The 102,884-nt window shown below is 72.8% G+C and carries 90 protein-coding genes and 2 pseudogenes (1 of these 92 cut by a window edge); 47 read left to right on the top strand and 45 right to left on the bottom strand.

The features are described 5' to 3' along the window. Positions 1 to 286 (top strand): annotated as a pseudogene (locus IE096_RS28180) (hypothetical protein); the annotation flags it as partial. 9 nt (positions 287 to 295) lie between these two features. Here the strand turns inward: IE096_RS28180 and IE096_RS28175 are convergent. Further along, positions 296 to 517 (bottom strand): hypothetical protein, encoded by a 222-nt coding sequence (locus IE096_RS28175; protein ID WP_189456445.1) that lies wholly within the window; start codon positions 515 to 517, stop codon positions 296 to 298. 125 nt (positions 518 to 642) lie between these two features. Here IE096_RS28175 and IE096_RS28170 point away from each other — a divergent pair, with 125 nt between their 5' ends. Together IE096_RS28170 and IE096_RS28165 are read left to right on the top strand one after the other, a co-directional pair. After that, entirely contained in the window at positions 643 to 1,428 is a 786-nt protein-coding gene (locus IE096_RS28170) for a TetR/AcrR family transcriptional regulator (protein WP_229820667.1), read from the top strand. 157 nt (positions 1,429 to 1,585) lie between these two features. Continuing rightward, entirely contained in the window at positions 1,586 to 3,769 is a 2,184-nt protein-coding gene (locus IE096_RS28165) for an AfsR family transcriptional regulator (RefSeq protein WP_189456442.1), read from the top strand. A 44-nt stretch (positions 3,770 to 3,813) separates the two neighbouring features. Here IE096_RS28165 and IE096_RS28160 read toward each other — a convergent pair whose 3' ends face one another. Genes IE096_RS28160 through IE096_RS28150 form a run of 3 tightly spaced genes read right to left on the bottom strand, consistent with a single transcriptional unit; the run spans position 3,814 to position 6,365 of the window. Beyond that, entirely contained in the window at positions 3,814 to 4,458 is a 645-nt protein-coding gene (locus IE096_RS28160) for a dihydrofolate reductase family protein (protein ID WP_189456440.1), read from the bottom strand. A 40-nt stretch (positions 4,459 to 4,498) separates the two neighbouring features. Continuing rightward, positions 4,499 to 5,470: a GNAT family N-acetyltransferase gene (locus IE096_RS28155; protein ID WP_189456439.1), complete on the bottom strand. Its 972-nt coding sequence runs from the start codon at positions 5,468 to 5,470 to the stop codon at positions 4,499 to 4,501. Positions 5,471 to 5,513: 43 nt separating this feature from the next. Next, a complete protein-coding gene (locus IE096_RS28150) occupies positions 5,514 to 6,365 on the bottom strand; it encodes a chitosanase (RefSeq protein WP_189456437.1) in 852 nt (283 codons plus the stop codon). Positions 6,366 to 6,620: 255 nt separating this feature from the next. Between IE096_RS28150 and IE096_RS28145 the strand changes: the two genes are divergently transcribed. The 5 genes from IE096_RS28145 to IE096_RS28125 all read left to right on the top strand — a co-directional run bounded on the left by IE096_RS28145 (position 6,621) and on the right by IE096_RS28125 (position 10,954). Further along, positions 6,621 to 7,388 carry an SDR family NAD(P)-dependent oxidoreductase gene (locus tag IE096_RS28145; RefSeq protein WP_189456435.1) on the top strand — a complete coding sequence of 256 codons (768 nt, stop codon included), beginning with the start codon at positions 6,621 to 6,623 and terminating at the stop codon, positions 7,386 to 7,388. A gap of 189 nt (positions 7,389 to 7,577) precedes the next feature. Continuing rightward, positions 7,578 to 9,002: an MFS transporter gene (locus tag IE096_RS28140; RefSeq protein WP_189456433.1), complete on the top strand. Its 1,425-nt coding sequence runs from the start codon at positions 7,578 to 7,580 to the stop codon at positions 9,000 to 9,002. After that, positions 8,999 to 9,436 carry a MarR family winged helix-turn-helix transcriptional regulator gene (locus IE096_RS28135; protein WP_189456431.1) on the top strand — a complete coding sequence of 146 codons (438 nt, stop codon included), beginning with the start codon at positions 8,999 to 9,001 and terminating at the stop codon, positions 9,434 to 9,436. Before IE096_RS28140 ends, IE096_RS28135 begins: the two co-directional genes overlap by 4 nt. A gap of 52 nt (positions 9,437 to 9,488) precedes the next feature. Beyond that, complete coding sequence (locus IE096_RS28130; protein ID WP_189456429.1) at positions 9,489 to 10,052, top strand: hypothetical protein; 564 nt, start codon at positions 9,489 to 9,491, stop codon at positions 10,050 to 10,052. Positions 10,053 to 10,117: 65 nt separating this feature from the next. Then, on the top strand, positions 10,118 to 10,954 hold the full coding sequence (locus tag IE096_RS28125; protein WP_189456427.1) for a DUF4097 family beta strand repeat-containing protein: 837 nt from the start codon (positions 10,118 to 10,120) through the stop codon (positions 10,952 to 10,954). Positions 10,955 to 10,966: 12 nt separating this feature from the next. Here the strand turns inward: IE096_RS28125 and IE096_RS28120 are convergent, their stop codons facing one another. From IE096_RS28120 to lanL, 6 genes are all read right to left on the bottom strand, one after another. Further along, positions 10,967 to 11,629 (bottom strand): HAD-IA family hydrolase, encoded by a 663-nt coding sequence (locus tag IE096_RS28120; protein ID WP_189456425.1) that lies wholly within the window; start codon positions 11,627 to 11,629, stop codon positions 10,967 to 10,969. Between the two features lie 61 nt (positions 11,630 to 11,690). Next, positions 11,691 to 14,417 carry an NACHT domain-containing protein gene (locus IE096_RS28115; protein WP_189456423.1) on the bottom strand — a complete coding sequence of 909 codons (2,727 nt, stop codon included), beginning with the start codon at positions 14,415 to 14,417 and terminating at the stop codon, positions 11,691 to 11,693. Between the two features lie 150 nt (positions 14,418 to 14,567). Then, a complete protein-coding gene (locus tag IE096_RS28110) occupies positions 14,568 to 15,887 on the bottom strand; it encodes a diacylglycerol/lipid kinase family protein (protein ID WP_189456421.1) in 1,320 nt (439 codons plus the stop codon). Between the two features lie 149 nt (positions 15,888 to 16,036). Then, positions 16,037 to 17,122, bottom strand: a complete 1,086-nt coding sequence (locus tag IE096_RS28105) for a lanthionine synthetase LanC family protein (RefSeq protein WP_189456419.1) — start codon at positions 17,120 to 17,122, stop codon at positions 16,037 to 16,039. Between the two features lie 88 nt (positions 17,123 to 17,210). Continuing rightward, positions 17,211 to 17,342, bottom strand: a complete 132-nt coding sequence (locus IE096_RS31910; RefSeq protein WP_268248359.1) for a hypothetical protein — start codon at positions 17,340 to 17,342, stop codon at positions 17,211 to 17,213. Positions 17,343 to 17,347: 5 nt separating this feature from the next. Beyond that, positions 17,348 to 20,047 carry a class IV lanthionine synthetase LanL gene (lanL, locus tag IE096_RS28100; RefSeq protein ID WP_229820666.1) on the bottom strand — a complete coding sequence of 900 codons (2,700 nt, stop codon included), beginning with the start codon at positions 20,045 to 20,047 and terminating at the stop codon, positions 17,348 to 17,350. A gap of 257 nt (positions 20,048 to 20,304) precedes the next feature. On the opposite strand from lanL, the gene IE096_RS28095 reads away from it, so the two are divergent. After that, positions 20,305 to 21,603 (top strand): phosphatase PAP2 family protein, encoded by a 1,299-nt coding sequence (locus tag IE096_RS28095; RefSeq protein WP_189456461.1) that lies wholly within the window; start codon positions 20,305 to 20,307, stop codon positions 21,601 to 21,603. Between the two features lie 59 nt (positions 21,604 to 21,662). Here the strand turns inward: IE096_RS28095 and IE096_RS28090 are convergent, their stop codons facing one another. Next, complete coding sequence (locus IE096_RS28090; RefSeq protein ID WP_189456417.1) at positions 21,663 to 21,881, bottom strand: hypothetical protein; 219 nt, start codon at positions 21,879 to 21,881, stop codon at positions 21,663 to 21,665. A 111-nt stretch (positions 21,882 to 21,992) separates the two neighbouring features. Continuing rightward, entirely contained in the window at positions 21,993 to 22,721 is a 729-nt protein-coding gene (locus IE096_RS28085) for a tyrosine-protein phosphatase (protein WP_189456415.1), read from the bottom strand. Positions 22,722 to 22,852: 131 nt separating this feature from the next. On the opposite strand from IE096_RS28085, the gene IE096_RS28080 reads away from it, so the two are divergent. From IE096_RS28080 to IE096_RS28055, 6 genes are all read left to right on the top strand, one after another. Beyond that, positions 22,853 to 23,263, top strand: a complete 411-nt coding sequence (locus tag IE096_RS28080; RefSeq protein WP_189456413.1) for a DnaJ family domain-containing protein — start codon at positions 22,853 to 22,855, stop codon at positions 23,261 to 23,263. A gap of 69 nt (positions 23,264 to 23,332) precedes the next feature. Next, complete coding sequence (locus tag IE096_RS28075; protein ID WP_189456412.1) at positions 23,333 to 23,797, top strand: hypothetical protein; 465 nt, start codon at positions 23,333 to 23,335, stop codon at positions 23,795 to 23,797. Positions 23,798 to 23,913: 116 nt separating this feature from the next. Beyond that, on the top strand, positions 23,914 to 24,840 hold the full coding sequence (locus IE096_RS28070) for a pseudouridine-5'-phosphate glycosidase (RefSeq protein WP_189456410.1): 927 nt from the start codon (positions 23,914 to 23,916) through the stop codon (positions 24,838 to 24,840). Next, positions 24,837 to 25,745, top strand: coding sequence for a carbohydrate kinase family protein (locus IE096_RS28065; RefSeq protein WP_189456408.1), 909 nt, complete (start codon positions 24,837 to 24,839; stop codon positions 25,743 to 25,745). Before IE096_RS28070 ends, IE096_RS28065 begins: the two co-directional genes overlap by 4 nt. A 65-nt stretch (positions 25,746 to 25,810) precedes the next feature. Further along, positions 25,811 to 26,587, top strand: coding sequence for an N-acetyltransferase (locus tag IE096_RS28060; protein ID WP_189456406.1), 777 nt, complete (start codon positions 25,811 to 25,813; stop codon positions 26,585 to 26,587). Positions 26,588 to 26,720: 133 nt separating this feature from the next. Then, positions 26,721 to 27,128 carry an ATP-binding protein gene (locus tag IE096_RS28055; protein ID WP_229820664.1) on the top strand — a complete coding sequence of 136 codons (408 nt, stop codon included), beginning with the start codon at positions 26,721 to 26,723 and terminating at the stop codon, positions 27,126 to 27,128. 96 nt (positions 27,129 to 27,224) lie between these two features. Here IE096_RS28055 and IE096_RS28050 read toward each other — a convergent pair whose 3' ends face one another. From IE096_RS28050 to IE096_RS28035, 4 genes are all read right to left on the bottom strand, one after another. After that, positions 27,225 to 27,425, bottom strand: coding sequence for a hypothetical protein (locus tag IE096_RS28050; protein WP_189456402.1), 201 nt, complete (start codon positions 27,423 to 27,425; stop codon positions 27,225 to 27,227). A 98-nt stretch (positions 27,426 to 27,523) separates the two neighbouring features. Further along, on the bottom strand, positions 27,524 to 28,627 hold the full coding sequence (locus IE096_RS28045) for an alpha/beta hydrolase (protein WP_189456400.1): 1,104 nt from the start codon (positions 28,625 to 28,627) through the stop codon (positions 27,524 to 27,526). Positions 28,628 to 28,910: 283 nt separating this feature from the next. Beyond that, entirely contained in the window at positions 28,911 to 29,426 is a 516-nt protein-coding gene (locus IE096_RS28040) for a GNAT family N-acetyltransferase (RefSeq protein ID WP_189456398.1), read from the bottom strand. Between the two features lie 268 nt (positions 29,427 to 29,694). Then, positions 29,695 to 30,840, bottom strand: a complete 1,146-nt coding sequence (locus tag IE096_RS28035) for a DUF3443 family protein (protein WP_189456396.1) — start codon at positions 30,838 to 30,840, stop codon at positions 29,695 to 29,697. Between the two features lie 187 nt (positions 30,841 to 31,027). Between IE096_RS28035 and IE096_RS28030 the strand changes: the two genes are divergently transcribed. Then, positions 31,028 to 32,356, top strand: a complete 1,329-nt coding sequence (locus tag IE096_RS28030) for a cytochrome P450 (protein WP_189456394.1) — start codon at positions 31,028 to 31,030, stop codon at positions 32,354 to 32,356. 18 nt (positions 32,357 to 32,374) lie between these two features. On the opposite strand, the gene IE096_RS28025 is transcribed toward IE096_RS28030, so the two are convergent. After that, entirely contained in the window at positions 32,375 to 33,409 is a 1,035-nt protein-coding gene (locus tag IE096_RS28025) for a zinc-binding dehydrogenase (RefSeq protein WP_189456392.1), read from the bottom strand. A gap of 703 nt (positions 33,410 to 34,112) precedes the next feature. Between IE096_RS28025 and IE096_RS28020 the strand changes: the two genes are divergently transcribed. The 17 genes from IE096_RS28020 to IE096_RS27940 all read left to right on the top strand — a co-directional run bounded on the left by IE096_RS28020 (position 34,113) and on the right by IE096_RS27940 (position 57,844). Beyond that, entirely contained in the window at positions 34,113 to 35,345 is a 1,233-nt protein-coding gene (locus IE096_RS28020; protein ID WP_189456389.1) for an NHL repeat-containing protein, read from the top strand. 51 nt (positions 35,346 to 35,396) lie between these two features. Then, positions 35,397 to 36,956, top strand: a complete 1,560-nt coding sequence (locus IE096_RS28015) for an NHL repeat-containing protein (RefSeq protein WP_189456387.1) — start codon at positions 35,397 to 35,399, stop codon at positions 36,954 to 36,956. 91 nt (positions 36,957 to 37,047) lie between these two features. Next, positions 37,048 to 37,455 carry a hypothetical protein gene (locus IE096_RS28010; protein WP_373298218.1) on the top strand — a complete coding sequence of 136 codons (408 nt, stop codon included), beginning with the start codon at positions 37,048 to 37,050 and terminating at the stop codon, positions 37,453 to 37,455. Next, positions 37,452 to 37,610, top strand: a complete 159-nt coding sequence (locus tag IE096_RS28005; protein WP_164737679.1) for a DUF6760 family protein — start codon at positions 37,452 to 37,454, stop codon at positions 37,608 to 37,610. Before IE096_RS28010 ends, IE096_RS28005 begins: the two co-directional genes overlap by 4 nt. A 1,520-nt stretch (positions 37,611 to 39,130) precedes the next feature. Beyond that, positions 39,131 to 39,562 (top strand): phage tail protein, encoded by a 432-nt coding sequence (locus IE096_RS28000; RefSeq protein WP_189456384.1) that lies wholly within the window; start codon positions 39,131 to 39,133, stop codon positions 39,560 to 39,562. Between the two features lie 35 nt (positions 39,563 to 39,597). Further along, complete coding sequence (locus tag IE096_RS27995; RefSeq protein ID WP_189456382.1) at positions 39,598 to 40,320, top strand: CIS tube protein; 723 nt, start codon at positions 39,598 to 39,600, stop codon at positions 40,318 to 40,320. Beyond that, positions 40,317 to 42,116, top strand: coding sequence for a VgrG-related protein (locus IE096_RS27990; RefSeq protein WP_189456380.1), 1,800 nt, complete (start codon positions 40,317 to 40,319; stop codon positions 42,114 to 42,116). The genes IE096_RS27995 and IE096_RS27990 overlap by 4 nt, the downstream gene beginning before the upstream one ends. 31 nt (positions 42,117 to 42,147) lie before the next feature. Then, on the top strand, positions 42,148 to 42,549 hold the full coding sequence (locus IE096_RS27985; RefSeq protein ID WP_189456378.1) for a GPW/gp25 family protein: 402 nt from the start codon (positions 42,148 to 42,150) through the stop codon (positions 42,547 to 42,549). Positions 42,550 to 42,557: 8 nt separating this feature from the next. Beyond that, entirely contained in the window at positions 42,558 to 44,732 is a 2,175-nt protein-coding gene (locus IE096_RS27980) for a baseplate J/gp47 family protein (protein WP_189456376.1), read from the top strand. 37 nt (positions 44,733 to 44,769) lie between these two features. Beyond that, entirely contained in the window at positions 44,770 to 45,303 is a 534-nt protein-coding gene (locus IE096_RS27975; protein WP_189456374.1) for a phage tail protein, read from the top strand. A gap of 17 nt (positions 45,304 to 45,320) precedes the next feature. Continuing rightward, complete coding sequence (locus tag IE096_RS27970) at positions 45,321 to 48,590, top strand: putative baseplate assembly protein (RefSeq protein ID WP_189456372.1); 3,270 nt, start codon at positions 45,321 to 45,323, stop codon at positions 48,588 to 48,590. Then, positions 48,587 to 51,550, top strand: coding sequence for a beta-propeller fold lactonase family protein (locus IE096_RS27965; protein ID WP_189456370.1), 2,964 nt, complete (start codon positions 48,587 to 48,589; stop codon positions 51,548 to 51,550). The genes IE096_RS27970 and IE096_RS27965 overlap by 4 nt, the downstream gene beginning before the upstream one ends. Further along, positions 51,547 to 52,176, top strand: a complete 630-nt coding sequence (locus IE096_RS27960) for a Pvc16 family protein (RefSeq protein ID WP_189456368.1) — start codon at positions 51,547 to 51,549, stop codon at positions 52,174 to 52,176. Before IE096_RS27965 ends, IE096_RS27960 begins: the two co-directional genes overlap by 4 nt. Next, positions 52,173 to 54,362 (top strand): ATP-binding protein, encoded by a 2,190-nt coding sequence (locus IE096_RS27955; RefSeq protein WP_189456366.1) that lies wholly within the window; start codon positions 52,173 to 52,175, stop codon positions 54,360 to 54,362. Before IE096_RS27960 ends, IE096_RS27955 begins: the two co-directional genes overlap by 4 nt. After that, positions 54,359 to 55,816, top strand: a complete 1,458-nt coding sequence (locus IE096_RS27950) for a hypothetical protein (RefSeq protein WP_189456364.1) — start codon at positions 54,359 to 54,361, stop codon at positions 55,814 to 55,816. The genes IE096_RS27955 and IE096_RS27950 overlap by 4 nt, the downstream gene beginning before the upstream one ends. 36 nt (positions 55,817 to 55,852) lie before the next feature. Then, on the top strand, positions 55,853 to 56,710 hold the full coding sequence (locus IE096_RS27945; protein ID WP_189456362.1) for an ADP-ribosyltransferase family protein: 858 nt from the start codon (positions 55,853 to 55,855) through the stop codon (positions 56,708 to 56,710). A gap of 108 nt (positions 56,711 to 56,818) precedes the next feature. Further along, on the top strand, positions 56,819 to 57,844 hold the full coding sequence (locus IE096_RS27940; RefSeq protein ID WP_189456360.1) for a terpene synthase family protein: 1,026 nt from the start codon (positions 56,819 to 56,821) through the stop codon (positions 57,842 to 57,844). 14 nt (positions 57,845 to 57,858) lie between these two features. Here IE096_RS27940 and IE096_RS27935 read toward each other — a convergent pair whose 3' ends face one another. The 6 genes from IE096_RS27935 to IE096_RS27910 all read right to left on the bottom strand — a co-directional run bounded on the left by IE096_RS27935 (position 57,859) and on the right by IE096_RS27910 (position 63,072). Continuing rightward, a complete protein-coding gene (locus IE096_RS27935; RefSeq protein WP_189456358.1) occupies positions 57,859 to 58,293 on the bottom strand; it encodes a contractile injection system spike tip protein in 435 nt (144 codons plus the stop codon). An 8-nt stretch (positions 58,294 to 58,301) separates the two neighbouring features. Then, positions 58,302 to 59,645 (bottom strand): phage tail sheath family protein, encoded by a 1,344-nt coding sequence (locus tag IE096_RS27930; RefSeq protein WP_189456357.1) that lies wholly within the window; start codon positions 59,643 to 59,645, stop codon positions 58,302 to 58,304. Between the two features lie 18 nt (positions 59,646 to 59,663). Next, complete coding sequence (locus IE096_RS27925; RefSeq protein WP_189456354.1) at positions 59,664 to 60,104, bottom strand: phage tail protein; 441 nt, start codon at positions 60,102 to 60,104, stop codon at positions 59,664 to 59,666. Positions 60,105 to 60,124: 20 nt separating this feature from the next. After that, complete coding sequence (locus IE096_RS27920) at positions 60,125 to 61,585, bottom strand: phage tail sheath family protein (protein ID WP_189456352.1); 1,461 nt, start codon at positions 61,583 to 61,585, stop codon at positions 60,125 to 60,127. Positions 61,586 to 61,844: 259 nt separating this feature from the next. Continuing rightward, positions 61,845 to 62,420, bottom strand: coding sequence for an HAD family acid phosphatase (locus tag IE096_RS27915; protein ID WP_229820662.1), 576 nt, complete (start codon positions 62,418 to 62,420; stop codon positions 61,845 to 61,847). Positions 62,421 to 62,571: 151 nt separating this feature from the next. Continuing rightward, positions 62,572 to 63,072, bottom strand: coding sequence for a peptidylprolyl isomerase (locus IE096_RS27910; RefSeq protein WP_189456350.1), 501 nt, complete (start codon positions 63,070 to 63,072; stop codon positions 62,572 to 62,574). A 175-nt stretch (positions 63,073 to 63,247) separates the two neighbouring features. On the opposite strand from IE096_RS27910, the gene IE096_RS27905 reads away from it, so the two are divergent. Together IE096_RS27905 and IE096_RS27900 are read left to right on the top strand one after the other, a co-directional pair. After that, positions 63,248 to 64,363 carry a DUF5954 family protein gene (locus IE096_RS27905; protein WP_189456348.1) on the top strand — a complete coding sequence of 372 codons (1,116 nt, stop codon included), beginning with the start codon at positions 63,248 to 63,250 and terminating at the stop codon, positions 64,361 to 64,363. 323 nt (positions 64,364 to 64,686) lie between these two features. Next, entirely contained in the window at positions 64,687 to 65,265 is a 579-nt protein-coding gene (locus IE096_RS27900) for a 50S ribosomal protein L25/general stress protein Ctc (protein ID WP_189456346.1), read from the top strand. 59 nt (positions 65,266 to 65,324) lie between these two features. Here IE096_RS27900 and IE096_RS27895 read toward each other — a convergent pair whose 3' ends face one another. From IE096_RS27895 to IE096_RS27865, 7 genes and pseudogenes are all read right to left on the bottom strand, one after another. Continuing rightward, on the bottom strand, positions 65,325 to 67,217 hold the full coding sequence (locus tag IE096_RS27895) for an ABC transporter ATP-binding protein (protein WP_189456343.1): 1,893 nt from the start codon (positions 67,215 to 67,217) through the stop codon (positions 65,325 to 65,327). 184 nt (positions 67,218 to 67,401) lie between these two features. Next, entirely contained in the window at positions 67,402 to 67,701 is a 300-nt protein-coding gene (locus IE096_RS27890) for a hypothetical protein (RefSeq protein ID WP_189456341.1), read from the bottom strand. Between the two features lie 33 nt (positions 67,702 to 67,734). Next, positions 67,735 to 68,283, bottom strand: a complete 549-nt coding sequence (locus tag IE096_RS27885; RefSeq protein WP_189456339.1) for an LppP/LprE family lipoprotein — start codon at positions 68,281 to 68,283, stop codon at positions 67,735 to 67,737. After that, positions 68,268 to 72,500 carry an nSTAND1 domain-containing NTPase gene (locus IE096_RS27880; protein WP_189456337.1) on the bottom strand — a complete coding sequence of 1,411 codons (4,233 nt, stop codon included), beginning with the start codon at positions 72,498 to 72,500 and terminating at the stop codon, positions 68,268 to 68,270. Before IE096_RS27880 ends, IE096_RS27885 begins: the two co-directional genes overlap by 16 nt. Positions 72,501 to 72,542: 42 nt before the next feature. Continuing rightward, on the bottom strand, positions 72,543 to 72,953 hold the full coding sequence (locus tag IE096_RS27875; protein ID WP_189456335.1) for a CU044_2847 family protein: 411 nt from the start codon (positions 72,951 to 72,953) through the stop codon (positions 72,543 to 72,545). A 107-nt stretch (positions 72,954 to 73,060) separates the two neighbouring features. Further along, positions 73,061 to 76,210: a patatin-like protein gene (locus IE096_RS27870; protein WP_189456333.1), complete on the bottom strand. Its 3,150-nt coding sequence runs from the start codon at positions 76,208 to 76,210 to the stop codon at positions 73,061 to 73,063. A gap of 119 nt (positions 76,211 to 76,329) precedes the next feature. Then, positions 76,330 to 77,226, bottom strand: a pseudogene (locus tag IE096_RS27865) (isocitrate lyase/PEP mutase family protein); the annotation flags it as partial. 164 nt (positions 77,227 to 77,390) lie between these two features. Between IE096_RS27865 and IE096_RS27860 the strand changes: the two are divergent. Then, the gene (locus IE096_RS27860; protein ID WP_189456331.1) at positions 77,391 to 78,083 is read left to right on the top strand and encodes an ArsR/SmtB family transcription factor; all 693 of its coding nucleotides are present in this window, start codon (positions 77,391 to 77,393) and stop codon (positions 78,081 to 78,083) included. On the opposite strand, the gene IE096_RS27855 is transcribed toward IE096_RS27860, so the two are convergent. Continuing rightward, positions 78,080 to 78,931, bottom strand: a complete 852-nt coding sequence (locus tag IE096_RS27855; RefSeq protein ID WP_189456329.1) for a class I SAM-dependent methyltransferase — start codon at positions 78,929 to 78,931, stop codon at positions 78,080 to 78,082. The two genes, IE096_RS27860 and IE096_RS27855, sit on opposite strands and share 4 nt — an antisense overlap. 68 nt (positions 78,932 to 78,999) lie before the next feature. Between IE096_RS27855 and IE096_RS27850 the strand changes: the two genes are divergently transcribed. Beyond that, positions 79,000 to 79,593 carry a TetR family transcriptional regulator gene (locus IE096_RS27850; protein ID WP_189456327.1) on the top strand — a complete coding sequence of 198 codons (594 nt, stop codon included), beginning with the start codon at positions 79,000 to 79,002 and terminating at the stop codon, positions 79,591 to 79,593. A 74-nt stretch (positions 79,594 to 79,667) separates the two neighbouring features. Here the strand turns inward: IE096_RS27850 and IE096_RS27845 are convergent, their stop codons facing one another. Next, positions 79,668 to 80,309 (bottom strand): DUF5701 family protein, encoded by a 642-nt coding sequence (locus tag IE096_RS27845; RefSeq protein ID WP_189456325.1) that lies wholly within the window; start codon positions 80,307 to 80,309, stop codon positions 79,668 to 79,670. Positions 80,310 to 80,405: 96 nt separating this feature from the next. On the opposite strand from IE096_RS27845, the gene IE096_RS32205 reads away from it, so the two are divergent. Continuing rightward, on the top strand, positions 80,406 to 81,461 hold the full coding sequence (locus tag IE096_RS32205; RefSeq protein ID WP_373298217.1) for an eCIS core domain-containing protein: 1,056 nt from the start codon (positions 80,406 to 80,408) through the stop codon (positions 81,459 to 81,461). Positions 81,462 to 81,470: 9 nt separating this feature from the next. Here the strand turns inward: IE096_RS32205 and IE096_RS27835 are convergent, their stop codons facing one another. After that, positions 81,471 to 82,316, bottom strand: a complete 846-nt coding sequence (locus IE096_RS27835) for a class I SAM-dependent methyltransferase (RefSeq protein ID WP_229820659.1) — start codon at positions 82,314 to 82,316, stop codon at positions 81,471 to 81,473. Between the two features lie 97 nt (positions 82,317 to 82,413). Between IE096_RS27835 and IE096_RS27830 the strand changes: the two genes are divergently transcribed. Continuing rightward, positions 82,414 to 82,617, top strand: a complete 204-nt coding sequence (locus IE096_RS27830) for a hypothetical protein (RefSeq protein WP_189456323.1) — start codon at positions 82,414 to 82,416, stop codon at positions 82,615 to 82,617. Positions 82,618 to 82,653: 36 nt separating this feature from the next. Here IE096_RS27830 and IE096_RS27825 read toward each other — a convergent pair whose 3' ends face one another. After that, positions 82,654 to 82,953 (bottom strand): hypothetical protein, encoded by a 300-nt coding sequence (locus IE096_RS27825; RefSeq protein WP_189456321.1) that lies wholly within the window; start codon positions 82,951 to 82,953, stop codon positions 82,654 to 82,656. 1,002 nt (positions 82,954 to 83,955) lie between these two features. On the opposite strand from IE096_RS27825, the gene IE096_RS27820 reads away from it, so the two are divergent. Next, on the top strand, positions 83,956 to 84,438 hold the full coding sequence (locus IE096_RS27820; protein WP_189456319.1) for an RICIN domain-containing protein: 483 nt from the start codon (positions 83,956 to 83,958) through the stop codon (positions 84,436 to 84,438). Positions 84,439 to 85,001: 563 nt separating this feature from the next. On the opposite strand, the gene IE096_RS27815 is transcribed toward IE096_RS27820, so the two are convergent. Next, positions 85,002 to 86,024 (bottom strand): oxidoreductase, encoded by a 1,023-nt coding sequence (locus IE096_RS27815; RefSeq protein WP_189456318.1) that lies wholly within the window; start codon positions 86,022 to 86,024, stop codon positions 85,002 to 85,004. 73 nt (positions 86,025 to 86,097) lie between these two features. Between IE096_RS27815 and IE096_RS27810 the strand changes: the two genes are divergently transcribed. Both IE096_RS27810 and IE096_RS27805 read left to right on the top strand, forming a co-directional pair. Beyond that, positions 86,098 to 86,712 (top strand): TetR family transcriptional regulator, encoded by a 615-nt coding sequence (locus IE096_RS27810; RefSeq protein ID WP_189456316.1) that lies wholly within the window; start codon positions 86,098 to 86,100, stop codon positions 86,710 to 86,712. Between the two features lie 97 nt (positions 86,713 to 86,809). Beyond that, on the top strand, positions 86,810 to 87,415 hold the full coding sequence (locus IE096_RS27805; protein WP_189456314.1) for a GOLPH3/VPS74 family protein: 606 nt from the start codon (positions 86,810 to 86,812) through the stop codon (positions 87,413 to 87,415). A 21-nt stretch (positions 87,416 to 87,436) separates the two neighbouring features. Here the strand turns inward: IE096_RS27805 and IE096_RS27800 are convergent, their stop codons facing one another. Continuing rightward, positions 87,437 to 88,993, bottom strand: coding sequence for an amidase (locus tag IE096_RS27800; protein ID WP_189456312.1), 1,557 nt, complete (start codon positions 88,991 to 88,993; stop codon positions 87,437 to 87,439). Positions 88,994 to 89,135: 142 nt separating this feature from the next. On the opposite strand from IE096_RS27800, the gene IE096_RS27795 reads away from it, so the two are divergent. Together IE096_RS27795 and IE096_RS27790 are read left to right on the top strand one after the other, a co-directional pair. After that, positions 89,136 to 89,891 (top strand): MerR family transcriptional regulator, encoded by a 756-nt coding sequence (locus IE096_RS27795; RefSeq protein WP_189456310.1) that lies wholly within the window; start codon positions 89,136 to 89,138, stop codon positions 89,889 to 89,891. Positions 89,892 to 90,078: 187 nt separating this feature from the next. Beyond that, positions 90,079 to 91,623 carry an AMP-binding protein gene (locus IE096_RS27790; RefSeq protein WP_189456309.1) on the top strand — a complete coding sequence of 515 codons (1,545 nt, stop codon included), beginning with the start codon at positions 90,079 to 90,081 and terminating at the stop codon, positions 91,621 to 91,623. Positions 91,624 to 91,692: 69 nt separating this feature from the next. Here IE096_RS27790 and IE096_RS27785 read toward each other — a convergent pair whose 3' ends face one another. The 4 genes from IE096_RS27785 to IE096_RS27770 form a co-directional block, all read right to left on the bottom strand. Then, complete coding sequence (locus IE096_RS27785) at positions 91,693 to 93,414, bottom strand: acyl-CoA dehydrogenase family protein (RefSeq protein ID WP_189456307.1); 1,722 nt, start codon at positions 93,412 to 93,414, stop codon at positions 91,693 to 91,695. A 79-nt stretch (positions 93,415 to 93,493) separates the two neighbouring features. Next, positions 93,494 to 94,072 (bottom strand): PadR family transcriptional regulator, encoded by a 579-nt coding sequence (locus IE096_RS27780; RefSeq protein WP_189456305.1) that lies wholly within the window; start codon positions 94,070 to 94,072, stop codon positions 93,494 to 93,496. A 104-nt stretch (positions 94,073 to 94,176) separates the two neighbouring features. Further along, positions 94,177 to 95,415: a serine hydrolase domain-containing protein gene (locus IE096_RS27775; protein ID WP_189456303.1), complete on the bottom strand. Its 1,239-nt coding sequence runs from the start codon at positions 95,413 to 95,415 to the stop codon at positions 94,177 to 94,179. 92 nt (positions 95,416 to 95,507) lie between these two features. Continuing rightward, complete coding sequence (locus tag IE096_RS27770; protein ID WP_189456452.1) at positions 95,508 to 96,338, bottom strand: LysR family transcriptional regulator; 831 nt, start codon at positions 96,336 to 96,338, stop codon at positions 95,508 to 95,510. Between the two features lie 123 nt (positions 96,339 to 96,461). Here IE096_RS27770 and IE096_RS27765 point away from each other — a divergent pair, with 123 nt between their 5' ends. Next, positions 96,462 to 97,157: an SDR family NAD(P)-dependent oxidoreductase gene (locus tag IE096_RS27765; RefSeq protein WP_189456301.1), complete on the top strand. Its 696-nt coding sequence runs from the start codon at positions 96,462 to 96,464 to the stop codon at positions 97,155 to 97,157. A 4-nt stretch (positions 97,158 to 97,161) separates the two neighbouring features. Here IE096_RS27765 and IE096_RS27760 read toward each other — a convergent pair whose 3' ends face one another. From IE096_RS27760 to IE096_RS27750, 3 genes are all read right to left on the bottom strand, one after another. Continuing rightward, positions 97,162 to 98,475 carry an LCP family protein gene (locus IE096_RS27760; protein ID WP_189456299.1) on the bottom strand — a complete coding sequence of 438 codons (1,314 nt, stop codon included), beginning with the start codon at positions 98,473 to 98,475 and terminating at the stop codon, positions 97,162 to 97,164. Next, complete coding sequence (locus IE096_RS27755) at positions 98,468 to 98,926, bottom strand: DUF6542 domain-containing protein (protein WP_189456297.1); 459 nt, start codon at positions 98,924 to 98,926, stop codon at positions 98,468 to 98,470. Before IE096_RS27755 ends, IE096_RS27760 begins: the two co-directional genes overlap by 8 nt. Before the next feature lie 258 nt (positions 98,927 to 99,184). Then, positions 99,185 to 100,108: a LysR family transcriptional regulator gene (locus IE096_RS27750; protein WP_189456295.1), complete on the bottom strand. Its 924-nt coding sequence runs from the start codon at positions 100,106 to 100,108 to the stop codon at positions 99,185 to 99,187. A gap of 72 nt (positions 100,109 to 100,180) precedes the next feature. Between IE096_RS27750 and IE096_RS27745 the strand changes: the two genes are divergently transcribed. Both IE096_RS27745 and IE096_RS27740 read left to right on the top strand, forming a co-directional pair. Next, positions 100,181 to 100,777, top strand: coding sequence for a maleylpyruvate isomerase family mycothiol-dependent enzyme (locus IE096_RS27745; protein ID WP_229820658.1), 597 nt, complete (start codon positions 100,181 to 100,183; stop codon positions 100,775 to 100,777). A 175-nt stretch (positions 100,778 to 100,952) separates the two neighbouring features. Continuing rightward, entirely contained in the window at positions 100,953 to 101,618 is a 666-nt protein-coding gene (locus IE096_RS27740) for a hypothetical protein (RefSeq protein ID WP_189456293.1), read from the top strand. Between the two features lie 120 nt (positions 101,619 to 101,738). Here the strand turns inward: IE096_RS27740 and IE096_RS27735 are convergent, their stop codons facing one another. Further along, entirely contained in the window at positions 101,739 to 102,341 is a 603-nt protein-coding gene (locus IE096_RS27735) for a ricin-type beta-trefoil lectin domain protein (RefSeq protein ID WP_189456291.1), read from the bottom strand. 133 nt (positions 102,342 to 102,474) lie between these two features. After that, a protein-coding gene (locus IE096_RS27730) for an MFS transporter (protein ID WP_189456287.1) crosses the window boundary here: on the bottom strand, positions 102,475 to 102,884 show its 3' end. It continues 1,003 nt past the right edge of the window; the window shows 410 of its 1,413 coding nt (coding positions 1,004-1,413); its start codon lies beyond the right edge, outside the window; its stop codon occupies positions 102,475 to 102,477.

Genomic DNA, 102,884 nt, shown 5'->3' with positions numbered 1-102,884 from the left:
CCACGAGAAGGAGAAGGCCGAGAACAACCCCGAGGTGCTGGCCAAACGCCTGATCGACACCAGGGGACCGGACGTCTACCTCTCCTTCCAGGTCGGCACGAAGGAGAACCCCGCCACCATGAGGAGCGTCAAGGACTTCATGCGTTCCTACGGCAAGGGCCCTGTTCACACCCGGCTCTGGGAAATACCCGGCGGCACGCACAACGGCGCCACCTACGGCGCGAACATGGCCGCCCCCATGAAGTGGATCAGCGATCACCTGGACGGTCCGCCGCCGTCCCCCTGACGCGCGATTTCACTCGCGGCGGCCGGCGGCCTTCGCCTGCGCGTGGGACCGGCCCGCGAGCACCACACCAGTGGCGACGAGGGCGGCGTGCGCGAGCAGGACCGGGACGAAGCCGCCGGGCAGCCACCCGAGCAGGCCCCGGTCGTCGGGGTGGATGACGAGCCGGATGAGGCCCTGCGCGAAGACCACCGTCACCGCCGCGCCGATGATCTGCAACACGTCGTACTTCACGCGTTCTCTCCTCCTGTGCGTGCGGAATACGTTACAAACGTATCAGTGGAGGAATGCGTAAAGCGCCGAAATCCCTGCGCCTTTTTCTATTTCGTCACACTCTTTTTCGGCATTACGATGAAAGCATGCGTGACGAAAAGGAACAGGCCGCGTGCCCGATGTGCGGCACGCGCCTCGTGCTCGCGAAGCGCGGGCGCCCCGCCGTCTACTGCTCGCGGAGCTGTCAGGCCCGCGCGTACCGGCGGCGCAAGCAGCACCTGCCCTCCCCCGGCACCCCGCCCGCGCCGGTGCCGGCACCGGCGCGGGCGTCCGGCACCCGGGAACGTCAGCGGCGCCGGATCGCCGAGGCGCTGTGGCGCGTCGCGGCCGAGCACGGCCTGCACGCCGCGAGCATGCGCCGGATCGCGGACGGGGCCGGGGTCTCGCTGCGCGTGGTCCAGTACCACTTCGACAGCAAGCACGCCCTCCTCGTCGACGCGCTGCGCCTGCTGCACGAGGAAAACGAGCGCCTCGCCAGGGCACGCGTCCCCGCGGACGCGACGGATCCGCGCGCGCTGTTGCGGGCCGTGCTGCTCGAGTTCCTGCCGCTGGACGAGCAACGCGCCCACGCGCTGAAGGTGTTCGCGGCGTACTACGCGCGCAGCCTGACCGATCCCGCTCTCGCCGCGGTGTTCCTCACCGCCGACCAGCCGCTGGAACGATTCGTCGCCGATATCGTCGAGACGGGCCGGGCGGCCGGGATGACGGCGCCGGGCCTCGACCCGCAGCACGAAGCGGACCTGCTCGTCTCCGGCGTCACCGGCCTGGGCCTCGACGTCGTGCACGAGCGCCGTTCGCTCGCGGACGTACGGGCGGTGCTCGACTACCACGTCACGCGCGTCTTCCCGCCAAGATCCGTCGCGCCCGCGTGAGACGCCTCCTCGCTCCCCGGCATGCGCCCCCCGCGTGCTCCTGTGCTCCCTTCTCACTCATACGAGCGGGGGCGCACCGGCGCGTGGCCCATGGTTGACTTTCAGCCAACTGCCCGCCAGATGCTGCTGGATACGACCGGCCGGGGAGGGGCTTGCGATGACAGCGGAGACAGGTGACGCCGGGCGTACCGAGAACGCGATGTCGGGTGGCCGGGTGCGCGGTTCGGTGATCCAGGCGAGGAACATCGGGAGGATCTCCTTCGCCGGTCAGCCGAAGGACGACTCCCTGGAGCGGCTGGAAGCCGCCAAGGCCAGGCTGGCGGAGGAGGTCCGGCGGCAGTGGGAGGGCGAGGTGGCCGCCCAGGGGCTGCGGCGCCCGGAGCCCATCCGTCTGCAGTGGGCGAACACGCGCCGGGCGGTGGCCGTACGCACGGCCGTCGCGCCCACGACGCCCGCCGGGCAGGCGGGCCCCTCCCGCGCGACGACGGGCTCCGTCCCCTCGGAAGCGCTGGGGCGCTGCGGTGATCTGGACGGGCTGGTACAGGCGTTCCGTGCGCTTCCCCAGGGGCACTTGGTGATGCTGGGAGAGCGTGGATCCGGCAAGACCGTCTGGGTGATGCTCCTGACGCTGGGGCTGCTCGGCTCGTACGAGCCGGGTGATCCGGTTCCGGTGCTGCTCACCGCGTCCTCGTGGGATGCGGGGAACACCTGGGTCCCGGGGGTGGAGCATCTGCGGACCTGGCTGGCCCGTCGGCTGGTCGAGGAGTATCCGTTCCTGGCCGACAAGGAGGCCTACGGTGCCGGGGTCGCGCAGCGGCTGGTCACCGGAGGGCACGTCTTCCTGCTTCTGGACGGTCTGGACGAGATGTCCGAGGCCCTTCACGCGCCCGCCCTCGGCGCACTGGACGACAGCGGGCAGGAACTGCTGGTCGTCACCTGCCGTGTCGCCGAGTACGAGCGGGCGGTCGAGCGCTCGGGGCGGGTGCTGAGCCGGGCGGTGGTGAAGGAGATGCTGCCGATCGGCGTGCGCCAGGCCGAGAGCTTCCTGACCGCCGACAGACCGTGGGAGGACACCCGCTGGCAGTCCCTGCTCGCGGAGCTCCGCGACCGCCCGGACTTCCCGGACCTCCCGCTGTCCCGGGCCCTGACGAGCCCCCTCATGGTGGCGCTCGCCCGGGTGATCTACGCGCCGCCGGCGAAGGACCCGCGCGAGCTGCTGGGCCTGGCGGACCTCGCGAGCGTCGAGCGGCATCTGCTCACGGCCTTCCTCCCGGCCGTCTACCGGCCGCGTCCGGCGCCGCCCGGGGGCCCGGGCAGGGTTCCGGCGGGCTACGGGCTTCCGGAGGCGCGCGGCTGGCTGGGGTTCCTCGCCCGCCACATGGCGCGGAACGGCACTCACGACCTGGCGTGGTGGCAGGTGGCGTGCGCCGTTCCCGGGTGGGTCGCGGGGCTGGTCTTCGGGGTCGTCTCGGGGCTGATGTTCGGCTTCATCGGAGCGGCGGCGGGCGGGCCGGTGATCGGGCTGGTCTTCGGCGTCTCCTTCGGCTCGGCCGGTTTCCTCGTCCAGGCCGTGCCGTCCCGGCGGCCGGCACCGGCCCGGGTGGAGATCCGGTTCCGGGGCACGGTCAGGGTGTTCGCCCTGAGATTCGCGTTCGGGTGTGTCACGGGCATGGCGCTGGGGTTCGGGTTCGAGCTGCCGTGCTGGGCGCAGCTCGTGCTCGGCGCGCCGTTCGGGCTGGCCGTCGCCCTCCACGCGTGGTTACGGGCCCCGTCGGACGCGACGAAGGTGGCGAACCCCGGTCTGGCTCTCGAACAGGACCGGGTGTCCACGCTGGTTCTCGGGGTCTCCTTCGCGCTCCCGTTCGGGCTCACCTTCGGGACGGTGTTCGCCTTCACGGATCCCCGGGTCTCCGCCTGGCCGGCTCTGGGGCCGGTCGGAGGGCTGACGTTCAACACGGTCTTCGGTCTCGCCGGCGCGCTCGCCGGGTGGACCGTGGGTCATCTGTCGTACGGGCGGGTGGGCCGCTTCGCCTACAGCGCGGCGGGGGCGGTCGTCAGCGGCGTCGTCTTCCCGCCCGCCGACGACCCGGGGTTCGCCTTCGGCACGGGGATCGCCTTCGGGGTGGCGTGCGGTCTGGTGGTGATGCTCGGCCGTCCGTGGGGGGCGTTCGTCTTCGCCCACGCCCTGCTGGCCCTGTCCGGGCGTCTGCCCTGGCGGCTGATGCGCTTCCTTCAGGACGCGCACCGGCGGGGCGTGCTGCGTCAGGCCGGCGCGGTGTTCCAGTTCCGGCACGCGCGGGTGCGGGACCGCCTCACCTCCCACCGCGACGACGACCTGTAGCGCCGGTTCCCCCGCTGGGCCCGGCGGGCTCGGTGGGCCGTGGGCTACGGGCGGGAGAAGATCATGTGCGTGACCCCGCCGGGGGTGGTGACGGACTCGGTCCGGAAGCGCTCCTCGAGTCCTTCGCAGCCGTCCCACAGGCGCTCGCCGCGGCCCAGGACGATGGGGACGATGACGACGTGCAGGTGGTCGATCAGATCGGCGGCCAGGAACTCGCGGACCGTGCTCGGGCCGCCGCCGATCCGTACGTCCAGGCCTCCGGCGGCCTCGCGCGCCCGGCGCAGGGCCTCGTGCGGCGAGGCGTCGATGAAGTGGAAGGTCGTGCCCCCTTCCATCTCCAGGCTGGGGCGGGGGTGGTGGGTCAGGACGAACACCGGCGTGCGGAACGGCGGCTCGGCTCCCCACCATCCGGTCCACTCGTGGTCCTCCCACGGGCCGCGCTGCGGACCGAATTTGTTGCGGCCCATGATCTCGGCCCCGATGCCGGGGCCCCAGGCCCGCGCGAGGGCGTCGTCGACCCCGGTCTCACCACCTGACTCCCCGTGCACCTCGCGGAAGGCGCGCGTCCGGAGGAACCATTCGAGGAGCCGGGTTCCGGCGTGGCCGAAGGGCGCGTCGAGGCTCTGTCCTTCGCCGGTGGCGTAGCCGTCGAGCGAGACGGAGAGGTTGTGGACCCTCACACGGGACATGGCGTGGTTTCCAGACTCTCGAAAGGGTGAACGAGGCGGCTCAGTCCAGCGGTTGAGCGTACGTGATGAACTCCCGTTCCGTCACGAAACCCACCCGCCGGTAGAGCCCCAGCGCTCCCGTGGGGTTGGCGGCGTCGACGACCAGCTCCGCCCGGTCGTAGCCCTGGCGTCCGGCCCGGGCCAGTGTGTGCGCCAGCAGGGCGCGCGCCGCGCCCCGGCCCCGGTGGGCCGGCCGGGTGCCCAGGTGGCCGATCGCGCAGGCGCGGAGCCCGGTGGCCGCACCGTCGGCGACGTACTCGTCGGCGAGGAGGTACGCGGCCACGCGGTCGTCGGCGTCGAGCAGGAGGGCGGAGAGCCCGGCGCGGAAGGAACGGTCGCCCGTGAACCAGGTCTCCCAGTCGGTGCGGTCCGTCTCGGTGAAGCTCCAGTGGTCGCGGAAGGCGTCGTTGTGGGCGTCACGGGTGGCCTCGTCCAGGGCCCGGTGGAAGGGCACCAGGCGCAGCCCGTCGGGTGTGCCCGGGGTGGGCAGGTCACGCGCGCGCAGCTCGTGTCCCATGCTGAACCAGTAGCGGCAGGGCTTGAACCCGGTGCGCTCGGCCAGGGCGGCGAGCCCCTCGTTCGTGGCCACCCCGTCGATCAGCAACTCGCCCGGCACGCCGGCGCCCCGGTGGTGCTCGGCCCAGATCTCCCGGGCCCGGGTGCGCATCCAGCCGGTGAGGTGCTCCCCGATGCCGCGGCGGCGCCGGGCGGGGTGGACGGCGGCCGCGGTGCCGAAGCGGGCGATGTCCCGTACGTTCTCGGGCTCGTACACCATCGCGTACGCCACCAGCCGCCCGTCCTGCCAGACGCCCGTGGTGTTGCGGGCCAGGTTCAGCTTGGGGTCGGCGAGCTCGTGCAGGACGTCCGTCTCGTCCTCGTGCGTGCCGGTCATGTCGACGTGCTCGATCTCTCGCCGCAGCCGCGTGAGGTCACGGGCGTCGGCTGCGCCGAGCGGCTTGAGGGTGACATTCATAGGGGAAAACGTATATAGGGATAAAGCGCGCGTCGAAGGGTTTTCACGTGGCGTGGCGGTTTTCCGGGCTCGGCCAGTTCCGGATCTCGTAGGGGTCGCCGTAGGTCTTCCAGCGCAGCGGCGGCTGGAGGGTGAAGTTCCGCTCGTTGAGGAAGACGCGCTGCTCGGTGTCGACGCGGCTGGTGTCGCCGTGGACCGTGGCGCGCTTGATGGCGGCCTTGCGCGCGTCGAGGAAGGCGTTGAGGTAGGCCGCCTCGTCCCCGCCCAGGGCCGGTGGCTTCGCCTTGGCCATGGCGTTCTTGCGGATGGAGCCGAAGCCGTTGCGGTCGTCACCGCCACCGTGCATGACGGTGGCGTCGAAGTAGACGAACTGGCCGAGTGTGCGCAGTCCGTCCGCCTTGGCCCGGCGCACCGAGGGCTCGAAGTAGACGTGGTCGCGTTCCTCTTCCTGCGCCTCCTGGAACGCCTTGTCGGTGGCGGCCGTCTTCCACGCCTTGACGAACGGGTCGCCGAGCCCGGCGTGGGAGGAGGTGCCGTTGACCTTGCGCAGGGCGGGAAGGAACGCGGCGAGCGGGTTGGCGGGCTTGTTCCGGGTGTAGAGGGTGACGACCTCGAGCATGTCCCCGGTGCCCGAGCAGAAGCCGATGATGCCGCCGGTGTAGCCCTGCCCGTCGCCGATGTCCTCGATGTACTGGTACTGGCTCCTCCAGTCCAGGGTGGAGTTCTCGGCGCTGGCGACCAGCTCCATCGCCACTTCCTTGGCGGGCGGGCAGTCGAGGCCGGGTTCGGGAGTCCGCGCGGCGCCCACGGTGAGAGCGACCGCCAGGCCGGCGCAGCCGATCCGAAGATTTCTTCGAGCGATCCGAGGCGGTCTTCGGGCTGGCCGGTCGCGCATGGGCTTCTCCCGGGGCGGGGCTCAAGGGCCGCAGGGGGCTGTGGTGATCCTTGGATAACCGTGGGGCGGCAGTGGCCACAAGCGTCCGGGCCGGGCCCCGGACTTTCCGACCCGCTTGGCTGAACGCGCGGCGCCCGGCGCGGACGGGGTGGGGATGCGGTGTCGGGATGCGGCTGGGTGCTATCCCGGCGCGGGTGCGGGGTACCCGTTACTCATCGGCCATCGCCATATGTGAGCCATGTGTGAGGAGGCAGGGTGAGTGACACGTCCGACGCGCCACTGTCGGGGTGCGCCGCGCTGGTGACCGGCGCGTCGAGCGGGATCGGGGCGGCCATCGCTCTCGCCCTGGCCCGGGAGGGCGCGGGAGTCGCCCTCGTGGCCCGTCGCGCCGAACGGCTGGAACGGGTGGCCGCAGAGATTCGCCACGAGGGCGGCACGTGCGCCGTCCTCCCCGCCGACCTGAGCGAGGGCGCGCGGGCCCGCGGTGTCGTCGAGGACGGCGTGCGGCACCTGGGCCGGCTGGACGTGGTCGTCAACAGCGCCGGTTACGTGGCCCGGGGCGCGGTCGAGGCGGGCGACCCGCAGGAGTGGCAGCGGATGGTGGACCTCAACTTCACCGCCGTCCTGAACGTCTCGCGCGCGGCCCTGCCCCATCTGGTGGGCGCGGCCGGGGACGGGCGGCGCGGGGTCGCCGATCTCGTCACCATCAGCTCGGTGGCCGGCCGTATCGTCCGCAAGAACAACAGCGTCTACTCGGCGACCAAACACGCGGTCGGTGTCTTCAGCGAGGCGCTGCGCCAGGAGTTGACCGGCCGGGCCGTCAGAGTGGGCCTGGTGGAGCCCGGCTTGACCAGCACGGAGATGACGGCCGGCGAGGGCTGGGAGCCGGTCGCGCCCGGCATGCCCCGGGAGGCGTGGCTGCGCGCCGAGGACATCGCCCGGGCCGTCGTCTTCATGGTGACCCAGCCGCCGCACGCGGCCGTCAACGAGATCATGGTGCGGCCCACGGCGCAGGAGCCCTGAGCGCCGGGGCCCGTCCCGCAAAACGCCATCCCGCAAAGCGCTGTCGAGCGGCGCGCCCGGAAGGGCGCGCCGCTCGACGGCGTTCTTCCTTCAGTGGGCCGCGGCAGGAAACCAGTACGTCCGGACCTCCATTGGTTGTACTCTTTAAATGATTAGATTTATTAAACTAACCTGACCCGGGAGGTCGGTGTGACCTCGGAGTTGCCCTCAAGCCGCCGTTGGCTCGTCCTCGGCATCTGCTGCTCGGCCCTGTTGCTGGTCAGCCTGGACAACACGATCCTCAATGTGGCCCTGCCCTCCCTGCGGACCGATCTGGGTGCCTCGGTCTCGGGGCTGCAGTGGACCATCGACGCCTACGTCGTCATCCTGGCCTCGCTGTTCATGCTCGCGGGCTCGACGGCCGACCGGTTCGGCCGGCGGCGCGTCTTCGTGGCCGGTCTGGCGCTGTTCACCGCCGGATCGGCCCTGTGCAGTCTCGCGCCCGGCCTCGGCTGGCTGATCGCCTTCCGGGCCGTCCAGGCCGTCGGCGGCTCCATGCTCAACCCTGTCGCGATGTCGATCATCACCAACACCTTCACCCGCCCCGCGGAACGGGCCCGGGCCATCGGGGTCTGGGGCGGGGTCGTGGGCATCAGCATGGCGGCCGGGCCCATCATCGGCGGCACTCTGGTGGAGTCGGTCGGCTGGCGCTCGATCTTCTGGATCAACGTGCCCGTCGGGCTGGCGGCGCTGGTGATGACCCTGCGCTACGTACCGGAGTCCCGTGCCCCGCGGCCGCGCCGCTTCGACCCGGCCGGCCAGCTGCTGATGATCGTGCTGCTCGCCTCGCTGACCTACGGGATCATCGAGGGCCGTGCGGCGGGCTGGGGCTCCCCGGAGATCGTCGGCTGCTTCACCCTCGCCGCGGCCGCTCTCGCCGCGCTGATCGTCCATGAGAACCGGCGCTTCGAGCCCCTCATCGAACCCCGTCTGTTCCGCAGCGCGCCGCTGGCCGGAGCCACGGCCACGGCGGTCTGCGCGTTCGCGGCGCTGTCCGGCTTCCTGTTCCTCAACATGCTGCACCTCCAGGAACGGCGCGGCCTGTCCGCTCTGGACGCGGGTGTGCACATGCTGCCCATGGCCGCCATGTGCCTGGTCTTCGCGCCGCTGTCCGGACGACTGGTGGGGGCGCGCGGACCCCGGCTGCCGCTCGTCCTGGCCGGGGTGACACTCACCGCCAGCGGTGTGCTCTTCGCGGCGTTCGAGGCGGAGTCGTCGGACCCGCTGCTGTTCACCGCCTATGTGCTCTTCGGGATCGGGTTCGGGCTGGTGAACGCGCCCATCACCAACACCGCCGTCTCCGGCCTCCCGCACTCGCGGGCCGGGGTGGCGGCCGCGCTGGCGTCCACCAGCCGACAGGTCGGCACGTCGCTCGGTGTCGCGGTCATCGGCGCCACGGCCGCCGCCGGTACCGGGGTCACCGGCTGGTGGATCGTCACCGGCTGCGGACTGGCCGTCCTCGCCCTCGGTACGATCACCACCGGCCGCTGGGCCGCTCGGACCGCCGAGCGCGCCGCGACCGGCCTCGACCGCAACAGCCCCGACCGGACCAGGACCTCGGTGACGACCTCATGAGCACGCAGGACGAGACAGCACGACGGGCCTGGGACAACCTCCGGGAGATCGTCCTCGGCGGCAACGAGCGCCGCAAGGAGGTCGTCGAGGCGCTCGGCATGAGCTTCATCCGCATCAAGGCGCTGCGACGGATCGCCAAACGCCCCATGACGCTGCGGGAGCTGGCGGAGGAGCTGTTGACGGACCGGCCGTACACGACGCTCGTCGTGGACGACCTGGCACGGCAGGGTCTGGTCGAGCGCTCGGAGAACCCCTCGGACCGGCGCTCCAAGATCGTCTCGCTGACGCCGGAGGGGCGTGCCGCCGCGGAACGCGCCGACGCCATCATCGGCAAGCCGCCCGCGGCACTGCTCGCCCTGCCGGACGAGGACCTGGCGGCGCTGGAACGGATCGCCGGGCGGGTGGCGAAGCTGTCGGCCGATCAGCGGCGCTGATCGGCCGACAGGGGCTTTGCGCATGGCGCCATCCTGGCACCATAATGACGTCATGGACTTGACGCCCTATGTCGACGATCTTCATCGCCAGCTCGCGGTCGCCGCGGAAGCGGGTGGTGAGGAAACCCGGGCCCTGGCCGAGCGGCTCACCGCGCCTCTGGAGTCAGCGGCCCGGCTCACGCTGCTGAACGCGCTCTCCGCCGCCATGGACGAGGTCACCCGTGACCTCGCGCCCGGTTCGGTCGACGTACGGCTGCGCGGGCTCGACCCCGAATTCGTCGTGACGCCGCCGCCCGCTCCGGAGACCTTCGAGGACGGCCTCGCGCGCGGCGGCGACATGGGCGGCGGCCGTGGCCCCGCCCCGCTGCCGCCGGCGCCCGCCGCGGCCACGATGTCCGCCGAGGGCGACGAGGGCGGCACCGCCCGTATCAACTTCCGCCTTCCCGCGCCCCTCAAGGCCCGGGTCGAGGACGCCGCCGGGCGGGAGGGCCTGTCGGTCAACGCCTGGCTGGTACGGGCCGTCGCCGCGGCCCTCGAGCCCGCCGGCGGCCCTGCCCGGCCCGCCGGGCGGACGCGCCACGGGAACTCGCAGGGCTTCACCGGCTGGGTGCGCTGACCACGCCGCGCCCCGGCCATTCCGGTTCTTCCCTCATCCACCACAGCCATGAGGACGGCACAGCCATGCCTGTTTTCGACACTCCCGAACCGATCACCGTGACCGTCGAGTTCGAGGTCGGCACCGCCCGGATCAGCGCGAGCGAGCGGACGGACACCGTCGTGGAGATCCGGCCGGCCAACAGTGCCAGCGACACCGACGTACGCGCCGCGCAGCAGACCGACGTGACCTACGCCAACGGCAAGCTCTCCGTCAAAGGTCCCCGGAAGCGCTCGCCCTTCGGCCGGCCCGGCTCGCTGGAGGTGAGCGTCCAGCTTCCCTCGGGCTCACAGCTGCAGGCCGCCTCTCCCCTGGGCGACTTCCTCTGCGAGGGGCCCCTCGGCGACTGCCGGCTGAAGACCTCGGCGGGCGACATCCGCGTCGAGGAGGCGGCCGCCGTCAGCCTCAAGACCTCCCACGGGGACATCCACCTCGGCCGTGCCACGGGGGACGCCGAGATCATCGGGGCCGGGCGCGTCGAGGCCGGCCGGCTCGGCGGCGCCGCGACGGTGAAGAACGTCAACGGCGGGACGACGATCGACGAGGCCGTCGGCCATGTGAAGGCCCACGCCTCCAACGGACGCATCAGCATCGGCGTCGCGCACACGTCGGTCGACGCGCGCTCGGCCAACGGCGCCATCCGGATCGACGAGGTGGTCAGCGGCCGGGTCACCCTGGCGACCTCCGCCGGGGACCTGGAGGTCGGCGTCCGCGAGTCCACCGCCGCCTGGCTGGACGTCAAGACCAACCTGGGCGCGGTGCGCAACGACCTCACCCCCTCCGACAGCCCCGAAGGTGCCGCGGAGACCGTCGAGGTCCGTGCCCGCACCGCCATGGGCGACATCACCATCCGCCGCCCCTGACCACCCCTCGAATCAGGCTCGTACCGCGATCTCGACCTCGAGCCGGCCGTCGTGCGTGACGTGGGCGGAGACGGCGGTGAGGTCCTCGACGATCACGTCCGCTTCGAGTTTCTCCGCCGGGTGGGTGGTGGTCAGGGCGATGGTGGTCATGCCTGCCGCGCGCCCGGCGGCCAGCCCGGCCGGCGAGTCCTCGACGACGGCGCAGCGGGACGGGTCGACGCCCAGGCGTTCGGCCGCCAGGAGGAAGGGGTCCGGGTGGGGCTTGTGGCGGGTGGTGTCGTCGGCGGTGACGAGCACCTCGGGCAGCATGCCCAGGTGCCCGAGCCGGGCCCGGGCCACGCGGCGGGCGCCGGAGGTCACCACGGCCCAGCGGTGCGCGGGCAGCGAGGCCGTGAGCCCGTACGCTCCGGGCACGGGGGTGACGTTGCCGGCCCGGGCGTCGGCCACCTCGGCGTCCTCCAGACTCCGGACCGCTTCGGCCACCTGGTCGGCGGGCAGCAGGTCCGCGATGATCGCGGAGGCGGGACGGCCGTGCACCGGGACCCGTGCCATCACCTCGTCAAGGGTCATGCCGCGAGACTCGGCCCATCGCCTCCATACGCCGCGGGCCACCGAGCGCGTGGAGACGACCGTGTCATCGCTGTCGAATAAGAGGGCGTCGATCGGAAAGCGCATGGCCGGGAGCGTACCGGTGCCGTTCCGGCGCGCAGGAACGTGGCGGTCCGGTGAAGGGGGCTCAGCTGCCGGACGGGCCGAATTCCTTTTCCCATTGGGCGAAGTCGTTCCTCGTGTCGCCGGCGTGCGTCTCGCGTCGGCGGGGGCCGTCGCCGGGGACGGACGGGAAGGCGGGCGGTACCCAGCGTTCCGCGGCGCAGTCCCGCAGGGCCTCCTCGACCGCCGGGGGCAGGACGGGCCGGCGTCCGATGTCGCAGACGAGGCGCCAGGCCCCCTTGTCCCTCGGGGCGCGGAGGCCGTGCGGCGCGTCGGGGTGGAGGCGGACGTGGATGCCGTACGTGCCGGTCTCCGCGTTCCTGCCGCGGGTTCTGCGGACGGTGACTTCCGCGACGTGGGTCCAGTCGAAGCGGACCTCTCGCTTCGGGGTGGTGAGGCAGGAGATCCGGTGGGGTGATATCCGCAGGTCGGCGGTGCGGCGTGGCAGGAGCCAGGACAGTCCGGAGAGGATGCCGCCGAGGCCGAGGAACAGGGCGGCGGGGGCGCAGAGCCGGGCGGGCTCGCTCGCGCCGTCGCGCAGCGCGACGCCCAGGGTGAACAGGGCGGCCGGTGGCAGAGCCGCCTTGACGGGGGCGAGGGTGCCCCTGCGCACGGTGAGCCGGAAGGCCCAGCCGCCGTCGGACGTGGCGGTGATGCCGTCCTCCGCGAGGAGCCGCTCGTCGTACAGGGAGGTGGAGCGGTTCCGGAGGCCGGTCGAGGTGCTGATCGCGAGCCGTTCCTGGAGCCAGGCGTTCCGGAACTGATAGGTTCCCGCGACCTGGCGCAGGACGCCCTGGCGGTGGGCGTCCTGGAGGAAGCACATCAGCGCCCAGGGGGCCTGGCCGGTCAGTGCCAGGGTGGTCCGGGCGAGCGTCCAGCGGCTCCACGGGCTGATCAGGATCAGCATCCCGGCCGCGCCGAGCCAGGTCACCAGCGCGGCCGCGTAGGCCATGGACATGTCGTCCGGCCCGTAGTGGAGCACGCCGGACGCGATGCCGAACAGCGGGCCGATGACGAACAGGGCCCGGGTGACGGCGGCGTGTTCGGCCCGCAGCAGGGCGCGTGGGGTGGTCGCGTTCTCGTCGGCGTCGGAGGGCGCGGTGAAGAGCACGGCGACGGCGAACGCCGCCGTGACGCAGCCGGCGCCCAGCCAGTACAGGCCCGGCGCGGCGGTGTGGAGCACGGGTACTTCGAGGCCGGCCGCGAGGGGGACGGCGAGCAGGGCGGCGGACAGGGCCCGGAGCCGTGTCGTGTGCCGCCAGGCGGAGCGCGCCGCCGCCACCGGCCGCCGCAGGCTCACCGTTCGTCTCGGCTCGCCGAAGCGGTGATCGGCGTACCAGGTCCGTACGAGCAGTTGGGTCGCCATGCCGGTCACCACGCCCGCGAACAGTGCCGTCGAGATCTGCAGCGGCACCAGGTTCGCCAGCAGCCCCGTGCCACCGCCCGACGCTTCGCGGACGCGCCGTCCGAGGCCGGTGGCCAGGGCGGACAGCGCCACCCCGAGGAGCACGAGGGCGGGGAAGGCGGCGAGGCGGGCGGCGGGGGTGCGGTGCAACCGCCACCAGGCGAGTTCGGTGGTCTCCTGGGCCTGTAAGTGGCGGGCGAGGGCGCCCAGGTGGCGTCGCGCGTGGGAGGGGGACCACCGGCGCGGCGGGTCCAGACGGTCCTGGGAGGGGATCTCCCCCGTGAACACCGACGGGACGAACTGGTCCAGCAGGTGGTCCTCCACGGACCGGCGGGAGGGGAAGCGGACCCGGTCGGTCAGTTCGGCGGGCTCCGACCAGGGGCGTGCGTAGACCGTACGGGCCAGCGACAGCATGAGGGGCGTCGACAGCGCCCCGGCCAGTGGTCCGTCGGGCCGCTCGCGCACCTCGGCGAACACCGGCTCCCAGCGCGGGGACGCGTCCGGGGCGGCGCTGTGGGTGAGGTAGGCGACGGCGGCGGTGGCTGTGACGGGGCGCGCCTCGATGACGGCCGTGTGCCCGAGCACGGTCTCCGGGGAGAGGGCGTCGAACTCGGCGGTGCGGGAGGTGATGATCAGGGGTCTGTCGTACAGGGCGCGGTTCAGTGCCTTCACCGCCGCCGAGCGGCGGGCGCCGGGCATCTCGTCGAGCCCGTCGAGCACGGGCAGCAGCACGGACCCGCTGGTGCTCCACAGCTCGCGGGCGGGGTGCCGGCCGCCGATGCGGGGCAGCCCGGGGTGGTCCTCGGCCAGCCGGCGGGTGAACCACGCGCCGAACTCCTCGCGGTCCGGGTCCCAGGAGGTCAGCGAGAGGAGGACCGGCACGGGGAGGCCCTCGGTGCTCGCGTCGCCGGCGCGGCCCGCCAGCCGTCGTCTCAGGAGCTCCATGGTGAGCAGGACGGCGAGCGTGGTCTTGCCGGAACCCGCGGCTCCCAGGAGGGCGAGACGGCGCTTCGGCAGCGTGAGGAACGCGGTGAGCAGGTCGGCGAGTTGGTCGGCCCGGCCTCGTAGGTCCCCGCCGGTGTTCGCTGCGTGGTCGGCCCGGCGCCGCCGGGGAGCCCAGCGGACCGCCATCGCGGCCCGGTCCCCGCCCACGTCCCAGGCCTTGGCCTCCTCCCGCCACTGCCGGTAGACGGCCTCGGCGAGGGCGTGCGCCGACCTCTCCGGCGGTGTGGCGGACGGCGGCGCGTGGACGTGGATCTCGCCGAAGTTGTCGCGGAACTGAATGACGATGTCGGCGGTGCCCTGGAAGATGTTGTTCACGTCGCCGCCCGGCTGGCCGTCGGCCATGGCTGCCACCTCGAGTCCATGCGGTGCCCGGCGTTGGCCTGACGGGAGGGGGCCGGGCGAATGCGGTCACTCTACAACTCTCCTGTTCGGGCGAAGGGTTGAACAGGCGGGTTGAACAGGTCGACAGCTCGATGGGGCGGAATGGCCCGTTCAGGGTCGTCCTGTCGTCGTGGCCAGGGCGTACAGCCGCCGCCAGTCCAGGCGGGGCTTGGCCCGGGGTACGCCCGGGCGGCGGCGCGGGACGCGTACGCGCAGGGCGCCGGGCTCGATCGCGCAGCGTACGGGGGCCGGGAGGGTGAGGGCCTCCCCGTCGACGCCGACGCTCACTTCGGGTGTGTCGGCCTCGATGACCGCCTCGCGGGTGGTGAGGAGCGTGAGGCCCGGCGAGTCGGGGGCGAGCAGCAGGTCGGCCGCCTGCGCGGCGGTGTCGACCTTGACGCCCAGCAGGCCCAGGACTCCGCCGTCGAGCCGGTCGCGCCGGCCGAGGCCCGCGCTGTCGCCGACGCGGTAGGGGTTGTTGCTCACGAGCACGGCCTGCGGGGCGTCGATCGTGTCGCCCCCGGCGTGGACGCTCAGGTGCGGGCCGGTGTGCCGGGACAGGGCGTCCGGCAGCAGCCGGAGGATGGTACGGATCTTGTCGTCGCGGTAGGCGCGGCTGCGGACGATGGTCGCGTAGGCGCCGAACGAGGCGTTGTTGACGAAGGCGCGGTCGCCGACGCGGCCGAGGTCCACGCGCAGTTCGACGCCGTCGGTGAGGGCGTTCAGGCACGCGACGGGGTCGTCGCGGTCGAGGCCGAGGTCGAGGGCGAAGTGGTTGCGGGTTCCGGCCGGGAGGACCATGAACGGCAGGCCGTGCGCCGCCGCGACATCGGCCACGAGTGCCTGGGTGCCGTCGCCGCCGGCCACCCCGAGGAGGTCCGCGCCGTCGGCGGCGGCCCGGCGGGCGAGAGCGGTGACGTCCTGGTCGCCGTCCGGGTCGAGGAGCACGACGCGCGCGCCCAGGGCTTCCGCCTTCTCCCGCAGCCCGAACTCCCCGACCTTCCCGCCGCCCGAGCGCGGGTTCATGATGAAGTACGGGCGCGAGGGCGGTGCGGCGGGGTGTTCCCGGGCCGTGGTCGAGGGACTGCCGGCGCCCAGCGCGGTCCAGCCGGCGGAGGCCGCGCCGGCCCACAGCACGAGGCACAGCAGGACGAGCCACAGCAGCCCGGCGGCGGTGTAGAGGACGATCGCGGCGACGGGGGCGGCGACGGCCAGCCCGGCCGCCAGGACCCGTACCGGGCCGCGCCGGGCGGCGGTCCACCACAGGCCCATGACGAAGGCGACGAGCGCGGCGGCCCCGACGCCGAGCAGCAGGAGGCTTCTCGGTCCCGCGATGACGAGCAACAGGATGCCCGTGCCGGCGGCCGCGATCGCCAGGCGCGCGAAGCGGCGTCGCCTGATGGTCTCGTGGGGGTCCTGAGCACCGTCCATCGTCTCTCCCGTCCACGTCGGTCTCGGTACCACTGTCGGTGTCGTCCAGGGTGTGGGCCCTGCCGCCATTGGACGACGTCGCCCCTCGCCGCGCCAACACCACGGGGAGCGGGAGGCCCCCGACGGCGGGCGTACGGGAGCGGAGCGCGCTACGCGAGCAGCAGGGCGCGGTCCCACGTGGGCTCGGGGTCCGTGGCCGCCGCCAGCAGGGCGAGGGCCACGCCCGCCGCCCCGTCGAGGAAGCCGGGCTCGTCGGGGCGTGGGAAGCGTGTGGCCGCCAGCCCTTCGACGGCCTGGGTGAGTTCGGGGTCGCCGGTGTCGTGGGCGAAGCGCGCGGTGATGTGGAGCAGGCCGGCCAGGCCGTGGCACAGGCCGGGGTCGGCGTCGACGCGGCGCGCCGCGGCGGGGCGCCGGTGGACGGCCTTGAGCGCGCGTACCGCGAGCTCCCGCGGGGCCGCCTCGCCGAGTGCCGTCCCCGCCAGCCAGAGGGCGCGGGCGATGCCGGGGCTCCCCCGGCACCACGAGGCGCGCACGGGGGTGCCCGTGGTCGGGCCGGTCCAGTTGGGGCCCCACGGGTCGTCGGCGCACCGTTCGGTGAGCAGCGCGGCGTACCCGGCGACGGCTTCGCGCTGGCCGGGTACGGTGACGCCCTCGCCGAGGGCCAGTGCCAGCAGGGCGAGCGGTCCGGACACTCCGTGGGCGATGCCGCAGTCGGGTGGGGGCCGGCGGCGCGAGAGGGCGGTGAGGACGTCGCGCAGGGCGGCCAGTGAGGCGGGGTCGTGGTGCCGGCCGAGGAGGTGGGCGCCCGCTCCGGTCAGTCCGGAGACGAGGTCGACGGCGCGCTCCGGAGGGTCGTCGCCGAGCTCCTTGGCCCGTCGGGACGCTTCGGTGACGACGTGGGTGTGCGCGGTCGGCAGGTCGTGTCCGAGCACCCGCGCGGCGAGGGCCAGGCCGGCCGCGCCGCCGAAGAGGCCGGCCGAGGCGCCGGTCCGCTCGTACTCCCGTGCCGCCGCGGCCAGGTAGTCCTCGGCGGGCGTCCTCCAGCCCCGGCCGGGCAGGCAGCGGTCCAGCTGGTGGTAGGCGAGGGCCAGGCCGGCGGCGCCGGCGGCGAGGTGGGGGCGTACGCGGCGGGGTACGCGGTGCGGGCGGGCGGCGGACAGGACGCGGGCGAGAGTGGTGGCGGCCGTGGCCGGGGACAGCAGGGGGTGCCATGGCCGACCGGGCGCGCCGGTCATGTGTCCTCTCCTCCTCCGTCCGGTGGCCCGGGGGTTCTGTGCGGCCTCCGTCTCCGGTGGGTGGCCGCACAGAACGGTCGGGCGGGCGTCAGCCCTTGCAGCGCGGCCCGATCTCGGTGCACTGGCCGCTCGTGTGGTCGGTGTCGCAGCACATCGCGGGCTCCAGAGCCTGTTCGTCGGTCTCCGGGAGTTCCTGGAGCTCCAGGACCATGTCCTCCATGGGTATCACCTCCTCTCGGGTCGGTCCGGGTCGGGTGACGTGTGGTCGGTCCGGTCGGCCGTCCAGGGCCGGCCGCCGCCGTGTTTGAGGCGCAGCAGGAGGTCCAGGGCTCCGGCCAGGCCGACGTGGTAGCTCACGCAGAAGTCGCGGAGGGTGTCGTCGGGGACGACCAGCCGGCCGTCGCGCCGGGCGGCCCGTGCGTGGAGGCAGTAGGCGGCCTCGGCGGCCCGGGTCCGGTAGGTGTCGTCGCCGGTGATGTCGGCCAGGTCGAGGAGCAGCTGGGCGTTGCCCGCCACGCCGTGGCAGGTGCCGGTGCCGAGCCGCCAGCGGTCCCGGTGGGCGGCGCGCGCCGCCAGCTCGGCGTGCTCGCGGAAGCGGGGCTCGCCGGTGGCCTGCCACAGCCGGATGAGGGCGGTGCCGATGCCGGAGGCGCCGTGGCACCAGAAGTCGAGGCCCATCCGCTCGGTGCGGCCCGGCCCTTTGGGCCAGACGGCGATGTCGCCCCGGCGCTCGGCGAGCGCGCACAGCGCGTATCCGCCGCCGATCGCGATGTCGACGAGTTCCGGGCGGTCGAGCTCGCGGCCGGCGGCGAGCAGGAACGCGGCGTGGCCCGCGACGCCGTGGCCGAAGCCGTACGAACCGGAACCGGCGAGTTCGCGGCGGTGCGGCGGGCCGAGCGGCCAGTCCACTCCCCCGCCGGTCCGGTCGGCCTCGCCGGTGAGGCGGATCACGCTGTCCGCGCAGGCGGACGCCCGTTCGGCGAAGCGCTCGTCGCCCGTGGTGCGCCACAGGCGCAGCTGGGCGAGGCCGGCGCCGGAGAGGCCGTGGCAGATGTCCGGGTCGGCACGGTCCAGGGGGATGTCGAGGGCGTACTGCCGGGCGCGGGCCGCGAGGCCGGGGTCGTCGAGTGTGCGTGCCGCGTCGTGCAGCGCCCAGACGGTGCCGGAGCGGCCGAAGTAGAGGCCGGGCAGGATCCGGCCGGGCAGGGCGAGTCGCGCGTCGATCCCGTGGGCGGCCGTCCGGAGCAGGGGGGCGAGGGCGGGGGCCTCACCCGTGCGGACGGCTTTGTCGAGTACGGCGAGGACGCCCGCCGCTCCCTGCTGGAGGTTGCAGGGGTCGCCCTCGGGCAGGGAGGCGGGCCTGGGCCACAGGTGCGCGGCGGTGGGGTCGGGGTCGACGGTCGCGGCGATGTGGGCGAGGCCGTCGCCGAGCAGGCGGTCGAGGTCGGGGCCGGTGAGGGCGGGTGACGGTGCCGGGGGCGGGTCGGCCGGTTCGGCTCGTAGGAAGGCGGCAGCCGCCTCCAGTGGCCGGCGGGCCGGTGGGTCGGCGGTGAGGCCGAGGACGAGGGGCGCCAGGGCGCGGAGGGCGGGGCAGTCCGGGGCGGCGGCCGCGACGAGCGTCGCGAGGCGTTCGCCGGGCGGGCGCGCGGGCGGTGTGTCCGGGGCGAGGACGGGGTTGATGCCGGCGGTGGCGTGCAGCAGGGTGACGCCCAGGCTGTAGCAGTCGGCCTCGGGGCCCGGTGCGGGGCCGGCCTCCGGCCGGGAGAGGTGTTCGGGCGCGGTGAAGCCCTGGGTGCCCAGCACGGGGGCCTTCTCCCCGGTGCGTACGGCCCCTTCCAGGTCGACGAGGACGGGCGTGCCGTCGGGCCGCACGATGACGTTGGTCGGCTTGAGGTCGCGGAGCACGAATCCCGCCGCGTGCACGACGCCGACCAGGCGGCTGAGGTCGCGCGCGAGCCGCCAGGCGTCCGCGACCGGCAGCCGGCCGCCGTGGTGCGAGGCCCTGTCGGCCGACCACTGCTGGAGGTTCTCGCCGTCGATCAGGTCCTCGGCGAGGAAGAGGTGTCCCCCGGCCTCGAAGACGCCGTGCGGGGCGGGCGCGACGCCGTGCGGGGCCAGCAGGGACAGCACCTCGGCCTCGTGCCGCAGCCGGTCCCGGGCGTCGGTCCCGCCGGGCTGGGCTCCGACGTGCGGCCGGGCCTCCTTCAGGAGGACGTCCCGGCCGGTGTGCCGGTCCCGGGCGCGGTAGACGCCGCCGCGGTTGGAGTGGCGGATCGCTTCACGGACGAGGTAGCGGTCGGCGAGGAGGACGGGGCCGCCCCGGGAGCGGGGGCGTTCGGGGACGTCGTCGAAGGGCGGGCGGGCCCAGGCGGGCGGGGAGAACCAGGGGTTGCGTTCGTCGGTGACGTACGTGCCGTCGGGTGCCCGGAGCCGCCCGCGGTAGAAGCCTTCGTCATCGAGCTCGCGCGGCGGGGAGAAGCAGCCGTAGCGGTAGTGGACCAGGCTGCCGGGGCGGTACCGCCGGTCCGAGAGGATCACGGGGCCGGCGAGTCCGAGGGTGGCTCGGTGCAGCTCCTCGGCGAGGGTGCGCAGCTGCTCGTCGTCGGCGGGGTACGCGGTGAGGAACTTGCCGGAGTGCGGCCTCGGGGCCCGTACCGAGGTGAGGTCGGCGGTGACGCGCGGCGACACGGCGAATTTGAACGCGCAGCCGTGCGCCACGAGGACGCGGGCCGCGTGCTCCAGCACCTGGGGGGCCGATGCGACGGTCGCCGACACATGGAGTTTCCACCCCTGTCGCCGGGGGCGGTACCCCGGTGGCGCGAGCACGCACCACGTCTCGCCGTTCCTCATGCTCCACGCGGAGCGCTCGGCCCCGAGGATCCGCGTGGCGATCGACTGGTAGCTCGCCCGGGGGCCCACCGTCACGCCGTCAGAATGGCACGGGCCCCGACCCCGGGCAATGGTCCCGGCGGTGGGCGCGGCCATGACCGGCGAAGCCACCCGTATCGCACCAATGGCATGATCGGACTCTCGACGAGCGCCCCCTCGCCCGTCCCGCACCGGAAGGCCACGCTGTCCGGCACGAAGAGTGACCGCTTCAAACAACGTCTAACAAATCGGCCAAACAATTGATATCTATAAACCACAGAAGTGAGTTCGCCGCGTGGCGTCGGCCACGGGTGATCCTGTGGGCCACGGCGGGTGTGGTGGCCCTCGCATTCCTCATCGCGCTGGAGATCGTCGCCCGTCGCTGCGCCGGCGTACCGGGGCCGATCACCAATCAGGCGAAAGAGGTGATTTTCGCCCCCAAGCCGGGGCCGCTCTACGGCGGTCTGGCGTTGATGATGGTGGTGCTCACCTGGCGGCAGCGGTTCATCGCGGCCGGTGTCGCGGTCGGCATCGACGTCGTCTTCGTGCTGGTGCGGTGGGCGGTCGGCGCCGACATGTCCGACGGCCGTTACTTCGGCAACGGCGCGTTGTGGGTGATGCTGGGCTGCGCCGTCATCGCCGTCACGCGCCGCACCGGCCGGGAGCGCGTCCTGCTGCTGCAGGGCGTCGGGCTGGGCCTGCTGCTGGTGGCCGGTCGCAAGACCGGCGACACCTGGCTGCTCATCACGTCGAAGACCCGCCCGACGGTGCTCGACCCGTACGTGGCGACCGCCGATCACGCGCTGGGCAATCCGTCGTGGCTGGCGGGCCGGCTCCTCAAGGCCACCGGCCCGGTCGGCGTCCACGTCCTCGACCTGGTCTACGCCCAGCTCGCGGTGGCGGCGGTCGCCGTCGCGCTGTACCAGCTGCGGAACGTGGCGGCCGAGCGCCGCTTCCCGAGCCACCACCTGGTGCGCACCTTCCTGGTGATCGGCCTCCTCGGGCCGGCCATCTACATGATCTTCCCGGTGGTCGGGCCGATCTTCGCGTACGGTCCGGGCACCTCCGGCACCGGCGGCCTGCAATGGGCGGTGGCCGACCTGTGGCCGCACACTCCCCCGCCGATCGGTGCCCCGCACCCGGTGCCGTACGACGGGATCACCCCGCGCAACTGCATGCCCAGCCTCCACACGGCGTGGGCCACCGCGATCTTCATTCATTCCCGCAAGGGACCGCGAGCCCTGCGGTACGCGGGAACGTTCTGGCTGATCGCCACGCTCAGCGCGACCCTGGGATTCGGCTACCACTACGGCGCGGACCTGATCGCCGGTGTGGTGTTCTCGCTCACGATCGAGGCGGGCCTGCGCTCGCTCGACCGCGGCTGGGACCGGTCGGGAGCCCGGCTGGTCGCCTACGGCGCGACGGTCTTCACCGCGCTCCTGCTGTCCTACCGCTATCTGCCGGTGGAGATGGCCGAGCACCCGTGGCTGGCCGGACCGCTCCTCGTCCTGGCGATGGCCTCGGTGATCTACGGCTATGTGCGGACCACCAGGTCGTGGGAGCCGAAGGCCGTGCCGGCGCGGCGACCGGAACCGCAACTCGAACTCGTGTGAGTCACTGCCGACGTCAATGACGACGGGAGCCACCTGCCCTGCCGGGCAGGTGGCTCCCGTCATTCGGGCGGATCACTGCTGGGGGACGACTCCCCGCGGTGGCCCCAGCCGAGGATGTCCTGCTCGGGCGCGGGCTTGTAGACACTCCGCGTCGTCTCCTCCGCTTCCTTCCCGGCTTTTACCGCCGCCCTTTCCTTCTTTTCCTGCTTTTCCCGCTGCTTTCGCTCGTGTTCGGCGGCGCGGGATTCCTTGTTTCCCCATTTCGGCAGTCCGACCATGGCGGGCCCCCTCTCACATCGGGCTTCCGCGACAATTTCAGGTTCACACGGGGGCGCGGGGCGCGCATCCGGCCACCGCGGCGCCGTCGGCGACACCGGAGGCCGGGCCGCTCAGGGTGTCAGGAGCTGTCCGCGAAGCGCCGACACCAGGTCGTCGTCGACACCGAGCCGCTGTGCGGCGTAGCCCCGGATCGACCCGTACCGCGCGGTCAGCTCGGCCATGAAGAGGCGCATGATCCCGGCAGGCGCGCGACCGTAGGCGGGCCATCCGAGCGTCAGATGCGGATAGCCGGCATGCCATTCGGCGACCAGGTGTTCAGTGGCCACCCCGGTGAGGGCGAAGTCGGCGGCGATGTCGTCCTCGTGCACGCCGATCAGGGCGAGCACCAGCATGGCGAACAGGCCGGTGCGGTCCTTGCCGGAGTGGCAGTGGAAGACGAGCGGTCCGGTGTCACCGGCGACGATCTCCAGGGCCCGGCGGAGCTCCTTGACGCCGTCGTGTGCCACTTCGGCGTATCTGTCGGCGAGGTAGCGGGCGGGTTCGACATCGGGGCCCAAGGCGGCCTGGTCGTAAGGGCGGTGCTCGATGCTCAGGTTGTGGTAGGCGAGCGAGGGGTGGTGCGGGACGCGTCCGCTGCGTTCGGCCTCCCAAGGGTGTCTGAGGTCGATCACGGTGCGGACGCCCAGCGCGAGGAAGCGGTCCCAGTCCTGGTCGCGCAGCTTGCCCAGCGAGTCCGAGCGGAACAGCCTGCCCCACCGGACCGTGCGCCCGTCGGCGGCCGGGTAGCCGCCGAGGTCCCGGAAGTTGTGGAGGCGATCGAACGTGATGTGTCTCCTCACGCCGCCACCCTACGGCCGGGCGTGCGGGCGCCGAGGCCCGTTCCCGCGGCGCGTCTGGGATCCTTGGGGTGACAGGCGGTGTGCTGGACACGGGTCGTGGGCGGGGGCGCCGCGGCCGGGAGGAGCGGACTGTGACCGACCGTAAACCCCGTGTGTCGGACTTCGAGTCGTGGGCGGACAAGCAGATCCGGGAAGCCGAGGAGCGCGGCGACTTCCGCGACCTGCCGGGCTTCGGCAGGCCCCTGGCGGGCATCGACCGGCCCTATGACGCGGACTGGTGGGTCAAGGAGAAGATGCGCCGCGAGAACATCTCGTTCCTGCCGCCGACGCTGGCGTTGCGCAAGGAGGCGGAGGACGCCCTGGCGGCGGCGGTGGCGGCCCGGAGCGAGGAGGAGGCGCGCAGGATCGTCCGCGAGATCAACGACAAGATCGCCGCGTCTCTCCGCAGGCCGCCGCCCGGGCCGCCGCTCGGTCTGCTCCCGTTCGTCATCGACGACGTCCTGGCCGCGCGGCGGGAGAAGCGCGGCGACGGCCGTCCGTGACGTACCGCTCCCGGTCGGACTCGACGTGGTGGACAGGGTCGGCACCCGCACCCCACTAAGATCGTTCACTTGTCCGACCAGGAGGAAACTTTGCGCAAGATCATCACGGGTGCGGCTCTCGCCCTGACCGCGACTCTGCTGACGGGATGCGGCAGCGACGGCAGCGGCCCGGCGGCCGCCGACAAGCCCGCGACCTCCGCGCAGCCGAAGGCGAAGGCGGAAGGCGGGAGCGGCGAGGTCAAGCACGAGGTGACGCTGGAAGTCCTCGGCAGCGGCACGACGTCGGTCTACTACAACCTGGACACCAACAAGATGGAACAGGTGCAGCTGCCCTGGAAGAAGACCTCGACCATCACCTTGACGACGGACGCCGAGAAGAAGGTCGGCCTGTTGGTGTCGGTCGTCCCCGGCTCCGTCCACGGCCCTGACGGCATGCTGCACGCGGCGCCCTGCGTCATCACCGTCGACGGGAAGAAGGTCGCGGACAATCAGGACGGCAAGTCCGACAAGATGTGCGAGTACAAGGTGAAGTGACGGTTCCGGTCTCCCTCCGCCCCGGGAGGCTTCCGCTGCCGCGAGGCTGGGAACGGTCTCTGCGACCAGGAGGCCGGTGCGCGGTAGCGCGCGGGGTGTGGCGGAAGGGGCTTGCGATGGCGGAGGAATCGGCTCGGGAGCCGCTGGTCGTCTCGGACGAGGTCCGGGAGGCGCTGGACCGCGGCCGGCCGGTGGTGGCCCTGGAGTCGACGATCATCTCGCACGGGCTGCCCCGGCCGCGGAACCTGCGGGTGGCGGAGGAGCTGGAGGAGCTCGTACGGGCCGGCGGTGCCGTACCCGCGACCGTCGCGGTGCTGGACGGGCGACCGCACATCGGCCTGGACGAGGCGCGACTGGCGCGGGTGGCGGGCGAGGACGGGCTGCGCAAGCTGGGGAGCCGCGATCTGGCGCCCGCCGTGGCGGCGGGGGCCAGCGGGGCGACGACGGTGTCGGGGACGGCGTTCCTCGCGGAACGGGCCGGGATCCGGGTGTTCGCGACGGGCGGCCTGGGCGGCGTCCACCGCGAGTGGGCCGAGACGCAGGACGAGTCCGCCGATCTGCGCCTGCTGGCGCGGACCCGGATCGCGGTGGTGTGCGCGGGGGTGAAATCGGTCCTGGACGTGCCCGCGACGTTGCAGCGCCTGGAGACGCTGGGCGTGGGGGTGCTGGGTTTCCGGACGAGGGAGTTCCCCGGCTTCTACCTCACCGGCTCCGGTGTGCCGGTCGACTGGACGGTCGAAACGGCGGCCGAGGTGGCGGACGTGCTGCGCGCCCAGGACGCGCTGGGTGGCCCGCCCTCGGCTCTCGTCGTCGCGAACCCCGTCCCCGTGGATCAGCAGCTGGACCCGGCGCTGCACGACCGGGTGCTGGCCGGGGCGCTGGCGGCGTGCGCACGGGAGGGCGTCACCGGGCAGGCGGTCACCCCGTTCCTCCTCGACCACCTCGTCCGGCATACCGACGGCGCGTCCTTGGAGGCCAACGTGGCGGCGGTGCGCGGCAATGTCCGGCTGGCGGCCGAGATCGCCAAGGCGTACGCCGCGTGAGGGGCGGCGGGTCCGGAGGGCTGCTCGTCGTCGGCGATGTGGTGACCGACATCGTCGCCCGCCATCGCTCGCCGCTCGCGCCCGCGACCGACACGGCGGCCGATATCGCCACCCTGCCCGGCGGCGCGGGGGCCAATGTGGCCTGCTGGGCGGCCCGTTCGGGCGCCGAGGACGTCCGCCTCCTGGCCCGGGTGGGCGCGGAAGAGGTGGACGCGCACGAGCGCGCGCTCCGCGCGGCCGGGGTCCGGCCGCGTCTGGTGGCCGATCCCGCCGCGCCGACCGGCACGGTCGTCTGCCTGGTCGGCGCCGACGGTGAGCGGACGTTCCTCACCGACAGCGGCGCGGTGTTGCGTCTGTCCACCGCCGACTGGGACGGCGAGCTGCTCGCCGGGGTCGGTCATCTGCATGTTTCCGGCTATCTCTTCTTCGCCGATGCCAGCCGCGCGGCGGCCCGGCTGGCGATGGACGCGGCCCGCGCCCGCTCCATACCGGTGAGCGTCGACCCGGCGTCGGCGGGTTTCATCGCCGGCTTCGGTACGGACCGTTTCCTCGCGGCGATCGCCGGAGCGGACGTCCTCCTGCCCAGTCATCACGAGGCTGCGCTGCTCACGGGGTGTTCCGGGCCGGCGGACGCGGCGGCCGAGCTGAGCCGGCGCTTTCCGCTCGTGGTGTCGACGAGGGGCGCGCGGGGCGCGCTGGTGGCGGCATCGGGCGCGGTCGTCGCCCGTGTGCCGGCCAGGCCCGCGACGGCTGTGGACACGACGGGTGCGGGTGACGCCTTCACCGGGGGTTTCCTCGCGGCCCGGCTCGCGGGCCACGGCCCGGTCGAGGCCGCGCGGCACGGCTGCCGGACCGCCGCCGAGGCCGTCACGGTCATCGGCGGCCGACCGCGCGACCCGGGATGACCGGAGGGACGGCGGCGGTGAATTCGCTGGCACGGCGGGTTGCCCCTGTGACAGGGTGCGCTGCCGTGAGAGATATCGACAGCATCACGATCACGACACTCGCCGAGCGCCCGGCGCTGATTCCCCGGATCTACGAGATCGACGACACCTGGCCGGTCTTCACCGCCCACGAGCCGGTGGTGGGTGCCCTGTTGGGCCGGGTGCCCGAGGACTTTCCGGAGTACTGCGTCGTGGCGACGGACGCGGCGGACGGCGACCGTGTCGTGGCGCGCGGGCTGAGCGTGCCCTTCAACGCCTCGCTCGACGGGCGCGAGGAGACGCCGGACCAGGGGTGGGACCGTGTCCTGGTGTGGGCGTCCGACGACCGGCACTGGGGCGTCTCCCCCACGACGGCGAGCGCGCTGGAGATAACCGTGGACAGGGAATACCTCGGCCGCGGTCTGTCCTCCCGCATGCTCACCGCGATGCGGGAGGCCGTCGGCCGGCAGGGCCACGACGTGCTCCTGGCTCCCGTGCGGCCCACGGCCAAGCACCTGGAGCCGCGCGTCCCCATGGCCGACTACGCGCTCCGGCGGCGCGACGACGGCCTGCCGGCCGACCCGTGGCTGCGGGTGCACGTGAGGGCCGGTGGCGTCATCGAGAAGGTCGCTCCGGCGTCGATGACGGTCAGCGGCTCCCTGGCCGAGTGGCGGCGGTGGACCGGTCTGCCCTTCGACCGCGACGGCGACGTCGAGGTGCCGGGCGCGCTCACCCCCGTGCGCTGCGACATCGCGCACGACCGGGCGGTCTACGTCGAGCCCAACGTCTGGGTCCGGCACCGCACCGGCGGCCGGCCGGGGTGATCGAATGACCGGACGCCGTTCTTTACTGTGGTGGAGGGAATGGGCTCGCGGCCTGCCCCTGTGACGTGTCCGGTGTCGTCTCCTGCTCGTTCTTGTCGTGGAGGCTCTTCCGTCGACGATCGAAGGAGTCATGATGCGACGAGTCCTTGCGACGGCCGCCCTGGCCGTGGCCGCCCTGGGCGCGGGTGCCGTCGGGCCGGGGGCCACCGCGTACGCCGCCCCGCTGCCCACCGGGCTCGACCTGAAGGGCGTCACCATGGCCGATCCCGGCAATCTGGGGTCGGCGGTGGACGAGGCCGCCCAGAAGTCGACGAGGGTGATCGGCGACGCCGGGGGCGGTGCCGTCGGCAAGGTGGTCCCCGCGGCCGGCCGGACGGGCGGTACAGCCGTGAAGTCGTCGACGTCCGCCGTCCAGCAGACCGTCGGCCGCGCGGCGGGGTCGGCGGGCGAGGCCGTCGGTGAGACCGCGAAGGCGGCCACCAAGGACGGCCCGCCCTTCGGGAGGCTGGCGTCCGGAGGGCTGGGGCACCTGCCTTCCTGACGGCTGCCCGGTGGCCTCCTGACGGGTGCCGCCATGACACGGGGTGACCGCCCCCGGCCGGTCCGCGCCGGGGCGCTCCGGACCGGCCGGGTGGGGTTACGGGAGGTCGTCGAGGTCGTCCCGGTCGTCGCCCAGCTCATCGTTCAGGTCGTCGTTCAGCCGCCGGCTCCGCTCGTCCTGCTGCCCGCCCTGCACGCTCTGCCGGGACTGCTCGCGCTGCCCCAGCGTCTCCTCCGTCATGTCCTCGACGTAGTCGCCGTTGTCGCGGTACGGGTCGCGTTTCCTGCTGCTGTCCATGCCGTGCTCACTCCTCGACGAGACGGGCGGTGGGCGGCTTCGCCCCCAGCAGCCTCACACGCATCCGCTCGGCGTGCATGTCGGCACCGGTGCGCGGGTCAGGTCGTGGGGCCCTGCATGTGCTCGCTGATCCACTGGATGAGGCCCCCGGCCTCCATGTTGGGGACGTAGGAGGCCGCGTTGTGCTGGCCGCCGACGTTGATCCGGTACTTGGTCTTGATCGGGCCCTTGTTGTCGCCGTACTTGGCGAGGAAGCGGTCGATCGGGGGCTTGACCGGTTCGTTGGAGCCGACCTGGAAGGCGAGGTAGACCTCGGGGCCCTTCTTGGCGATGAGGCGCTGGGCGAGGACGTCGGAGTTGTTGTCGGCCTTCTCCTTCTCGTGTCCGGCCCACAGGCGGGAGTCGGGGACGATGTCGGGGCCGGAGGCGATGACCGCCTTGAACTGGTCGGGCTTCTGGAGGACCGACTTCAGGCCCGCGGAGGCGCCGGTCGAGGAACCCATGAAGGCCCAGCCGTCACGCGACTTGATGGTGCGGAAGTTCTCCTTGATGAGCTGGGGAACGTCCTCGGTGAGCCAGGTGCCCATCTTGGGCTGGCCGGGGATGTCGCTGCCGTCCCAGTAGAGCCCGGCCTTGGGGTCCTTGGGGTCCTTGTCGTGGTTCTCGGGGTTGAGGACCGGCATGGCGATGATGAAGGGGAGGCTCTTGCCTTCCTGGGCCCACTTGGAGATGGACGCCTCGAGCTTGAGGTCGGTGCCCATCCAGTAGTTGCTGGGGTACCCGGCGCCGCCGGGGAGGGCGATGAGGACGGGGAAGCCGCTCTTGGCGTACTTCGGGTCGTCGTACTCCTTCGGGGCCCAGACCCAGACCTTGCCTTCGAAGCCGGACTTCTTGCCCTTGTAGGTGGTGACGGCGATCTTGGTGCCGTCCTCGGGGACGGTGCCGGAGATCTTGAAGCCGGCGCTGGGGCCGAGGGGCATCTGGGCCTTGGAGCCGGGCGCCTGGTCGCCGTTCTTGCCGTCGCCCGACCCGCCGAAGGAGATCGCGTCGCCCTTGTCCGTGAACGGGGGTATCTCGTAGTAGGACATCACCGGCCAGGCGATGAGCCCGAGCGTGACGACGGACGCCCCAGCGATCACCCAGCGTTTGGCGCGGGAGGGACGGCGCCGGGCCTGGTAGGTGGTGGGCGACTGGTACGACATCGGAAATCCTTACTGCGGTGGCGACAAAGGCGCGGATACTGCTGGATTGCTGTGACATCTGTAAGGAGTGGGCCCGTCCGGCAGCGGGTTCCGGCTGTCACAGAATGATGATGTTTCCCCGGGCCTGACGCGTGGCGTGGCCGTCACGGGGAGTGCGGGGGCGGGACGCCGGCCCCTGCTTCGAGGGTAGACGGCCGGCTGTGCGGGGTCCCCGAGCACCCCGTCACAGCCGACCGGGTCCTTGGACCTGGACCTTGGGACCGCGGGCCCTTGGATCAGGCCCTTAGATGCCGAAGGGCGCCGCGTAGCGGACGGTGCCCGCCGGCAGCGGGTGGGCGTCGTCCAGGGCGAGGGCCATCAGCGCCTCGTCGGGGACGTCGATGGTCAGGCCGATGCCATGGGCCGAGGCGCGCCCGAAGCCGAAGCGCGGGTAGTACGCCGGGTGCCCGAGGACGACGACGTAGCGCTCGCCCATCTTCCCGGCCGCCCGCAGCGCGGCGCGGACGGCCGCCGATCCGGCGCCGCTCCTCTGCAGCCCGGGCCGCACGGCGACGGGGGCCAGGCACAGGGCGGGGGTGTCGCCGATGTGGCAGCGCGTCAGCAGCGCGTGACCGACGGGTTCGCCGCCCTCGTCGGTGGCGACGAGGGACAGGCCGTCGATCCAGGACGGGTCGGCGCGCAGGGCGTCGACGAGGTCGGCCTCGTCCGGGGTGCCGAACGCGGTGAGGTTGATCTCACGGATGGCGGGAATGTCGGCGCCGGTCTCGGCGCGGGTGTGCCACTGGTCGTGGATACGCATGACGGAACGAGAATCCGTTTCGTGTGGGAGTTTCTACGGGAGGACGGCCTCGCGAGCTCACGCTCTCGGCGAGGCGGAGGGCCGGGTCAGGCCGTCGCCCGGGACGTGAGGGCGGTCCGGGCGCCGCGCTGTGCGGTGGCCATGAGCACGGTCATCAACCCCACCTCCCTTTCATCCTCACACTTGACCAGCGGAAACGCCTCGAACCTAGCACGCGCCGGCCGCTTCGTCCTTCGATTTAAGGAAGGGTCCTGCCGGTCCTGTCAGGTCAGCGGGGTGCCAGTCCGGTGCGGCCGCCGCGCAGGTCGTAGAGGACGTCGACCTTGGTGAAGGCGGGCAGCCCGGCGATGATCACCGCCTGGTCCTGTCTGCCGTAGCTGAGCAGGGGGGTGCTCAGGGCGTTCAGCGGCTGGCTGAGGGCCTCCCTGGTGGGCATCCGGTAGGTCCAGTTCCAGTCGGCCGACCCGACGGTGAGAGCGACCTGTCGGCCGTAGGTGTCCACGACGCCGCCCGGGAGCAGGGTGCCGAGGGCGGGCCCGGCCGGGCGGGGTGCCTCCAGGGCGAGGGTGGGGGTGCCGGTGTCGAAGACGACGGGTGCGCACTCGTGGTCCAGGACGCCGGTCACGGTCAGGCACGCCTCCATGGGGGCGGGGTCCCAGGAGGTCAGTGCCGTCGGGGTGGCGCCGGGCCGGGGTCGCCCGGTGACCGTCCGTTTCAGGTCGGCGGTCCTGAACCGCGCCACGGTCCCGGGCGGCGGGTTGAGCCGGAGCTGGGGGTGTTCCTCGTCGAAGTGGACGATGAAGGATCCGTCGCCGGTGAGGCCGGACATGGGGTTGGCGCAGCAGCCCTTGACGCCCTGGTCGCGTTCGGCCATGCCGATGCCGAGGATGCCGTCGAAGACGCCGCCGAACTCCTCCGGTGTGCCGCCGTGCGCCGCCGCGCAGTCGGGGGCCTGGTCGACGCATCCGAGGGAGTCGACGAGCAGGATGGTCTGGTCGCCGGCGGTGGCGGTGCCGAGCCGGAGGGTGGCCCGGGCCTCCCTGCCGCTGATCTTCAGCCCGCTGAGGAAGCTGCTGCTTCCGGTGGTGCCGGTGGGGGTCGCGTCGTCACCGACGGCGGAGGCGAGCACTTTCAGCCCGGTGGATCCCGTGTCCACCAGCAGGTTCGCCAGCCGTGAGCCGATGCGGACGGTGGCCTGCAGCCGGGGCACGCTCAGTCTGCCGCCGGCACTGCCCGCCGGCAGGTAGGTCAGGGGCACGTTCGACGCCCGGGAGGTGCCGCCGCTCGCCGTCGGCGCGCCCGGTTCGGGGCCACCGCCGCAGGCTGTCAGCAGCAGTGCGACGAGCGTCGCCGCCGCGGCGGTGGCCAGGTGCCGGAGCCGGCGGCGCGAGGGGTGGGGCGGGGAGAGCGGCACGGCGGCTCCGGCTTCTGGCTGGGGCGGGTGCTCCTGCCGCAAGGATCACCGGTGTCCTGGCCCGGCGCCCCGCGACGGCATCCATTCAGGTACGGGGGCCCCGCTTCGTGGCCGGTCGTGGTCTTGCGGATTGCGCGCGGCGCCCCGTGAATCGGTCTGTCGGAGGGAAGGAGAGGAAGCAGTGGTCATGCGCATCCCTGGTCCCGAGCCCCGGGCGGACGGCGGCGTGGGCGCCGTGGCAGCGGCGGGCGGACTGCACGTCTATCAGTTGCGGCTGCACGCCGAGTACGGGCCCGTCGTACGGTTCCAGCTTCCCGGCGCGGAGACGGCCGTGTCGGTCGCCGACCCCGTGCTGCTGGAGGCGACGGCTCACATCGACAAGCGCCCCGAGCGGCTGTTCGAGTTTCTCGCGCCGCTGTGCGAGGCGGGGAACCTTCAGGTGCTGCCGGCCGACGAGCACACGCCGTGGCGGCGTCTGCTGTTGTCGGTGCTGGCCGGGCGGCCTTCCCACGAGCGGCACTTCGCACGGTTCACCGCGCTGACGACGGAGGTCGCCGACCGCTGGGCCAAGCGGGCGGGCCATGGGCCCGTCGAGTTGCAGAAGGACCTCACCGAGCTGTCGCTGCGGATGATCTGCGCGTACGCGCTGGGCGGCGACGTCGAGGATCCCGACCGCGTCGTCACCGCCTTCGAGGAGGTGCTCACCGAATACCTGGGGCGGCTCTACCGGACGCCGGCCGCGGAGCGCGAGGAGAGCAGGAAAAGCGCGGAGGGCGCGGAGGAGGCTCTCGCTTATCTGCGCGCGGTGGTCGACCGGGTGGTCGTGGCGCGGCGCGCGGGCGGCCGGGTGGACCGGAGCGATCTGGTCGGGGCGCTCGTCGACGCCGGTGAGCGGCCCGCGCGGATTCGCGACACCGTCATGATGACGATGCTGGCGGCCCATCACACGACCGGGGTGGCCGTGTCGTGGACCCTGCATCTGCTGGGCCGGCACCCGGAGGTGGCCGAACGCGTCACCGAGGAGCTCGACCGCGTCCTGGGTGACCGCGCGGCACCCGGGTACGCCGACCTGCGGCGGCTCACGTACCTGGAGATGGTCCTCAAGGAGGCGATGCGGCTGTACCCTCCGGGCCCGTACGGCGCGCGGGAGACGACCGAGGCCCTCGCTCTGGGCGAGTACGAGATCCCGGCCGGGGCGACGGTCTTCTATCCGTTCTGGGCGGTCCACATGAACGCCGACTACTGGCCGGAGCCCGAGAAGTTCGTGCCCGAGCGGTTCACGCCGGAGGAGGTGGCCAAGCGGCCGCGGCTGGCCTACATCCCCTTCGGGCTCGGGCCGCGCGGTTGCGAGGGCGCGGGGCTGGCCATGGTGGAGGCCGAGCTGGTGCTGGCGGTGCTGCTCAAGCGGTTCCGGTTCCGGCCCGTGCCGGGGCACGAGGTGAGGCCGATCGAACGGTTCGTGCTCTGGGCGGCCGACGACATCCGCATGTTCGTGAGCCCCCGGGTTCCGGGGTAGGCGGCGGCGCGGGGCGGTTCAGGGCGCGATGAGTACCTTCAGGGCCTCGCGGTCCGCCATGGCGCGGTAGCCGTCCGGGACGCCGTCCAGGCCCACGGTGCGGTCGAAGACCCTGCCGGGCTCGATCGTGCCGTCGAGGACGTCGGGGAGCAGTTCCTCGATGTAGGCGCGGGCGGGCGCGACACCGCCGGTGAGGGTGACGTTGCGGCTGAACATCTCGTACCCGGCCGGTCCCTCCTCGTACTGCGGCACACCGACCCTGCTGACCACTCCGCCGTCGCGCACCACCGCGAGTGCCGTGGTGAGCGCGGGCTTGGTGCCGACGCACTCCAGCACCGCGTGGGTGCCCTCACCGCCGGTCAACTCCCTTACGCGCGCGACGCCTTCGTCGCCGCGTTCGGGGATCACGTCGGTGGCCCCGAAATCGCGTCCGAGGGCGGTGCGGGCCTCGTGGCGGCCCATCAGCAGGATCCGTTCGGCGCCGAGCCGCCTCGCCGCCAGCACCGCCGACAGGCCGACGGCGCCGTCGCCGATGACCGTCACCGTCGTCCGGGCGTCGACCCCGGCCGTGACGGCGCAGTGGTGGCCGGTGCAGAAGACGTCGGAGAGGGTGAGCAGCGAGGGCAGCAGGGCGGAGTCCTCACCGACGGGCAGTTTCACCAGGGTGCCCTGGGCCCAGGGGCTGCGTACGGCTTCGCCCTGGCCGCCGTCCACGCCGTTCTGGCCCCAGTACCCGCCGCGCGGGCAGGAGGTGTGGAGGCCCTCGGCACAGAACCGACAGGTGTTGTCGGCGTAGGCGAAGGGCGCGACCACGAGGTCGCCGGCCTTCGGTGCGGTGACCTCCGGGCCGGTCTCCTCCACGACGCCGAGGAATTCGTGGCCGATGCGCTCGCCCTCCTCCGTGGCCGGTCTGGAGCCGTAGGGCCACAGATCGCTGCCGCAGACGCACGAGCGGACGACGCGCACCACGGCGTCCGTGGGGTCCTGGATACGGGGGTCGGGTACGTTCTCGACCCGGATGTCACCGGCGCCGTAGATCAGTGTCGCTCGCATGGGACTTCCCGATGGTGTCGTCTCGGCGGGGGTCTCTCTCCAGCGTGCGCCTCCCTCCGGGGGCTGTCGCGTCGGCGCAGAAGTACTGTCGTGTCGTCCTTCGGGCACGAGGGCGGTCGGGAAACCCGGCCGCCCCACCCACCCCACAATCAACCGCAAAGTCCGGACCAATCATGGGATGTTCTTTTTCCGCCATCGAATGATTCCCGTTCGGGCAGAAAAACGGTTCTCGGCTGAATTCCGGCCATACTGTCCTGTCGCGGTGACGGAGTGCGCGCTCTCTTGACAGCCATGAGTGCGCCGGGAGCCGCCGGGCCCGCGGTGCGGAACACGGGGCACCGGATCCCCCCGCTCCGCAGGTCCGGCGCCGCAGCGGGCCAGGTGGCCCCACCCCTTGTCCGGAAGCCGTGGGCCTGGGCTCCGGGTGGCCGGTTCGCCCGGGTGTCGACGCCAGTGCTGACGGCATAGTCTCGACGAGCCGAACGCCGCCCCCGCGCGAGCCACCGGATCCTGCCGCTCTCACCGTCATGCGCTGTCGCGTTCCACCGTCATGCGCTGTCGCGCGGGCCCGACGTGTTCAGGCGACCGTCACACGGACCGGAGGGGGAACACCACAGTGTCGGAGCCCGGAACGATCCAGGAATACTCCATCGGGAACTACACACCCCACTCGCTGGCCCAGGGGAACCTCAGGTACCTCTGGGTGACCACCTCGAGCAAGGCCATCATCCAGGTCAATCCCAATGCCGGGAACAGTCAGCGGGTGGTGAACCATTCGATGATTCCCCAGCTCAGTGCCGGGATCATCAAGGACCCCGACGGTCTCCAGCGGGTCTGGTTCGCCGCTCCGGCACCGCCGGCGCAGGAAGACCCCATCGTGATCATGGAGACGACGGGGATGTACGCCGTCCAGTTCTTCCCGCTGGAGGCCGACGCCAAGGCGGAGAGCATCAAGCTCCGGGCCACCAACGTGGGGCAGGACGGCACCCCGGTCTACGAGTACAGCCTCATCTTCGCCGAGCCCCAGCACAGTTACGTCGGCATCCTCACCCCCAGCCACGGCACCATCGACCGGATGCCGGTCAGCCAGAGCACCTGGCTGTGGGACGTGGCCGTCACCACCGACTCCACCGGGAAGCTCCACAGCTACTGGGCCACGGGCCAGAGCCGGACCACCAACCCGGTCAGGAGCGAGAACGGCCTCTACCACCGTCCCACGCGTTCGACGGTATGGGAGCGGGTCGAGGTGCTCCGGACCGGCCAGAGGCCCTTCTACGTCATCGCGGACACGACCGCTGTATGGCTGACCGCCACCAACCCCAACCAGGTCATCCGCTACGACATCGGCGGCGGCACCATCCGCACGGCAGACCTGGGCACGGCCGTCCCCCAGCAGCTGGCGCTCGGCCCGACGGGTGAGCTGTGGGTCGCCTCCAGCGAAGGGCTGCACGAGTTCGACGCGCGGCTGAACACGGGCGGTTCCCTGGTGCGACTGCCCAACGGCGGTGGCGCCAAGGGAATCTGCGTCGCCGCCGACGGCAAGCTCTGGTACACCAACCCCACCAAGAAGACCGTGGGCAGCTACACCGTGCCCCCGCCCCCGTACGGGGCGCCCTCGCGCCTGGGCCGCACCCAGATCGTGGCCCAGGGCGAGTCGGAGGTCCACATGAAGGACCACGTCGCCCAGCCGCTCATCGCCGAGTACGTCGCGAACGGGCGCCCCGTGCCGGGCATCCCCCTCACCTGCCGGATCGACGCCGAAGGGGCGGCCTTCGAGGACGGCACCCACGAGCGTGTGATCATCACCGACCAGCGGGGCCGGGTCGCCCTGCCGGCCGTGGTCGCGGGCGACGTCCAGGAGGACGCGGTCATCAGCGTCGGCCTCGGCGACACCGAGCCGCACGCCGCCACGACCCTGACGATCACCTCGGACTAGCGGCGCGCCGCGCCACCCGGACCGTTCCCGTCCGCCGGAAGGAGAATCCGCATGCCATCCGCAGCGCCGCCGCCCGTCACCGACTCCGACACGTTCCCCATCGACGCCTCCGTCGTCGACGTGGCCTGGCACAACGACGACCAGAACGTATGGTTCGTCACCGCCCAGGGCGACGTGGGCTACTTCGAGCCCCGCAGTCCCTGGGGCAACACCGTCTTCAGTCCGGGCCCGGGAATCACCGGAACCGCCAACTCCCTCGTCACCTGGACGGGCCACGGAGCGTGGACGTTCGTCACCGACGACAAGGCCTCGGCCTTCGTCAAGTGCACGACCGACGGCCAGTACCAGGTGTACGCGCTCAACGGCGCGACGGACTGCCGCGCCCTGGCCCTGGGCCTGAACAAGGACGGGCGCCCCCGCCTCGTCGCCCCGCTGATCAGCTGGGGCCAGCTGGCCTTCGTCGACTCCGGCGGCGGCGTCTCGTACTCGATGATGTACCCCGACGGCCTGTACGGCGTCTCGATCGCGGCTCAGCAGCGGGGCCGCTACTGGCTGACCTCCCCCAAGGGCAAGGCGCTGCTCGCCTACGAAGCCAGCACCGGCGCCTTCGGCTCCCCCATCCTCCTGGGCGTCGAGCCCCGGGACGTCGCGGCCGCCCCGGCCGGCGACGTCGTGTGGGTGGCCACCAAGGACAAGGTCGTCTTCAAGTACACCGTCGCCGAGGGTACGCTCACGCGCGTCGAGACGCCGTTCGCGGCCAACCACATGCTGGCGACGGCGGACGGCACGCTCTGGTTCGTGAGCACCGCCGGCGACGCGGTCGGCTACGTACTGCCGGACAAGACCCGGGCCTCCACGATCCCCACGGGCCAGGGCTCACGGCCCTCGGGGCTCACCATGTCCGGCGACAGCCGGCTGTGGATCGCGCTGTCCGGACGGAGGGCCCTGCAGCGCGTGTCCCGGCACCGGCTCGCGGCGGTCTCGGGCGACGACCAGAGGACGACCGTCGGGCAGCACTTCCCCAAGCCGTTCGAGGTCAAGGCGATGCTCCTGGACGGCACCCCGGTGGGCGGGCAGAAGATCGAGTTCTCCGTCGAGGAGGGCGCCGGCGTCTTCGAGAACGGCGAGCACACCGAGATCAGGCACACCGGCTCCCAGAGCGAGCAACTCGGCTTCGCCATCAGCTCCCTGCTCACCCCGCTCCAGGAAGGCCCCTGCCCCGTCACCGCCCGCTGGACGGAGTCGGACGCCGTCGCCTCCTTCACCCGGCTGACCGTCAACCCCAAGCCGGGCAGGGCGGACCGGGTCCGCTACGTCTCCGGCGCGGGACAGACCGTGCCCCCGGGGAAGTCCTTCGACAACCCGATGAAGGTGATCGTGGAGGACGCCCAGGGCAACACGGTCGAGGGCGTCCAGGTCGCGTTCCGGATCCTCGGGGAGAACATGGCGTCCTTCCCCGGCGGAACGGACGTCGTCCACGTGCCCAGCGGGGCCGACGGCTCCGCCGACTCACCCGTGCTGACGGCCGGGGACAAGCAGGGCGACTTCTCGGTGGAGGTGTCGGTGGACGACACCTGGGTGAGTCTGCTCCTCCGGCAGAACATCACCTGACCGCCGCCGCACGCCCACCGCTCGACCGCACGTCCCCGGTCCCCGCGTCGGCGGGGGCCGGGGGCGGCGCGGCTCGGACGCCCGAGGGAGGATACCGCCCCGCATGCCCGAGAACGGATCGCCGCTGCGCACGGAGTTCGACTTCGAGCTCCCCCACGGCTATGTGGACGGCTCAGGTGCCGTCCACCGCCGGGGTTCCATGCGGCTCGCCACCGCCCGTGACGAACTGTCACCCCTGATCGACCAGCGCGTCCGGGAGAATCCCGCCTACCTCGGAGTCGTCCTCCTGAGCCTGGTCGTCACCCGGCTGGGGACCGTCACCGACATCCACGCGGGCGTGGTGGAACAGCTCTTCGCCCAGGACCTCGCCTACCTCCAGGACTTCTACCGGCGGATCAACGGCCTGGACACCGGCCACGGCGCCGTCGCCTGCCCCTCCTGCGGCACGAGCTTCGCGCTGCCCGCGTCGGCGCCCGGCGGCCGCCTGGGGGAAACATGACGCACCCGCCGCGCCGGCTCCGCGAGGAGACCGCCTACATCGCCTACCACTTCCACTGGGCGTACGGGGACATCCTCACCCTCCCCCACGAGGAGCGGCGCGCCTGGGTGCGTGAGATCGCCAGGATCAACAGCACGGCGGGGGAGGGCCGGTGAGCGTCATACGCGCGGGGGCTTGGCGCGAGGTCGCGCCCGTCGGCCTGCTGCGCCTGCCGGTGCCGTCCGCCGACGGGCCCCTGGCCTTCCGCCGGGGCCTCGCGGCGTGGCGCCCGGCGCCGGTCGTCACGGCGGGCGGCCGGCTCCTACCGCGTGGCGTGCCGCTGGCGCTGGGCGCGGGGATCCTCCGAGGTGTGCCCCTCGCACCGCTGCCTCAGTTCGCTGATGGCCCCGGCGGCTCCGGGGCTGTGGGGGTGCCGCCGGGGGCTGTGGCGGGGGCGCCTGTGGTTGTGCCGGGGCCACCCGTGGCTGTGGCGGGGGCACCTGTGGCTGTGGCGGAGCCTGGGGCTGTGGTAGAGGCACCCGTGGCCGTGGCGGGGACACCTGTGGCTATGGCGGCGCCTGGGGCTGTGCCAGTGTCCGCGCCCGTGTGTCTGCCCGTGGCGGGGGTGGTGGTGCCCGGGGTTGTGCCCGTGCCCCCGCCTGTGGCGAAGGTGGTGGTGTCCGGTGAGCCCCCTGCCGTGGAGGGGCCGGGTGGGGTGACCGAACCCTTACGGCCCCGGCACCGGCCCGGCCCCCGGCCTCGGCCCCGGTCTGAGGAAAGTGCCTCCGGGAGCACGCCCGCTCCGGGCACCCGGCTCGGCGACGTCGAACGCCCACGGGAGGCCGGTGCGGTGGGCGAAGGCTCCATGAGCGGGTACGTGCGCGTCGGCGAAGAGGCCGGCCCCGTCCCTCGTCCCGGCCCCGGCGAGGAGCGACGGAAGCAGGTCGCGACGCCGCCGCGGAGCCCGGCAGCGGGATACGGCCCCCGGTCCGGCATGCGCGGGGCGGCCGACGCCCCCGTGCGGCCCCCGGGCCTCGCCGAGACGTCGCCGCCCGGGACGGCGCCGTACGGCCGGACCGAGGCCCGCGATCCCAGCGCTCCCATGAGTCCGGCGCCGCCGGGGACCGAGTCCCCGAACGGGCGTGAACGCCCCGCCCACGGTGTCGCCTCGCCGTCCCCCAGCGCGGGCCTCCCCCCGAAACCGCCGGACAGCAAGGAACCCGCTGTCCAACGAACCGTCATCCGCCCAGGGCCACCCGGGATCACCCCCGCCCCACCTGGCCAAGGCGCGCCGCCGCCAACCGCCGCCCGTTTCCACGTCGGGCACCCGATCAGCCGTGTGCCCGACACGGCCATGCCCTTCGCGTGCCCCCCGCCCACACCGTCGGCACCGGCAGCACCGCCCGGCGAAGCCGTCGAAGGGACGCGCGCCCCGGCGCCCCGGCCGCCCGCCGCGCCCCCCGCCCCTCCCCCGCCGGACGCCTCCGCCGTGGCGCGGGAAGTCGCCCTGCGGCACGCCGCTCTGCTGGCCGATGCCGTGCTCCCCGCGCTGGAGCAGGGGCGGCGGACACGTCGGGTCCGGCCCCGGCCGCAGTGGCCGCCGCGGGCCGAGCCGCCGCCGGACGGTGGGGCGTGGGGAAGCACCGTCCCCCGATGAACGACCGCCGCCCGACGACCGACCCCGGAGTGTCCGTCCATGGCCGACCAGCCGTTCGCCGTCAGTTCCCACTTCCAGTTGTCCATCGGCATCCACGCCCTCGGTTCGTTCACGGCGTGCGAGGGGCTGGGCTGTGCCATGGAGGTGGAGGAGCGGGTGGAGGGCGGGACGAACGGGCACGTGTGGCAACTGCCGACGCGGCTGCGCTACACCAACGTCGTGCTCAGCAGGCCGCTGACGCGGGAGACCGTGCTCGTGTGGGCGTGGATGCAGCAGCAGATGATCGAGCCCACGCGGCTTCCCGGGCAGCTCGTGGCGCTCGGCCCGGACCGGAGACCGCTCGTGCGGTGGCTGCTCGACGGGGTGCTGCCGGTGCGCTGGAGCGGCCCGGGGTTCGACGTCGAGCAGTCGCAAGCGGCCCGCGAGACCTTGGAGATCGCCCACAACGGGTTCCTCGGCATCACCGTCTGACGATAGGCCAGCCAACCCCGGTCGGAGAGGAACGCATGCTGTCCGAGCTGCTCGGCGGCGCACCCGTGCGCGCCGCCCTCGTGATCTACGATCCCCCGACGGGTGCGGGGACCTCCCCGGGGCCCGAGCGCGGCCGGGTCAAGTTGCAGTTCAACCCGGAGCGGGTGCGGGTCGGCAAGCAGGCCGTCTGGGACCGCAGCCGGGCGCCGTCCAACGGGGAGGCGGCGCGGGCGCAGTTCGTGGGGGCGCAGCCGCGGACGATGACGCTGGACGTGTTCCTGGACGCCTCCGGTCCGGGGCCGAGCGTGCAGGACCAGGTGGAGAAGCTGCTCGACTGCTGTGCTCCGACCGCGCGGAGCACGGCGTCGAAGCCGGCTTCCGCGCCGTGGGTGCGGCTGGCGTGGGGTCACGCGCGGACGACGGCGTTTCTCGCCCTGGTGACGCGGGTGGACGCGGAGTACACGCGGTTCGGGCACGACGGGACGCCGCTGCGCGCCCAGTGCGCCGTCTCCCTGGAGGAGGTCGGGGGGACGGTGCCCCGGCAGAATCCGACGTCGGGCGGTGACGGGCCGGTGGGCACGCATCTGGTGGTCGCCGGGGACAGTCTGGCGGGCCTGGCCTGGCAGGCGTACGGGGATCCCGGGCGGTGGCGGGAGATCGCCCGGGCGAACGACGTGGACGATCCGGCCCGGGTGCCGGTGGGCACGATGCTGGTGCTGCCGGTGCTGGAGGAGCGTGTCGCGGGGGGTGCCGGGTGACGGAGCGGCTGTACGCGGCGGAGCCGGTCGTGGCCTTTCGCTCGCCCCTGCGGGAGGAGTGGGCCGACCAGTTGGTCGAGGCGCGGGTGGAGACGATGGTGGGGCTCCCCGCCGGGGCGACGCTGCGGTTCCGGGATCCCGCGCACCGGTTGCTGGCCTCGGCGGGGATCGCGGTGGGGGTGCCGGTGACCGTGTCCGTGGCCGTGGCGCGGCGCCGGACCCGGTTGGGGATCTTCGACGGTGAGGTCACGGCGCTGGAGACCGAGGTGGACTCGGACGGGACGTTCACGACCGTGCGGGCCATGGACCGGGGGCAGCGGCTGGCGCGGGGGCGGCGGGTGGCCGCGTACGTGGACACCACGGTGGCCGAGGTCGTCGGGCAGGCCGTGGCCCGGCACGGGCTGAGGGCGGGCCGCGTCGACGCGGAGCGCACCCGGATCCCGTACCTGGCCCAGCCCAACCTGACGGACTGGGAGTTGCTCCGTCATCTCGCCGACCAGCGGGGGCTGCGGCTGTCGGTCGAGGGGGACACCGTCCACATGAGCCGGCCGGCGGCGGCGGGCGGCGCGCCCGCGCCGGGTACGGGGGCGGATCGCAGTCCGTTCGTCCTGGAGCTCGGGGAGAACCTGCTGGCGTTGCGTGCCTCGGTGTCGTCCGAGGGGCAGGTGGCCGGGGTGGAGGTGCGCGGGTGGGATCCGGCCGGCAAGGCCGCGGTGGTGGCGCGGGCCGGGGCCGGGGACAGCTCGCGGCTGCGGCTGGGGGTCACGCCCGCGCGGCTGGGCTCGGCTTTCCCGGGCGCGGCGCCGGATCTGCTCGTCGCCGGCCGGGGTTACGCCACGGCCGGGCAGGTGGACGTGGCGGCGCAGGCGCTGGCGCAGGAGGCGGCGGCCTCCATGGCGGCGCTGTCCGCCGAGGTGGCGGGCACGCCCGAGCTCGCGGCGGGGGTGCCGGTGACGCTGGCCGGGGTGGGTGAGCCGTTCGCCGGCAAGTACACGCTCACCTCCTGCCGCCACACCTTCGACGGTGACCACGGCTACCGGACGGAGGTGGGGGTCGGCCCGTTGCCGCCGCCCGTCGTGCCGTATCCGCCGGCGCTGTGCTCGTTGGGGGTGGCGGTGGGGATCGTCACGGACATCAAGGAACCGGGGCAGGGCGAGCGCGGTGCCGTACGGCTGCGTCTGCCGTGGCTGTCGCAGGACTATGTGACGGACTGGGCGCGTACCGTTCAGTGGGGCGGGGCCGGTGGTGGCGGGGTCTTCCCCGTGGAGGCCGGGGACGAGGTGCTCGTCTGCTTCGAGCACGGGCGTCTCGACCGGCCGTACGTCCTCGGTGGCCTGTACAACGGCGTCGACTCCCCCACCGACCACGGTCTGCCCCTGGTGGACTCGGGCACCGGGCGCGCCAACCGGCGTTCCCTGGCGTCCCGTTCGGGCGATCTCATGGAGCTCCTCAGCGCCGCCGACGGCCCCCAGGGCGTACGACTGCGGACGGGTGACGGGAAGCTCACCACCCATCTCGACCGCAAGGACAGCACCATCGTTCTGACGGCGGGCGAGGGCGGCAGAACGCTGCGGGTCTCGCTGGACGCGCGCGGCGAGGGCACGGTCACCGTCGACGCGGGCACGGACGGCAGCCTGGTCCTCAAGGCGGGGACCGTCACCGTCACGGCCGACGACGGCAAGGGCGGCGGCGGGCTCACGCTCAAGGGGGCCACCGTGAACGTCACCAGCACCGGGCAGCTCTCGCTGGACGGCCGGCGGACCGGCGTCACCGGCGACACCGTCGACATCAACTGACCCCGTACACCTCGCGGGCGGGAGGGCGACCGTGGACATCATCGGCGCGGGGTGGGCGTTCCCCGCCGTCATCACCGGTACGGGACGGGTGGGCCTGGCGCGCGGCGCCGAGGACGTGGAGCAGGCGATGCGCCTGATCCTGTCCACCGCGCCGGGCGAGCGGCCGATGCGGCCGGAGTTCGGCTGCGGCGTCCACGCCCTGGTCTTCGACCCGCTCGACGCCACCACCGTCGCCCGCGCCGACGCGGAGGTCCGCCGCGCCCTGGACCGGTGGGAACCGCGCATCGAGGTCGACGACCTGCTGTTCAGCATGGACACGACGGACGTCGGAGTGCTCTACATCGACATCCGCTACCGGCTGCGCGCCACCAACGAACCCCGCAACCTCGTCTTCCCCTTCTACACCCTGCCCGGCGACTCCCCGGTGGAGTGACCCCTGTCATGGCCGATCCGTCCGTTCCCCCCGCGCCGGACCCGTCCGGTGTTCCCGTCCCCGACCTGGACGACCTGCGGTTCCAGCCGCTGGTGGACGCCGCCAAACGCGCCCTCCCGCGGCGGGTGCCCGAGTGGACCGACCACAACGTCTCCGACCCCGGCATCACCCTCATCGAGGCCTGTGCCGAACGGACCGACCAACTGCTCTACCGCGTCCACCGCATGACGGCACGGCAGCGGTTCGCTCTGCTGCGGCTCATGGGCATCACTCCCCTTCCCGCGTCGCCGACGCGGATCGTGGTCGCGTTCACCCGGACCGACGGGTCGACCGGGCGGCGCGAGATACCGGCGGGCACCGTGGTGCGCACCGAGGGCGAGGAGCCGGTCGTGCTGGCGACCGTGGCGCCGCTCGTCCTGGAGGGGGCGCGCACCACGGGAGCGGTGGAGGCGGACGAGCGGCTCGTACGGGTCACCGAGGTGCTGGGCGTCGCCGACGGCCGTCCCGCCGGGCGTTTCCCGACGCGCCACCGTCCCTGGCGGCCGGGCGCCCCGGTGGCGGAACCGCCGTTCGGGCCGCCGATGACCGTCCGCGTGGGAGGCGTCGAGTGGCGGACGGTGCCGACGTTCGCGGGGGCGGGGCCGGGCGACCGGGTCCACTGGTGGGACGACGCCTCGTGCGAGGTGGTCTTCGGGCCGCTGGTCCCGGCCGAGGGCGGCGCGCGGCAGCACGGGGCGGTGCCGCCGGAAGGCGCGCGGATCGGCGCGGAGTACGACGTGTTCCGGGGCCGGGAGGGCGGGGTCCAGGCCGGCGGGCCCCTGACGGTGGCCGTGCCCGGTCTGACGGCCGTCGTCGAGACGGTCGTCGCCGCGTCCGAAGAGGCCGAGGACTGGCGGCGGGCGCTGGAACGCGCGGGCCTCGGGCTGGCGCCGTTGCGCCGCGCGGTCACGGCCGCCGACCACGAGCGGATCATCGACGAGCACGTGCCGGGGCTGGCCCGGGTCCGGGTCACGGCGCTCACCCGCCCCACCGACTCCCGCGTGCCGACGGCCCTGCAGGCACCGCCCCGCCCTCCCGACGTCCTCACCAGCGCCGTCGCCGCCCGCGATCCGCTGCGGGCCGTGCACTACTACGACGACAGCGGCGTCATCACCGCGCGCGCCCTGCCCCTGGAGCAGCAGCACGGACCCGCCGGTGACGGCGACGAGGTGCCCGGTCCCGTGCGGGAAGCGAAGTGCCTCGACGCGATGATCCGCACGGACGAGACGGCGCCCAGGCTCTGGTTCTACGGGGACCAGTGCCTCTGGGACGGGAGCGAACTCTCACGGCCCGTCAAGGACGAGTTCCCCGGACTGCCCGGCGGCGCCGACGACCCGGCGCACTCGTTCTGGGCGGACCTCGACGCGGTCGCCCTGCTCGCCGATCCACAACGCGACGAGGACGCGGATGACGACGCGTACGAACTGTTCTTCTTCAAGGGCGAGACCTTCTACCACCGCGCCTACACCTACTCCGACCGGTCCTTCGTACCGCGGGCGGAGAGCCGGGGCGTGACGTCCCTGATCTCCGAGTCCTTCCCCGGCCTCTCCCCCGAGTGCCAGGAGCAGCCGGACGCCGTGGTCGTCGTCGGCGGGGTCTTCTACTTCGTCAAGGGGACGCGGACCGAGCCCGCCGTGTGGCGCCGCGAGGACGAGCCGCTCCACGTCCTCCTCGTCCCGCACGTCACCGGTGACCCCGCCGTCCGCCCACCGGACGGCGCCTTCGGCATCCCGCCGGAGACCCTGGCCGCCGTGGTGGGCGTCGTCGACGCCTCCCGGCTGCTGGGCGAACGGCTGCGCGTCGGCGAACCCCGCTACCACTCCTTCGGGATCGAGGCGACCGTACGCCCGTGGAGCAGCACGCCGGCGGACGTCGACCAGGCCCGGACAGCCGCCGAAGGCGCCCTGCGCCGTTTCTTCCACCCCACGGCCGGCGGGCCGGACGGGCGGGGCTGGCCGTGGGGGCGGCGGGTGCACGCCGGCGACGTCTTCGCCGTCCTGGAGAAGGTGCCGCGGCTGCGGGGCACGACCGACGTGACCCTCATCGACGACGGCGGGCGGCCGGTGACCTCCGTCGAGGTGTCCGACGGCGGTCTGGTCCTCCTGGAGGACGTCGGTCTGCTCATCGCCCCCACGGACGGCTGACCCACGAACCCGACGAGCGATCAGGAGGACCAGGCCCGTGCCGACTTCCCCCACCCGTCCGCTGCCCCTGCCCGCCGTCTACGGCCACGACACCGTCGTGCGGGCGTTCGCGGCCGCGATCGGCGAGGTCATGGCGCCCGCCGAGGAACGCCTCGACGACCTCGACGCGGTACTCGACCCGTGGCGCGCGCCGCCCGCCTTCCTCGACTGGCTGGTCCGGATCACCGGGGCCCGCGTCGAGCCGGGCTGGGACGAGATCCGGCGGCGCCGGGCCGTGGACCTCGCGGCCCGTCTGGCGGCGTACCGGGGGACGCCGTACGGGCTGGGGCTGGAGGCCCGGGAGATCCTGCGCTGGGTGCCGCCGGACTTCGCGCTCGTCGTCGACGACCCGGGGCGCGTCTTCACCGACGCCGATCCCGGTCCCCGCACCGGACGCATGCTCACCGTCACCCTGACCGCCCCCGCCGGGCAGGACCGGCGGGCGCTGGAGAGCCGGCTCACGCGCCTGGTCCAGGCGCACTGCCCGGCGCATCTGCCCTTCAAGGCCGTCGTCACCATCGCCGGCTCCTGACGAGAGGTCGCTCACGGATGAGTCTGCCGACACCCGAGTACGACGGGCGGACCCGCGACGAGGTCGTCGCCGCGGCCGTCGCCGGCGTGCGCGGGAGGGTGGGTACCTGGACCGGGCAGGACCTGACGGACCCCGGCCGGGGGCTGATCGAGACGTGCGCCGACATGGTCATGGCCGTGCGCGACCGGCTCGATCTGGCCGCCGACCAGCGCCGGCTCCAGGTGCTGCGCCTGCTGGGCGTGCGGCCGTACCGGGCCGCGCCCGCGCGGACGGAGGCCGTCCTGCAACTCGCCGCGCCGTCACCGGAACCGGTGGTGGTGCCGGCGGGCCAGGAGGTGGCCACCCGGCCGGTGGGCGACGAGGAGCCGGTCGTCTTCACCACACTGACGGACGCGGTGCTCAACCCGTGCGTCCTCGTCGCGGCCGGTGACTTCACGGAGGAACGGGTGGCCGACGGCGCCCTGCAGGGAAGGCTGACCGCGTTCGGCTCCTCGGTGACGGTGGAGCCCGGCGAGTCCGCCTTCCCCGGGCCCGCCTTCCACCTCAACCTGCCCTACCTCGGCGACTTCCCCCCACCCGGGGACGTCCCGGCGAACAGGGACCCGGGGCTGATCGGCGCAGGTGGGAGCGGCTCCTCCTACGCCCTGGCCGTCCTCTCGGTGCCGGTGCCGAGCACGCGGGTGACCCTGGAGGTCGAGCTGGGCCGGGCCCCGTTCGACCGCGGGGTCGTCCCGGGCCGCTGGGAGGCCTGGCAGGGCACGCACTGGACCAGTTGCCGGGTGGCCACGGACACGGTGACCTCCCGGGACGTCCCGGGCCGGGTCTCCCTCGACGTTCCGCCCGCCCACGCGCCCGCGCAGCTCCTGCTCCGGCGGCCGGACGGGCAGGGCGGCTTCTTCGTCCAGCGGCTGCGGGACGTCGGGCTGATCCGTTACCGCACCGAGCCCGGGCAGAGCGCGCTGACGCGGGTCGCGCTCCAGCCGGTGCTCGTCGTCCCCGTCCCGGTCGTCCAGGCGCGGCTGGTGCGCGACGAGACCCTGGGCACCGCGACGGGCGCCCCCGGCGAGCGGCTCCGCTTCGCCCACCCGCCGCTCCCCCGCAGCACCGACCCCCTCGTGGTGGAAGCGGCGCTCGACGGCCGGGTGGCCCAGTGGACCCATGTCGCCTCGCTCGCGGGGTCCGGTCCCGACGACCGGCACTTCACGCTGGATCCACGCACGGGGGAGGCCGTCTTCGCTCCCGTCGTGGTCGGCGCCCGGGGGCCGCGCCGGCACGGGGCGCCGCTGCCGGCGGGAGCGGCCGTACGGATCCGCCGCTATCTGACGGGCGGCGGCGCCCGGGGCAACGTGCCCGCGCGCACCCTCACGGTGCTGCGCACCCCGCTGCCGTACGTCTCCTCCGTGACCAACCCCGCGCCGGCCGTCGGCGGCACGGAGGGCGAGTCCGCCGAGGCCTGCGCGACACGGCTGCCCCTGGGCTCTCCGCTGCCGGAACGGGCGGTCGTCCCCGGCGACTACGAGCAGCTCGCGCTGGCCGCGTCGGCGGGCATGGCCCGTATCCACCACCTCCGTGACGTCCCCCATGACGCGCTCGACCCCGCCCGCAACTACCTGCCGTGGATACCCGCGACAACGGACGTCAGCCTCACCCTGGCCGCCGGCACACAGCGGGTTCCCGCCGGGCTGCGGGTCACGACAGCCGACGGCAAGACGGTCTTCACGACCACCGAGGACGCCGAACGTCTTCCCCCGGAAGCCGTCGGTGCGGCGTCGCTGCGGCTCACCGACGGGGTCACCACGGCCGTCGGCATGTTCACCGCCGAGAACTACCGAGGGGAGTTCTCCGGGCCGTTCAAGGACGGTGGCGGGCTGGTCCTCGCGCTGGTGGAGATCCGGAAGACACACGATCCACGCCATCTCACGCTCTGGGTGGCGGTGGGCGAGGACCGGGCGCCGCAGGACCGTCTCGCGGTCTCGGTGTTCGCGCCGAGGAAGGAGACGCCGTGGTGGGACGTCTCCGCCCCGCTCGCGTACGCCTCCACACCCGCACGGACGATCACCGTGACGGGTGAGACGGGTGACGCGGAGGTCTCCGCCCATCCCGTTCCCCTGAGCGGATCGGCACGGTGGCAGGCCGCCGTCGAGCGCGGGGCACTGGCCACGACGGCACAGGACGCCGTGGAAGCGCTGGGATCCGGGTTCCCGACGGAGGAGGCCTCGTGCTGGATCGCCGTCCAGATCCTCGATCCCCAGGGCACCCCCGGCACGACGTACACGGTCTACGCCGACTCCGGAAGCGCCGGCAGCGTCCGCGCGGAGCAGTACGAGGAACTCGACGAGGGCAAGCGGCCGTTCCCGTCGTCCACCGGTGATCCCGGGCAGGCCTTCCCGTTGCTGTACGCCCCGGTGTGCGGGCCGCTCCCGACGGTCCATGTGGGGGCGGAGGGCTGGACGACCGTCACGTCGTTCGAGAAGTCGGGCCCGGACGACAAGCATGTGGTCATCAACGCCAGCACGGGCCAGGTCCACTTCGGCCCCAAGGTGACGGGGGGCTCCTCGACGGCCGGGCAGCACGGTGCCGTTCCGCCCGAGGACGCCGTCATCACGGCTCATGGCACGTACAGGACGACACTCGGCGCGGCCGCCAACGGGCTGGGCCCGGGCGAGATCCGCCTGCTGAAGGAGCCGGACGAACGCGTCGTCGGCGTGCGCAACACCTCCGCCTCGCACGGCTGCAGGAACGGCTACACCGACACCAGTGGCGGCAGCACCCAGGCCGGGGTCACGCTGATGGTCGTCCCCTTCGTCACCACGGACGAACGCGGCTGGTTCCCGTACCACATGCTCACGCCCACCCGGGACGCCTGTGACACCTTGCGCCGGGCGCTGCGGGCCTGCCAGCCGGAGGGGGTGCCGGTGTGGCTGGTGCGGCCCGTCTACCACGGCGTCCGTTTCAACGCCCGTGTGGTGCCCGCCGACTACCGCACCGCCGAAGAGCGCGCGGAGCTGCGCGTGGCCGCCGAACGCGCCCTCTACCGGTACTTCAGCCCCGTCGGCGGCGGCCGGGACGGGACCGGATGGCCGCTGGGGCGGCCGGTCCACGTGGGTGAGGCGTTCCGCGTCCTGGAGGGCGTGCCGGGGGTGGGCCGGGTGGCCACCGTGGAGATGGTCCCGGTGGATCCGGTGACCGGCGTGGAGTCGCCTCCCGTCGACCGGATCGACTGCGGGCCGCGCGAGACCGTCTATTCCGTCGAACACCGAGTCACCATCGCGGAGGTGCCCTCGTGAGTGGCCGCAACGGCGAGAACGGAGACACGGGGCCGGTGCCCCGGCTGGTGGCACCGGACTGGGGTGGGGACGCCCTGGTCGTGGCCGGCCTCGCCGTACCGGACCGTCCCGAGGTCCGCACGGTGCCGGTGGAGGGCGGTCCCCGTGCGGTGGCCGTCAGCACCGACGGCACCCGCGCCTACACCGCGAACCACGACGCCGGAACGCTGTCCGTGGTGGATCTCGGGTCCGGGGGTCTTCCGGTGCTCCGTACCGTCGACGCCGGGAAGAGCCCGTGCGCCGTGGTCGCCGGGCTGACCGGGGACCAGGTCTGCGTGGCCGCCTGGGCGGGCGACCAGGTCAGGGTGTTCGACAAGGAGGGGCTGTCGCCCGTTCCCCTGCCGGTGGGTGCCGGGCCGTGCGCGGTGGCGGCGGCCCCGGGCGGGCAGGCGAGCCGGGTCTGTGTGGTCAACGGGACGGATGCCACGGTGTCCGTGGTGGACGTGAGCACGGCCGGGTCGCCGTCCGTGGCCGCGACGGTCCGCGTGCCGGGGGCCACCGGGGCGATCGCGGTGGCACGCGGCGGGCGCTTCGCGTACGTCGCGAGCCGGGGCGAGGGCACGGCCGACGGCTGGGTGACGGTACTGGATCTCGACGCGCACGGCCGGGCCGTCGGCGCGCCCGTGCCCGTGGGGGCCGAACCGAGGGCGCTGGCGCTCGGCCCCGGGGGCGACCGGCTGTGCGTGGCGAACTACGGTTCCGCGTCGGTGTCCGTCGCCACCGTGGACCCGGACACCGGACAGGTCGGGCACCCGCGTCCCGTCCCTGTCGGCCCTCACCCGGTCGCCGTCGACTTCGCCCCGGACGGCACCTCGGTCCTCGTCGTGGGCCAGACCTCGGGCACCCTGACCGCCGTCCGCGTGGACGACCTGGCCGCCACGCGCCTGGGCACACCCGTCGGCGCGGTGCCCGCGGGGGTGGTCCACGGCCCGGAGGGGGCCTTCGCGTACGTCAGCGACCAGGCCACCGGCGATCTCGTCACCGTACGTACCGCGCCCCGCAAGACCGGCGAAATCACCACGGGAACGGGCTCGGAACCGGTGAACGTCGCTGTGTCACCGGACGGCACGTGGGCCTATGCCGCCGACTCGGTCTCGGACAAGGTGGCGGTGCTCGATCTCGATGCCCGCCGGCCCGGCACTCCCCTCGCCCTCGGCGCGCCGCACCGGCCGTGGGACGTCGCGATCGCCGCCGACCGGACGTTCGCCTGTGCCACCAGCCCCGGCTCGTCCTCCCTCCTCGTCCTCACCCCCGCCCACGGGGAGACGCTCACCTTCGACGGCGCGGTCACGGTGACGCCCATCGCCCTCGCGCCCGGCGCGAGCCCGTACGGCGTGGCCGTCACCCCGGACGGGCGGTACGCGGTGACCGCCGACTCCGGAACGGCCACGGTCTCGCTCGTCGATCCCAAGGGCGGCCGGTACACGATCGCGGCCGGAACCGTGGACTGCCAACAGCCCACCGGAGCCGCACTGTCCCCGGACGGGAAGACGTTGTACATCGCCGACTTCGCCAGGACCCCGGAGAACCAGCAAGGCGGCAGGATAGCCGTCCTGTCCCGGACCGGCCCGGGGCAGTGGCAGCCGCTGGATCCCGTCGACGCGCCGACGGGGCGGCTGTCGGGCCCGCACGAGCTCGCCCTGTCGGCCGACGGGCTACGGCTGTGCGTCGCCAACTACCAGAACGGCACGGTCTCCGTCCTCCAGCGGGCGACGGTGGACGACGCCTGGTCCTTCCACATGGCCGTGACCAAATCACCCGCCATGAAGTACCCCTACGGACTCGCCCTGACGTCCGACGGCCACACGCTCTACGTCTCCAACGCCGCCGCTCCGAAGGCCGCGGTGGAGGTCTTCGACATCTCCACGAGCCCCGCGCGACACCAGCGGACGATCACGGTCGAGACCGGCATCCCGATCCCTCCCGGCCTCGCCCTCTCCCCGGACGGACAGTACCTGTACGCGGCCGTCTCGAAGGCCTGGATGAGCGACGGCCATGCCCTGGGCACGGTGTACGGCACCGAACTGGCGAAGAACGACCAGCAGATGACCGTCGTGGCCACGTCGCCCGCCCAGCCCGTCGACAGGCCCACCGGGCTCGCCTGCCGGGACGACGGAACCCTGTACGTCGTCAACCAAGGGCGCGGTGAGGAGCCCATACGCGAAGCGTCCCTCGCCGTCCTCACGCTCGACGGGACACGGCTGGCGGTACGGGAGTCCAAGACCCTGCCGCTCGACAAGGCGCACATGCCCTACTCGATCGCGGCCGCCGCCGACGGCACGGCGTACATCGCCGATTTCGCCGCCCGGACGGTCACCGTCCTGACCTCCGGGGTGACCCCCGTTCCGGTGGGCGGCCCGGGATCCTCCCGCCCGTGGGACGTCGCCGTCACCGACGACGGCGCCTACGCGTGCGCCAGCGACCGCGCCGCCGGAGCCGTCCACTGCGTACGCCTGACGGGCGACCACGAGGTGACCTCGCTGGCCGTGGGCCGGGATCCCATGGGCGTGGCCTGCGCGCCGGGCGGCGCCCGGGCCTTCGTCGCCGACCACGGGGACGACAGCGTCACGGTCATCGCCCTGTCCGGAGCGGCGGAGGTACCCGAAGTCGTGGCCACATGGCGTCATCCGCTGATCGTCGGGCCCGAATCGGTGTCGGTGTCGGCGGACGGCGCCCTGCTCTTCGTCACCAGCGAGAACAACGGAGCGTTCCTCATGCTCGACACCACCACCGGAACCCCCCTCTTCACCGTGCCCGCCGGCCGGGCACTCGCCGGGAGCGCGCCGGATCCACGCCCCGCGACGCCTCGGGTGTGCCTCGCCGACGCCGAGGGCTCGGCCGTGGCCGTGGCCGACACCACGGCGCTCGGCCTCGTCGGCCCGGCGAAGGCGGCGTTCGACCCGCGGCAGGCCCGGCGATGATCCAGCTGGTCGACCGCGCGCTGGCGGCACGCGTCCGGCAGGACATGACCTGCCTGCCCCCCGATTTCACGATCACCTTCCAGCCGCCCGGCCGCGAGAACGGGCTGGGCGAGACATCCGGTTCCGAGGCGGTCGGCATCTATCTGTACGACATCCGCGAGGACCTGGACCGACGGCAGACCGGCACGGTCCACCAGTACGCGGGGCTGCCCCTGGGCCCACTGGGAATGCTGCGTTTCAAGCAGGCGCAGTTCGACCCGCCCCGCTACGCCCGGCTGTCGTACCTGGTCGCCGCGTGGGCGCCGGACGCCCTCACCGCCCACCACATGCTCGGCGATCTCCTCGTGGGCTTCGCCCGCGACCGGGAACTGCCCGTGCGGCTTCCCCCGGAGCTGGAGGAGATGGAGCTGACGACACTGCTGGACGTGGGGCACCCGCCGACGGAGGACCGTGCCCTGACCGAACTGTGGAGCGCCGTCGGGCACACGCTCGTCCCCACCGTGAACGCGACCGTGACCGTCCCCCTGCTGTCGTTCACCCCGGAGACCTACACCCACTGGGTGACCGAACCGCCGGTCGTCAACGAGAACATCAAGCCCCGTCCGGCGCCGGGGGACACGCGGTGACCGCGCCCACCGCACGCTCCCCGCGCACGCCCGTGCCCGTCCCCGGGGACTGGCTCCTGGCCAGGCTGGCGGTCGTCGAGGCCACCGTGCGACGAGCCATCGCCTGGCGCACGGGCGAGGACCCCACGGCCGCCGATGCCGCGCTCCCCGAGCTCGAGGAGGCGCCCTTCGACCCGTTGCGCGGGCTCTACGTCTCCGACGACATGGCCCCGCACCTCCTCGACGCACCCACCGGTCCCCTGCCGGCCGGGGCCTTCGAGGACGCCCTGGCCGCCTCGGTGCGTGCCCGGGAGGACGCGGCGGCGGCCATGGGCGCGCCGCCGCCCCTGCGCCGGCTCGCCGACGGGTTCGGTCTGGACGAACTCGCCGCCCAGGTCCTGCTGATCGCGCTCGCTCCCGACGTCGACGCCCGGTTCGAGCGCTGCTACGGCTACCTCAACGACGACATCACCTGCCGGCACGCCACCATCGGTCTCGCCCTGACGCTGTGCGGCGTCCCGGCCGCGTCCGCGACCGCCCGCCGGCTGTTCTCCCCCGACGCGCCCCTGCGGGCCGGCGGGTTGCTGGAGGTCGTCGACGCCGCGCGCCCGTATCCGACACGGGGGCTGCGCGTCCCCGACCGTGTCACCGCGCATCTGCTGGGCGACGACGGCGTGCCGCCCGCGCCACCTGCCCTGCTCCCTCTGGAGAACGGCCCGCTGGAGAACGGGCCCCTGGCCGAGGCGGTACGGCATGTCGCCCGGCTGCTCACGCGCCCGTGGCCCGTGTATCTGCGCGACAGCGTCGACGGCACCGCCACGGCCGTCGCCCGGGCGGCCCTGGCCGCGTCGGGCCGTCAGGCGCTCCATCTGGACCTTCAGGACGCCGAGCACGCGGAGCCCCCGGCGGCCGTGGCCGTCCGGGGCGCGCTGCTCGAGGCGCGGCTGCGGGGCGACGGGCTGGTCGTCGGTCCTCTCGGCTCGCACGACGACCGGTGGACACGCGCCCTGCTGGCGCCCCTCGCCGACGTACCGGTGCCCCTGGTGCTCACCGGAAACCGGCCGTGGGACGCCCGTTGGACGCGCACGCCCCCCGTGCCGGCCGACTGCCCGCCGCTGACCCGCGCCGAACGCGTCGCGCTGTGGCGGCACGCGCTCTCCTCCCCCGTCCGGGCACCGGACCCGACGGCCGACGACCACGCCACGGCCGGCCCGGCGGCGGGCGACGCCGCCGTGGCGGCCGGCGCCCGGTACCGGGCGGGCCCCGCCCGCATCCACGCCGTCGCGGCCGCCGCCCGCCGGCAGGCAGCCGCGCGGGGCGTGCCCGTGGACGCCGCCGCCGTCCGGGAAGCGGCCCGCTGCTGGAGCGGTGGCGCGCTCGGCCGGCTCGCTCGGCCCGTACGCCCCGCCGTCACCTGGGACGACCTGGTGCTGCCCGAGCGGCCCCACGAGCAGTTGCGCGACCTCGTCCGGCGCGTCCGTCACCGCGACCGCGTCCTGGGACAGTGGCGGATGCGCCCGGGCGGCGGGCGCGGGCGCGGAGTCGGCGCCCTGTTCAGCGGCGGGTCCGGGACCGGCAAGACCCTGGCCGCCGAGGTCGTGGCCGCCGAACTGGGCCTCGACCTCCACGTCGTCGACCTGGCCACCGTCGTCGACAAATACATCGGGGAGACCGAGAAACACCTGGAGCGGATCTTCACGGCCGCCGACGCGGACGAGGCCGTCCTCCTCTTCGACGAGGCCGACGCCGTCTTCGGCAAGCGCACCCCCGCCCAGGACGCCCACGACCGCTACGCCAACACCGGCACCTCCTACCTGCTGCAGCGCCTGGAGTCCTTCGACGGCCTGGCCCTGCTGACCACCAACATGCACGGCAACATCGACCCCGCGTTCCTGCGCCGCCTCGACCTCGTCGTCCACTTCCCCGCGCCCGACGAGGCCCTGCGCCGGGCCCTGTGGGAGCGCTGTCTGGGCCCGGCCGTGCCACGGGACCGGGACGTCGGCCCGGCCGGGCTCGCGGCGCTCGCCTCGGCCTTCGACTTGTCCGGTGGTGCCATCCGCTGCTGTGCCGTCACCGCCGCCTACCGCGCCGCCGACGCCGGCCGGCCCGTGGCCATGGCGGACCTGCTGGTGGCCGTCCGCGAGGAGTACGCCAAGCTCGGCCGCTACGTGGACGAGTCGGCCTTCCCCCAGGAGGCGCGGTCGTGAGCCCGCACCCACCGACCGCCGCCGTTCGCGTGGAGGCGCCCGCCCCGGTGGCCGCCGGACCGGTGCCGGACACGGCCGCGACCCTGGCGGAGCGGCTGCGGAACCTCCAGCAGGAGGCCGGCAACGCCGCCGTCGCCCACGCCCTGACCGGCCCCGCCGGACGGCGCACGGCCGGACGGCGCACGGCCGGGGCGCCGTTCGGCCATCGCCGGGCGCTGGCCGCACCGGGCTGGCACCAGGCGGCCGAGCTGTACGAGCAGCGGCTGGGTGCCGCGCTGGCCGCCGCGCCGGAGGTGGGCCGCGCCGCCCGGACCGCCGTACTGCGGCTCCACGAAGTACTGAGCCGGGGGTTCGGCCCGGAAGCGGCGGCGGGCGCGTTCCTCAAGGACGACCCGCACAGCGCGGGCCAGGTCGGCACCGAGGGCGACCCCGGGGAACGGCTCCTCCAGTGGACCGCGCCGGACTCGTCGGCCACCGTCCGTGAACTGGTCACCGCCTTCTACAACGCCGCGTACTACAAGCACGGCCCGCAGCCCCGCCCCCACCCCGACGAGCGCGCGGTGTCGCTCAAGACCCTGCTGCACCGCGTCGTCCTCGGCGGGGACCCGCGGCTGGCCCACGAGCTCGGCCTGGACACCGAGGCCCTCGACGCCCAGCGCGCCCATCTGGCCGGCACCGCGCGCGGCCTCCTCAGCCGTCTCCCGCACCCGCTGGGGCAGCAGTTCGGCGACGACGTCTTCGCCCTCGGGAACCTCACGGTGCGGCAGGGCGCCGGCACGACCCTGTCGATGGGCCGCAGCCAGCGCCGCCGCACGGAGCGCCCGGACCCCTCGACCGGCCCCGGCAAGCGCACGCTGCGCGACTACCGCGACCTGCGCGTGCCGCTGAGCGAGGCCGAGACCGCCCACGCCCGCCGCAGCACCACCGAGCTGTCCGTCGAGGGCGTCGGCGACGACCTCGCTTCCCGGCGGCACACGGTCACTCCCGAGGCGCTCTGGGCCGCGATGACCGGGCCGGGCGAGGAGGGGCCGGAGTTCCCGCTGCCCTGGGCCTCCGGGGAGGCGGTCTTCGCCATGAGCCCCGACGACGGCTGGTACCGCAAGCACCACGAGCGCGGCGCTCCCCTGGTGGCGGGCATCTCCGGGACGACCACCCGGATGCTCAGCGCCTTCCACTGGCTGCGGGCCGTACCGGGCGCCGGCACCGGGGGCGGTGGCGCGTCGGAGCTGTCGGAGCGCGGGTTCTTCCTCGCCGTCGCCGCGTGGATGCTGACCGGGCGTGACCATTCGCTGTACGAGATCCTGCGGGGCGCCAAGGCCGCCGGGCTGCCCGCGCTCGCGGGGCTGACGGCGTCGTCGAAGGACGTCGCCCGGATGTACCGGGACTTCGACGCGTTCGTCAGGGACACCCTGCCGACGGCCGTGCTGCCCGAGTTGCCGTACGCGGCCACGTAGGAGGAGAAGGCGCTCGCCGCCCCCGGGGACGGGGGCATGGTCACCGTGGACGACCGTACGGTGGCCGGGGCGCGCCGCAAGCGGCGGGCCCTCCTCCGGCGGCGTCCGGGCGCCGAGCTGACCGACTGGCTGGCCGGGCAGGGTCTGACGGGGGCGGAGGCGGACGCGGAGCGGTCCCGGCTGGGGGCCGAGCTCCGCCTGCCGTACCTGCTGGCCCTGGCGCAGTACACCGGGAGCAACCATCAGCTCGTCAACCGTGTCCTGGCCGCTCCCGGGGCCCTGGGCCCGGCGGGTGTGCACCGGCTGGTCGACGAGATGATCTCTCTGCTGAAGCAGGGCCTGCCGGTCGAGGTGCCGTACGCCGCCTGGCGGGACCCGGAGCTCCAGCGGCTGATCGACGCCTACCGGGCGGCCGGGCTGTCCGACGCGGAGCGCTCGGTGCGGCTGGAGGCCGTCCGGGGGCGGATGCACGGCCTCGCGGACACACTGCGGGCCGAGGCCAAGTCGCATGCCGACATGCTCGTCGAAGCGCTGGACAGACTGCCGCCGGTCGAGGGCGTGGTGTACCGGGCGGGCTGGGAGCTGGTGCCCCGCACCCGCATGACGTTCAGCGGCTTCACCAGCACCAGCCGCAGCCGGGAGGAGGCGGAGAAGTTCCTGCCGCTCCAGCATCCGCCCGCCGGGGGCCGCCGGGTGCTGTACTGCCTGGAGCTGACCGGGCACAGCGGCAGGGACATCGCCTACTTCTCCAGGGAGCCGGACGAACAGGAAGTGCTGCTCCTGCCGAAGGCGGCCTTCACGGTGAACATGCGCGACCGCGGCGAGGGAACGGTGGTCGGTGGCCGGCACATACGCTACGACTTCGTCTGGGCCACGGAAGTGGCGGGCTCCTGACCGGTCCTCATACCACAGGTCGGGGCCGACAGACCAGAAGACTTGTCACATGGGCCCCTGCCGGTGATCGTTGGATCTCCTGGATGTCAGCGAGGAGGGGGATCACGCATGCCGCAGAATGTTCCGCTGGACATTCCCTTCGAGGTACGCATCAGCCCGGACGTCGAGGCCGCGAGCGCCCGTCACCTGAAGTGGCTGAAGGCGGAGGGATACATCACCAGCGCGTCCAACGCCGAACGGTATCTGACGTGGGCGGTGGCGGAGCTCGCCGGCCGTTTCCACCCCGACGCGTTCGGGGACGACCTGGAACTGGGCATCCAAGGGCAGACGTTCTACTTCTTCTTCGACGACCTCTTCGACAGTCACCTGGGCAGGGACCCGCTGGCCGCCTACGAGGTCTGCCAGGAGATGGCCACGCTCGCCCGGCGGAGCCCGGGCGCGCCCTCGGCCGAACCCACGTTCCCGCTCGCCCGGCTGTGGCTCGACCACTGGGAGCGGCTGCGGCAGGGCATGTCGCCGGCCTGGCGGGAGCGCGCCGCACGCCACTGGGAGCAGTACTTCCTCACGTACGTCACCGAGGCGGTCAACCGCAGGGCCGGCCTCGTCCTGGACATGAACCGGTACCTGGCGTTACGGCGGCTGGCGATAGGCGTGGAGGGCGTCCTGGACACCACCGAACGCTGCGGGGGTTTCGAAGCGCCCCCGGAGGTCCACGAGAGCACCCTCGTCCAGGAGATCCGCGAGATCACCGCGGAGGTGGTCATCCTCACCAACGACCTCCACTCGCTGGAGAAGGACGTGGCCAACGGGGAACCGGACAACGCGGTCCTGCTCCTCCGCCGCGAACACGACTGCTCGCAGGAGGAGGCCGTCGACCTGCTGCGGGAGATGGTCCACCGACGTGTCGACCGCTTCCGCCGGCTCGCCGACCGGACGCACGAGTTGTGCGCCTCCCTGGAACTGTCCCCGCGGCAGCGTGAGAGCACCCACCGCTTCCTGGAGGCGAACCGGGCCTGTATGCGCGGGAACTACGACTGGAGCCGGGCCACCGACCGTTACAGCCGGGTCGGGGTCGGCTTCGTCCAGCGGTCCCCGCGCATAGAGGACACCCTCGCCACTCTCAAGGATCTATAGCCCGAACAGCGCTGTTATCCGGCTGTCACAGGGCGTACGCGGAGACAGGTGAAGGTCGCCGTTCCGGGGTACTTGTTGCCCACCGCGTCAGTCGCACCGGAGGAGTTGCTCGCCGGGCCGACCACGGTGAGGGTCAGCTCGAGCGGGCCGCCGTCGACGACGGCTTCCGTCACGCCGTGGCCGGTCCTCGCGTATGTGGCACGGTTCTGGGCGGGAACCTTCAGCTGAACGCTGCCCGTTCCCGCCTGGGGGAAGGCCAGGGTCGCATAGCCGACGGGAATGACCATGGTCTCGATGTCGTCCGGCACACAGGCGGGGAGCCCTTCGACACGGAACCCCGCCGTGCCTTTCGGGATGGGGATGACGACCGGGGACGGTGGGAAGAAAGCAGCCGGGGGTGTCAGGGCCAGGGTGACGGTGTCACCCTGCCTGACCACGGTCTTCTGCATGGGTTCCGTCAGCCTGTCGTGCCGGGCTGTCCGGCGATCTGGGTGATGGTGAAGTGGACGAACTCGGCCGGGCGCACCGGCGCGACGCCGATGTCGCAGATCACCTTCCCGGCGTCGATCGTGGCCGAGGTGTTGTTCGTCCGGTCGCAGATCACATAGAACGCCTCGTCCGGCGTCCGGCCCAGCAACGCCCCCTGGCGCCACTGATCGGTCAGGAAACTCACGACCGAATGGCCCAACGTCGCCCACAACCGGTCGTCATTGGGCTCGAACACCGCCCACGTCGTCGACTGCCGGATCGAATCGGACAGGAACGACACGAGACGGCGCACGTTCAGGTACCGCCAGTCCCGACTGCTCGACCGGGTCCGCGCACCCCAGACCAGCAGTCCCCGGCCGGGGAAGACGCGGAGGCAGTTGACGCCCTTGTCGTTGAGTTCCCCGTTCTGGTCGTCGGTCAGCAGGGTGGGGATGCCGAGGGCGCCCCGGAGGTTCTGGTTGGCGGGAGCCTTGAACACCCCGCGCTCGGCGTCCGTACGCGCCCACACCCCCGTGAGGTGACCCGACGGGGGAACCGTGCGCCGCACCCCGTCCACACCGGGAACCTCCACCCACGGGTAGTACAACGCCGTGAACGCCGCGTCGTCCGAGTCGGGTGTGGCGAGCTCGCCCACGAAGTCCTTGAGCGGTTCGACGAGTTGGCCGGGCGGCGCGTCGACCACGGCGAGCCGGTTGCGCAGTTGGGTGCAGTGGGCGAGCACCTTGTCGATCAGTCCCCTGCCGGTCGGCAGATCCGGCGTCGGCGGGGTTTCGGTCTCGGTGGCGGCGACGGTCATGTCCCAGAGGCTGGGCACGGCGACCATGGTGACTTCCGGCACGGTCTCCAGCCCGCCCAGGCCCGTGCGCGCCTCCGCGTCCCCGGCGAGCCCGGAGCCGGTCACCGGGGTGCCCGGGTTCAGGAAGCCGACCACGTAGCAGGTCGTACCGCCGTTGGCGAAGAACCCGTACACCGCCTCGGCGAGGGTGAGGCATCGCTGGAGTACCTGGACCTTCTTGTGGTCCCCGGCGGTCAGGGGTGGGTTGTCCTTCTGTTTCTTCAGGAGGACGGCCAGTTCGTCGCTCAGTTCCTTGACGCTGTAGCGGTCGACGAATTCCTGCCAGCCCCGGATGGGCTGGGGGATCACGCGCTCGTCGGCGGTGAAGGGCGGGGTGGTCCGCTGTGGGGGCGCCTCGTCGGGCAGCTTGGTGTAGCCGAGGAAGGCCGGGGTGGAGGTGCCCACTCCCACGATCATGCGGACGCCGCTGGACTTCTCGGTGACGTAGACACCTGGGGGCTGGGGCCTGGTCGCCATCGTTGCTGTGCCTCCCGGCTAGTCGACGGTGATGTCCTCGTAGGTGATGGTGACCTGTTCCGTGGCGGTGCCGGAGTTGGCCGCCCCGAGCTGGGGCCCTTCCCAGCGGGAGGCCCAGGCGTTGGTGAGGTGGATGCGGCGCACCGTCTGCTTCTGGGCGTCCTTGAGGGCGATGGTGATGTTCTGCCGGGCGCTGTCGAGGTCGGCGTTGACCAGGGTGGCCTTGATCCAGTCGGTGAACGCGGTGCTCTTGTCCATGCCCCGGGTGACCGTGATCTCGCCGGTCTTCCGGGCGCCCGGCTGTTTGCGCACGATGAGCTCGCCGGTGGCGGACACCTGACGGGTCTCGACGACGTCCTGTTCCAGGGTCAGGCCGGAGACGTCCTGGACGGTCTCGACCTGGAACTTGCCCAGTTCGATGGCGAAGGTGTTGCTGCTGAAGGTGTCACCGGTCAACACGTGCGTGTGCCTCCCCGCGTTCAGGTGGTGCCGCCGCCGGGCTGTCCGGCGATCTGGGTGATGGTGAAGTGGACGAACTCGGCCGGACGCACCGGCGCGACGCCGATGTCGCAGATCACCTTCCCGGCGTCGATCGTGGCCGAAGTGTTGTTCGTCCGGTCGCAGATCACATAGAACGCCTCGTCCGGCGTCCGGCCCAGCAACGCCCCCTGGCGCCACTGATCGGTCAGGAAACTCACGACCGAATGCCCCAACGTCGCCCACAGCCGATCGTCATTGGGCTCGAACACCGCCCACGTCGTCGACTGCCGGATCGAGTCCGACAGGAACGACACGAGACGGCGCACGTTCAGGTAGCGCCAGTCCCGGCTGCCGGAGCGAGTCCGCGCGCCCCAGACGAGCAGTCCCCGGTCGGGGAAGACGCGGAGGCAGTTGACGCCCTTGTCGTTGAGTTCGCCGTGGCGCTGGTCGGTGAGCAGGGTGGGCAGGGAGGCCACGCCGCGGAGGTTCTGGTTGGCGGGAGCCTTGAACACCCCGCGTTCCGCGTCCGTACGCGCCCACACGCCCGCCAGGTGACCCGACGGGGGAACCGTGCGCCGCACCCCGTCCACGCCCGGCACCTCCACCCACGGGTAGTACAACGCCGTGAACGCCGCGTCGTCCGTGTCCGGGCCCGGCAGCCGGTCCAGGAATTGCGGTACGGCGTTGGGCCCGGTGTCCGGGGGCGGCTCGCACAGGGTGAGCCGGTTGCGCAGGGTGGCGCAGTGGCCGATCACCTTGCCGAGGATCGTCGCGGCCGTCTCGGGGGATGTGCCCCCGTGCCACAGGTCGGGTACCGCGACCATGTTCACGTCGGGGACGCTCTTCAGCCCGGCCAGTCCGGTGCGTTTGTCGGCGTCACCGTCGACTTCGCTCGCGAGGTCCTTGGTGGGGTCGAGGCGGAGGATGTAGCAGGAGCTTCCTCCATTGGCGAAGAAGCCGTAGACGGCTTCGTGGAGGCAGATGGCCCCCGCTTGCTCGAATACCGTTTTCAGGAAGGTCAGTTCGTCCCGGCGGCGGCCGAGGGAGGCCAGGTGGTCACCTGCCGCGATCCACTGGGCGTGGTCCTCGGGAAAGGCTGTCGACACCTTCCGGGCCGCGGCTTCGGCCGCTTGCCTGTCCGCGTCGCTGACGGGCTCGCCCGCCCACTCGGCGGTCCGTACGGCGACGAGTTTGCCGAATTCGTCCGGGGTGACGACCGGCTCGCCTCCGGTGGTGGCCAGGTCCCGGAGCGCGGCCTCTTCGGACTGGAGGGTCGCGGTCGCCTCCTCGATGGCCGCCGGCAGGCCCTCCAGCGCCCGCTCGACCTCCTCCCGCCCCATCGGGGAACGGAAGTGGAACGTGTCCACGAACTCGGACCAACTGCGCACCAGCGTCGGTGGTGTGGGGGCCGCCGGGCCGCCCACCGTGTAGCCGAGGAACGCGGGGGTGGACGTACCCACCCCGGTGATCGTCCGGACTCCGCTCGAACGCTCCGTGACGAAGACTCCGGGTGCCAAGGGACGCGCGACCATGCCCTGTTTGCCCCTCTCTTCGGGGAATGCGTGCCTGCAGCGAACCATTGCCGTCGCAGATCACGCATGCGAAGAGGGGAAGCTACGTCAGTTTGCGTAGCGCCATGGAGTGCTCACACCATGTGAACAAGCCAACCCGCGTTCGCCCTTCGCCGCCGGGGTCCGGCGGCGAAGGGCGCGGCGGGTTTCAGGAGAGGCGGCCGCCGTAGTCGGGCAGTTTGAAGCCCTTCTCGAAGTAGCCGCCTTCGAAGTCGGTGGGCCGGTTGCCGATGTTGGCCGTGATCGTGTAGCCGTCCCGGGTGAGTTCCTCCCGGCAGCGCGCCTTGCCCTCGCCCTTCTCCTCGCCGTGCTCGCGCGTGCAGATGGCGTCCACCGGGTAGCCGGCGTCCGCCAGCTGCCGCCGCGCGGACGACGAGGAGCTGCGGGCGGTGACGAACAGCACGGACACGTTGTGCTCGTGCGCCCAGCGGGCCACCTTGAGGACCGGCTCGTTGGCCTGGCCCTCGTGGTAGTACGTCTCCAGCGCGGTGTTGTCGATGTCCAGCACGACGGCCGGGTTGTCGCCGCCCTTGGCGATACGGTCCCGCAGCCACGGGATCGCGGGGGCGACCGCCTTGTCCACATCGCTCTGCCACGTCCGGTAGCCGGGCACTCCCCGGCCCGAAGCGGCCTCCGCCGTGGTGGCGGTGCTCAGCACCCCGGCCGGCAGTGCGACGGCGGCGAGCGCCGCGAGAGCGGCGACGCGAGACTTCCTGACGAACACGATCCTGTTCCTTCCGATGGCCGGATACGCCCGTCGGAAAGATCAACACCGTGGGAAGACGCTCAGCCGACCGCGAGGTGTCGCGGACATGAAGAGATCAGGACCCGGCATCTCCGGTTCCTCAGGGGAGCAGGTGCCGGGCTCGCGGTTCTCAGGCCTCGCGCTTGGCGCTCTCGATGACCACGTCGTCCTTCGGGACGTCCTGGTGGAAGCCGCGGGTACCGGTCTTGACGGCCTTGATCTTGTCGACGACGTCCTGGCCCTCGACGACCTGGCCGAAGACGGCGTAACCCCAGCCGTTCGGGGACTTCGAGGTGAAGTTCAGGAAGTCGTTGTCGTTGACGTTGATGAAGAACTGGGCGGTCGCCGAGTGGGGGTCGTTCGTACGGGCCATGGCCACGGTGTACACCGTGTTCTTGAGGCCGTTGTCCGCCTCGTTGTCGATGGGCGCGTCCGTCGGCTTCTGGTCCATGCCGGGCTTGAAGCCGCCGCCCTGGACCATGAAGCCGGGGATGACGCGGTGGAAGATCGTGCCGTCGTAGTGGCCCTTGTCCACGTAGGCGAGGAAGTTCTCGACGGTCTTGGGCGCCTTCTCCTCGTTGAGCTCCAGGACGATGTCACCGTGGTTGGTCTTCAGCCGGACCTTGGCCATGATGTGCTCCATATGTTCAGTGCGCTTGTTTACGCGTTTCAAGCAGAAACGATCACAGTCTGTCACACGTGGACTGCTGTGCAGCCGCGCTCCGCGCGGTCGCTCGCGTGTCCACTGTTCATGGAGTGACCGTTTCGGCTGCGCGGCCCCTCATGCCCACGGCACCCTGGAGGGCATGGCAGAGCTGGAGGGGGAGAACGTCCCCGCGTACCGCAAGATCCGGATCGCGGTTCCGGAAGAGCCCGTCGCGTCGCTCGCGGACGTCGAGGCATGGCGGGCCCGGGAGGCGTATCCGGACATCCTCCTGGACGGTCACCCCGTCTTCGGCGTCGCGAAGGAACGGATGGAGGGCGGCTGGGAGCTGGTCTCCTCGCTCTCGTCCCTGGAGCCGCAGGAGGCCCGTGACTCCATGGGCTCGGTGTTCCGTCTCGCGGCGCGGACGGCCCGGGAGGCCGGCGATCCGGCCGGCCACGACGCGTACATGAGCGCGGCGGAGCGCATGGACTGGGAGGCGGTCGACGAGGTGGCCGTGCGGGGCGTCCGCTACCGGGTGGTGCGGGCGGAGCGCTTCCTGCGCGGCGGACCGCAGGGCCCCGAGCCGCCCCGGCCCACCGACGCCGACCCCATGGAGCCGGGCGAATCCCACCGGGCCCCGGACCCGGCGGACGGCTTCGTCATCGATCCGTTCACCGCGACCGGGATGTCGGAGGGCATCCTCAAGATGGAGCTGCTCTCCCTCGTCCGGAAGGAGGGCACGGTGCCCAGGGCCGTCCGCGACGACTCGGTGCGCGCCACGGAGACCCACCCGGGAGGGGTGCTGCTGCCCGCGGTCTTCGGAACGGCGGAGTACACGGACGGGCGCTGGCGGCCCGACTCGGCGGGCGCGTCGACCACCCCGCAGGGGGCGCGGGACACCCTGGCCGTGAAGCTTCGCGTCATGATCCCCTGGCAGCGGGACCTCACTCCGGAGGAACGCGCCCCCTACACGGCCGCGGCGGACCGGCTGGACGCGACGCGGTGCGACGAGCTCGAGGTCCTCTCCCTGCGGTTCAGGGTCGTGCGCATGGAACGCCTGGTGCGCATCGGCCCGGACGGCCCCGAGGGTCCTCGCCCGTCCGACCTGGACTCCACACCGCCCGTGAAGGTGCAGGACGAGCGGCTCCGCGCGCAGGGGGTCGACACCGACGACGAGGACGCGCCCATCGAACTCGACGGGCCCACCCAGCGGCTGGCCGACCTCTTCCACGAGGAGGAGGCCCGCCGCCAGGCCAAGCGCCCCCGCAACGGTTGAGCGCTCCGCTCGGGGCGCCGGCGCCCGGGTCGGACTGCCAGGTGCCGGCCCACCGGCCGGGGGTCGGTTCGGGTTCGGGGTGTTTACTCCCCTTTGCGATTCACGGAGAGCGCTTTACCACCCCGCGTTTCACCGGGATTGATGCGTGCGCGGGGACCGCCGGTCTACGCTCGTCGGGTTGCTCGGCGAGGGAGGCCGTACCGGGTGTTCCGGGTGCGGCGGCTCCGTGATCGGCGCGCGCTCTTCGCAGCGGTTCGTGGAGCTCCGTCCCGGGCCGGGTGACCAATGCCCAGCAGTCCACGAGTCGAACGAGGAGTGCAGAAATGGCTGAGGTGAAGCTGGCCGCGGAGCCGCGGACCGCTTTCGGCAAGGGCGCCGCCCGCCGGATCCGTCGCGAGAACAAGGTGCCGGGTGTCGTCTACGGTCACGGCGCCGAACCCCAGCACGTGACGGTCGACGGTCACGCGCTGATGATGGCCCTGAAGACCCCGAACGTCCTGATAGACCTGGAAATCGGCGGGAAACGCGAACTCGTCATTCCCAAGGCCGTGGACCGCGATCCCCTCAAGGGGTTCCTCGTCCACATCGACCTGCTGGCCGTGCGCAGGGGCGAGCGGGTCACCGTCGAGCTGCCGATCCACACCGAGGGCGCCCTGGCCCCCGGTGGCAATCTGCTGGAACACCTGCTGAACGCCCTGCCGGTGGAGGCCGAGGCCACCCACATACCCGAGTCGGTCACGGTGTCCGTGGCGGGCCTGGACGCGGGGCACACCGTGCACGCCCGTGACATCCCGCTGCCGTCGGGTGTGTCGCTGGCCATCGACGGGGACGCGGCGGTGCTCCAGGTCGTGACGACCCAGGTGGAGGAGCCCGGCGAGGACGACGAGGCCGCGGAGCTGTAGGCCGGTCCGGCTTCCGGCCGTCGTCCCGTTCCCTCGCGGAACGGGACGACGGCCGTGGATCAGGCCTGCTGACCGAGCTCGTACCACCGCTGGAACCTGCCGCCTGCCGTGACCAGCTCGGCGAAGGTGCCCTGCTCGACGATGTGGCCCTGGTCCATGACGACGATCAGGTCCGCGACCCGGGCGTTGGCCGGGCGGTGGGTCACCACGACGGTGATCCGGTCGGGGGCGATGGTCCGGACGAGCCGGAACATGTCGTGCTCGCCCTGGGCGTCCATCTGCGAGGTCGGCTCGTCCAGTACGACGACGTCGGGCTCGCGGTAGAGCACCCGGCCGCAGGCGACCCGCTGCCACTGGCCGCCCGAGAGGGAGACGCCGCCCCACAGCTCGCGGGCCAGCAGGGTGTCGAGGCCGTCGGGCAGTTCCTCGGCCGCCTCGCGCATGCCGACGGCGTCGATGACCTTCCACACCCGCTCGTCGCCGGACGTGACGGGCTGGCCGAGGGTGATGTTCTCCCGCGCGGACAGCGGCCAGTACCCGAACTGCTGGGTGACCACCCCCGTGTGCTCCCAGACCCGGCGCAGGTCCATCTCCGCCAGGTCCGCCCCGTCCCAGAGCACCCGTCCCTTGTCGGCGGTGTACAGGCCGCACAGCAACCGGGTCAGGGTCGACTTGCCCGAGCCGTTCTCGCCCAGGACGGCCACGACCTGCCCCCGGCGCAGGGTCAGGGACACGCCGTCGACCGCGGGCCGGGTCTTGTTGGGGTAGGTGAACGACACGTCCTCGACCCGGATGGTCTCCGGCCGGTCGGGCACCACGACCGTCCCGTGGGCCGGGTAGTGCTCGCGGCTGGAGGTGACGAACCGCTTCCAGTCGCCGAGGAAGAGGCTGGAGTGGAAGAGGGACGCGGCGTAGTGCACGGCGTTGGTGAGGTTGCCCAGCGCCGCGCGCACGGCGAGGACGGCCGTCGCGGCGATCGCGAGCGACATCCGCCCGGTGATCGTCAGCCAGGCCAGCGTGGCCCACGCCAGGGTCAGGCACACCCCGCCGGCGCACGCCGAGAGCAGGTTGATCCGCAGCGCGCGGGCGGCTCCGGTCAGCGAGCGGGCGTCCATCCGGCCGGTGATCGTGCGGTACCAGAACATCAGGTACGGGGCCATGCTGTTGCCGCGCACCTCGTCCGCGAGCTGAGTGGTGGTCAGGTACCAGCGCATCATGCCCTTGACGTTGCGGCCGCTGCTGTTGGCGTGGTGCGTCCGGTGCTCGATCCTCGCCTCGGCCATCGCCCCGGTGCCCGACGGGGCCACGGCGAGCACGAGGACCGGCAGCATCAGCGGGTGGAGGACCGTGAGCACGCCGAAGGCGGCCACGAGCTTGATCAGCGCCGACATGAAGGACTGCACGTCGTAGATCAGGCGGTCGCAGCGCAGCGACCCCGCCTCGGCCGCCTCGTGCTCCTCGGCGAAGCCCGGCTCGTTGAACGCGGCGAGCTCCACGGACACCATCGCGTCGACGACGGCGATGTCCGCGGCGGTCATCAGCCGTGGTCTGAGGCGGCCCACGGACCAGGACGCCAGCCCGTGGGCGACGCGGCCGATGCCGGCGGCGACCGCGATGGCCAGCAGCGCGGGCAGCGCGGCGTGGACGCGGCCGGCGACGGTGCCGGTGCCGAGGATGTGCGTCATCGCCCGCGACGTGGCCGTCAGGGCCACGGCCGAGCAGATGCCGTAGGTGAGCTGCGCGCCCACCATGACGATCACGTCCCGGCGGTCGATGCGCCAGGCCATGCGGAACACCTGGGCGAGGACCGCCGGGATGGACGCCGACAGGCGCCACACACTGGAGTGGTCGAACGCCGATGTCGCCCACTGCGCCTTCCGGCGGGGTTCCACCGGCTCGGGGAACGGTAGCCTGTGGGACCGAGCCTGTTTATGGTCTCCCGGACTCTCCATGAGGGTTTCCCTCCCTTGGTTGGTAAAGGGCGCCGGGTTCAAGGCACCCGGTGCTCAACCGGTGTGCTGGGGAAGGGGTTCGGCCCTCACCGCCCGTGAAGGGGGGAAGTCAGGGGCGCCCGGGTGGCCGGAAGAGCGCGTGGAGTGCGCGACGGGCGCCTTGTCAGCGGGATCGGCTGTTTCCTCACCTCTCCCGCCGGCCGGCGGCGAGTGCCGCGCAGGCCACCGCCGTCACCGCCCCGGCGGCCATGAGGCCCCGGTGGGACCGCGAGGACATCACCGACCATCGCGACCGGGAGGACAGCAGGGAGCCGGTGCTCAGCCAGGAGCCGACCGAGGCGACCGACAGGGCGCTGCCGACCGAGCCGACGGACAGGATCGACCCCACCGAGCCGATCGAGAGCACCGAGCCCGCTGAACCGATCGACAGGATCGAGTCCCGTGACCACAGGGACCATCGTGAGTTCGCGTCATGTTTGGACATGCGTCGATCGTAAGGCGCCCGCCCCGACTGCCGTTACGTGGTGGGGCCGTTGGGGTTCTCCGGCAGCGGAGGTGTGAAGGCCACCTTCCCGTCCTTGAAGACGGCCCGGATCTCGCGCTTGCCGCCCGACGGGCAGCACAGGGGGTCCGAGGTCGTGAAGACGGGGTAGGAAAGGGTGACCGTCCTCCCGTCCTGCTTCAGGATCGCGGATTCCGTGGCTCCGGCGGTGTCGTACCCCACGTAGTCGTTCCCCTGGAAGAAGAAGACGCTGACACAGCGGCCGTCGACGCTTCCCGTGCAGGTGCCGTGAATGGCGCGGAAGGGGCCCCGGAGGGCCTTCAGGACGCCGGGCTCGTCGTCGGCCGTGTAGCCCAGGCGCTTGATGCGCAGCGTCGCGGCGGCCGCGTCGAACGGTCCGTCGGCGGCCGTCGACGGTGAGGGGCGTCCGGCCGAGGGGTCCCACAGGACGACCGACCGGCTCGGGCCCGGTGATCCGGCCGGGTTCCCCGAGGACGAGCACGAGGTGGCCGTGGCCACCAGGAGGAGGCACATGGCCGCCACGGCGCCTACCCGCGAGCGCATGCCGTCACCCCCAGCAGGTTGCGCTCCAGGAAGCCGTAGCGCACCGTTCCCATGTCGCCGAGCGCGATGTCGCGCGTGACGCGCGAACACAGGCTCGTGGCCCAGGCGTCCGGGGAAGCCTGTTCGAGGCGAAATCTCACGTCGAGGTCCTTGCCGGTGGTCAGGAGCATCCGCTCGCCGTCGGGTGAGGGGACGACCGCCCGTACCTGGGCGGCCGCGGGGGTACGGGTCCGGGCGATCAGCCCTTCGGGGCCCCACAGTTCGAAGGCTCCCTCCCGTGTGCTGACCACGCGGGTGGATCCGTTGAGGAAGGCCGTGGAGCGGGAGGGCGCGGCGGGGATGCCGATCAGTTTCCGTCCGGTCTCCACGTCGCGGACCTCCGTCTCCCCGTCCTGGCTGACCAGCATGAGGCGCGTGCCGTCGGCGCTGTACCGCACCGCCCGGTGCCAGTCGAGCAGTGGTGCCGTCAAGCCTGGGACGATCACTTTGACGCGATGTCGTCTCTCCAGGTCCCAGATCTCGATGCCCCGGCGGTCGGGGGTGGTCACGGCGGCCTGTCCGGAGCGGGGGTGCACGGCCAGAGTCGTCGAGTAGTCGCGCCGGTCGACGGGGGCGTTGCCCGTGAAGAACAGCGGACGCCCGATCTCCGCGCCGGTCGCGGTGTCCCAGCGGGAGACCGCGCCGCCCGCCAGCGCCGTCAGACGACCCCGCGCGTCGAATCCCAGGCCCGAGATCCCCGCCGCGCGCGGTGGAGTATCGGCGGGCAGATCGATGCGCAGCTGACGGAGCACCTTGAGTCCCGGCACGCTGTAGAGCGTCACCGTCGGATCCTCCACGTCGCTCACGGCGAGGACCTTCTCCGCGGGATCGAAGACCGAGTGTCCCGGAACTCCGCCCTTCGACGCGCCGCCCGTGGCGATCCGGCGCCCGGTCGCCGGATCCCACAGTGCGACCGCGCCGCCGTCCACGCCCTCCGTGACCAGATAGCGGCCCGTCGGGGAGAACTGGGCCGCTTCCGCGTCACCCTGCCTGCCCTCGGGGTGCGAGCCGCGGACCCAGTCGACCGTGCCGAGGGAGTCCGGCGCCGGGGCGGTCATGACCAGGGTCTCCGTGCCCCGGGCGCGGACGATCCTCCGGCTGCCGTTGGACAGGGAGTACCGGGTGTAGCGGCCGCCCGAGGCCCCGTCCTCGTCGAACCGCGACAGCTGCCGGCCGGTGTGCGCGTCGTAGACCGTGACTGTGCCGTTCAGCCGGGCCAGCACCATCTGGTCGGACACGGCGGCCGGTTCGCCGGTGGTTTCGCACGGAATGGTGCGGGCGAGGCGCGGGTCGGTCGTGCCGTCGACCGGGTCCGTCAGGTGCCACTTGCCGTCCACGCACCGGGCGACGACCGGGTGAGGGCCGCTGAGGAAGGACACCACGGGGAGATCCGGCCCCTCGGCCGGGCCCTCCTTCGGCACGGGACGTCCGCTGCGCGTGTCCCACACGTGGTAGTCGTCCCCGATGTGGGAGGCCACGATGTGCCGGCCGCTCGCGTCGAAGGCGAACTCCGTGGCCTCCCCGTAGGTGTCGGTGGGCGCCCGCAGCGTCACCGCGGGGGCCGTGGGCCGGTCGAGATCCCACACCTGGGCCGTGTCGTCCGCCGGTGGGTGCGACACGAGCCGGTGGCCCGTGCGGTCGAAGCGCAGTTGGTCGGATCGCTGGTCCGTGCTGGAGGTGCTCGCGGCGCCGCGCAGGGTCAGCAGCGTCTTGCGCTCGCGGACGTCCCACACCCCGATGCGGTTGCCGTCGCCTCCGAGGGCGAGCCGGGTGCCGTCGGGGCTCACCGCCACGGCCGAGACCCCGTCCATGTCCGCCACCCGGGAGATCCCGCCGGACGCCGCCACGCGCCAGACCGTGAGCCGGTCGGCCGCGGTGCGGACGGCGATCACCTGCCCCGCGTCGTCGAGCGCCGTTTCGGCGACCGTTCCGCTCGCGGGGAGCACCGCGTCGTAGCGGGCGTCGGCCAGGTAGCGGTCGAAGAGGTTGTCGCGGGCCTGCTGGGTGGAGGCCGTGCGCCAGGCCGCGACGGACAGCAGGGCCGAGGTCTCCAGCCGGGAGCCGGCCTGGCGTTGCGCCTCCTGCACGAGCCCGCCCGAGAGCTCCGCCGCCCTGCTGTCTCGTACGGAGACGAGACCGGCGCCGGCGACGCCCGTCATCGCCGTGAGGACGGCCGTCGCCGCGAGGGCCGTGCGGAACCGGCGCCGTCGCCGCCATTCCGCGCTCGCCCGGATGTAGGCGCGCTCGGCCTCGGGGATGTCGTCCTGCCGCTCGCGCAGCCGCTTCTCCGCCGCGCTCAGTTCCGAGCCGCGCATCAGCAGGGCCCGGTCGCGGTCGCTGAGCTCCCAGCGGCTCAGCCGCGCCCGGAGGTGCTCCTGCCAGGTGCGGAAGTCCCGGTCGGCGTCGACCCAGGACCGCAGGGTGGGCCAGTGCTCCAGCACCGCCTCGTGGGCGAGGGCGACCGTCTCCACGCCGTCGGAGGCGTGGTCGAGGTGGACGAGCCGCTGGGTGGCCAGGAACTGGGCGGCTTCCCAGCACGCCGGGTGGAGTTCGGGGCGGCGCGCGGTGCGGCCGGTGTCGACGGGGTTGTCGGCGGCGCCGTCGCCCGGGCGGACGAGCTGGACGAACAGCCGCCGCACCTCGTCCCGCATGTCGCCCAGCCGCTCCTTCACGGCCCGTTCGGCGTGGGCCGCCAGGGCCCCCGCGACCCGGCCGGTCTCCTCGTAGGCCGCGTGCGTCAGCACCCCCTTGGCCTGGCGCTCCCACAGGAGGGTGAGGGCGAACTCCAGGAGGGGGAGGGCGCCGGGGCCGCTTCCGGTGTCCGCCAGGAGGCGCTCCGCCAGCCGGTCCTCGAACCGCACGGCGCCGTGGAAGGCGTCGACCGGTGCCAGCACCACCTCGCGCAGCTGCTCACCGGCCAGCTTGTTGACGAGGAAGGCGGACGTGTCGCAGGCGCGCTCGAGCGCCGGGAACCGGCGCATGGCCTTGAGGAAGTCCAGTCGCAGGGTGAACACCAGGCGGACGAGCGGGCCGCCGTCCGCGGTGCGCCACTCGGTCATCCGCAGGGCGTGCTCGACCAGCGCGTCCGCCTCGTCCGGAGGGCAGCGGAAGAGCACCTCGAACTGGTCGACGAAGAGGAGGAGTTGCGAGGTTCCGGAGCGGCCGACCGCCTCCGTGACCACGGGCGCGGCGGCCCCGTCCCGTAACCGCCGCGCCAGCCGGTCCAGGCGCTCCCCCACCTCGGCCGGGGCGTTCTCCTCGCCGGGGAGGGCGTCGATCAGCGGGAGCAGCGCCGAGGCCAGCATGTGCTCGGCACGGACGGCCGGTTCGGGGACGAGCGTCACCGCGCTGTAGTCGCCGCGCCGGCGCAGCGCGGGCAGGAGCCCCGCCTGGACGAGGGAGGACTTGCCGACCCCGGACGCCCCGATCACTGGGACGACCCCGGACGTGGTGACCGCCTCGGTCAGCTCCTCGATCTGGGAGGAACGCCCGAAGTAGTGCGCGGCGTCCTGTTCCCGGAAGGGCATGAGCCCCCGGAAGGGGGAGGGCGGCGAGGCGTGGCGGGCGAGCTCCGGGTGGACCTCCAGGAGCGCGTCGAGGGTGATGGCGTAGGCCGCCCGGCCCACGAACCGCCGGTCGGTGGCGACGACCATGCCGACGACACCCTTGAGCCGGTCGTCCCACAGGGGTGTGCCGCTGAATCCCTGGAGGATCTCGCAGGCGCCGGTGCTCTCGATCTGCACCCAGCCCCGGCCGCGTTCGTCGACGATCGTGCCGAGCGACCACACTCCCTCGTCGTCGCCGGCGGGGAAGCCGAACGCCGTGAACGGGTGGTCGCGCACCGAGTCCACGTCCAGCAGCCGTACGGGCTCCGCGCCGGTGGGCGGGTCCTCGGCGAGTGACAGGACGGCGATGTCGCCGGTGCCGTCGTCGGCGACGGGGACGTGCCGCAGCAAGGACGCTGTCCGCCGTTGGGACGTCCGGCCGGCGAGCGGGAAGTCCAGCTCGACGGTGAGCCCCGGGGGCAGGGGCGCGGACTCGGCTTCCCCCGCGATCGCGGATATGACGTGTCCGCAGGTCAGTACGGTGCGCGGGGCGGCCAGGAAGCCCGCCCCGAGGGGAGCGCCGCCGTCCGACCACAGCCGGGCGATGCCGGGGTTCGGCACGGGTCCGGGCATGGGTGGTTCTCTTTTCTTCCGGCTGTTTTCTTCCGGCTGTGGTCAGCCGACGACCACGGCCGACGTGCCGTTGGTGGCTGTTCCATGGGTGACGGTGCCGTTGGCGGTGGTCCCGTTGGCGGTGACCGCCCTGGTGACCGGCGGCGCGTCGGGACGCTGCCCGTCCCATTCCAGGGTGAGCGTCAGGGACGCCTCGCCGGCGGTCTTGGCGAGGAAGACGCCGGCCTCCCCCGAGAGTTTCAGCCCCAGTTCAAGGGTGATCTTGTTCGGCCGGCGGGGGAGGTCGGTGAGCCTGCCGACGACCGCGTGCGCGGCGTCCCGCACGCTGTCCAGCCCCCGCTCCAGGGTCTCCGCGGCGTGCGCGACGGTCCCGCCGCCACGGGCGACCCTGACGACCGCCTGCGGGTCCTCGTCGATCTCGACGAGCACGGATCCGCCGCTCTCGAGTGGCACTCTCAGTAAGTTGGGCACCGGCCGCTCCCCCTCCGTCGCTCCGCCGATCGGAACGTGCGGGCACTCTAGCGACCGGCGGTGCGCGGGGGTCGGTGTTCGCCGAAGCCTCACTCGTCAGTGCGGTGCGAGTGGTAGGAGGAGGTGCCGCGCGGCGCGCGCGTGCGGGCGAGGAAGACGCCGAGGAGGACGACGAGGAGGCCGACGCCCAGTTTGACCGCCAGGCTCCACAGCGTCTCGCGCAGGTGGGCGTCGTGCCGGTTCGCGTAGATGTAGAAGGCGGCGGCGCACAGGAGGACGAGCACGACGGCGGCCAGTCTCAGGCCCACCCGCCGCGCGTCCCGGGTCAGCAGCGCGGCCGCCGACCAGCCCGCCAGCAGGAGGAACACCCCGGCGAGGGTGAAGGCCACGGGAAGGCCGGGGACGAACAGGGACACGGCCAGCAGGACGCCTCCGGTGACCACCGCGAGGTCCACCGCACGGTGGCCGAACCTGCCCGGCCGGGCGAGGAAATGGACCATGGCCCACACCGCGAGGGTGTAGCCGCGGAGGGCGCTGAGCACCGCGCCGACGGCCTTCACCCGGGGCGCGCCGACGGCGCTCGCCGCGACGGCGGCGCTCTGGGCGGCGGTCTCGGCGAAGAGGTCGCCGCCCGCCTCCTGAGTGATCCGCTGGCGGCCGATGTCCCCGGCGCTCTTCCACAGCCGCCACAGCGTCTCCGCCCGCATCGGCCGGCCGGCCGTGCCGGACGCCTCCGCGTCGTACTGGGTGAGCCATCGCGTGCTGTCCTCGGGGCGTCCGTCGCCTTCCGTGCGGACCGCGTCCGCCAGGAGGTGGAGTTCCTGGCGGAGGATGTCCGTCTGGAGGGCGTGGGTGACCGCTTCCACGCAGAGGCCGAGCCGGGGATCGTCCTCGGGGCCACGGCCCGTGGGTGCCGGCGCGGGACGGACGGGGACGATCTGTTCCGTCACCAGGCCCCGGCACGCGGAGGCGTATCGCTCCTGCCAGATCCGGTCCAGCCACGCCCGGTCCGCCGGATCGGGCGCGTCGACGGCGCAGGTGCGCAGCGCGTCGACGAGCCGGTGGGCCGCGTCGTCGGCGTCGCCGTCCGTCGCCCAGACCTGCCGCAGCCGCTCGACGGACATCAGCGTCCGCGTCAGGTGGGCGGCGCCGTCCATGCGCCCGTGGATCCAGTCGTTGACGCGCCAGGAAGCGCGGTAGAAGGCGCCGAAGTGGTGCAGTTGTCTGCCCGTGAGCAGTCCGGGGTCGCGGGAGGAGACCTGGATCAGTTCGACTTCCTGCTCCAGTCCGCGCTGGGTGTCGCCGTAGGCCTGCTGGACGACTTCGAGGCGGAGCATGCGGTCCAGGACGTTCCGGGTGTCCAGGGCGTCCTGGGTGGCGTGGAGCAGGTAGTCGGTGAGCGCCTTGAGGTGGGTGCGTTGGGTTCCGTCGGGGTCGACGACGGTCTCCGCGCCGCCGGATCCGGAGACGCGGGACAGTGCGTCCTCGCAGCTCACGAGGGTGTCGGCCAGGGCGGTCGCCTGGGCGTACCGCCGCGCGTGCCGTGCCCCGTAGCCCTCCGCGCCGGGGTCCGGCGGTCCGTCCCAGTCGGTGAGGGCCTTGCGCAGCCGGTCCTCGAGGCGCCGGGTGCCGGCCGGCGTCGCCTTGCCGAGCTCGTCGTACGTCGCGGGGGGCAGGTCGGCGCCGGCGCGGGTCCAGTGGTCCGCCAGCTCGTGCCAGTCCGCCTCGATCTCCTCGAACACGGTGTTCGCCCGGCGGCGTGCCTCGATGACGGCGTGGCGTTCCGGCGAGCCCATGGGCGCCAGCCAGATGGCTCGTTTGAGGACGTCGGCGACGATGTCGCGCAGTCCCTGGACGGCGGTCTGCCCCCAGTCCCAGTCGGCGCCGGTACGGCCGGTGGCCTCGTCGACGGAGTCCCCTCGCGGGATGAACGACTCCGGTCGCGCGCGCCGGTCCCGCAGGACCGTGCGGAGGCGGTCGGCGATCTCCTGTTCGCTCCACCGGCCGTCCGTCTCGGCGGGCTGTCCGGCGGTCAGCCAGGCGCTGATGGTGTCGGCGGCGTGCTCGATCCGGGTCTCGAGGTAGCCCTGCCATGCCGCTTCCGAGAGCTGGCGCGCCGCCCCGGTCAGGGCGTACGCGAACCGGGCGCGGGCCCGGCGCCGGCGCCGGGTGTCCTCGTTGCGGACCTGGATCTCGGTGAGTTCGCGGGAGACGGAGTCGGTCGAGCGCAGCCGGGTCAGCACGCCGAGGAGGACGTCGGGCGCGCGCGGGGGCGGGGGCGGGGTCCCGACGGGTGCGGAGGCGGGAGTCGGGGTGGGGGTCGGGGTGGGGGTCGGGGTGGGGGTCGGCGGTGGTGCTTCCGACGGGTCGGGCACGACGTAGGCGAGGAGCCGGCGGACCTGTGCCTGCGCGGTCTGCCGGTAGACGGCCTCAAGGGCGGGGCGGATGGGTTTGTTGAGCAGGATCCCGCCGTCGACGACGAACTGCGGGACACGGAAGTTCGCGTGCCCGGCGGTCGAGGGCCAGGGGCCGTCGGCCGGGCCCGCGTCGACGTCCACCCACTGCGGCGCGAACGCGGCGGGGAAGGAGGAGGTGCAGCGGGCCGCGACGGCGAGCCGGTCGATCACCCCGTCGTCCTGGAGGTCGGCGGCGTGGTCCGTGGCTCCGGCCCGCGAGGCGAACCGGAAGCGGGCGTCGTGGTCGACTTCGGTGATGCGCACGCCCGTGTCGTCGCAGAAGGAGCTGTGCCGGCCGCGCCACAGCGTGCCGGTGAGGATGAGCTCGACGGGCCGTGTGCCGGACTGCCCGTCGTCGGCGCCGGCCCGGGACGGGGAGGTCGCGACGTCGCGCAGGGCGTTGCGGAGCTCGTCGAGGAAGTAGTCCCCGCTGAGGAGGGAGACGGGTTGCCGTTGGAGGGGGCTCTGCAGCAGTTTGCCCAGCGCGCCCTTGTCCCGCCACAGGCCGCTCAGGGGCGTGATGTCCTTCTCGCGGGCGAGGCCGAGGGCGAGGAAGGCGCCGTTGAGCCCGCCGGCGGAGGTTCCGGCGATGACGTCCACGCGCGCGTCGGCGCGCAGCACGTCGAGCAGCGGCCGGTAGACCGGCTCGTCCCAGCGGCGGGCCATCGCGAGGTGGTGCAGTTCGACGGCGACCCCGCCGATCCAGACGGCCAGGCTCACCCCGCCGTTCATGACCACGGCCAGCCGGATGTCCTGCCGGTCGATGTCGTCGGTCTCCGCCACTTCTCTTCAGCTCCCTGCCGCTCGACCGGCCGCCGCCTCCTTCAGCTGAACATGGCGCCTCGCCGATCGCCCGTACGTCGGCCGTGTCGCGAGGCCGACCGCACCCGCACGGCTGGTCGTCAAACGGTTCCCGGGGCGGCCGCCGCCAGCGCCTGGGCTTGTGCGTAGGACAGGGACGTGAGGTCCGCCGGCCGGCCGTCGCGGATCGCGGTCGCCGTGGCCACGGCCGTGGTCAGGGCCTTGCGGTAGAGCAGCGAGCCCAGGCTGACCCGGCGCACTCCCAGAGCGGCCAGGTCGGCGAGCGTGGGGCCGGTGGGCGTGTAGAGGATGTTCAGCGGGAGGGTCAGGGTCGCCGTCAGGGCGGCGATGCCGTCCGGGTCCGAGAGTCCCGGTACGAACACCCCGTCCGCTCCGGCCCGCTCGTAGACCGCGAGGCGTGCCGCGGTCTCGTCCTCCCGGTGTCCGAGCCAGTGGGTGTCGGTGCGGGCGTTCACGAACAGCGCGGGTGCGGCGGCCTTGACGGCGGCGATCTTCGCGGCGTGCAGCTCGACGGGGGCGAGGGTGCCGTCCGGGCGGCCGTCCTCCAGGTTGATTCCGGCGGCGCCCGCCGCGTGGAGGCCGCGGGCCAGCTCGGCGACGTCCTCCGGGTCGTCGCTGAAGCCCCCTTCGGCGTCCACGGAGAGCAGGAAAGAGCCCTGTCCGAGCCGGCGGGCCAGCGCCAGGGTCGCTTCGGCGGTCGCGGCAGCCCCGTCCGGCAGGCCGGCGGCCGCGGCCACGCCGAGGCTCGTGGTGCCGATCGCCGGGAAGCCCTCCGCCGCCAGGGCGGCCGCCGAGGCGTGGTCCCACGCGTTGGGCAGGAGCAGCGGGGCCGGCTGGTGGTGCAGGCGCGCGAAGGCGGTCAGCGGCCCCCGGCGCGGGCCGTCCGCGAGGGGGACGTCGCCGGTGCCCGCGGCCTCCGCCGGGGCGGCGGTCGCGTCGCCCGCCCGCACCAGCGGTCCGATGCGGTGGGCGGCGGCCTCCCTGCCCGGTTCGTCTGTCGCGTTCGTACGAGTCGTCGTATGGGTCGTCGTATCGGTCGTCGTATCGGTCGTCGTGCCCGGCGTCGTGTCCGTCATGGTCTCGACGCTAGGGCCGGAACGGTTCGGCGTTCCCCGAACCGTTCCTGCGGCATCCTGACGTCATGATCCCGCTCGCCGAGAACGCCGCTCTGTTCGCCGACCGCACCCGGGCCGCCTTCTGCCAGGCCCTCCTCGACGGCCGCGCCTGGACGGCGGGGGAACTCGCCGCGTACGCGGGGGTGCGTCCCTCCACCGCCAGCGAGCAGATCTCCCGCCTCATCGAGGGCGGAGTGCTGACCGAGGCCCGCCAGGGCCGGCACCGCTACGTCCGGCTGGCCGGCCCGGAGGTCGCCGGCCTGATCGAAGCCCTCAGCTCGTACGCCCCGGCCACCGGGGCCGCCCCGGCCACCGCCGGCCCTCGCAATCTGCGGGAGTCGGTGCGGCTGAGCGCCGAGGCCCGGGCCCGCACCTGTTACGACCATCTGGCGGGACGGCTGGGCGTGGCCCTGGCGGACGCGATGGTCGCCCGGGGCCTGGTCGCGGTCGATCCGGGGCTGTCCGTCACCCCGGAGGGGCGGGTGTGGCTCGTGGACGTCCTGGGCTTCGAGCAGCCTCCAGGCGCCCGGCGGCCCCTGGTGCGCGGGTGCCTGGACTGGACGGAGCGGCGCCACCATCTCGGCGGGGCGCTGGGCGCGGCCCTGTGCGCCGCCGCGCTGGAACACCGGTGGGTACGGCGGGTCGGCTCGGGGCGCGCCGTGAAGGTGACGCCGGAAGGGACGGAGGCGTTCCGGGAGTTGCTGGGGGCGACGGTCTAGCCCCGTGACCGGAGCGGGGCGTCGGTTCGCGCGGCGACGACGGCCACCGTGGCGCAGCTCATCGTGAAGGTGCCGCCCATCGCGTCGATGGCCGTCCCGGCGGCTTCCAGCAGCTCGGCCAGTTCGCCGGGCGGGAGCCGGGTGAAGGCACCCTGAGTGGGCATCAGTTCCAGCCACGCGTCACGGGTGCAGGTCCACTCCCAGGCGTACTGCCACCGCTCCGCGTCACCGAACGCGCCCGTGTCCCGGATCGCGTCGGCGGCCTTGGTGGCGAGCGCCCGGTATCCGTCCAGGGCGCTCCGGGCTCCCGGCCGGAAGTCGAACGGCGCGTCGGGCAGCACCCGTCGAGCGGCCTCCGCGATCGCTTCGGCCACGGCCGGCGGGAGCTCGGGAACGTTCCAGAACAGCGCCAGCCGGCCGCCGGGCCGCAGCACGCGCGCGGCCTTGGCCGCTCCCGCGACCGGGTCGATCCAGTGCCACGCCTGCCCGGCGACGACGGCGTCGAACTCCCGCCCGGCGGGATCCCAGTCCTCGATCGTCGCCACCTCGACCTCGACGCCGAGCCGCCGTGCCACATCGGCCATGCGCGCGTCGGGTTCGACGCCGAGCACCGCGCAGCCGGCCGTCCGGAACTGCCGGGCGACGATTCCCGTGCCGCAGCCGACGTCAAGGATGTCGGGAGTCCCGGCGCCGGGGCAGGCGGCGACGATCCGCTCCACCATGGCCCGGGGGTAGCGGGGCCGGGCGCGGTCGTATCGCTCGGCGTCCACGCCGAACGATTCGGCCACCAGCCGGAGTTGGTGAGGTTTGGGCTCAGGCCCAGGCTCGGAGGAACGTATAGTGGGCATGCGCCCACTATGAGTGGGCGCATGCCCACTCGTCAATGGTCGTCAACGGCCGAAGGAGGACGCACGGCATGCCGACAGGGGTGGCCCTACCCGACGCGCGACAGCGGTTGTTCGACGCGGCCGAGCGCATCCTGCTGCGGGACGGGCCGAACGCGCTGACCAGCCGGGCGGTCACCGTCGAGGCAGGCTGCGCCAAGGGCGTGCTGCACCGGCACTTCGCCGACTTCGACGCCTTCCTCTCCGGGCTCGTACGGGACCGCATCGCCCGGATCGACGAACAGGCCGGCGCCCTGCGCGCGTCCGCCGGGACGGGCACCGTCACCGGCAACCTGGCCGGCGCGCTGACGGAGCTGTTCGAGTCGGTCGCCGTGGCGATCGTCGCCCTCGTCACCTTCCGGGACGAGCTGCGTGCCCGGCTGCGGCAGGCCGGATCGGCCGGTATTCCGCTCCTCACGGAGGCCACGGCCATGATCGCCTCGTATCTGACGGCCGAGCGCGAAGCGGGCCGCGTCGCGGCCGACGCCGACGTCGGCACGCTCGCCCCCACGCTGATCGGCGCCGCGCATCTGCTGTTCGCCGACCGGGAGAGCGCGCCGCCGGACCCCGAAGCCGTCCGCAGGACCGTGGCCACGGTCGTGGCGGGCGCGGTACGGGAATCGTAATGACGAACGGCCCGGCGGCGGAGGTCTCCTGCCGGGCCGTTCGTCATGTCACGGTGTAGGGGGCGGACGCCGGGTCAGATCGCGGTGCGGGCGGCCGCCGAGGCGAAGCCGAGCCAGGTGTGCCGGTTGCCCGCCCAGCACCAGCCGGCCTTCGGCGCGTCGCGCCTGTCCCGGCCGTCCCGGCCCGTCCCGTTGCTGATCCACAGGGCGGGGGTGCGCGCGTCCAGCCGCCCGTCGGCCTTGCGCAGGCGTGAGCCGACGGTCATGAAGCAGCGGCCCCGTTCCAGCGCCGCCGGCTGCTGGATCACCCAGTGGACGCCCTCCGCGAGGAGCAGAGGGGTGCGGTGTTCCCCGACGATGGCGGGCAGCGCCTCGTCGGGGCTCCAGTTCGCCATGTGATCGCCGCGGTCGAGGTCCTCCAGGACGTAGACCGGCGCGTCGGGGACGGTGGCGCCCTCGATGGGCGAGAACCGATCGATGTCGGGCATGTCCTCGACGACGAAGCCCGGCTTCCCCCGGTGCCGGAGGAACGGCACCAGAGCCGACGCCGGGACCCGTTCCGGGTGGATCACGAGCAGGCCGTCGCGGGCTCCCGACGCGGCGGCCGTGGAGCGCAGTTCGTCGGCGGGGAATCCGCCGAGTCGGTGCACTCCGAGATCGATCAGGCGCTCCGCCTGATCGGCGAGCGAGGGCAGAGCGAGCAGAGCGGCTGTCATACGACTCCCAGGGACAGCGAGAACCAGCAAGATGACGGCTCGCCAACGCGGCGGATCGCGGAATCATTCCCGCCCGCGCGCTCAGGCGGCGGACGCGTGCCCGGGACGGACGGCGTCCTCACCCTGCAGCGCGCGGCGGGGAACGCGGCCGTCACCGGCTGCCTCAAGCGCCTGCGCGCCGAACGGGAGCGGCGGGGCCCCGACGGCGCCGAGCGGCGCTCCGCCGTCGACGCGGCCCTCGGCTCCCCCGGTCAGCCGCTGACCGCCCGGCCGCGGGCGGAGATGGAGACCCGCCTCGGCGCCGACTTCTCCGACGTGCGGGTGCACACCGGCCCCGACGCCCGGCGCTCCGCCGCCGCGCTCGGCGCCCGCGCCTACACCTCCGGCAGCCACGTCGTCGGTGACGGCGGCATGGACAGGCGCGTCCTCGCCCACGAGCTCACCCACGTCATCCAGCAGCGCCGTGGCCCCGTCGCCGGAACGGACGACGGGACGGGGCTGCGGATCAGTCATCCGGCGGACCGTCACGAACGCGCCGCCGAGGAGAACGCCGCCCGGGCGCTGAACGGACGGGCACCGGAGCCCGGCGGCGGCGTTGCCAGGGTTCCACGGCCCTCCTCCCCTGTTCCCGTGCAGCGGGTGATCCATCAGGAGCCCAGCTATGTGGCGAAGGGTGGCGGCAAGACGTCCCTGACGAATCGCGGCGACATCGAGTACCGCCCCGCCGGAGAGCGACAGGGTGCCGGGCTGCTGCTCCCGCTCGACCAGGGCAGGATGCCCGACGACCGGGCTCAGCGGAGGCACATCGAGCGTCTCGACAGGCTGCTGACCGACGCGTTCCCGGAGGACGGGAACACCGGGACGCGGCAGGTCGGGAACGCCCGTGACGAGCTCGAACGGTTCTGGGGGCGGCCGGGCGACGTCGACTGGGAGGTGCTGCACGAGCGGGTGCGGCGGGCGATGAACTACGCGGGGACGCCCGCCGTGCTCGCCGAGGTCTTCGGCACGGCCGAGGTCAAGGCCGCCCTGCCGGGCGGAGGCGGCTTCCGGGTCCGGGACTTCGGCGGCACGGCGGCACCGGCGGGCACGGCGGCGGGACACCGCCGGAAGCCTCCTCGCTCCGGAGGCTCCGGGGCGAGGCGCGCGCGGTGACCAGCGCGGTCAGTCCCGCCGCGCCGGCCGGTCCGCCGTGACCAGGTAGTAGTCGAGGATCCGCTGCTCGTAGGCCCGCAGGAAGTTCCGCGGCCAGGTGCCCGCGGCCCACTCCCGGCCGAGCCACAGGTCCCAGCCGGGCCAGACGTGCCGCCCGATCGACTCGGCGCGCGCCCCCGTGAGCCCGGCCGCCGTGAACGCCTCCGTGAGCGCGGTCACCGGCCGCGCGATGTCCAGGCCGTTCGCGTACGTGTCGAGCAGCCCCGCCAGCTCTCCGGGCCGTCCCGGCGCGTCGTCCACGGTGAAGAAGCTCGCCACGGCCACCCGGCCGCCCGGCCGCAGCACCCGCGCCGTCTCGGCCGCGAAGGCCGTGAGGTCCGGGAAGTGCTGGGCGGCCTCCACACTGACGACCGTGCCGAACTCGCCGTCCTCGAACGGCATCCGTTCCGCCGCTCCCCGCACGAACCGCAGTCGTCCAGGCTCCCGGCGCAGCGTGCCGGCGTGCGCGCCGCGCGCCCGTTCCAGTTGCTGCGGGTGGATGTCCATGCCGGTGACGGCGGCCGGCCCGTACTCGCTCAGGGCCAGCGCGCAGCCCATCCCCAGCCCGCAGCCCACTTCCAGGACGTTCAGGTCGCCCAGCGGGCCGGCGGAGTCCAGGACGTGCCGGTAGAGGTCCTCCTGGCTGCGGACGCGTTCCGGGACGCCGAGCGGGACGGCCAGGTCGATGGCGCGCCAGTAGCCGAAGTTGATGAACCCCCCGGCGAAGATCGTCTCCTTGCCGAGATCCGCGGGACCGTAGGTCTCCCGCACCACCGAACGCATCACGGGACCGGACTGCAGAGAACCATCTGCCACGAAGTGCCACCTCCTGGAACCGCACGCCGCCATGCCGGCGTGTCATGGCCGACATACCCATCAGGAAAATCGCGACGCGTACGGCGGCCGCGCGGCAGTGACCACCGACATGGCCCAACGGGCCATGTCCGAGGCGCTCGCGGGCGCGCCCGACGGCCCGGCCTTCGCCGCCCGGGAACGCTATCCGGCCGACACCCTGCTCGAGTTCCTGGCACGGCCGGAGCCCGGTGCCCGTGTCATCGTCGGGCACAACGCGCACATCCAGCGTTCGGCCAACCCGGCCGACGGTCCCTGGCGCTGACGAGGAGGGGGCGTGCCGCAGCACCCGGCCGGAGGGTCAGCTGGCAAGGGTGGCGGCGACCCGGGCCAGCCGACCCAGGTACTTCGGCGCGCGGACCGCCAGAGTGGTGTCCGAGACGATCGCATACGCGAGCTGGCCGGGTCCCGGGATGATGCCGGTGACGCGCCCGACGATCTGCGTGGAGTCGTCCCCTGCTTCGTGGTGGGTCAGCATCGTCAGCGGCTGCGAGCTTTCGTCGATGCGCGCCTGGGCGCGGGCTACGGCCCGGCCGATGGCCTCGGCGGTGTAGAGGCGCCGGTTGCGGGAGACGCAGGGAGGTCCCGGTGATCGTGCCAATGCGAACGGCCACGCGGGCCTCCCCGGCACGGTCGTCGGAGGGGAGGACGTCCATGACCGTGTCGATCATCTCCTCGTGTGACGCGCCGTCCTCGGCCGCGCCGGCGAGCACGCGCCCCAGGTCGGTGGCCGCACCGTCGGGCATGCGGGCCAGCCACGTGTCGGCCTCGGCCCACAGTTCGTCCAGCCGCTCCAACGACCGGTAGGCCTGCTGGAAGGCGATGTCCCACTCCAGCCGGATCGCGTGCGCGCCGAGACGCTCGGCGGCAATCGCGACCGCGTTGACCGCACCCGCGGCCCTGCCGACGGCAAGGGCGTTGCGCACGGCGGTCCGCAGCCCCAGCCATCCAATGTGGTCGGCCAGTGCTCGTAGCAAGGCGCGGTCGGCGGCCAGGGCTTCGGTGGCGCGGTGGCCGAGCGGGCGACGGCCCTCTGCCAGCCACGCGCGGTCCCGCAGGGCGTCGACGACGATGGCCACGGCCTCCGGGTCGATCAGCAGGCGGGGGCATCGGCATAAGCGATTGCTGTCTCGACTACGGCGAGGCATGCCGTGTGGACACGGTCGCTGAGCGGGCCGCCAGATATCGCCCAACCGGCGGGGGAGGCAGGGAGGCGATGGTATATCACGAGCCCTCCCCGAGTTCTAAGTGAAGGTCAGCACGGAACCCTCGGGCGTTCACCGGCGTGAGCTGGTCACCGGAGGAGATACTGGGGCTTCCGGTGGCGACGCTCTGACTACGGATTCAACTCTCTCGGCCGGCATAGGTGGGCGAGGCGCCGTGGTTCTGGAAGCCGGAGTTCTGGCGGCGTTGTGCCGAAACCATGCGTAGCCGATTGGCGGAAATCAACGTTCCCATCTCAAGATCATCGAGGAAAGCTAAGTCCTGCGCCTCTGGCCATTGGCACATGCTCGATGCGTAAGCCGGAGGGCGCACCGGCGGTTACGGCGTTTCGGTACCGCACAGCAAGGGACTGACCTCAATCGAGAAAGGTCAATTGCCCATGAAGAAGCCGAATCTGCTCAGCTACGCTGTCGCGTTGCTTGCCACCATGACGGTTGGCGCCGCGACAACGAGCCCGGCATCGGCTCAAGCCGATTCCATACCAGAGCCCAAAGCGGTCCAATGGAAGAGCAAGAAGAACGGAGACTGCCTGGCCAGAGGAACCCAGTATTACGTGCGAATGGGTTCGTGCGGCAGCCAGAGCGCTCAGTGGTACGACCAAGAGCGTCCGGATGTAGGCGGCGGCTACATCGAAAAGGACACTCCCAGCCCCGGGGGTAACTGCCTCGACAGCAACAAGTACGGAACTGTCTACACCGGCCCATGTGAAGGCAATCTGTATCAGCGCTGGTCTGAGTGGCACTACGACAAGGGGTGGATCCTCAGAAACTGGGCGACAAAGATGTGCCTGGTAAGCAGCGCAGCTGGAGGCGTCAACACCGCGCCGTGCGACGCGGACAACGATGCTCAGTACTGGGAATGACCTAACGCGTCCCAAAACGGCCTGTGGGGCACCGACCGGCCCCGCAGCCATCAGCCTGACGTTCATTTTCGCTGCCCCGTAGGGAGCAGCGGGTAAACCGTGATCACGGTGCCCGCTCATCGATGCCCGCTGGCAGCCAGGCGAGGGCCTCTCGCAGCCGGGCCCGGCACCTTGCTCGGATAGCCTCCTCGGAGGTGTCCGAGCATTGCCCGGTCGCGTCGGTCACGGTGTCCGCACCCGAACCGGACAGACGTCTGACCTGCTGTCCGTCGCGTCCGGAGCCGCGTCCAGCCTCGGTCCGGTGCCGCGCAGCTTGTTCGCGATCCCGGCCCTGGACACCGCGCCCATGTCCGCCCACAGGACAATGGTCTGCCGGTCCACCAGGACCACGGACACAGCCGCATCGCTACAAAGACACGCATGGGGCACGAGTTCGCCGGAGTCGAAGGCCTCTACACGAACGTCACGATCGCCATGGAGCGCAGCATCATCCGGACACTGCAGGACCGGTGGGTCAAGTTCATTGCGAACGTTGACCCGAACGACCTGCCAGCGTCTCCCACTTATCTCCCAGTTGATCTTAGAGAGTGGCTGATGGCCCAGGCCAGTGCCGCGGCAGAAGGCCACGCATCGAACTGACGCCCGGCTCGCACGGGCGTCGGGAACGCGAACCGCACGTCCGTCAACCGCTCCGACAGCTCCCACAGCCGTCGGCCGGTCTCGGGATCGGCCGCGGCGTCGGACAGCCGCACTCGTGTCGGCGCTCCGCGCAGTTCGGCCGGGCCGTCGGGGCCGATGAAGTGCCCGCCCGCCACGCCCGGATCGGTCGCGGCGTGGAGCTGCGGCATCGCGCCACGGGCCGGGGGCTGGGCGAGGAGGGGGTTGCCGATGCGTCCGAACACGACGCGCCACAGGCCGACCGGTGCGCTCGTCTGCAGGTTGGTGGCGGTGTAGCCGGGGTGGGCGAGCACGCTGCGCACGGGGCTGCCGGCTTCGGTGAGCCGCCGGTGGAGTTCCCAGCCGAAGACGGCGTTGGCGAACTTCGACTGGTTGTAGAAGCCCATGGGCGAGTAGCGGCGCTCGCCGGTGAGGTCGTCGAAGTACAGGCGTCCCTTGCGGTGGTTGACCGAGCTCACCGTGACGACGCGGGGGGCGTCCCCGGCGCTCAGCAGGTCGAGGAGCAGACCGGTGAGGGCGAAGTGGCCGAGGTGGTTGCAGGCGAACTGGAGCTCGTGGCCCTGCGCGCTGAGGGTGCGGGGCGGGGCCATCACACCGGCGTTGTTGATGAGGACGTCGAGTTTCGGGTGGTCGGCGCGCATCCGGTCGGCGAAGGCGCGGACGGAGTCGAGGTCGGCGAGGTCGAGGTGGCGCACCTCCAGGCCGGCGCCCGGTCGCGTCGCCTCGATGTCCGCGGCCGCGCGGCGGCCCTTGGCCTCGTCGCGTACGGCGAGGACGACGTGCGCGCCCTGGTGGGCGAGTGCCCGGGTGGTGGCCAGGCCGAGGCCGCTGTTGGCTCCGGTGACGACGAACACCCGCCGGGCCGGGCCCGGGGGTTGTTCGGTGGTCGAGTGTTGTAGCCCTGTCATGCGGCACACATTGCCCCTCGTGTCACTGAGTGTCAAGCATGAAACTAGATGACATGGATGGCATGCCGCTACGATGTGTCCCGTGAGCTCCCGCCCCGAAGTGACCATGGCCCAGCGCAAACGTCAGCTCGTCGCCGACGAGCTGACCGAAGCGGCGCTGCAACTGCTCGCCCTCAAGGGCTTCGACACCGTCACCATCGACGAGATCGCGGCGTCGGCCGGCGTCTCCAAGCGGACGTTCTTCCGGTACTTCGCCTCCAAGGAAGACGTCGTCGTCCAGTTCCTCGCCGGCATGGGAGCGGACATGCGCGCCCAGCTCGCGGACCGCACCGCCGAGGAGCCGCCTTCCGCCGCGCTGCGGCGGGCCGTCTGGGTCGCCATGGCGGCCTGCGCCGACCACTCCGACAGGGCGCTGCGCGTGGTCCAGCTGATCCTGCGCACCCCCGCCCTCCACGCGCGGTTCCTGGAGCACCAGGCCCGGTGGCGCGACGACCTGGCCGAGGAGCTGACGCGCCACCGGGCGCCCGGCCGCGAGGACGATCTGTATCCGCGCATGGCCGCCGGGATGGCGCTCACCGCCTTCGACGCCGTGCTCCACCGGTGGAGCGACAGCGACGGGGCCGAGGATCCGGCCGGGCTGATCGACCAGGCATTCGCCGTCATCGCCCCGGCCCTGGACGCCGGCTGAACGCGGACCGGTTCCGCCATGCCCGACGGCACCGGGGCGTAGTACTTGCAGAAGGCGTGGCCGCCCTTACGCTCGTATACGACGTGAGGAGCCTCCCATGACGACCCCCCGGGACTTGTTGATCACCGCCGTGGAGGTGGCGCCCGGCCACCCCGTGGAGGGGGGCGAGATGTCGCTCGCGCTGGCGGGAGCCGAGGTGGTCGACCTGCTGGCCGCCGGGGTCGTCACCCTGGACGACGACCGGATCGTCCCCGGCTTCGGGGCGGCCGTGACCGATCGTCTGCTGGATCAGGCCGCGGCGGCGCTCGTCCGCGAGGCGCCGTACGAGACGGTGAGCGACTGGCTGTGGCGCCGGGGCCGCGAGCTGGCCCCGGCCCATCTGGCCGCCCTGGAGGCGGAAGGAGTGCTCACGCGGCAGCGGAGCCACTGGAAGCCCTTCCAGGGCGGCCGGAGGGTTCTGGCGGATTCGCCCGACCGCCGGCGGGCGAAGGAGCGCTGGGAGTCGAACGAGCCGGTCCTCGTCGCCCTCGCGACTGCCGTGGGCATCCGCGATCAGGAGACCGAGGACGCCCCGGGCGTGCCCGACGAGGCGGTGGAGACCGTACTCGCGGCGGTCAATGACGCTCTGATCGAGCTGGAGGGCGTCAGGCAACGGCGGGCCATCGAGCAGGCCGCTTTCGACAACATCTGGCGGGGGCAGTAACGCCGGCCGACGGCCGGTGGGTCAGGGGGTTCCGGGCCCCACCGAGGGAAGGTAGCGCGGTGCCCGCCACGCGTTCAGCCGGTGCTCCACCGCGGCCCCCAGCGCCAGCAGTCGGGCGTCCTGGTGGTCGCCGGCCGTCAGCAGCACTCCGACGGGCAGCTCGTTCACGAAGCCGGCGGGCACCGACAGCGAGGGGTAGCCGGCCACGGCCGCGGGGGTGGAGGACGGGATGACGTCGTTGTCGCCCCGCGCGCAGTCGGTCGTCCAGGCGGGCGGATTCGTCGGGGCGGCGATGGCGTCCAGCCGGTGGGCGGCCATGGTCTCGTCCACGGAGCGCCGGGACAGGGTCCTCAGCTCGGCGCGCCGGGCCCGGTACGCCGGGTCGGTGGTGGCGGGCGCGGTGAGGGCCTGCTCGAAGAGTTCCTGGCCCGCGAAGCACGTGCGCTCGGCCGGGTGGGCGCGGTTGAACTCGATCAGCGCGGCGAGGTCGCGCGGCCCGTCGCGCGTGGCGAGGTAGGCGTCGATGTCCCGGCGGAACTCGCTCAGCAGCGCCGGGAACTCGAGCTCGGCGAGCCGCTGCTGGTACGGCGGCGTCACCTCGACGACCTCGGCTCCCGCGCCGCGCAGCCTTTCCGCCGTACGGGTCATCAGGGCGTCCACGTCCGGCCCGAGCGAGGGCAGCCGCCACAGGCCGACGCGTTTGCCGCGCAGCCCGCCGGCACGCGTCGCCTCGTCAGGGAGCCCGAGGAGGGCGGCGTCGCCGCTGAGGACGGCGAGGGTCAGCGCCGCGTCCGTCACATTGCGGGCCATGGGGCCCGCGGTGTCCTGCTCGGCCGAGATCGGCACCAGGCCCGCCTGGCTGACCAGTCCGAGGCTGGGTTTGTGGCCCACCACCCCGTTCATCCCGGCGGGGCAGACGATGGAACCGTCGGTCTCCGTGCCGATGGCCACCTGCGCCAACGAGGCGGCGAGCGCGGCGGCCGAACCGGCGGACGAGCCGCACGGGTTGCGGTCCAGCACATACGGGTTGTGGGTCTGCCCGCCCACCGCCGACCACCCGGACGTCGGTTTCGCGGCACGGAAGTTCGCCCACTCGGACAGGTTGGTCTTGCCGAGGATCACCGCCCCCGCCTCCCGCAGCCGGGTCACCAGGGCCGCGTCCTCGCGCGGCGGGCGTCCGGCCAGCGCCAGGGATCCGGCCGTGGTCGGCATGTCGCGGGTGTTCACATTGTCCTTGAGCAGGACGGGGATGCCGTCGAGCGGGCCGCGGGTGTCGCCCCGCCGGTGTCTGGCGTCGCTGGCGGCCGCCTGCCGGAGAGCGTCCGGGTTGGTGCGCAGGACCGCGTTGATCCTGGGATTGACGGTCTCTATGCGCCGCAGGTAGGCGGCGGTCAGCGCGGACGAGGTCAGCGCTCCGTCCGCCATGCGGGCCTGGAGCTCGGGGATCGTCACCGTGTCCAGGTCGACTCCCGGGAGCGGGGACGGTTCGGCGGCGTCCGCGCGCGGATACGGCGTGCTTGTCAGAAGGAATCCCGCGACCAGCGCGGCGATCAGAGCGGTGGTGCTCCTTTTCGTCATGGGAGGTAGCCGACTACACGCCGGGATCCCGCCGCAAGTGGGCCGTAATACGGGCTTGAAGCTGCCGCGACGGCAGCTTCTACCGTTCTCGTCAGAGCCGGGGAACGACTCCGGCCCATCGGAAACGTTCGGGGGCGGCGGGATGGCCTGGCCGATTGCGGAGATCGCCCGGATGTCGGGGCTGACGGCCCGGACTCTGCGGCACTACGACGAGGTCGGTCTGCTGCGGCCCGCGTGGGTGGGGGCCAACGGCCGCCGCCACTACGAGGAACCTCAGCTGCTGCGCCTCCAGCAGATCCTCGTGCTGCGCGAGCTGGGTGTGGGACTGGCCGAGATCGGCCGGATCCTGGCCGAGCAGGTCGACGAGGTGGCCGCCCTGCGCGACCACCACCGCCGGCTGCTCGCCGAGCGCGACCGGCTCGACGCCCTCGCCCGCACCGTCTCCCGCACGATCGCCGATCTGGAACGGTCCAGGAAGGACGGCATACCCATGACCATCAGCCGACCGGAGAACCTGTTCGAGGGCCTGGTGCCCTCCCAGTACCAGGAGAGCCTGCGAGACTTTCCCGAGCACGCCGAAGCGGTCGCCCGCCACGTCGCCGGGATGAGCCTGCGCGACATCGAGGCCGGGCAGCGCGAGCGCACCGCGCAGATGATCAGGCTGGCCGAGCTGATGACCGCCGGCCACCCGGCCGATGCCGAGCCCGTGCAGGCCGAGATCCGCGCCCAGTACCGGACCCTGACCGCGCTGCGAGCCGTCTCCACCGACGAATACCGGGCCATGGGGCGCTCCTGCGTGGACAACGACGCCTGGCGCACCGCGTATGAGGCCATCGCACCGGGCCTCGCCGCGTACCAGCGGGACGCCGTCGAGGTCCACGCCGACCGGCTGGGCTGAGCCTCGCCTCCCCGGCCTGCCGGGGGGAGCGCGCTCACAGTGATGCGACGGGCGGGGTGGGCATCATGGGGGACTCCCTGCCGGTGGCGTCGGCTTGAGGGCAGACTGGACGGGAGCGCCAGGATGCCGCGGCACCGGCCTCCCGTCCGGGGGCCCGCGCCGTCAACTCCTCCGAGGGGAGCCGTACATGAGCGAACACCTTCCCGCCCCATTCGTCTGCTACCCCGCGGCGATCCTCGACGTGCTGGCGCGCGCCCCGGACCGGACCGCCCTGGTGGCGGCCGACGGGCGGCGCGTCACCGCCGGCGCGCTGTGCGACAGCACGTACCGGCTGGCGCGGGAGCTGGCCGGGCGGGGCGTCGGCCGCGGCGCGACCGTGTCCCTGCTCACCGGCAACACCCCGGAATCCCTCGTCGCGCGCTACGCGGCGCATCTCGCGGGCGCCCGGGTCGTCCACCTCTACGAGGGCATGGCCCCCTCGGTGCTCGCCCGGATCGCGCGCGTCGTGGACACCACGCTGTTGCTCGTCGACGACACCAGGCACACGGCGGCCCGGGAGCTGCTGACCGTCGCCGGGCCGGACGGAGTCCCCACCGTGCTCGGCCTGGGCCCCAACCCGTTCGGCGAGGACGTCCTGGCGGCCGCCTCCCTGCGCGCACCGGCGCCGTTCGTCTCGGAGGTCGTGCCCGAGGACGACATGTCCATCGTGTTCACGGGCGGCACCACCGGCATCCCCAAGGGCATCCTCTCCACACATGGCCCGTACCGCCAGGGGCTGGAGCATCCCGTCCCCGACGCGGGCGACCCGCCCCGCTACCTCGCCTGCACCCCGCTCGCCCGGCTCTCCGGCCCGCTCACCGACAGCGCCCTGACGCACGGCGGCCGCGCCGTCCTGCGGCGGGCCTTCGACCCGGGCGACGTCCTCGCGACGATCGAGCGCGAGCGGATCACCCACATGTGGCTCCTGCCGCCGCTGCTGCACCGGCTGCTCGACGACCCGGCCCTGACCAGGACCGATCTGTCGAGCCTGAGCCGGATCACCTACGGCGGCTCCCCCGCCTCGGCCGCCCGGCTGCGCCGGGCCATCGACGTCTTCGGGCCGATCCTCTACGGCTGGTACGGCCAGACGGAGGTCCCGGCCATCGCCGAGGCGCGCCCGCGCGACCACGCGGTGACCGGGCGCGGCGGCCGGATCACCACCGGCCGGCCACTGCCCTGGGTCGAAGTGGCCGTGCGCGACACCGCCGGCCGGACCCTCCCGGCGGGCGAGGAGGGCGAGGTGCAGGTGCGTTCCCCGGGGATCATGCCCGGCTACTGGAAGCAGCCCGAGCTCACCGCCCGCGTCCTGCGGGACGGCTGGCTGCGCACCGGTGACATCGGCTACCTCGACGAGGACGGCTACCTGTTCGTCGTCGACCGCATCAAGGACATCGTCATCGTGGTCGGCGGCCACGTCTACCCCACCGAGCTGGAGGAGCTGCTCCTGGCCCACCCCGCCGTCGCCCGCTGCGCGGTCTTCGGCACCCGGGACGCCGACGCCGCCGAGCACGTCCACGCCGCCGTCGTCCCCGCGCCCGGCCACTCCCCCGGCCTGGACGAGATCCGCGCCTTCGTCACCGACCGCAAGGGCCCCATGTACGCGCCCGAGGCCCTCCACCTCCTGCCCGACATCCCGCTCACGTCGGCGGGCAAACCCGACAAGGCGCTGCTGCGGGCCACGCTGGGGGTGTGACACCACGGGTCGCCCCGGGCCGGGGGAAGCCGCCTCGGCTCCCCCGGCGGCACGCCTACGAAGGCGTGCTTACGGGGCCATCTCGTACGCGCCCGACAGCGCTTCGACGCGCTCCCAGACGCGCGCCGAGCGGGCCGCGTCGACGACCGGGCGGCGGACCGCGCCGAGGGCCCACGCCTGCTGCTCCTCGGTCGCGGAGTCCTTGCCGTGCAGCTCGACGGCGTGGGCGGAGTAGTCGCGGACGAGGACGGCGAACAGCTCGTCCAGGACGTCCTCCTCGGTGCCGGTGAGGGCGGCCTGCTCGAGGATCAGCTGGCCGTGGACGACGAGGGCGAAGAGCTGGCCGACGGCCAGGAGCAGGTCGAGGTCGCGGCTCTGCTCCTTGTCGGGGGCGGCGGTGGTGACGAAGGCGCACAGGGCGTCGGCCTGCTCGCGGAAGCGGGCCACGTTCGGCAGGTGCGCGTAGCCGTCGTACGCGGTGCGCCAGTCGTGGAAGCGCACCGCGCCCAGGCCGCGGGCCGGTCCCTGCCGGAAGAGGAAGGCGTCGTCGGCCGCGTCGAGGCGCGTGGGGACGGGCGCGTACTCGGCCGGGTTCAGCAGGTGGTTGCCCATGAACTTGAGGATCAGCGCGAGGTTGACGTGGACCGTGCCCTCCAGCTTCGGCAGGCCGCGGATCTCGCTCGCGGCCTGGGCGAAGTAGGTGTCCTTCTCGAAGCCCTTGGCGGCGATCACGTCCCACATGAGGTCGATGACCTTCTCGCCCTCGGTCGTCACCTTCATCTTCGTCATGGGGTTGAAGAGCAGGTAGCGGCGGTCGTCGGGGCCGGCGGTGCGGAAGTAGTCGACGGCGCGGTCGCTGAAGAGCTTCATGCCGACGAGGCGGACGTAGGCGTCGGTCAGCTCGCGGCGCACGTGCGGGAAGGCGGTGACGGGGCGGCCGTAGAGGACGCGGTTGTGGGCGTGGGTGACGGCCTCGTACATCGCGTGCTCGCAGATGCCGATGGAGGCGGTGCACAAGTTGAACTTGCCCACGTTGACGGTGTTCAGGGCGGCGTCGAAGGCGGCCTGCCCGGTGTGGAGGACGTCGGCGGCGGCCACGGGGTAGTTCTCCAGGCGGAACTCGCTGACGTACTTCGAGGAGTCGACCACGTTCTTGACGAGGTGGTACGCCTCGTGGCGGCTGTCGGCGGCGAAGAAGACGTACCCTTCGGGGCCCTCGACGTCGGTGCGGCGGCCGAAGACGGAGACGAGGCCGGCGGCGTTGCCGTTGCCGATGTAGTACTTGGACCCGGTGGCCCGGAAGCCGCCCTCGCCGTCGGGCTCGAGGAGCATGTCGGTCGAGTAGATGTCGGCGCCGTGGGTCTTCTCCGACAGGCCGAAGGCGAACACCTCGCCCTGGTCGAGCAGTTCGGCGGCACGGGTGCGGGCGGCGGTGTTGTCGCTCTGCCAGACCGGGCCGAGGCCGAGGATGGTGACCTGCCAGGCGTACCAGTAGTCGAGCCCATAGAAGCCGAATATCTCGTTGAGGGCGGCGATGCGGGCGGTGTCCCAGCGCTTGTCCTCGCTGTCGCCGGCGGCCGCGGCGGGGGTGAGGAAGGTCGCGAACAGGCCCTCCTTGGCGGAGAAGGCGAGGAAGTCGGACAGCCAGGCGCGGGAGCGGTAGTCCTCGATCAGCTTGCGCTTGCCGCGCGTCTCGAACCAGTCGACGGTGGCGCGCAGCAGTCTGCGGGTCTCGGGGTCGAAGTGCGCGGGGTCGTAGGTGCGCGGGTTGAAGAGAAGCGGGTCGGCCATGGCGGGTCGCCTTTCCGGCTGGGGTCGGGGGTGGTGGACGGTGTGGGGTGGCGCTGTCGGTGGGGGCGTGGGTGCGGCCCTACGGGCCCGGGCGCTCGGCGGCCCGTGCCGCCTGGATGCGGCGGAGGGTGGCGAGCACGTCCTCCAGCCAGGCGAGCGTCATCCGCTCGTAGGCGATGCCGCCGCGCAGCACGACGTGCTGCAGCTCCCGCATGTCGTCCAGGTGCGCGGGGGCATCGGGGCCGGTGAAGTCGCGCAGCTCGCCCGCGAGGTAGTGCGTCAGCCGTTCGGAGTGCGCCTGCTGGTACCGCTCGACCTGGCGGATCAGGGCTGCCGGGTCGTCGAAGGCGGCACCCCGGATCTTCACGGCGAGGTCGTGCCGGACGCTCTCGGGTTCGATGGGCTCGTGGAGCCAGTCGGAGAGAGCGGCCTGCCCGGCAGCGGCGACCGAATAATGCTTCTTGTCCGGCTTGCCCTGCTGTGACACCTCATGGACGTCGATCCAGCCGTCCCCCTCCATCCGTTTGAGGACGCGGTAGATCTGCTGGTGGGTGGCGGTCCAGAAGTAGCCGATGGACCGGTCGAAGCGCCGGGCCAGCTCATAGCCGGAGCCCGGCTTCTCCAGCAGAGAGACGAGGATCGCGTGCTCGAGCGCCATACGCGGGATCCTCTATGCAACTCGTTTCATAGACAAGTGGCCCGAGCACGGTGAGACACGGCTCACGCCCCACGGCTTACGCCCCCTCGGGCGAGGTGCGCCTGTTACCCGGCGTTCACCGCCTGACCGGCCGGACGGGACGCCGGCTTGGTGACCGCGTCCGCTATGCGCAGCACCATCTCCATCTGGGACTTGTCCCGGTGTGTGGGCGTCCAGGAGTACGCCACCCTGCGCTGGAGGTCCCGCGTCGCCACCACCGCCGAGTTGTAGCCGTACCTCTCCCCCGTCTTGCCCCACAGCGTCACTCCGTTCACCGTCACCGTCTGGAGGCCCATGCTGTAGGAGGCCGGGGAGCCGTCCGGCAACCGCACGTCGGCGCCCGGCAGCGTGAACATCTTGTCGAGCGTCGCCTCGGGCAGCAGCTTTCCGGGGGTGAACAGGGCCGTGATGAAGCGGTCCAGGTCGCCCGTGGTGGAGATCAGCTCGCCCTCGCCCCAGGCCTCGGACTGGTCGAACTCCGTGGCGTCCTTCAGCGTGCCGTCCGACATCGCCAGGTATCCGTGGACGTGCGGGCCGTGGATCTTCGGGTCGTCGCCCGGGAAGGAGGTGTGACGGAGACCCAGCGGACGCAGGACGCGCTCGCCTATCGCCTTGGCGTACGGCTTGCCCGTCGTCTTCTCGATGAGCATGGCCGCCAGGACGTAGTTCATCCCCCGGTACTCCTGCTTCGTGCCGGGCGTGAACTTCATCGGGCCGTCGGGCAGGGTGGCCACGATCTCCTTGGGCGTCCACTGGTCGTAGCGGTGCTCCAGGATCCGCTCCGGGGTGTCCCTCTTCGGGATGCCCGCGTCGCTCTCGTCCGGCAGGCCGCTGGTGTGGTTGAGGAGCTGCGAGACCTTGATGGGCGCGTAGCTCTTGGGGAGCAGGCCCGGCAGGTAGTCCTGGACCGGCTTGTCCAGGTCGATCCGGCCCTCCGCCGACAACTGGAGCACCACCGTCGCGACGAAGACCTTCGTGATGCTGCCCGCCCGGAAGGTGTCGTCCGCCCGGACGGGCGCGCCCGTCCTGATGTCCGCCACGCCCGCCGTGCCGTACCACTGGCCGGCCCTGCCGCCGACTCTCAGCTGTGCGGCCGTGGCCTGCGGGTGGTCCAGGTCGGAGATGGCCGCGCGCAGGGCCGCCGTGTCGAGCGGCGGCACGACGGACCTCGCCGGCCCGGCCGCCGTGGAGACGTCGGACTGCGGCGTGGCCGCGAACGCGGCGGGAGCGGTGGCACCGGCGAGGAGAGCGGCGGACAGTGCGGCGCCCACGAGGGCCCGGCGGGAGAGGAAGCTCGAAGTCATGAAGATCATGATTCCGGCGCCGGGCCCGGCCCGGCATCCGGTAACGCCCCTGAGCCACCCCTGACGCACCCCTGATCAAGGACCAGGGGCGATCAGCACGAGGGACGGAGCGGCGGCGCGGAGCGCAGCGTCGCGGTGGCGATGTCCAGGAAGTCCGGCACGGGGCCGGTGCGACCGCTCTCCAGTACCGCGAGACACGTCTCGACGGGCGGGGCGTCGGTGACCGTCACGTAGACGAGGGCGGGGCGGGAGTACGAGCGCGCGACGCTGAGGGGGACGAGCGCGATGCCCTGTCCGGAGGCGATGAGCTCGAACTTCTCCTCCAGCGAGGACGGGCGCCCCGTCCTGCCGTCGAGGACCGGTTCACCGTCGAGATCGGCCAGGGTGAGGGCGTGGCGGTCGGCCAGGGGATGCGTCACGGGCAGGCACGCGACCTTGGTCTCGTGACCGATGGGGACGGTGCGCAGCCCCGAGTCGTCGAAGGGGCGCCGGAGGTACCCCACGTGCGCGCGGCCGTCGCGGAGCGGCGCGTCCCGTTCCCACCAGCGCAGCGGAAAGACATCGATCTCGACCTCCGGATGCCTCGCCGTGAACGCCCGGATCGCGTCCGACACGTGCAGGCCGGGCGAGAAGCCGACGACGAGCCGCTGCTCGCCCCGGTGGGCCTCGCGCACGCGCCGCAGCGCCACGTCCACCACCGCGGTGATCCTTGACGCCTCGTCATACAGCTGTTTCCCCGCCGCCGTCAGCTCGACGCTGCGCGTAGAACGCGTGAACAACGGGCATCCCAGCTCCCGCTCGAACGCGCGGATCTGCCGGCTGAGGACCGGCTGGGCGACGAACAGCGCCTGTGCCGCCCGGCCGAAGTGCAGGTGCTCGGCCACCGCGACGAAATAGCGGAGCTTCCGCAGATCCAATTCCACGTCCAGATTCATGCCGTGACGGTATCAATCCGGTCCGAAGGGTATTGGACGCCCGGCCGGTACCACGCGGAGACTTGCAGCGTTCGCGACACCCCGAACTCCCCTACTTGCTTGAGGAATCAGATGCACAACGCCCGCAGGACAGCCCTCGTCGTCGGCGCTTCACGGACCCTGGGCCTCGGGCTCGCCGCCGAGCTCCTCCGTCGCGACTGGGACGTCATCGGCACGGTCCGCGGCAGCCGGCGCACCGGCCTCCACGACCTGGCCGAAGCGTCGGGAGGGCGGCTGACCGTCGAGTCATTGGAGATGACCGAGCCGCAGCAGGTTTCGGCGCTGCGCGACCGGCTGGCACGACGCACTCTCGACCTGCTCTTCGTCAACGCCGCCATCACACGCGGCGACATCCCGATCGGTGAGGTCCCGACGGACATGTTCACCGAAGTCATGATCACCAACGCGCTCGGCCCGATGCGCGTCGTGGAGTCCCTCGACCCGCTGGTCGCGCCGACCGGGACCATCGGCGTCATGTCCTCCGCCCAGGGAAGCGTCTCCCTGAACACCGAGGGCGGACAGGACCTTTACCGGGCCAGCAAATCCGCGCTGAACCAGTTGATGCGCTGCTACGCCGCCCGCCACGCCGAGGACACGCGGACGCTGCTGCTCATGGACCCCGGCTGGGTCCGCACCGAACTCGGCGGGCCCGACGCCGATCTCAGCGTGGAGGAGAGCGTTCCGGGGGTGGCGGAGACGATCGAGCGCCAGCAGGGGAAGCCCGGCCTCCACTTCCTTGACCACAAGGGACAGGTCGTGCCCTGGTAGCGCATCAGTTGACACAAGGAATACCGCCTTCCTTCACCGACTCGCCCGCGAAGCCGCCACCCGGCGACGAGGAGGGGGACGAGGCCGTGGCCGAGGACGGAGACGAAGGCGGAGACGAGGACAGGGACGGGGACGAGGACGGGGACTGGGTGGACCCGCCGATCCTCTCCCGCACGAGGGCCCGGATCTTGTCCTGGTCGACGAGTTCCACTTCCTCGTTGTTGCGGTTCGCCGGCCCTTCCGTCGGCAAGGTGTTGAACTCGACGTTGCCGCCGGTGAGGTTGCCGGCCTGCCGGGCGAAATCGATCACGTTCAGTTTGCTGTCGACGACCAGGTCCTTCTTCACCACCCCGAACAGACCCCGCAACTTGCCCAGGTCGTCGAAGACGCCCTGGGTCTTGAGCTTGTGGGTGACGGAGGAGAGGAACGCCTGCTGCCGGTGGGTCCGGTCCAGGTCGCCGCCGTCCAGCCCGTGCCGCTGGCGGACGAAGGCCAGCGCCTGTTTGGGGTCCAGCTCCTGGAGGCCGGCGGGGAAGTCGGCGCCGGAGTAGCGGTCGCGCACCGGGCGCTTCAGGCACACCTGGATCGGCTGGAGCACCTTGGCGATGTCGTAGAAGCCCAGCAGGTTGACCTCGGCGAAGTGGTCGATCGGCACCCCGAGGAACTTCTGCACGGTGGCCAGGGTCGCCTCCCGGCCCGACTCCCTGCTCCCGGCCTCCAGATCACTGCCGCGTACGCCTTCCCGGTAGAGCCGCTCCCGGGCACCGGTGTAGGCGTGGGAATACGCCTCCTTGATCTTGAAGTGCCCCTGGGGCGAGCCGTCGCCGTTGAAGGTCTGGACGTAGTCGTCCCGGGGGATGGAGAACGCCTGGACCTTTCCCCCGTCGGCGGGGATGTGCATCAGGATCAGGGTGTTGGTGTTGTAGTAGCCGATGTCGCTCGACCCCGCGTGGAGCTGGTCCTGGACGAATTCCTTCGGCAGGTCGTCGCCGTTCATGTCCTTGCGGGAGTCGAGGCCTATGAGCAGCAGGTTGACGGAGTCGTCGAGATGCCTCGGCGCGTTCCGCCCGACCCTGTCGAGGGCGTCGGAGGTGTGGAGACCGCCCGTGATCCAGCGGTACGCGGCCCAGGAGACGCCGCTGGTCGCCAGGACGGCGGCGGAGGCGAGGCCGGCGACGACCCGCCCGGCGACGACCGCGCGGGGCGTACGGCGGGGTGTACGTCCGCCGCCCCGGTGCCGGGCGGGTCGTCGCCGGCCTCGCCTCCGCCCACCGGCCCCCTCGACGCCGTGCCGTGCGGCACCCTGCTCTTCACGCACCGTTCCTCCTCGTGGTCCGCCGGGACCGGATCCATCGCGCGGCCAGCACGGCGAGGAGGGCGGCCTCGGCCGCCGCCATCGCCGGGAAGGCGTTGACGGCCCAGTGCACGGCCGCGGTCGCGAACCCCTTGCCGTGGCCTTCCGCCGCGCCGCCGCTCAGCCCCTCGGCGACCGCCGTAACCGGCGCCACCACCAGCGGCGGGGCGTACGCCACCCACCAGGCGCCCGCCCGTGAGCAGGTCGCGGCCGCGAGAACCGCGGCGACGACCGCTGTCACCACGAAAGCCCGGCCGGGCGCGGAACCGGTCAGCGCGTCCACGGCGATCCCGGCCACCGGCAGCGCGAGGGCGGTGAGGGCGGCGGTCAGGGCCGCTCTACGGGGTCGCGCCCGCGACCCGCAGCGTCTCCTCCCGTGCCGCGCGGCCGCCGCGGGGCCCCGAGGGGTCGGCACCCGCCGCGTCGTCCGTATACGGGGGCGCGGCGGGTCGGCCCTTTGGTCTGCCGTCGGCATTCCGGATTGCATAGTTGCGCAATATAGCAAGTGTCGGTGCCGTCGAAGCGGACGGGTCCTGCCGCCCGCGTCAGACGTGCGGGACGCCGGGCGACCGTGTCGCCCGGCAGGTCACGCCAGCAGGTCACAACGGCCACGTCACGACCCGCGCCGGACGGGCGAGTGGGAACCGGCCGCGGCTTCTTCGGAGCGGCTCCTTCAGACCGGCGTGGAGCGGGCCGGCGGGAACGCCTGGCGCATGCGCGCGAGGAGGGCCTTGGCCGCCGGGGCGGCGGGGCCGTCCGCCGGCCAGGCGAGGGCGACCCGGCCACGGAGCCCCGGATCGGTGACGGCAAGGGTGCGCAGGCCCAGCGCGGCGGCCTCCTCGGGCGGCAGCTCGGGGAGGACGGCCACCCCGAGGCCACGGGCGGCGAGCCGGGCCAGCAGCTTCGGCGCGGCGCCCTCGAAGGCGATGCGGGGCTCGAACCCGGCCTGCTCACAGGCGTGTTCGAGCACCGCGCGCAGACCCGTGCCGCGAGGCAGGCTGATCAGTGAACGGTCGGCGAGCGCCCTCAGCGGAAGCACGGCGCGACCGGCGGACGCGAGCAGCGGATCGTCCGGGGCCATGGCCGCGACCAGCGGCGTGTCGACGACGACCTGGAGATCGACGCCCGGCAGGGGGCCCTGACCGGCGAGGCCGACGACGGCGAGGTCGAGTTCGCCGAGGCGCAGGGCCGCGAGCATCCGCTCGGACGTGTCCTCGGTGAGCGCTATCTCGACCCGTGGGTGGTCCTCGTGGAAGTCGGCCAGCACGGTGGCCACTTCGAATCCGTCGGCGACCGCGCCCGAGACGAGCCCGATGGTGACCTGCCCCCGCATGAGCCCGGTGAACTCGTCCACCGTCTGCCGCAGCCCCTCGACGGCCGCGAGCGCCGCCCGGGCGTAGGGCAGGACCGCCTCGCCCACGGCGGTCGTCGTCACGGTGCCGCCGGTGCGGTCCAGCAAGGTCTGCCCGAGCTCTCGTTCCAGCTGCCGGATCTGGGCGCTCACCCCCGGCTGGGCGAGGTGGAGGCGGGCGGCGGCGCGGGTGAAGTTGGCCTCCTCGACGACGGTGAGGAAGTACTTCAGCTGACGGAGCTCCATAAGCGGGGATTCTAGTGGCGAGAAGTACCCGCTCTTGGACTTCTGGCCGGTGGCTCGATCAGGCTGGTGGTCATGACGAGCGTGACGATGGATGTCCGTACGGCGATAGCGTCGGAGCGGTGTGAACTCGCCGATGTCCTCGACGGCCTGACCGAGGAGCAGTGGAACGCGCCCTCGCTGTGCGCGGGCTGGCGGGTGCGGGAGGTCGCCGCCCACATGAGCCAGGGCTTCCGGTACTCGTTCGGCAGGACGGCGCTGGAACTCGTCCGGTCGGGCGGCGGTCTCCACAAGATGACGGACCGCCTCGCGCGCCGCGACGCCGCCGCCCTGTCCCCGCGCGAGATCGCCCAGGCGCTGCGGGACAACGCCCGTCACCCCTGGACGCCTCCGGTGGGCGGCCTCCCGGCGGCGCTCGGGCACGACGTGGTCCACGGCCTGGACATCACCGTCCCCCTCGGCCTCGGCCGCCGGGTCCCCGAGGAGCGTCTGCGGATCGTGTTCGGGACCGTCCAGCCGCGCACGCTCCGGTTCTTCAAGGCGAAGCTCGACGGCGTCGAACTGCGCGCCACCGACCTCGAGTGGTCGTACGGCGCGGGCAGGACGGTGGCGAGGCCCGCCCAGGAGCTCCTGCTGCTCGCGTACGGGCGCGAACTCCCGACGGGGAGGTAACGCTCCGTCATCTCGCCGTGTCGCTCAGGGCATTCGAGCCCCCAGGGAGGGGTGGGTGAATGCCGTAAAGGTGACGCATCACATTTAACCCGTCACCCTTCCACCGGTCGGCAGTTAACTCGAAGTGAAAGTACGCCGGTCATACGTGCGCCGGCGTCGACTGGAGGGGAATCCTGTGAGCATCATCCAGCGGGTCGCCGCGGCCGCCACGCTCGTCGTCACCACCATGGGTGTCGGCTGCGGAACCGCCTCGGCCGCTTCCGGGCACGGCGAGGGTTACACGAACATCTACTGCAACAACCCGTACAACGCCAGCCTGGTCGACGCCTCCGGCGGAACGGCGGTGGTGCGGCAGGCGCAGGACCTCCTGGGTGTCGGCGTGGGCGGCGACGGGACGGGTGGTTCCGGCGCCGGCGGCACGGGCTCGGGTGGCAACGCCTCCAGCGGTGACGCCAGCGGCGGTTCGGCCGGTGCCGGCGGTGGGGGCAGCGTCTTCGGCGGCGGCAGCCCGGACGCCTCGGGCGGCAGCGGCACCAGCGGCCCGGCCTCGGGCGGTCCCGGCACGGGCGGCGTCGGCGCCGGCGGCCCGGGCAGCGGCGGCTCCGGTTCGACCAACGGCGCCCAGCACCAGGGGGCGACGGCCAACGGCGGCAAGGGCGGCACGGCGGACCTCTCCAACGTCCAGCAGGCCAACCACAACCGTTGCGGGCAGACCTCGGAGTCCCAGGTAAGCAATACGGTCGACAGGAGCACCACGATCGACAACAGCACGTCGATCGACAAGTCCGTCAGGACGAACAACCAGCGCTACGACCGCGTCGGCCGCCACCCGCAGCACTGAGGGAACGCACTGAGGGAACGGCGCTGAGGGAACGCGCTGAGCCGCGGCTGACGGCCCGATAGCGCGCCCCCGGGGGTGTTCCGCCGTGACGAACACGGCGGAACACCCCCGTCTTCGTGGTCAGGCCGGGTCGATGCGCCACCACTGCTGGGACTGGAAGTTCTTGGCCCACAGCTGCGCCCGGGCGCCGTCGCCGGGCACGTTGGTGTCGCGGTCCAGGACGGTGTTGCCGCCGTTGTAGAACAGGTCGTTGTAGAGCGCGAGGTCGTTCCGGAAGCCGAACCAGCGTTGTTGTGCCGTTCCATTGCACTGCCACAGCTGCACCCTGGTGCCGTTGCGGCCGGCGCCGTTGGTGTCGGCGTCGAGGCACATGCCCCGGAACCGGACGCTCTCCACCGCCCCGTTGTCCCAGGAGATCCACGCCTGCTGGCCACTGCCGTTGCACTTCCAGACCTGCACCTTGGTGCCGTTGCCGCCCGCGTTGGCGTCCGCGTCGAGGCACTGGCCGGGCGTCGGCCCGTAAAGGCTGGCGATCCTGACGACCCCGGCCCGGACCCGCGCGCCGAGGGTGAGGGCGCCTTGATGGGCTCTCTGGAGCGAGGTCGCGGCGGCGTTGCCGGTGTCCGCCGGTCGTGCGTCGCGGGGCGCGGCCGTGGCGAGGCCGGTTCCGGTGAGCAGCGTCGTCGTCAGCGTGAGACCGATCACCACGTGTCGGGATGACATGGATGATCCCCTTCCTGATTCGGTCACGAGCGCGCATCATGTCGTGGTCATGACTAGCCCTGCGGGCGGCGACCGTCCATACGCGGACAGCCGTCCATACGCAGAACCGGCCACCCGCGGAACCCGGCCGCCCCTACCGCCCCGCCCGCAGCGTCGCCACGCCCGCCAGAGCCGCGGCGGCGGCGAGGGTGAGGACGGGGAGCGGCGGCAGGACCGAGCCCGCGCCACGGCCGTCGCCCAGTTCGAGGGTGAGGGTGACGACGGCGATACCGAGAGCGGTGCCCAGGGCCCGGGCCGTGTTGACCATGCCGCCTCCCGTGCCGGACAGCTCTCGCGGCACGGCCCGCATCAGGGCCTCGTTGTTGGACGGGGTGAACAGGCCGAGCCCCAGGCCCAGCACGGCGAGCCAGCAGATCAGCCACCGGTCCACGGGGGCGGCGAACGCCAGTCCCAGCAGCCCCGCCATGGACAGCGCGGCCCCGGTCAGAGCGCGGCGCCGACCGTTCCACCGCCGGGGAAGCAGGTGTTCCTGGAGGTTGGAGG

The organism is Streptomyces abikoensis, from assembly GCF_014648775.1.
GTDB classification, from domain to species: domain Bacteria; phylum Actinomycetota; class Actinomycetes; order Streptomycetales; family Streptomycetaceae; genus Streptomyces; species Streptomyces abikoensis.
This window is presented reverse-complemented; position numbering and strand designations above follow the sequence as displayed.

Bases quoted from the DNA above. Each gene is read 5' to 3' on its own strand.
- IE096_RS28170 (WP_229820667.1), top strand. From the start codon at position 643: ATGCGTGACGAAAAGGAACAGGCCGCGTGCCCGATGTGCGGCACGCGC.
- IE096_RS28165 (WP_189456442.1), top strand. From the start codon at position 1,586: ATGACAGCGGAGACAGGTGACGCCGGGCGTACCGAGAACGCGATGTCG.
- IE096_RS28160 (WP_189456440.1), bottom strand. From the start codon at position 4,458: ATGTCCCGTGTGAGGGTCCACAACCTCTCCGTCTCGCTCGACGGCTAC.
- IE096_RS28155 (WP_189456439.1), bottom strand. From the start codon at position 5,470: ATGAATGTCACCCTCAAGCCGCTCGGCGCAGCCGACGCCCGTGACCTC.
- IE096_RS28150 (WP_189456437.1), bottom strand. From the start codon at position 6,365: ATGCGCGACCGGCCAGCCCGAAGACCGCCTCGGATCGCTCGAAGAAAT.
- IE096_RS28135 (WP_189456431.1), top strand. From the start codon at position 8,999: ATGAGCACGCAGGACGAGACAGCACGACGGGCCTGGGACAACCTCCGG.
- IE096_RS28130 (WP_189456429.1), top strand. From the start codon at position 9,489: ATGGACTTGACGCCCTATGTCGACGATCTTCATCGCCAGCTCGCGGTC.
- IE096_RS28125 (WP_189456427.1), top strand. From the start codon at position 10,118: ATGCCTGTTTTCGACACTCCCGAACCGATCACCGTGACCGTCGAGTTC.
- IE096_RS28120 (WP_189456425.1), bottom strand. From the start codon at position 11,629: ATGCGCTTTCCGATCGACGCCCTCTTATTCGACAGCGATGACACGGTC.
- IE096_RS28115 (WP_189456423.1), bottom strand. From the start codon at position 14,417: ATGGCCGACGGCCAGCCGGGCGGCGACGTGAACAACATCTTCCAGGGC.
- IE096_RS28110 (WP_189456421.1), bottom strand. From the start codon at position 15,887: ATGGACGGTGCTCAGGACCCCCACGAGACCATCAGGCGACGCCGCTTC.
- IE096_RS28105 (WP_189456419.1), bottom strand. From the start codon at position 17,122: ATGACCGGCGCGCCCGGTCGGCCATGGCACCCCCTGCTGTCCCCGGCC.
- IE096_RS31910 (WP_268248359.1), bottom strand. From the start codon at position 17,342: ATGGAGGACATGGTCCTGGAGCTCCAGGAACTCCCGGAGACCGACGAA.
- IE096_RS28090 (WP_189456417.1), bottom strand. From the start codon at position 21,881: ATGGTCGGACTGCCGAAATGGGGAAACAAGGAATCCCGCGCCGCCGAA.
- IE096_RS28070 (WP_189456410.1), top strand. From the start codon at position 23,914: ATGGCGGAGGAATCGGCTCGGGAGCCGCTGGTCGTCTCGGACGAGGTC.
- IE096_RS28055 (WP_229820664.1), top strand. From the start codon at position 26,721: ATGCGACGAGTCCTTGCGACGGCCGCCCTGGCCGTGGCCGCCCTGGGC.
- IE096_RS28050 (WP_189456402.1), bottom strand. From the start codon at position 27,425: ATGGACAGCAGCAGGAAACGCGACCCGTACCGCGACAACGGCGACTAC.
- IE096_RS28045 (WP_189456400.1), bottom strand. From the start codon at position 28,627: ATGTCGTACCAGTCGCCCACCACCTACCAGGCCCGGCGCCGTCCCTCC.
- IE096_RS28040 (WP_189456398.1), bottom strand. From the start codon at position 29,426: ATGCGTATCCACGACCAGTGGCACACCCGCGCCGAGACCGGCGCCGAC.
- IE096_RS28030 (WP_189456394.1), top strand. From the start codon at position 31,028: ATGCGCATCCCTGGTCCCGAGCCCCGGGCGGACGGCGGCGTGGGCGCC.
- IE096_RS28025 (WP_189456392.1), bottom strand. From the start codon at position 33,409: ATGCGAGCGACACTGATCTACGGCGCCGGTGACATCCGGGTCGAGAAC.
- IE096_RS28015 (WP_189456387.1), top strand. From the start codon at position 35,397: ATGCCATCCGCAGCGCCGCCGCCCGTCACCGACTCCGACACGTTCCCC.
- IE096_RS28005 (WP_164737679.1), top strand. From the start codon at position 37,452: ATGACGCACCCGCCGCGCCGGCTCCGCGAGGAGACCGCCTACATCGCC.
- IE096_RS28000 (WP_189456384.1), top strand. From the start codon at position 39,131: ATGGCCGACCAGCCGTTCGCCGTCAGTTCCCACTTCCAGTTGTCCATC.
- IE096_RS27995 (WP_189456382.1), top strand. From the start codon at position 39,598: ATGCTGTCCGAGCTGCTCGGCGGCGCACCCGTGCGCGCCGCCCTCGTG.
- IE096_RS27980 (WP_189456376.1), top strand. From the start codon at position 42,558: ATGGCCGATCCGTCCGTTCCCCCCGCGCCGGACCCGTCCGGTGTTCCC.
- IE096_RS27970 (WP_189456372.1), top strand. From the start codon at position 45,321: ATGAGTCTGCCGACACCCGAGTACGACGGGCGGACCCGCGACGAGGTC.
- IE096_RS27960 (WP_189456368.1), top strand. From the start codon at position 51,547: ATGATCCAGCTGGTCGACCGCGCGCTGGCGGCACGCGTCCGGCAGGAC.
- IE096_RS27945 (WP_189456362.1), top strand. From the start codon at position 55,853: ATGGTCACCGTGGACGACCGTACGGTGGCCGGGGCGCGCCGCAAGCGG.
- IE096_RS27940 (WP_189456360.1), top strand. From the start codon at position 56,819: ATGCCGCAGAATGTTCCGCTGGACATTCCCTTCGAGGTACGCATCAGC.
- IE096_RS27935 (WP_189456358.1), bottom strand. From the start codon at position 58,293: ATGCAGAAGACCGTGGTCAGGCAGGGTGACACCGTCACCCTGGCCCTG.
- IE096_RS27930 (WP_189456357.1), bottom strand. From the start codon at position 59,645: ATGGCGACCAGGCCCCAGCCCCCAGGTGTCTACGTCACCGAGAAGTCC.
- IE096_RS27910 (WP_189456350.1), bottom strand. From the start codon at position 63,072: ATGGCCAAGGTCCGGCTGAAGACCAACCACGGTGACATCGTCCTGGAG.
- IE096_RS27905 (WP_189456348.1), top strand. From the start codon at position 63,248: ATGGCAGAGCTGGAGGGGGAGAACGTCCCCGCGTACCGCAAGATCCGG.
- IE096_RS27900 (WP_189456346.1), top strand. From the start codon at position 64,687: ATGGCTGAGGTGAAGCTGGCCGCGGAGCCGCGGACCGCTTTCGGCAAG.
- IE096_RS27895 (WP_189456343.1), bottom strand. From the start codon at position 67,217: ATGGAGAGTCCGGGAGACCATAAACAGGCTCGGTCCCACAGGCTACCG.
- IE096_RS27890 (WP_189456341.1), bottom strand. From the start codon at position 67,701: ATGTCCAAACATGACGCGAACTCACGATGGTCCCTGTGGTCACGGGAC.
- IE096_RS27885 (WP_189456339.1), bottom strand. From the start codon at position 68,283: ATGCGCTCGCGGGTAGGCGCCGTGGCGGCCATGTGCCTCCTCCTGGTG.
- IE096_RS27880 (WP_189456337.1), bottom strand. From the start codon at position 72,500: ATGCCCGGACCCGTGCCGAACCCCGGCATCGCCCGGCTGTGGTCGGAC.
- IE096_RS27860 (WP_189456331.1), top strand. From the start codon at position 77,391: ATGATCCCGCTCGCCGAGAACGCCGCTCTGTTCGCCGACCGCACCCGG.
- IE096_RS27855 (WP_189456329.1), bottom strand. From the start codon at position 78,931: ATGCCCACTATACGTTCCTCCGAGCCTGGGCCTGAGCCCAAACCTCAC.
- IE096_RS27850 (WP_189456327.1), top strand. From the start codon at position 79,000: ATGCCGACAGGGGTGGCCCTACCCGACGCGCGACAGCGGTTGTTCGAC.
- IE096_RS27845 (WP_189456325.1), bottom strand. From the start codon at position 80,309: ATGACAGCCGCTCTGCTCGCTCTGCCCTCGCTCGCCGATCAGGCGGAG.
- IE096_RS27820 (WP_189456319.1), top strand. From the start codon at position 83,956: ATGAAGAAGCCGAATCTGCTCAGCTACGCTGTCGCGTTGCTTGCCACC.
- IE096_RS27815 (WP_189456318.1), bottom strand. From the start codon at position 86,024: ATGACAGGGCTACAACACTCGACCACCGAACAACCCCCGGGCCCGGCC.
- IE096_RS27810 (WP_189456316.1), top strand. From the start codon at position 86,098: ATGTGTCCCGTGAGCTCCCGCCCCGAAGTGACCATGGCCCAGCGCAAA.
- IE096_RS27805 (WP_189456314.1), top strand. From the start codon at position 86,810: ATGACGACCCCCCGGGACTTGTTGATCACCGCCGTGGAGGTGGCGCCC.
- IE096_RS27800 (WP_189456312.1), bottom strand. From the start codon at position 88,993: ATGACGAAAAGGAGCACCACCGCTCTGATCGCCGCGCTGGTCGCGGGA.
- IE096_RS27795 (WP_189456310.1), top strand. From the start codon at position 89,136: ATGGCCTGGCCGATTGCGGAGATCGCCCGGATGTCGGGGCTGACGGCC.
- IE096_RS27790 (WP_189456309.1), top strand. From the start codon at position 90,079: ATGAGCGAACACCTTCCCGCCCCATTCGTCTGCTACCCCGCGGCGATC.
- IE096_RS27785 (WP_189456307.1), bottom strand. From the start codon at position 93,414: ATGGCCGACCCGCTTCTCTTCAACCCGCGCACCTACGACCCCGCGCAC.
- IE096_RS27780 (WP_189456305.1), bottom strand. From the start codon at position 94,072: ATGGCGCTCGAGCACGCGATCCTCGTCTCTCTGCTGGAGAAGCCGGGC.
- IE096_RS27775 (WP_189456303.1), bottom strand. From the start codon at position 95,415: ATGACTTCGAGCTTCCTCTCCCGCCGGGCCCTCGTGGGCGCCGCACTG.
- IE096_RS27765 (WP_189456301.1), top strand. From the start codon at position 96,462: ATGCACAACGCCCGCAGGACAGCCCTCGTCGTCGGCGCTTCACGGACC.
- IE096_RS27750 (WP_189456295.1), bottom strand. From the start codon at position 100,108: ATGGAGCTCCGTCAGCTGAAGTACTTCCTCACCGTCGTCGAGGAGGCC.
- IE096_RS27745 (WP_229820658.1), top strand. From the start codon at position 100,181: ATGACGAGCGTGACGATGGATGTCCGTACGGCGATAGCGTCGGAGCGG.
- IE096_RS27735 (WP_189456291.1), bottom strand. From the start codon at position 102,341: ATGTCATCCCGACACGTGGTGATCGGTCTCACGCTGACGACGACGCTG.